Raw genomic sequence first — 114,615 nt, 5'->3', positions numbered from 1 at the left:
CGGCCGAGGGCGCGGAGGCCAAGCCGCGCCGCACCCGCAAGACGGCTGCCACCGCACCGGAGGCCGCCGTCGACACCGCGGAGGCCAAGCCCCGCCGCACGCGCAAGACGGCGGCACCGGCCGCGGAATCCGCGGCCGGCACGGCCGAGGGCGCGGAGCCCAAGCCGCGCCGCACCCGCAAGAGCGCCCAGCCGGAGACGACGGCCACCGTCGCCGACATCCCGGCCCAGGCCGCGCAGGAGCCGGAGCCCAAGCCCCGCCGCACCCGCAAGACCGCCGCCACGGTGGCCGAAGCCGGAGCCGCCGACGAGGCGAAGCCGAAGGCCCGGCGTACGCGCAAGGCGACGGCCGCCGCGGAGTCCGCGGAGAGCTGACCGCCCGCAAGGGCACCGTCCGACGGCCCGGTCTCTCCCTGGTGGAGTGACCGGGCCGTCGGCGTTCCCGGCACCGGGCGTCGTCCGCTGACCGGCCCCCTCCGCAGCGGCCCCGTCGGCGTGGCCCGGTAACCTCGGCGTGTGACCGTCCCGACCGCCTTCACCCCGCCTCCCGGCGCTCACGCGTACCCGCTGCGCACCGCGCGCGGCGAGTTCGCCGTCGTCGACTCGCCCGTTGCCGACGGTGTGGTGCCGCGGGGCGTCGCGCTGCTGCTGCCCGGGTTCACCGGCAGCAAGGAGGACTTCCACCTGCTGCACGAGCCGCTCGCGGCGCGCGGGTACCGCACGGTCGCCGTGGACGGGCGCGGGCAGAACGAGAGCGACGGGCCCGCGTTCGACGAAGCGCCTTACGCGCAGGAGGAGTTGGCACGGGACGTACTCGCGCAGGCGGCCGCGCTCGGCGCCCCCGTGCATCTGGTCGGGCACTCGCTGGGCGGCCAGATCGCCCGGGCGGCCGTGCTGCTCGACCACTCCCCCTTCGTCTCGTTCACGCTGGTCGCGTCGGGCCCGGCACAGATCTCCGATGCGCAGCGGCAGCGTGTGCGGCTGCTGCACGACGCGCTCGCGCTGATGACGATGCCGCAGGTGTGGGAGGCGATCCTGGCGATGGGCCCGCCGGAGGAAGTCGGCGGCCCGGCCCGCGGGTTCGGCGGACTGCCGCTGCTGCGGCAGCGCTGGGTGAACCACAAGCCCGCCCAACTCCTTTCCACCGGAAGACAGTTGCTCATCGAGCCGAACCGCGTCGCGGAACTCGCCGCCGTGCCCCTGCCCTTCCACGTGCTGTCGGGGGCGCGCGACGACACCTGGCCGGTGACCGTCCTGGACGACATGGCGATGGACCTGGGCGCGCACCGGACGGTCGTCACGGGAGCCGAGCACTCCCCCAACCTGGACCAACCCCTGCCGACGGCCCGCGCGCTGGCCGACTTCTGGGACAGGATCCGCCCCGACGGGGACCGGCCGGCCGGGAACGACACGGCTAGTACTGCGTCTGCAGGTGCTCCCAGAACCCGTCCCGCAGCGCCCGCCTGAGGTCCGACTGGCCGCGCAGCGAGTACTGGAGCATGCCCTCCGCCTCCACGAGGAGGTCCTGGTCGACGGAGCCGGGCAGGTAGGGGTGGCCCGGCAGCAGTTCCCCCAGGGACTCCCGGCCTCGCGCCGCCAGCCACTTCGCCGCGATCTGGGCACCCACGAAGCGGACGTCGTCGCGGGTGGGCCGGGCCGCGCCGGCCGGCTCGTAGGTCCGGTCGGCGCGCCGTGAGACGTACGGCTTGAAGAAGTCGAGGTCGAGGGTGCGCTGGCTGTCGACCTCCCACAGCAGGGGTTCCGCCTGGTTGCGGCCCTCGGGGGCCTCGATGCCCCAGAGGTGGACGCGGGCGCCGTACCCCTGCGCGGCCTCCACGGCGGAGACCAGGTCCTCGTCGCCGCCCAGCAGCGCGGCGTCGCTGATGGCGCGGTGCCGGGCGAGGGACTCCAGGTCGCTGCGGATCAGGGAGTCGACGCCCTTCTGCTGGTTGTTGGCGTTGAGGTTGCCCAACCGGACCTTGACGTCGGGGAGTTCGGCGATGGACTGCTGCTCGGCCGTGTGGATGCGGCGGCGGGCGCCGTCGTACCAGTAGACGCGCAGCAGCCGGCTGTCGGCGAAGATCGTGCGGGCGCGGTCGATGAGGGCGTCGATCAGGCCCTCCGCGTCGAGGTCGAAGGCCCGGCGGTCCTCGGTCCCGGCGACCAGCCGGCCCGCCGCCGCGTAGAGGTACCCGGCGTCGACGAAGATCGCATGGGTCGAGGGTGTCTTCGCCACCTCGGCGAGCATGCGGGTCAGCAGCTCGTTCGTGCGGTCGATGCGGGCGGCGAAGGCCGTGAGGTCGTCGTTCATCGCGTCCATTGTCCCGGCGGTCACGCTGCGAACACAACCGGTCCCGTTCGGTCCATACCAGCCCGGTGACCGACCGAGGCGGACCGTCGGGCGGCCGTCGACCGCGACAGCTCCCTTACCGATCAGTAATTAGACGTTCGAAAAATTTCTTTAGCGTAGGGAATGTTCGTAACACACGCCGCGTTGACTCTTCACGTACAGCAATTCTCCTCAGGAGGATGACCAGACGAAGGGAGAAGCCCGTGCGCTTCGAAATCATGCGACTCGACGACGTCGACGGCACGCCCGTGGACAGCACCGTTGTGGACGCCGCCTCCGTCAACCGGATCGTTCAGCAGGCCGCCGCCATAGGGCAGCGGCTGTGGATCCGTCCGGCCGACACCTCGGCCTCGTAATCCCCAGGGTCCTCACCCCAGACTTCAGAGCCCCCCACGGCACGATGCCGTGGGGGGCTCTGCTCGTGACGGAGGGGCCTCCGCGCGCGCCGGAGGGGTTCAGGCCCCCTGGATCACCTGCGTGACGCCGTTGATGATCTGCTGTACGGCGATGGCGGAGAGCATCATGCCCGCGAGGCGCGTCACCAGGACCACGCCGCCGTCCTTGATGACGCGGATGATCAGCAGCGAGTAGCGCATCACCAGCCACAGCACTGCGTGGATGGCGAGGATCGCCGTCCACACCGACACCTGCGCGGCGGCGCTGTCGGCCTTCTGCACAGCCAGGATGACCGAGACGATCGCACCCGGCCCGGCCAGCAGCGGCATGCCGAGCGGGACCAGGGCCACATTGACGTCCTTGGTCTGCTGGGGCTCGTCGGTCTTGCCGGTCAGCAGGTCGAGGGCGATCAGCAGGAGCAGCAGTCCGCCGGCGATCATCAGCGCGGGCACGGACACGTGCAGGTAGTCCAGGATCTGGTGGCCGAGGAGGCCGAAGACGGCGATGACGCCGCCGGCCACGCAGACGGCCTGGAAAGCCATCCGTTTCTGCACCTTGGCGGGGCGCCCGGCGGTCAGCGCGAGGAAGATCGGGGTGATCCCGGGGGGATCCATGATGACGAAAAGGGTGAGGAAGAGAGAGCCGAAGACGGCAACGTCGAACATCAGTGCGGAAGCCTTGCGGAAAGAGGGTGAGGGTGGCGGGTCGGGGGAGCCTCAGGCCCCGCCGGTCCCCGGCACCGGGAACGCGCCGGTCGCGCGCCGGGTGATCTCCCCGTAGACCTCGGGGTCCGTGGTGTACTCGCCGAGCACGCAGGTCTTGCGGCTGCCGTGGTAGTCGCTCGACCCGGTCACGAGGAGCCCCAGGTCGGCGGCGAGCCCGCGCAGTCGTACGCGGGTGTCGTCACCGTGGTCCATGTGGTCGACCTCGATGCCGTCGAGGCCGGCGGCGGCCAGCTCCGCGATCACGGACTCGGGCACCGTACGGCCCCGCTTGCTCGCGCCCGGGTGGGCGAAGACCGTGACCCCGCCCGCCGCCTTGACCAGCCGGATCGCCTCGAAGGGGTCGGTCTCGTGCTTCTCGACGTAGGCCCGGCCGCCGTCGGCCAGCCATTCCCGGGTGAACGCGTCGCCCACGGTCGGTACGACGCCGAGTTCGACGAGCGCGGTGGCCACGTGCGGGCGCCCGACGGAACCCTCCCCGGCGATCCGCGCGACCTGCTCCCAGGTGACGGGCACGCCCAGCTCGTTGAGCCTGGCGACCATCCCGCGCGCCCGCGGCACCCGGTCGTCGCGCACCAGCTCGCGCTCGGCGAGCAGGGCGGGCTCGTCGGGGTCGAAGAGGTAGGCCAGCATGTGCATGCTGGTGCCGTCGACACGGCAGGACAGCTCGGCCCCGGTGACGAGGGTGAGTCCCGGCGGCAGCGCGGCGATCGCCTCGGCGTGGCCCCGGGTGCTGTCGTGGTCGGTCAGCGCCACGACGTCCAGTCCGGCCGCGGCGGCTTTGCGCACCAGCTCGGCCGGGGTGTCCGTACCGTCGGACGCGGTGGAGTGGCAGTGCAGATCGATGCGCACGACGCGGACTCCAAGCGGTGACGGGCGGACGGGGACGCTCAAGGATAACCGGATTTCCGGACTTCTCCGTCACACCCGAACCAGTCGAGTGCCCCCTACACGCGCGTCCCCCGCGGGCACGCCCGCCACGTCTCCGCGAGCACTCCTCGCCGCACGCCCCCCGCCGGCCCGTCGGTCACGGCTTCAGCAGCCGCGGCGAGAGCGCACCGCACGGCACCAGCTCGACCTCGGCCCCGGCATCGCGCAGATCGGTCAGCACCAGCTCGTCGTACATCAGCAGCCCCGACTGCTCGGGCCAGACGACCGCCCACAGCCACAGCCCCAGCGCCTCGCCCGCGAAGACCGCGCGGTCGCCCGGGGCGCCGTTGACCAGCCAGAGCGGGGTGGGACGGCCGGCGGCCAGGACCTTGGCCTGGGGCGGCTTCTCGACGTCCAGGTACGGGCCGGGGTCGGGGCCCTCCATCCCGGCGTACCGCGCGCCGAGTCCGACGCCCAGCTCCTCCGCGACGAGGATCAGCTCCCCCATGCCGCCGAGCGGGCCGGGGCCCGTGCAGGCGACGGCGCTGGCGCGGCCGCCGCTGCGGTCGTCACCGGCGTAGGTCACGCCCGTGAAGAGCCAGCCGACCGGCAGCGGCCACGGCATCCACACCGGCACCCGGGTCCGGTGCACGACGACGTCGAGGGCCTCGACGCTGGGCGGTATCACGGGTTGGAGCGGGTGCACGGCCCCGTGCACATCGCACTGCCAGGAATCGGCGAAGAGGCCGGGAGCCCTGACCCGGCCACCACACTTCGGGCAACTGGGTTCGCCCCTCATAGAGCCCCACGGTCCTACCCGATCCGGTCCACGTCAAGGACGATCACCCGTCCGGGCGGAAACCGGCCCGTGCGACCCATATAGATGTAACTTGCATTCATTAGCTTCGCTAACTTAGTATGTGCAAAAGCCAACTATCTGCACGGGACGGGAGCAAGCATGGACCCCTTCGAAGCGGGAGCCGGTGGCCTTCTGCGCCAGCCCAAGGCGGTCTGGGCGACCGCCGGCGCGTCCGTCGTCGCCTTCATGGGCATCGGACTCGTCGACCCGATCCTGCCGTCCATCGCCCGGGGGCTGGACGCCACGACCGGCCAGGTCTCCCTCCTCTTCACCTCGTACTTCCTGATCACCGCCTTCGCGATGCTGCTGACCGGCTTCGTCTCCAGCCGGATCGGCGGCCGCAGGACCCTGCTGCTCGGCCTCGCCCTCGTCGTCGTCTTCGCGGGCCTGTCCGGCACCTCCGACACGGTCGGACAGCTCGTCGGATACCGCGCGGGCTGGGGACTGGGCAACGCGCTGTTCGTCTCCACCGCCCTCGCGGTGATCGTCGGCGCGGCGGCGGGAGGCAGCGCCGCAGCGATCCTGCTGTACGAGTCCGCCCTCGGCCTCGGCATGGCGTGCGGGCCCCTGCTGGGCGCGCTGCTCGGGGACGCCAGCTGGCGCTACCCCTTCTTCGGCACCGCGCTGCTGATGGCGATCGGCTTCCTGTGCATCACGGCGTTCCTGGGAGAGCAGCCGAAGCCGGCCCGCAGGACCTCGCTGCTGGACCCGCTCAAGGCGCTCGGCCACGGCGGTCTGGCATCGGCGGCGGCCTCGGCGTTCTTCTACAACTACACGTTCTTCACCGTGCTGGCCTTCACGCCGTTCGTGCTCGACATGACGCCCTACGGGTCGGGCGCGGTGTTCTTCGCCTGGGGCGTGCTGCTCGCCGTCTTCTCGGTCCTGGTGGCCCCGCGACTGCAGAAGCGGTTCGGCTCGCTGAAGGTGCTCGGCGGCTCCCTGGTGCTGCTCGCCGCCGACGTCCTGGTGCTCGGCTACGGCGACCACACCACCGCCGTGGTGTGCACGGTGCTGTCCGGCGCCTTCATCGGCGTGAACAACACCGTCTACACCGAGCTGGCGCTGGGCGTGTCGGACGCGCCGCGCCCGGTCGCGAGCGCCGGCTACAACTTCGTGCGCTGGTTCGCCGCGGCCGCCGCGCCGTTCTTCGCGCCGAGGATCGAGGAGTGGACGGACATCCACGTCCCGTTCGTCGTCGCCGCGGCCACCGCGGTCCTCGGCGCGGCCGTGGTCCTCCTACGGCGCGAGGCGCTCACCGCGGAGGCGGAGGAACTGGAGCCGGGGCACGCGACGCAGGACGGGGTCGCCGTGTTCGCCGGCCGACGCGCCCTTCCGGCCGATCGGTGAGTTGGGTCACTCCAGCGGGACGGACCCGCGGGACGGGTCCCGCAGGTCCGTCCCGTGCGTCAGCCACCGCTCCTGGAGTGCCTGCGCGCCGTGCACGCGCTTCCAGGCGGCCTCGTTCGGGGTCATCGGCAGCAGCGGCAGGAAGCGGACCGGGTCCAGGGGCTCGTCGAACTCCAGGTCCTCGACCAGGCCGCCGGGCTCGGCCACCAGCACGGAGGTGAACGGGGCGCCCGGCCACAGGGGTTCACCGACGTCGAGGGAGGCGCCGGGTGCCACGATCACGCCCTCGACCTGCGGGGAGGCGGCGAGCACGGCGAGCGGGCGGAGCACCTTGTCGGTGTCGGCGAGGCCCGCCCGCACGGACAGGACCAGCTCGGCACGCGGCCCCTCGACCGGATCGGCGAGCACCGCGGTGGGGTCGCTCATCGGCTGCGCGGACATGCCGAGCGTGGCGTAGCGGACGATGTCGCCCTCCTGGAAGCGCAGGACCTCGATGCGGTCCGTACCCAGGAAGGTGACCGCGGCGCGGGCGTCCGGCTCGCCCAGCGCGCTGCGCAACCGGGCTTCGACCAGAGGAAGAACATCAGCCATGCCGCGAGCATAGAACTCGCCAGTACTGGGCAAAGCAGCGCCTTGACACTTCGGTCGGCTGATACTCTTGCCCGGTGGTTCGGGGCAGCACGCAGAAGCGTCGCGATCAAGCCCCGACGCCGAGGTAGTCCCTCACGGGGGACCGGCTGGAGGAGGTGGGGCTGTCATGGATCGAAGTCGACCGTGCAGTACCACTCGCTCTTCCCGCCGCTGATGTAGCTCTGGCTCCGGCCGACCGCCGCCTCTCGCGTTCTCGTCCTCACTCGGAAGAGCACTTCGTTTCGTTGTACCGGATCTGCCCGATCCCCTCGGTCCGCGCGATCCGTCTGATCTGAAGCAGTACCTGAATCAGTAGCGAAACCCGCCACCGCGACGGAGCGGTGCTCCCCGCTTTGTGGACGTGCCAAACATCCTTCCCCGCCTCGAAGGGCGGAGACTCCTTGTCAGGACGTCCCCATTCCGGGTAGTTCCATCCGTCGTCGGCGCCTTTCGCTGCCTGCCGCGAAGGAGCCTGCCATGTCGATGATCCGTGACCTGCGTGCCGTGGTCCGCCCGTCCCGCCCCAGCCTGCGCAAGGACAGCGGCGCGTACGACACCACTCGCGACCCCGCCACGCCCTCGGCCGTCGTCGACTGCGCCGTCTACCGTGACGGCGCCCGCGTCGAGACGGCGACGCCGCTGGCCCCGCACGAGGCGATGCGTCAGGTGCGCCGCGACGGCGGCTTCGTGTGGATCGGCCTGCACGAGCCGACGGAGAGTGAGTTCGCCGGGATCGCCGGGGAGTTCGGACTGCACCCGCTGGCCGTGGAGGACGCGGTCCAGGCCCACCAGCGCCCCAAGCTGGAGCGCTACGACGACTCGCTGTTCACCGTCTTCAAGACCATCCACTACGTCGAGCACGACCAACTCGACGCCAACAGCCAGGTGGTGGAGACCGGCGAGGTCATGTGCTTCACCGGCAAGGACTTCTTCATCACCGTCCGGCACGGCGGCCAGGGCTCGTTGCGCGCGCTGCGCCACCGCCTCCAGGACGACCCGGAGCTGCTCGCCAGGGGCCCCTCGGCGGTGCTGCACGCGATCGCCGACCACGTCGTCGACGGGTACATCGCGGTCGCCGACGCCGTGCAGGACGACATCGACGAGGTCGAGACGGAGGTGTTCTCGCCGGGCCGCAAGGGCAGCCCGCGCGGCACCGACGCCGGCCGGATCTACCAGCTCAAGCGTGAAGTGCTGGAGTTCAAGCGGGCGGTGTCGCCGCTGCTGCGGCCGATGCAACTGCTGAGCGAGCGGCCGATGCGGCTGGTCGACCCCGACATCCAGAAGTACTTCCGGGACGTCGCCGACCACCTCGCCCGCGTCCAGGAACAGGTCATCGGCTTCGACGAACTGCTCAACTCGATCCTCCAGGCCAACCTCGCGCAGGCGTCCGTCGCGCAGAACGAGGACATGCGCAAGATCACGTCCTGGGCGGCCATCATCGCCGTACCGACGATGGTCTGCGGGGTCTACGGCATGAACTTCGACCACATGCCGGAGCTGCACTGGCGTTACGGCTACCCCGTCATCATGTCGGTGACGGTGATGCTCTGTGTGGGCATCCACCGCACGCTGAAGCGCAACGGCTGGCTGTGACGACCGCCTGGATAGGGTGGGCGCCATGACACGCGAGCTGCTCGAACCGGCCCTCGTCGAGGAGGCCACCAAGAAGTCCGGCCTCATCTGGGTCGAGGCGGCCGGTGAACGGAGCGCACGGCCGCTGTGGCACGTGTGGCACGAGGGCGCCGCCTGTCTGGTCGGTGACGGGCCCGGCGAGCAGCCGCTGCCGGGACTGGCGGACGGCGCGACGGCCGAGGTGACCGTCCGCAGCAAGGACAAGGGCGGCCGGCTGGTCACCTGGACGGCGCGGGTCGCCCAGCTCGCACCCGGCACCGAGGCGTGGGAGGCGGCCGTCGCCGACCTCAAGGGCAAGCGGCTGAACGCGCCCGACGGCGAGGCGATGACGGCGCGCTGGGCGCGGGAGTGCCGGGTGATCCGGCTGGAGCCCACCGGGGTCACGTCCCCGCTGCCCGACGGGGATCTGGCGGCGCCGCCGGTGCCGTCCCCGGCGACGACCCGTCAGCCGGTCCCGGCGGGCCTTCCGCGGCTGCTGCTGAAGAAGCGCGGGAAGGGCACGCGCGCGTAGCCGGTCACGACGTCGGCAGTTCCTTGCCGTAGTCCACGGTCTCGCTCTCCGCGGGCTCCTTCAGGACGAAGTCCCTGCCCCAGGCGGAGAAGGTCAGGGTGCCCGCCCCGCCCGCGCGCACCAGACGCAACGGGTACGGCTTGCCCTCCAGGGACACGTCCAGCGTGCCGCCGGAGCCCCCGTCGCCCGTGATGCGGATGCTGCGCACCCCGGCCTGCTCGTGGTGCCCGTCCTTGTCCAGCGAACCGTGCAGTGTCAGCACACTGTCGAGAAGGAGGTCCTTGTCCGTGAACCCGCTGAACTTCTTGTACGAGGGGTCACCGGTCGGCACCTTCACGTACTTGTCGTCGAGTTTGCCCGCCGCCGCGTCGTCGGAGCCGGTGTCGTCGGACGTGCCGTCCTCGTGCTTCCAGAACGCGGCGTCCGCCTTGAGGTACAGCTCCTCGTCGACCCGCAGCAGGTGGAAGGTGGCGCCCTCGGCGGTGACCGACCCGGTCGCGCCGTCCGACTTCAGGCTCATGTCGAGCCGGTACGACTTCCCGCCGGCGACCACGGTCCCGGACAGCCGCACCGCGTCCACCGCCGCGGCGGCCGCCCGTGTCTTCGCCTGGATCTTGTCGGCGGCCAGCTTGCCGACCCCGTTCGTCCCCGCGTCCGGATCCTCGCTGCACCCGGTGAGCCCCAGGCCCGTCACGGCCAGCGCGCACATCGCGCTCACCAGCACGGCCCGGCGATGGGTACGGCCCTGGGCGATCGCAGTCACAGAGGGAGCTGCCTTTCTGCGGGGGACTCCTGAGCGGCGTACCGCAGCGTACCGGGGTCCCGGCGGGGGATCGGAGCCAGTCCGTCCGGACCGCTCACCAGGGCGTACCCGATCGGGACGGGCTAGCCTGAAGCCCGCACGAGCGGGCAATTGGGAAAAGAACCTCACCCGCAACAGCGCGGGGAGCACGGGAAGCACGGCAGCGAACACCCCGTACCGGCGCGTACGAGAAGGAGGCCCGGACATGGCAGCGGGCGCCCCCCGGATCTTCGTCTCCCACCTCGCCGGAGTCGCCGTCTTCGACCCCAACGGCGACACCGTGGGCCGGGTGCGCGACATGGTCGTCATGCTGCGGGTCGGCCGCAGGCCGCCCCGGCTGCTCGGGCTGGTCGTCGAACTCACCACCCGGCGCCGGATCTTCCTGCCCATGACCCGGGTGACCAGCATCGAGTCCGGCGAGGTCCTCAGCACCGGCGTGCTGAACGTCCGCCGCTTCGAACAGCGGCCCACCGAACGGCTCGTCTTCGGCGAGCTGCTCGACCGGCGCGTCACGCTCACCGAGACCGGCGAGGAGGTCACCGTCCTCGACCTGTCCGTGCGGCAGCTGCCGGCCCGCCGGGACTGGGAGATCGACCGGATCTTCGTGCAGAAGGGCAGGAAGTCGGGCGCCTTCCGGCGCGGCAAGGGCGAGAAGCTGACCGTGGAGTGGTCGGCGGTCACCGGCTTCTCCCTGGAGGAGCACGGGCAGGGCGCCGAGAGCCTCCTCGCCACCTTCGAGCAGCTGCGCCCGGCGGACCTGGCGAACGTCCTGCACCACCTGTCCGCGAAGCGCCGCGCGGAGGTCGCCGCCGCCCTCGACGACGACCGGCTCGCCGACGTCCTGGAGGAGCTGCCGGAGGACGACCAGATCGAGATCCTCGGCAAGCTGAAGGAGGAGCGCGCCGCGGACGTCCTGGAGGCCATGGACCCCGACGACGCGGCCGACCTGCTCTCCGAACTGCCGGAGGAGGACAAGGAGCGGCTGCTCAGCCTGATGGAACCCGACGACGCCGCCGACATGCGCCGGCTGATGGCGTACGAGGAGCACACGGCGGGCGGGCTGATGACGACCGAGCCGATCGTGCTGCGGCCCGACGCGACCGTCGCCGACGCCCTCGCCCGGGTCCGCAACCGCGACCTCTCCCCCGCCCTCGCCGCCCAGGTCTACGTGTGCCGCCCGCCCGACGAGACGCCGACCGGCAAGTACCTGGGCACGGTCCACTTCCAGCGGCTGCTGCGCGACCCCCCGTACACGCTGGTCAGCTCGCTCCTCGACGAGGACCTGCAGACCCTCGCCCCGGGCGCGACGCTGCCCGTGATCGCCGGGTTCTTCGCGACGTACGACATGGTCGCGGCGCCCGTCGTCGACGAGGCCGGCTCGCTGCTCGGCGCGGTGACGGTGGACGACGTGCTGGACCACATGCTGCCCGAGGACTGGCGGGAGACCGAGTTCCACCTGGCCGAGGGGGAGGTGGCCGATGACTCCCGAGCGTGACCCCGCCCGCGCCGAGCGCGGCCCGGCCGGCGCCACGGCGACGACCCGCCCCCGGTTCCGGCTGGACCAGCCGCGCCCGCCCAGGCGCCGGTTCCTGCCCGAGTGGGACCCGGAGGCCTTCGGACGGCTCTCGGAGCGCATCGCACGGTTCCTGGGCACCGGACGGTTCATCGTCTGGATGACGATCGTCATCATCGTGTGGGTGCTGTGGAACATCTTCGCCCCGCGTGACCTGCGCTTCGACAACTATCCCTTCATCTTCCTGACGCTGATGCTGTCGCTCCAGGCCTCCTACGCGGCCCCGCTGATCCTGCTCGCGCAGAACCGCCAGGACGACCGCGACCGGGTCAACCTGGAGCAGGACCGCAAGCAGAACGAGCGGTCCATCGCGGACACCGAGTACCTCACCCGGGAGATCGCCGCTTTGCGGATCGGGCTCGGCGAGGTCGCCACCCGCGACTGGATCCGCTCCGAACTCCAGGACATGGTGAAGGAACTGGAGGCGGTGCGGGACGGCCATGTCGTATTCCCGGCGGAACGGTCGCGCGGACGTGACGTAGACGACCGCTGACGGCCATGCCAAGGCTCTAGCGGGGCGCCGTACCATCGTCCCTATGGCTACGGAAGACGCGGTGCGCGAGGCACTGGCGACGGTGAACGACCCCGAGATCAACCGCCCCATCACCGAACTCGGGATGGTCAAGTCGGTGGACATCGGGGCGGACGGGGCGGTCGCGGTCACCGTGTACCTGACGGTCTCCGGCTGCCCGATGCGCGAGACGATCACGCAACGCGTCACCGAGGCGGTCGCCGGCGTCGACGGCGTCACGCGGGTCGACGTGACGCTGGACGTGATGAGCGACGAACAGCGCAAGGAGCTGGCCGCCGCACTGCGCGGCGGCCAGACCGAGCGCGAGGTGCCCTTCGCCAAGCCGGGCTCGCTCACCCGCGTGTACGCGGTCGCGTCCGGCAAGGGCGGCGTCGGCAAGTCCTCGGTGACGGTGAACCTGGCGGCGGCGATGGCGGCCGACGGCCTGAAGGTGGGCGTCGTCGACGCCGACATCTACGGCCACAGCGTGCCGCGCATGCTGGGCGCGGACGGCCGTCCCACCCAGGTCGAGAACATGATCATGCCGCCGTCGGCGAACGGCGTGAAGGTCATCTCGATCGGCATGTTCACCCCCGGCAACACCCCGGTCGTCTGGCGCGGCCCGATGCTCCACCGCGCGCTCCAGCAGTTCCTGGCCGACGTGTACTGGGGCGACCTGGACGTCCTGCTGCTGGACCTCCCGCCGGGTACCGGCGACATCGCCATCTCGGTGGCCCAGCTGGTGCCGAACGCGGAGATCCTGGTCGTCACCACGCCCCAGCAGGCCGCCGCCGAGGTGGCCGAGCGCGCGGGCTCGATCGCCGTCCAGACCCACCAGAAGATCGTCGGCGTCGTCGAGAACATGTCCGGGCTGCCCTGCCCGCACTGCGGCGAGATGGTCGACGTCTTCGGCACCGGCGGCGGCCAGAGCGTCGCGGACGGTCTGACCCGCACGACGGGCGCCTCGGTGCCGGTTCTCGGCTCCATCCCCATCGACGTCCGCCTGCGCGAAGGCGGCGACGAGGGCAAGCCGGTCGTCCTCACCGACCCCGACTCCCCGGCGGGCTCCGCCCTGCGGGCCATCGCGGGCAAGCTGGGCGGCCGTCAGCGCGGTCTGTCGGGCCTGTCCCTCGGCATCACCCCGAAGAACAAGTTCTGACCCGTCGTCCGAACACGTTCCTTGACCCTTCGTACGACTGCGGGGGCGCCGTCCGTCAGGACCGCGCCCCCGTCGTCGTCACCGCGGCTACGCGTACTCCGCGATGTCCTTGATCACGGCGAAGCCGAGCCCGTACGCGCTCATGCCCCTCCCGTACGCCCCCACGTGCACCCCTTCCCGAGTCGAACCGGCCAGCACCCAGCCGAACTCGGACTCGCGGTAGTGGAAGGGGGTCGGCACGCCGTCGACCGGCAGGGACAGCGTGGACCAGTCCGGACCGGACAGGTCGTCGGCCAGCACCCACGCCGTCTCGGTCTGCTGTTCCAGCCAGTCGTCGCGCAGGCTGTGATCCATCTGGCCCGGCCAGGTGAAGGACAGCAGCCCCACTCCCGCCAGCCAGGCCGCCGAGGACACCGAGGTGGCCTCCAGCAGCCCCGTGCCGTCCGCGCTGCGCCGGTCCGGGTTCGCGGCGACGGTCACGACGACCGCGAACTTCCCGCGGTCCTCCCCCGCCGTCTCGTGCCGCACGGAGGGCTCGTCACCGTGCCCGATCGAACCGTGCTCGACGGCACCGTCGGCCGCCGTACCGACCTGCATCAGCCAGCGCGCTCCCGTGAAGGCCTCGTCGAGGCCGTACCAGGGGAACGGCGCCTCCAGGTACCCGTCGACCGTACGCCGGGCGGAGGGGGTCTGTTGTCCGCCCTCCGCGGCCGGCGCCTGCACGACTGCCCGACTCGTCGTCTCCATGTGCCCGGACGCCTCCTCGCTCTCGCCGGACCGTACGGCCCGCCCCCCTTCGGGCGGCGTTGCCCGTTTGGGTACGGCCCGCACAACAACCAGGCAGCATAGCCACCCCGCCCGCGGCTGCGGGGAAGCCGCCCGGCGCGGGGAGCGTGCGCCCCCTCACATCCGGGGGACGCGGGAGGCTCAGGTGGCGTCCGCGTCGAAGGGCGGGCGGTCGTCCTTGCCCGGCTCCTCCGGCTTCTTCGTCATGTCGATCCGGCCGCCGGACGAGCCGGACGGGCCGGACGAGGAGGAGGACTCGTGGTCGCGGCTGTGGACGGCGTCCGTGACCTCGGCCATCTCCTTCTTCAGGTCGAAGCCGTTGCGGATCTCCTTCAGCCCCAGGTCCTCGTTGTCCAGCTGCTTGCGGATGAAGGTCTTGGGGTTGAGGTCCTCGAACTCGAAGTCCTTGAACTCCGGGCCGAGTTCCTGCCGGATGTCCTGCTTGGCGCTCTCGGAGAACTCACGGATCTTCCGGATCGTGCGCATCACGTCCTGGATGACCTTCGGGAGCTTGTCCGGACCGAAGACGAGCACGGCCAGGACGATGATCGTCACCAGCTCGAGCGGTCCTATGTCATTGAACACCTGAAGCTCCTTGCGATGTCCGCGGTCCGCGGTCCTCGGTGGCCCTGGTGGCCCTCGGTGTGGGTGCGGGTCTTCCGTGGTCCGGGCCGGGTCCACGGTACCTGTCGCACCTGTCGGATCGGTACCGTCCCGAGGTGTCCGGCTGGTTGCGGGCGGCCTGTTTTCCGCGTGGTCCGCCCGGTGGGGCGGCAGACGGACGGCCGGACTGTGGGGTTTCTGTGAATCGGGCGGGGTACCGGCCGGCTCAGCCGCTGTCGGAGGAACCGAGCACGAGGGAGAGGGTGCGTTCCTCTCCGTCGCGTTCGACGGTCAGCTCCAGGCGGTCGCCGGGGCGGTGCGCACGGGTCTTCACGATCAGTTCCTCGCCGGAGTGGACGCGCAGGCCGTCGACCGCGGTGATGACGTCCCCGGGCCGGATGCCGGCCCGGTCGCCGGGGCCGCCGACGGTCACCGGACCGCTCCCGTCGGCGCCCTCGGTGCCGACGCGGGCGCCGTCGCCCGAGTAGTCCATGTCGAGGGTCACGCCGATGACCGGATGGGTCGCCCTGCCCGTGTTGATCAGTTCCTCGGCGACGCGCTTGCCCTGATTGGCCGGGATGGCGAAGCCCAGGCCGATCGAACCGGCCTGGCCGCCGTCGGGGCCGGTGCCGTCGGCGGCGGAGCGGATGGCCGAGTTGATGCCGACGACCTGGCCGCGGGCGTCGAGGAGGGGGCCACCGGAGTTGCCCGGGTTGATGGGCGCGTCGGTCTGCAGGGCGTCCACGTAGGACACGTCGCTCGCGTCGCCGCTCTCGCCGCCGGCGGTGATGGGCCGTTCCGTGGCGCTGATGATGCCCGAGGTGACGGTGCCCTCCAGGTCGAAGGGTGCTCCGATGGCGACGACCGGGTCGCCGACCCGGACGTTGTCGGAGTTGCCGAGGGGCAGGGGTTTCAGTCCCCGCACGCCGGTCACCTTCACCACGGCGAGGTCGTACCCGCTGTCCTTGCCGACGACCTCGGCCTCGGCGGTCTGGCCGCCGTCGAAGACGACGGATATCCCGCCGCCGGACCCGGCGGGCTCGACGACATGGCTGTTGGTGAGGATGTGCCCCTGCGTGTCGAGCACGAAGCCGGTGCCGGTGCCGCCCGCCTCGCTGCCGTTCACGTGCAGGGTGACGACGCTGGGCAGGGCACGGGCGGCGATCCCGGCGACACTGTCCGGGTCCCGGTCGCCGGCTTCGACGGGGGCCTGTGGCAGCTCCACCGCCCCCATGCCGCCGTTCCGCTCCAGGTACACCCCGACGCCTCCGCCGATCCCGCCGGAGACCAGAGCGAGCAGCAGGGCCCCGCCGGCCAGGCTCCGCCGCCGACGCCGACGCACCTGCTCCGGGCCGGCGACCGCGGCCCCGGTCTGCTGAAGCGGCCCGGCGGCCACGGGAGCGCCGGCCCAGGGGTCGTAGCGGCGCCACGGGTCGACGGGAGCCGTGGCGGGCGGGGCGGGGCTGGGGTGCGTCTCGGGGGCCGTAGCGAGGATGCCGGGGGCGTCCTCCGGCACGGGCTGAGGTGCGTCGGGGACGGGCACCGGGGTGTGCGGCGCCGTGTCCGGGACCGGCGCGCCCGGCGCACCGGGGACGGCGGGGGGCGACGGGGCGTGGGGGACGCCCGCACCGGGGATGCCAGGGGCTGACGGGCCGGGAGCGGGCATGCCGGGGACGGGCATGCCGGGGGCTGGCGGACTTGAGGCGAAAGCGGGCGCGTCGGGCGGGGCCGGGGTCGGCACGGTCGCGTCCGCGGCGGTCGTGCCGGGGGCCGATGCCGCCGCGGGGTGCTGGACGGGCGGTGCGGGCGCCCAGGGGCCGGGTTCACCGTACGGCGGGGTGCCGTAGGGGTCGGGATCGTGCAGGGGCCTGGGGCGGTCGGTGACGGCCGGGGGCTGGGGTGGCGGCTCTGCCGACTCCGACTCCGTCGGCGACGGCGGCGATGGCGACGGCGACGGCGACACAGCCTGGTCCCCTGCGGGAGGGCGAGGCGCCTCGCTCGTCGCCTCCCCCGGCTGTGCGGGACCGGCCGCAGGGGTGACTGTCCCGGTGGCCCCGCCCTCAGCGGTCGAAGCCGTGTCCGCACCGGAGGCGGCGCGCTCCGCCGCCTCGGCGGCAACAAGGTGTGCCGGAGGGCGGTGGCCGGGCGTGACGTCGCCGCCGGGAAACGGACGGTGCCGATCCGCCACGGCCTTCTCGGCGCCCCCCGCGGGACGGGCCAGCTGGTAATCGCCCTCGGGGATCACGCCCCGCGCGGGCCCGCTCGGCGGGTCCCCGCCGGTCCGCCCGGCAGGGCTCCCCCCGACCGGGCTGCCCTCGGCCGGGCGCTCCGCCGTCGCGCTCGGGTCGTTCCCGTTCGCTCGCCCGGCAGGGCTTTCTGTGGGCTTGCCCTCGTTCATGCTCTCCCCGCGGTCAGGCTCGCGATCCGCACCGCGCCGCGTGGGCGCGGTTCACCCTGGATTCAACCAGGTTCGCGGATCAGCGGGCCTGGCGCGGCGACGGGGTGGGGGCGGAGGTGGCGTCGGGGACGGGTGCGGCGAGCAGGCCGGGGGAGGCGATCTCCGAGGTGGTGGTCCAGGAGGTCAGCGAGACCGGCGGGGTGGTGCCGAGCGGGCGTATCAGGGGGGACATGGCGGCGGCGCCGGCCATCACGGGCGTGGTCAGCCGGTGCAGCGACTGCTCGGGGTGGACCGCCGGGGACGGCACTCCGGGCAGCAGCGGGGCGGAGACCTGGGTCGGGGCGACCGGGGTCCCGCCGAACAGCTGCCCGCCCTGCGCGAGGAGGGGGCCGACGCCGCGGCGGCGCTGGCTCTCGGAGGTCGTGGCGGAGCCGCCGCCCGGCGTGCGGGCCGGTGTCACGTTGCTGCCCGCGCCCGCGCCGCCACGGGCGTCCGTGTCGGTCGGGACGCCGGTGTTCATGCCGCCGAGGGCGATCGCGGCCAGCGACACCGCGCCGGCGGCGACGAAGGCGAACCGCAGCCCACGAGAACGCTCGGCGTCGGACCGGCCGGCCAGGTGGACACCGAAGCCGCGCCCGGTGGTGGGGGTGAGCACGGAGCCGTGGTCGCGTGCGGGCACGTAGCCGAACTCGAAGGGCTCGTCCCGTCTCGCTCCGAAGACTCCGGGCGCGCCGGGGCGGGCCCCGAACCTGTCGCCGAAGCCTCCTCCGAGCGGCGGCAGGCCACCGTCGCCCGGGTCGCCTCCTGCGGGCAGCCCCTGAAGGCGCGCCAGGAAGCTCTCCGAGGGTGCGGGCGGCGCCACTTCTGCGAAGACGTTCTTCAGCCGGCGCTGCGCGTCGACCTCCGCCTTGCATTTGGGGCAGGTCGCCACGTGCGCCAGCACGCGCTCGCGGGTGTCATGGCTCAGCTCGCCGTCCACGAGGGCGGAGAGCCGGTCACCGAGGTGCTGCTCGGCCGGGGTAGGACGAGTTCCACTCACGCGGTCGCGCCCCCTCCTCCCAGAACGGGGACACGGGCCACGAACGAGCGACGCCCGGAGCGCGCCTCGGGCGAGCGGTGGGCCAGTGCCTTGCGCAGCTGCGAGCGGCCGCGGTGGATCCGCGAGCGGACCGTGCCGAGCTTGACGCCGAGGGTCGCGGCGATCTCCTCGTAGGACAGTCCCTCGATGTCGCACAGGACGACCGCGGCGCGGAACTCGGGCGCGAGGGTGTCGAGGGCCTGCTGGACGTCCGCGTCGAAATGGGCGTCGTTGAAGATCTGCTGCGGCGTGGGCTCCTTGCTGGCCAGCCGCTCGGCCGCGTCGTCGCCGAGCGAGTCGAAGCGGATGCGCTGCTTGCGGCGGACCATGTCCAGGAAGAGGTTGGTGGTGATGCGGTGCAGCCAGCCCTCGAAGGTGCCCGGTGTGTACGTCGACAGCGAGCGGAAGACGCGGACGAAGACCTCCTGGGTGAGGTCCTCGGCGTCGTGCTGGTTGCCGGTGAGGCGGTAGGCGAGGCGGTAGACCCGGCCGCTGTGCATGCTGACGATCTCCTCCCACGTGGGCGGAGTCCACGCCTGCCCGTCCGCGTCGGTGGAGAAGGTCGCGGTCTGGGCGGGACCGGCACCAGGGCCGGCGGCGTGACTGTGGTCAGCGGTGTCGTTCACGGATTTCGGCTTGCCTGCCGAACCGAGAAAGCGCCGCAGCGCTCCTCCCCGATCCACAGGCGCAGCCGCACCTCCCCTGTCGGCTCTGGTGGTGTCCAGCGGAGCCCCTACCATAGCCACCTCGCCCGTTAGCTCCGGATAAGCGGTTTTACGAGAATTTGATCTGGGCTGATACGGCTCATACGACTGCGTCAGCACTTGCTCGGCATCCCGTCGGTCGTCGTGATCCAACCGTGTCCCCCCTCGGTCCGTCCCACCTCTTCAAACGCGCGGTCCCATCTGCGGGTTCCCGGCGCCAACGGATACAGTCACGCCCAGGCAACCACGGGGACAGGAGAGGGTCATTACCGGCAACCGGCAGACGAGCTGGGCGTTCGCCGACGCCTATGTCGCCGAGGACGAAGCACTGCTGTGGGCGCGTGACCGGGCCCGCGAGGCGGGGCTGCGCTCGGTGTCGCCCAGCACGGGCGCCGCGCTGCGGTTGCTCGCCGCCACCGTGGACGCCAAGGCGGTCGCGGAGATCGGTACCGGTACCGGCGTCTCGGGGATCCACCTGCTGCACGGCATGCGTCCGGACGGCGTCCTGACGACCGTCGACCTCGAACCGGAGCACCAGCAGTTCGCCCGGCAGGCCTTCCGGGCCTGCGGGTTCGCCAGCAACCGGGCCCGCTTCATCCCCGGCGGCGCGCTGGACGTCCTGCCGCGGCTCGCGGACGCCGGCTACGACCTCGTCTTCTGTGACGGCGACCGGCTCGAGGTCATGGACTACCTCGCCGAATCGTTGCGTCTGCTGCGGCAGGGGGGGCTGGTGGTGTTCGAGGGCGTGTTCGCGAACGGCCGGACGGTCGACTCGGGCCCGCAGCCCACCGAGGTCATAAGGGTGCGCGAGCTGCTGCGCGCGGTGCACGAGAGCCAGGAGCTGGTGCCGTCGCTGCTGCCGGTGGGCGACGGCCTGCTCTGCGCGGTCAAGCGATAGCCGCGCCGGCCGAAGCCCCGCGCGTCACGACCGCCCGCCCGTACGAGGCCGTGCGACCGCCCGCGCCCCTGCCCGTGAGGCGGCCGGCCCGCGTGCCGGCCCGCTCGTATACCTGCCCGACCGGTACGCCGTTCGGGTCACTGACCCCCGGACACCCCTTGCGGAAACAGGTCTCCCCGGCACCCTTGGAGATGCCGGGGAGACCTGTTTCCGCAAGGGGTGTGGTCGCTTGCGCGTCAGCCGACGACCTTCTTGAGGGCGTCGCCGAGCGCGTCGGCCTCGTCAGGGGTCAGCTCGACGACGAGCCGACCGCCGCCTTCGAGCGGAACGCGCATGACGATGCCCCGCCCCTCCTTGGTCACCTCGAGCGGGCCATCGCCCGTCCGCGGCTTCATGGCCGCCATGCTCGTTCCCCTTCCTGAAACCAGCTCATCGTCAAAGCCGACGGCCCCTGAAGGGCAAGGCGCGGCCCAGCATGGGACCCACGACACCGGCATCGAACACATTGCTTCCCAGCCATTATCCCGCATCGAAGGACCCGATGACCAACATCGGTAGGCATCGCTTGGGCAACGCGCGCGAGCAAAACCACTCAATTCGGCGATGTGACTGCGATACTGCGCGCCCGCACGGACTTCCGCCCACCGGAAACCGTCCGGATTTCTTTGACGCAGGTCACACGTCCCGCGCGCTCGGCGTCCTTCATGCTGTCCTTCGGACACTGCGTACTGGTCAGTACGTCAGCCGCGACACCGGAGGGGACATTCCATGGCCGACACCGTGCTCTACGAGGTGAGCGACGGGCTCGCGACGATCACCCTGAACCGCCCGGAGGCGATGAACGCGCTGAACATCGCGACCAAGGTCGCCCTGCGGGAGGCGGTGGAGTCCGCGGCGGCCGACGACGCCGTACGGGCGGTGCTGCTGACCGCAGCGGGTGAGCGGGCCTTCTGCGTGGGCCAGGACCTCAAGGAGCACATCGGGCTGCTGATGGAGGGCTCGGGTGAGGTCATGAGCACGGTCAAGGAGCACTACAACCCGGTCGTGCGGGCGCTGACCGAGGCGCCGAAGCCGGTGGTCGCCGCCGTGAACGGGGTCGCCGCCGGGGCCGGTTTCGGTTTCGCGCTGGCCGCCGACTACCGGATCGTGGCGGACACCGCGTCCTTCAACACCTCCTTCGCGGGGGTCGCGCTCACCGCCGACTCGGGCGTCTCCTGGACCCTGCCGCGCGTGGTGGGTCCCGGCCGGGCCACCGACCTGCTGCTGTTCCCCCGCAGCGTCAAGGCGCAGGAGGCGTACGAGCTGGGCATCGCCAACCGGGTCGTAGCGGCGGACGCGCTGCGCGCCGAGGCCGAGAAGGTCGCGCGGGCGCTGGCCGAGGGGCCGACGGTCGCCTACTCGGCGCTGAAGGAGGCCGTGGCGTACGGGCTCTCCCACTCGCTGGCCCAGACGCTGGAGAAGGAGGACGAGCTGCAGACCCGGGCGGGGGCCTCGGAGGACCACACGATCGCGGTGCGGGCGTTCGTGAACAAGGAGCGGCCGAAGTACCTGGGCCGCTGAGGTCCGGCGGCCGGCTGCCGCCGGGGGCCGCGGGTTCGTCACGCGGCCCTCCGCGTCCCTCACGGGGCGCTTCTCGACACGCAGCCCGCGAGGTGGTCGTCCACCAGCCCGCAGGCCTGCATCAGCGCGTACGCCGTCGTCGGGCCCACGAAGCGCAGGCCCCGTTTCTTGAGCGCCTTCGACAGGGCGGTCGACTCCGGGGTGACCGCCGGGACGTCCGCGAGGGTCCCCGGGACCGGGCGGGTCGCGGCGTCCGGGGCGTGGGACCAGATCAGTTCGTCGAGGTCGCCCGGGGACCAGCCGGCCAGCACGCGCGCGTTGGCGAGCGTGGCGTCGATCTTGGCGCGGTTGCGGATGATGCCGGCGTCGGCGAGCAGGCGGGCGCGGTCCTCGTCGGTGAAGGCGGCGACCGCGTCGATCCGGAAGTCGGCGAAAGCGGTGCGGAAGCCGGGGCGGCGGCGCAGGATGGTGATCCAGGACAGGCCGGACTGGAAGGCCTCCAGGCTGAGGCGTTCGAAGAGGGCCTGGTCGCCGTGGACCGGGCGGCCCCACTCCTCGTCGTGGTACGTCACGTAGTCCGCCGCGGACAGGGCCCAGGGGCAGCGCGGCGCGCCGTCGGGGCCGGCGAGGGCGGCGCCGTCGCTCACTGCTGCTCCTCCCGCGCGGGCTTGTCCATGGAGACGTGCGGCTCGGGCGCCCGGGCGGCCGAGAGCGCGGACTCCAGTTCGCCGATGCGGGCGTCGCGCTCGGCGAGTTCGGCGCCGAGGCGGTTGAGGGCGTCGTCGACGTCGGCCATGCGGTAGCCGCGGGCGACGAGCGGGAAGCGGAGCCGGTCGACGTCGGACCGGCCGACGGGGCGGTCGGGGGGCAGCGGGTCGTGCAGCCGCTCGGGTGCGGCCTCCGGCAGCGGACCGGTGCCCTCGCCGCCGCCCACCACGGCGAGTGTCACCGCGGCCACCACGACGGCGAGGGCGATGACCAGGAAGAAGAACATAACCATCGGTGGGTCCCCACGCTCGCTGTGCTCGTTGTCGGATGTGTCAGGCTCCGATCGTGCCATGCGGGTGCGACCGTTAGGGTCGCAGGCGGCGGATGTCAGGGACGTACGAGGAGAGGTCACAGGGGATGCTCAGGCTGGGCGGGCGGGAATTCGGCACCCACGAGCCGTTGGTCATGGCGATCGTGAACCGGACCCCCGACTCCTTCTACGACCGGGGCGCGACCTTCCGTGACGAGCCGGCCCTCGCGCGCGTGGAGCAGGCGGTGGCCGAGGGCGCCGCGATCATCGACATCGGCGGTGTCAAGGCCGGGCCCGGCGAGGAGGTCACGGCCGAGGAGGAGGCGCGGCGCACGGTCGGTTTCGTGGCCGAGGTGCGGCGGCGTTTCCCGGAGGTCGTGATCAGCGTGGACACCTGGCGGGCCGAGGTCGGCGAGGCGGTCTGCGAGGCGGGCGCGGATCTGCTCAACGACGCCTGGGGCGGGGTCGATCCGCGGCTGGCCGAGGTCGCGGCGCGGTACGGGGCCGGGCTGGTCTGCACGCACGCGGGCGGCGCGGAGCCCCGGACGCGGCCGCACCGGGTGGCGTACGACGACGTCATGGCCGACATCCTGGGGGTGACCGTGGGGCTGGCGGAGCGGGCGGCCGGGCTGGGGGTGCCGCGGGAGTCGATCCTGATCGATCCGGGGCACGACTTCGGCAAGAACACGCGGCACAGTCTGGAGGCCACACGGCGGCTCGGGGAGATGGTGGGGACGGGGTGGCCGGTGCTGGTGTCGCTGTCCAACAAGGACTTCGTCGGGGAGACGTTGGACCGGCCCGTCAAGGAGCGGTTGGTGGGGACGCTGGCCACCACCGCGGTGTCCGCCTGGCTGGGGGCGCAGGTGTACCGGGTGCACGAGGTCGCCGAGACGCGGCAGGTGCTGGACATGGTGGCGTCCATCGCGGGGCACCGGGAGCCGGCGGTGGCTCGGCGAGGGCTGGCGTAGTTCTCGCCCCGCCCCCGCCGCCGGCCGGAAGGCCGGGCCGACCGCCTCCGGGGTCCTTCGTCCGGACCGGCCCGCGGGCCCGGCCTGATCCGGACGAGAGGCCTTAGCGGCTCGTCTCCTTCGAGACCAGGGCCACCGCTTCCGCCACGTCGTCCGTGACGTGGAAGAGGAGGAGGTCCTTCTCCGAGGCCTTGCCCTGGGCGATCAGGGTGTTCTCCAGCCAGTCGACCAGTCCGCCCCAGTACTCCGTGCCGAAGAGGACGATCGGGAAGCGCGTGACCTTCTGGGTCTGGACGAGGGTGAGGGCCTCGAAGAGTTCGTCCAGGGTGCCGAGGCCGCCGGGCAGGACGACGAAGCCCTGCGCGTACTTCACGAACATCATCTTGCGGACGAAGAAGTACCGGAAGTTCAGGCCGATGTCGACGTAGGGGTTCAGCCCCTGCTCGAAGGGCAGTTCGATGCCGAGGCCCACCGAGACTCCGCCCGCCTCGCTGGCACCCCTGTTGGCCGCTTCCATGGCGCCGGGGCCGCCGCCGGTGATGACCGCCCAGCCGGCCTCGACCAGCGCGCGTCCGAGCTGCACGCCCGCCTCGTACTCGGGGGAGTCCACCGCCGTCCGGGCGGAGCCGAACACGCTGATGGCGGAGGGGAGTTCGGCGAGGGTGCCGAAGCCCTCGATGAACTCGGACTGGATGCGCAGGACCCGCCAGGGGTCGGTGTGGACCCAGTCGGAGGGGGCGCGCTCGTCCAGCAGCCGCTGGTCGGTGGTGCTCGTCTGCACCTGGTCCCGTCGCCGGAGGACCGGTCCCAGGCGCTGTTCCTCCGGTGGCCGCCGCTTGCCCTCCGGGTTGCCTGTAGCCATGTGAACTCCCTCCGCTTGCAGTCGTTCCACCTCAGCGTAGATCTACGCGGGTTACGGGCGGGGGACGTCGGCGTGTCCGCCGCGAAGCGTCCCCGGGCACGGATGCCCCGTGATCACGCGGTCAGCCAGGCCCGCAGCCGCTCCTCCCCCGCCAGGATCTTCGCGGTCTCCACGCGCTCGTCCCGCTTGTGCGCCAAGTGCGGGTCGCCCGGGCCGTAGTTGACGGCGGGGACGCCGAGCGCCGAAAAGCGGGAGACGTCCGTCCAGCCGTACTTGGGCTGCGGGGTGCCGCCCACCGCCTCGATGAAGGCCGCCGCGGCGGGGTGCGAGAGACCGGGCAGGGCCGCCCCGCTGTGGTCGTCGACGACGAACTCCGCCACCCCGCAGCCGGCGAACACCTCGCGGACGTGGGCGACGGCCTCCTCGGGCGTACGGTCGGGCGCGTAGCGGAAGTTGACGGTCACGACGCACTCGTCGGGGATGACGTTGCCGGCCACCCCGCCGGTGATGCCGACCGCGTTGAGGCCCTCGCGGTACTCCAGGCCGTCGATCACCGGGTGGCGCGGCTCGTACGAGGCGAGGCGGGCCAGGATCGGGGCGGCGGCGTGGATCGCGTTGGAGCCCATCCAGCCGCGCGCGGAGTGCGCCCGCTCGCCGGCGGTCTTCAGCAGGACCCGCAGGGTGCCCTGGCAGCCGCCCTCGACCTGGCCGTCGGACGGCTCCAGGAGCACCGCGAAGTCGCCCTCCAGCCAGTCCGGGTGCGCCTCGGCGACGTGCCCCAGCCCGTTGAGGTCGGCGGCGACCTCCTCGTTGTCGTAGAAGACGAAGGTCAGGTCGCGGTTGGGCGCGGGGACCGTCGCGGCGATGCGGAGCTGGACGGCGACGCCGGCCTTCATGTCGCAGGTGCCGCAGCCCCACAGGACGCCGTCCGCGTCCAGCCGGGACGGGAGGTTGCCGGCCACGGGGACGGTGTCGAGGTGCCCGGCGAGGATCACCCGCTCCGGGCGGCCGAGGCGGGTGCGGGCGATCACGTTGTTGCCGTGCCGGTCGACGGTGAGGTGCGGCAGCGTGCGCAGAGCCGCCTCGACGGCGTCCGCGAGCGGCTTCTCCGTGCCGCTCTCGGAGGGGAGGTCGACGAGCTGCGCGGTGAGCAGGGCGGCGTCCAGCGTGAGGTCAAGCGGGGTCTCGGCCATGCCGTCGACCCTAACGCGCCGACCGCTCCGTCCGCCCGGACCCGGCTTTCCCGGTGGCCTCCCCGGTTTCCGTACTCTCCAGTACCTTGTACGCGTGCCAGAGCCGTCAGCCTCCCCCAAGCGCCGCGGCCGCCTCCTGCGATGCGGGGCGGCCTGCGCGGTCCTGTCCGCCGTCGCGGGCTACGTCGTGGTCCAGTACGTCACCGGTGGCGCCGGAGACCCAGGGTGCAGAGTCGTTTCCGAGGACGCCGCGGAGGCGTACGAGTTCACGCCGGAGCAGGCGGTGAACGCGGCCACCGTCGCCGCCGTCGGCACCAACCGGAACATGCCCCAGCGGGCCGTGACCATCGCGCTGGCGACCGCGCTCCAGGAGTCGGCGCTGCGCAACCTCGACCACGGCGACCGGGATTCGCTCGGCCTCTTCCAGCAGCGGCCCTCGCAGGGCTGGGGCAGTGCCCAGGAGGTGACGGACCCGGCCTACGCGGCGAACATCTTCTACGAGCACCTCGCCAAGGTCCCCGGCTACACCGAACTGCCGCTCACCGTCGCCGCGCAGCGCGTGCAGCGCAGCGGCTACCCCGAGGCGTACGCCAAGCACGAGCCGGACGCGGCCCTGCTGGCCGCCGCGCTCACCGGGACCTCCGCGGCCTCGCTGACCTGCGACGGCCGCCCGGCCGCCACGACGGCGGCCGCGACGGCCACCGGTCCGGACGCGGTCCGCGCCGCCCTCGTGCGGGACTTCGGGCGTGACGCGCTGCAGCAGGCGGGCGCCGAGGTGGGCGGCGCGCAGACCTCCGCCGCGGACGGGGGCCCGCCGGTCGCCGAGACCGACGGGCGGACCGTGACGCTGCCCGTGGCCGGGCGGACCGCCGCGGACGGGCGCGAGGCCGCCGCGCGCGGCTGGCAGCTCGCGCACTGGGCGGTCGCCAACGCCTCCGCGCTGCGCATCGAGCGTGTCACCTATGCCGGCCGGGAATGGGTCGCCGGGCACACCGGCAGCACCTGGCGGGCCACCGGCTCGACCGAGGCCGCCGGCGCCACGGGCACGGGCGGCGGCACCGGGAGCGTACGGATCGTCACCGCGCAGTAGTGCGGGCCTTCCTTCCGGCGGGTGACACGCAGGGCACCGGACGGCGGGGCGCTCAGGTTTTCGCTCCGTCGCCGTCGAGGCGGCCGAACGCCTTGGCGCCACTGGGCTCGACGGGTTGTGCGGACTTTCGCGTCGGGCGGCTTTCGCCCGCTTTTATCCAGAGCTGATTATGCGACGCATTACCAACTCTTTACGTCGGCCGTCCGCAACCTTCGCGGGGTTCGAGCGGTAGTCACTGCGTCCGGGCCCGGACAGATGTCACAGACCGTTCTTGTTCTCTCCCGTCGAAGGAGCATCATGTCCCTCCCCCTGACCCGCAGGATCGCCCGTGCCGCACTGCTCGTCGCCGCGGGAGCTGCTGCCGGTGTCGGTGCGGCCGGCTCCGCCGGCGCTGCCCCCGGCCTGCCCGCCACCCCGAACCTCGGCGGCCTGACCGCCCTGGACGGGGCGAGCGTCGGCCACACGGTCGACAGCGCGGCTCAGAACGTCACCGGGACCGCGGGCGAGACCGGTGGCAAGGCGGTCGAGCAGGCGGTGCCGGGCGCGGGCAAGACCGGCGGCAAGGCCGTGAAGAAGGTGACTCCGGTGGCGCAGAAGGCCGCCGGTGAGGCGGCCGGCTCCGCGGCGGGCTCCGCCGGGGACCTCCTCGGGGACACCGCGTCCACGGCCACCAAGGGTGGGCTGCCGACGGACTCGCTGACGCACGGCGGGCTGCCGGGGGCGGGCAAGCTGCCGGCCAAGGGCCTGCCGCTCGGCTGAGCACCGGCTTCCGCGGCGACGGGGTCCGGGGGTCTCCCCGGACCCCGTCGCCCGTGTGTGCGGGTGCCGCCCGGCAGCGGTCCGTTCCGCGGGGCTCGCCGCCCCCGGCGGAACGACCGCCCGCGGCGGGGACCGCGTCAGGCCAGCCGTTCCACCGCCGCCCGCACCCGCTCGTCCGTCGCCGTCAGGGCCACGCGTACGTGCCGGGCGCCCGCCGGGCCGTAGAAGTCGCCGGGGGCCACCAGGACGCCCCGCTCGGCCAGGTGGGACACCGTCTCCCAGCAGAACTCGTCCCTCGTGGCCCAGAGGTAGAGGCTGGCCTCGCTGTGGTCGATGCGGAAGCCGTGGGCGAGGAGGGCCTCGCGCAGGAGGGTGCGGCGGGCGGCGTAGCGTTCGCGCTGCTCGCGGACGTGGGCGTCGTCGGAGAGGGCCGCCACGACCGCCGCCTGGGTGGGCGCCGACGTCATCATGCCGCCGTGCTTGCGGATCTCCAGGAGCGGGGCGAGCACCGCCGGGTCACCGGCCAGGAAGGCGGCGCGGTAGCCGGCCAGGTTGGAGCGCTTCGACAGGGAGTGGACGGAGACGATCCCGTCGTAGGAGCCGCCGTTGACGTCCGGGTGGAGGACGGAGACGGGGTCGGCCTCCCAGCCCAGTTCGAGGTAGCACTCGTCGGAGAAGAGCAGGATGCCGTGCTCGCGGGCCCAGGCCACGGTCCGGGTCAGCTCGGCCTGGGACAGGACCCTGCCGGTCGGGTTGGACGGGGAGTTCAGCCAGAGGAGCTTGAGCCCCGCCGGGTCCAGTGCGGTCGGGTCGTCGTAGGCCTCGTACGCGGCGCGGGCCAGGCGCGCGCCGACCTCGTACGTCGGGTAGGCCAGACGGGGGAAGGCGACCCTGTCGCCGGGGCCGAGGCCCAGCTGGGTGGGGAGCCAGGCGACCAGTTCCTTGGAGCCGACGATCGGCAGGACGTGCCGGTGGGTGACCCCGCGGGCGCCCAGACGCCGCTCCAGCCAGCCGGTGATCGCGTCCCGCAGCGCCGGGGTGCCCCAGACCGTCGGGTAGCCCGGGGAGTCCGCCGCGTCGATCAGCGCCTTCTGGATCAGCTCGGGGACCGGGTCGACCGGGGTGCCGACGGAGAGGTCGACGATCCCGCCGGGGTGCGCCGCGGCCGTCTTCTTGTACGGCTCCAGCTTGTCCCAGGGAAAGGTGGGAAGACGGTCGGAAACTGCGGACACGGTTCTCAGCTCGCTCTCTGACGGATACGGCCCATGACGGTTGCGGCCTGCGGCCGCGGCCCGCGACGGACACGGCAAACGCCTCGGTCCCGTACGGCGATCCGGGCGATCGGACCGTACGGGACCGAGGCGGCGCGATGAAGCGGGCCGCTTGCCGGTTATCCGGCCTGCGGCGGCAGCGCGGCGATGAAGGGGTGGTCGCGCTCGATCAGGCCCAGCTTGCTGGCGCCGCCGGGCGAACCCAGCTCGTCGAAGAACTCGACGTTCGCCTTGTAGTAGTCCTTCCACTCCTCCGGAGTGTCGTCCTCGTAGAAGATCGCCTCGACCGGGCAGACCGGCTCACAGGCACCGCAGTCGACGCATTCGTCCGGGTGGATGTACAAGGACCGCTGGCCCTCGTAGATGCAGTCGACCGGGCACTCCTCGATGCACGCCTTGTCCTTCACGTCGACACAAGGCTGCGCGATGACGTAGGTCACGCTGTCGTTCCTCCTCGATAGGGCGCTGGCGGGCCTCCTCAGGCTCCGCCGCCTGGCGCGCGGGAGCGCGGCGTCGTCGATGCCCGCCCCTAGTATCTCCGTTCTTGGCACTGATCCGAACAGGAGGGGTGGACCGACCTGTGGAAATCTCGGCCGCCGGACGTCTCGAGGTTCGCATCACCGCTGCTGACGTGGGCAAACGCGTCTCCGTGCGGCGCTTGAGCGAGGCTGGAGCCACCGAGGGGAAATTCACCGACACGGTGGGTGTTCTCACATCATGGGACAGCGGTGTGCTGGTGATCACACGGAAGAGTGGTGAGAGCGTCCGCATCGCGGAGTCATCCCTGGTCGCCGGGAAGGTCGTCCCGGCCGCTCCGGCCCGCCGCCGGGGACCGGCCGCCTCCTACGGGGAACTCGCCCGGGTCTCCGCGCGGGCCTGGCCGCCCGTGGAGAGCGAGCGGCTGGGCGAGTGGGAGCTGCGCGCCGCCTCCGGCTTCACCCGCCGCGCCAACTCCGTGCTGCCGCTGGGCGACCCGGGCCTGCCCCTCGACGAGGCCCTGGACGCCGTACGGCGCTGGTACGGCGACCGGGGCCTGCCCGCTTACGTGCAGACCGCGACGGGGGCGGAGGGCACCCAGGAGCTGCTGTGCGCCGAGCTGGAGCGGCGCGGGTGGGTGCGTGAGGTGACCGCCGAGCTGTGGACCGGGGCACTGGCGCCGGTCGCCGACCGGGCGGCGGAGGCCGGCCGGGTGGTGCTGGCGCGGGAGGCCGACGAGGCCTGGCTGGGCCGGTACCGGCGCAAGGGGGTCGGCGAGACGGCGCTGAAGGTGCTGGGGTCGGGGCCGTCGGTGTGGTTCGCGTCCGTATCCGGCGAGGGGGCGGCTCCCGCGGCCGTGGGACGGTGTGTCGTGGACGGGCGGTGGGCCGGGTTCGCGGCGGTCGAGGTCGATCCGGCGCAGCGGCGGCGGGGGCTGGCGACGGTCGTGATGACCGCGCTGGCGCGCCGGGCGCTGGAGGAGGGCGCGTCGGCGGCCTGGCTCCAGGTCGAGGAGGACAACGTGGGAGCGCGGGCGCTGTACGCCGGGATGGGGTTCGGGGCGCATCACGCCTACCACCACTACCGGGAGCCGGAGGCGACCGCGCCGTGACGGGACTCGAGCGCGCGGAGCTGCGGCGCCGGTTCGCCGAGGAGGCGCGGTCCGAGCGGCCCGACCTGTCGCTGCTGTGCCTGCTGGTGGGGGCGGCGGCGGACCGGACGCTGGACGAGGCCGGACTGGACGGCGCGCAGGTCGACCTGGACTCGCTGGCGGGTCAGCTGCCGTTCCGGCCGGGCGGGCCGCTCGCGTGGGCGGTCGCGCTGCGCGAACTGCTCGGTGAACGGCTCGGTTTCGGCGGCTCCGCGGCGGACTACGAGCGGCTGGAGTCGTCCCTGCTGCATCGGGTGCTGGAGCGGCGGCGGGGGCTGCCCATCCTGCTGTCCGTGGTGTGGATCGAGGTGGCGCGGCGGGCCGGGGCGCCGGTGTACGGCGTCGCCCTGCCGGGGCACTTCGTGGTCGGCTTCGGTCCTGTGCAGGAACAGGTGCTCGTCGATCCGTTCGACGGGGGCCGGGTGCTGACGGGGCGCGACGCCGAACTGCTGGTGACGGGGGCGACGGGGGCCCCGCTGGAGCCCTCGATGCTGGAACCGGCCGAGACGCTGGACGTCGTACGGCGGATCCTCCGCAACATCCGGGCGTGGGCCGCGGTCCGGCCGGAGCGGTCGGACGTCGCGCTGTGGGCGGTGGAGCTGGCGCTGCTGCTGCCGTCCCATCCGGCCCGGCTGCGGTACGAGCGGGGGCAACTGCTCGTGCGGCGCGGGGAGTTCGTACGGGGGGCGGAGGAGATGGAGGAGTACGCGGCGCTGGTGGAGGTGGTGGACGAGGAACTGGCGGAGCGGATCCGCCAGGAGGCCCGGGGGGCACGGGCACTGCTGAACTGAGGCCCCGGCCGGCCCTGTCCGGCCCCGTCCGGAGCCGGCCCTTCTCCCCCGCCGCGCGCACCTCCGCCCGGAGCACCTCCGCCCGGGGCACCTCCCGCTCGCGGTCCGTCAGGGGCTGGTGCCGAAGACGCGGACCGTGCCGCTGCCGGCCTGCCCGAGGCCGAGGCCGAGGAGGAGGCCCGGGGAGGAGGCCCGGGGAGGAGGCCCGGGGTGGTGGGCTTGCCGGCTCCGTCGGGCGCCGGCCGGTGAACGCCCGAGGGCACCCGGCGCGGATGCTGCCGGGTGCCCTCGGGCGGAAGTGCCCGCCTCGCGTCAGCTCGGGTCGGTGTCGATGACCGCGATCCGGTCCGTCGTGCTCGTCAGGGCCGGGCGCAGGGCGCTGATGACGTCCTGGACCGTGACGGGCGTCTTCTGGCCGGTACCGCGGGTGATGAGGACACCGTCGAAGGCGCCGCCGTACAGCTCCTTCAGCGCGGCCTCGTCGTAGCTCTCGACGAGCTTGCCGTCGACGGCCTTGACGCCCAGGAACTTCCAGAGGGAGTTCTTCGGGCTCATCAGGACCGAGTGGACGGCGTCGGTCTGGACGGTGACCTTGTCGGACATCGCCGGTTCGGCGAACTCCTTCATCATCCGGTCGACCTCGGCGTCGGACACCGTCGGCTGCTTCAGCGTGGTCGGGACCTTCACCGCGGTGGGGGTGCCGGTCTCGACCTGGCCGCGGTAGGCCTCCACGACGGCCGTCTGCGCCTTGGCCGCGTCGATGCCCTTGCCCGCCTTGCCGTAGACGGCGACGGCCTTGCCGGACTCGAACTTGATCGTGCCGTCGGTGGCCGAGCCGGAGCCGCCCGCGGCGTTCTTCAGGGCCGCCTGGAGCTTCTCCTCGTCGACCGGCATCACGGGCTCGATCTCGCGGTGCTCGCCGAACAGCGAACCGATCACCGAGACGGGGTTGTAGTCGCTCTTGGCGGCCGCGTCGACGGTGGCCTGCATGTCGAACTGGAGGCCCGCCTGGTCCGGCTTGAGGGTGACCGTGCCGCCGTCCACGGACAGTTTCAGCGTCTGGTTCACCCGGCCCTCGAAGGCGTCGTCGAGCTTCTTGACGGCTTCGTCGCGGGTGCCGCCGCCGATGTCCACGCCGAGCACGGTGGTGCCCTTGGGCACGTCGGAGTGGTTCATCAGCAGTCCGGCTCCGTAGGCGCCGGCCGCGGCGACCACCACCAGGCTGCCGAGCAGGACCAGCTTGCTGCGGCCCTTCTTCTTTTTCTGCTTCGAGCCGGCCGCGGGCGCGTTCTGCGCGACGGGCTCGGGCGCCTGCGGCGGGGTGTGCGGCAGCGGCCCCTCGGGGTGGCCGCCGGGGGCGAACGGTCCGCCCTGACCGGTCGGGGGGACGACCGGGATGCCGCTGGTGACGGTCTGTCCGGAGACGTTGTCGTGCCGGCCGTAGCCGCCGGCGCCGGGCTCGGAGGCCGGCTGCTGCGGGGTGAGGATCGCGGTGTCGTCGCTGAGGCCGCCGCCGGGGTGGCGGACGGCGCCCGCGGCGGCGCCCGGAGCCGCGCCGGCGGCTCCGCCGTTCATCGGCGGCACCATCGGGCCGTCACCGGTCACCGGGCCGCCGGTGGGCCCGGCGGGGCCCTGCGGGCCGCCCCGGCCACCACGGCCGACGGGGCCTTCGGGTCCGTTGAAGTCGTAGGCGGCACCGGGGCCGCCGGGGCCGCCGGCCGGGCCGCTCGGTCCGGGACGGCCGGCCTGGCCGGTCCCGTTCCCGTTGCCGCTTCCACTCCCGTTTCCGTTCCCGTTCCCGGCGAAGTACGGCAGGTCGTCGCGGCGCGGCTCGGGACCGCCGCCCTGCGTCGGACCGCCCGTCGGACCACCCTGCGTCGGACCGCCCTGTATCGGACCGCCGCCCTGCACCGGACCGCCGCCCTGTATCGGACGGGCGCCGTTGCCGAGGGGACCCGCGGCGAGCGCCTCGGTCACGTCGAAGGAGCCGGTGCCGCCGCCGTGCCCGGGGGCCACCGGACCGCCGGTGGCGCCGGACATGCCGGCGCCGTTGGTGCCGCCGGAGCGGGCGGCGCCCGGTGCGCTCGGGGAGCCGGGCGCACCGCCGGGCCGCCCGGCCCCCGGACGCGCGCCGCCGGGCGCACCGGCGCCCGCGCCGGGCGCGGACGGGGCGGAGGGGAGGCCGGAGGGCGCGCCGGGGCCCGAAGCGGGCGCCGGGTCACCGCCGTTGGCGGGGCCGCTGCCCTGACCGGCCCTGGCGGGACCGGACTTGCGCGGTGCGAACCAGTCGCTGGGCGTCTTCCCCTCGGCCGTCGGCGCGTGGTCGCCTGGCGCCTCGGCGGTGCCGGTGGCTCCCGGGCGTCCGGCGGCTCCCGTCGTGGGAGCGCCGCCCGCGGCGCCGGAAGGGGCCGCGCCCCGCGCGTCGGCGCCGCCGTCGTCGCCCGCGCCGTCCGCGTCGTTGACGGGCTTGCGGACGACGACCGGCGGGATGGGCCGCGACCCGGGGATGTTGATCCGGATCCGGGTCGTCAGCGTGGTCTCGGTCTTGCGTTCCTCCGGCCGTGCGGCCGAACGGCCCGTGTCCGGGCCGCCGTCGGACACCATCGGGGTGCCGTAGGGCGGCGTGCCCGAGGGGTATGCGGCTCCGCCGCGCCCGTTGGACCCGTTGGGCCCGGAGGACGGACTGTCAGTTTCACGACTCAAGGCAGGTTCTCCAGGTTGGCTCCGCCGCCCGCCACGACCTCACGGGCAGCTCGGCGGCGCGCACCACCATACTGGCCACTTATGGCCGGTATCCCATGACCGCCGTCGAAACCGTCACGGGACTCGCACGCCCGTGCCGCGGCGAAGTGGTACGTCACTTCCCAAGTCGGACGCCGTCGCCGACCGGTTGCCGCCCCCAGCCGATGGTGGCACAGATCACAGCGAGCGCCATGCCGCCGAGCAGGAAGAGGTAGGAGCCGCCTCCCGCGCCGAACAGGAAGTCGCCCTCGGGGCGGCCGGCGGTGAGCAGGACGACGGCGATCATCCAGCCGGCGGCGGGCGCGACGGCCCCGGCCCGGCGGCCGACGGCCCGCGCACCGCCGAGGAACAGCCCGGCGGCGCCCGCGAGCGCGAGCAGCAGACCGCCGGGGAACCAGCCGGCCTGGACGAGCGCCCCGGCCAGCGCGGTGAGCGCGCCGAGCAGCAGGAGCCCGAGGTAGGCGGCGATCCGCGCGGCGGGGGGCCGTTGGAGGGGCTGGGCGAGCAGGGAGCCGTGGTCGGGCATCAGAGGGCCTCCTCGGCACCGGCGCGTTCGAGACCCGCGAACAGGTCGGTCTCCCGCCCCCGGGGCCGCTGTCCGCGGACGAGTTCGTAGTACTCGGTGGTGAAGAGGGGCTGGGCCAGCTCGTTGGAGAGCGCGAAGTGCCTGCCGTCGGGGGCGACCTCGATCTGGGTGGCGTGCGCGCGCATCGCGGCGGCCTTGGCGGCGGCGTGGGCGCCGCCGTCGATCTCGGTGGTGATCCGCTCGTCGTCGACGACGCCGGGTACGTCCGCCACGGCGGCGCTCCTGGCGAAGGGCAGGCCGGGCAGCTCCTGGGCGAGCCGGGCGAAGGCGGCCTCGGCGACGGAGCGCGGGACGCGGTTCCAGTAGACCTTGGGGATGCTCCAGCCGGCCCGGTCGGCCAGCTCGACGGCCCGCATGGCGACGCGGTGGGCCTGGATGTGGTCGGGGTGGCCGTAGCCGCCGTGGTCGTCGTAGGTGACGAGGACCTGGGGGCGCAGGGCGAGGATCACTTCGGCGAGCGATCCGGCGGCGGCGTCGACGTCGGCCTGCCAGAAGGCGGCGGGGTCGTCGTTGTCGGGCAGGCCCATCATCCCGGAGTCGGCGTACCGCCCGGCGCCGCCGAGCAGCCGGAAGTCACCGACGCCCAGTTCGCCCATGGCGGCGGTGAGTTCGCGCAGGCGCCACTCCCCCAGGGCGGCACCGGTGAGGTGCCGCAGCTGCGGCGGGACGACCTCGCCACGCTCACCGAGGGTGCAGGTGACCAGAGCCACCTGGGCACCCTCGGCCGCGTACCGGGCCATGGTCGCGCCGTTGTTGATCGACTCGTCGTCCGGGTGCGCGTGCACCAGCAGCAGACGCCGGGCTGGCAGTTCCGTCATGGGGCAACCCTACGAGGCGGGCATGCATGCGTGCCGCGGGGGCAGACGCACACACGGAGGCAGGGTCGCACCGGTCAGAACTTGATGCTGCCGATCATGCTCGCGACGCTCGTCGTCAGGTCGTTGATCGTCCCCGCCATCGTGGAGGAGGCGAGGTAGAAGCCGAGCAGGATGCAGACAACCGCGTGACCGCCCTTCAGTCCCGACTTCTTGATCAACAAGAAGACGATGATCGCCAGCAGCACCACCGCCGAAATCGAGAGTGCCACGGCGGCTCACCTCCAAGAACCCGGTTACGTGGGGGAAGACTGAACTAGGGAACCCGTAAATCCGTACAACAGCCAGCAGGTTCATACCCACACAGCGCTAGTGATCATAACTGTGGGTGCGTGCGCATCTCTCGGCGCACAGCCGCACAAGGGGGCGCATGGCCAATATGGTCGGGGCATGACGACCGAGTCCGACTCCTTCCCCCGCCGGCATGCCCGGACCCAGCGGTTCACGCTCGGCGCGCCGCGTTCGTTCACGGTGGCGCCCGACGGCTCCCGTGTCGCGTTCCTGCGCTCCTTCGCCGGTGACGACCGCAGCAACGCGCTGTGGGTCCTCGACCCGGCGGACGGCCGAGAACGCGTGGCCGCGGACCCGCGCGCCCTCCTCGGCGGCGCCCCGGAGGCCCTCTCGCCCGAGGAGCGGGCGCGCCGCGAGCGCAGCCGCGAAGGAGGCGCCGGGATCGTCGGGTACGCCACCGACGCGGCCGTCGAGCTGGCTTCTTTCACCTTGTCGGGGCGGCTTTTCACGGCGGAGCTGCGGGCCGGCACGGCGCGTGGGATCCGCACTCCGGGGCCGGTGATCGACCCTCGCCCCTCCCCCGACGGACGGCTCGTCGCGTACGTGGCGCAGGGCGCGCTGCGGGTCGTGGGCGCCGAGGGCGAGGGCGACGCGGCGCTCGCCGAGCCGGAGTCGGAGGGTGTTTCGTACGGATTGGCCGAGTTCATCGCGGCGGAGGAAATGGGCCGTTCGCGGGGGTTCTGGTGGGCCCCGGAGTCCGACCGGCTGCTGGTCGCGCGGGTGGACGACACGCCGGTGGAGCGGTGGTGGATCTCCGATCCGTCCCAGCCGAAACGTGACCCACAACACGTCCGCTATCCGGCTGCCGGGACGGCCAACGCCGACGTGCGGCTGTTCGTGTTCGGTCTCGACGGGGTGCGCACGGAGGTCGTCTGGGACCGGGCGCGCTACCCGTATCTGGCGCGAGTGCACTGGTCAGCGGCGGGTGCCCCACTGCTGCTCGTACAGGCGCGCGACCAGCGCAGTCAGCTGTACCTGGCGGTCGACACCGCCTCCGGGGCGACCCGGATGGTGCACGCCGACGAAGATCCGATTTGGCTTGATCTTTTCCCCGGGGTGCCCTGCTGGAGCCCTGCCGGGCAGCTGGTGCGCATCGCCGACGAGGGCGGCGCCCGGGTCCTCGCGGTCGGCGAACGTCCGCTGACCAACGGCCAGTTGCAGGTCCGCGCCGTGCTGGACGTGACGGCCGACGACGTGCTGGTCTCGGCCTCGGCCGGGGAGTCGGCGGAGCGCCCCGAGATCGGCGAGGTGCACGTCTACCGCGTCAACGAACTCGGCGTGGAGCGCGTGTCCGACGAGCCCGGCGTGCACTCGGCGGTGCGGGCCGGGGGCGTGACCGTCCTGGTCTCGGCGGCCCTGGACCGGCCCGGGAGCCGGGTGCGGGTGCTGCAAAACGGCGACCGGAGGGAGCCGGGGGCCTCCGCGGCCGGGGGCCGGCAGACGGCGGTCACCGTCCGGTCGTACGCGGAGGATCCCGGCCTCTCTCCCCGCGTGACCCTCACCCAGGGGGGCGCACGGCGGATCCCGTGCGCCGTGCTTATGCCTACGGACTACCCCGGTGACACCTCGCTCCCGGTCCTGCTGGACCCCTACGGCGGCCCGCACGGGGCCCGGGTGCTCGCCGCGCACAACGCCCACCTCACCTCGCAGTGGTTCGCCGACCAGGGGTTCGCGGTGGTCGTCGCCGACGGGCGGGGCACTCCGGGGCGCTCACCGGCCTGGGAGAAGGCGATCCGGGACGATCTGGCGGCCGTCGTGCTCCAGGACCAGGTCGACGCGCTCCAGGCGCTCGCCGCCGACTTCCCGCTCGATCTGAGCCGGGTCGCCGTCCGAGGCTGGTCCTTCGGCGGTTACCTGGCGGCCCTCGCGGTGCTGCGCCGCCCGGACGTGTTCCACGCGGCGGTGGTCGGCGCCCCGGTCACCGACCTGCGCCTGTACGACACGCACTACCAGGAGCGCTACCTCGGACACCCCGGGCAGCAGCCGGAGGTCTACCGGCGGAACTCACTGGTGGACGACGCGGGACTGGTCGACCCGGCCGAACCGGCCCGCCCGATGATGATCATCCACGGCCTCGCCGACGACAACGTGGTGGTCGCCCACTCCCTGCGGCTCTCCTCGGCCCTGCTCGCCGCCGGCCGCCCGCACGAGGTCCTGCCGCTGGCCGGCGTGACGCACATGACCCCCCAGGAGACGGTCGCCGAGAACCTGCTCCGCCTCCAACTGGACTTCCTGCGCCGCTCCCTCGAACTCACGTGAGCGGCAGCCCTCCGGAGAGCACCGCAACCGACAATTGAGGAACCACGACGAGGCACCAGCCAGGTCCGCGAGAGCGGCGCCGGTTCAGGCGCAAAAAAGGGGCAACGGGCCGGGGCGACATGGCGCGCCCCGGCCCGTTCACGGCACCCGCACGGCCGTACGCTGTTCAGCCTGACGCGTCCGTATATCGGAATCGCGTCGGCCGAGTTGCCTGCGTGTTAACGCGATTGCGGCGCAAATGTACTCCTATGCCCGCTCGTTTCCATGATCTTCCCGGGGCTCCTCGGACGGCACCACCTGCTTCTCCTCCGCGAAGTGGCAGGCGGAGTCGTGGGCCGCGGGGCCGCCCGTGCGGCGGAAATCCGCCGGGACGGCGAGGGCCGGCACCTCCACGGCGCAGCGCTCCCGCGCCTTCCAGCAGCGGGTGCGGAAGCGGCAGCCGGAGGGGACGTTCGTCGGCGAGGGCACGTCCCCGGAGAGGATGATCCGTTCCCGGTGCTCGCGCGCCTCCGGGTCAGGCACGGGCACCGCGGAGAGCAGCGCCTGGGTGTACGGGTGGGTGGGGTGGTCGTAGATCTCGGCGTCCCGGCCGGTCTCCACGATCCGTCCGAGGTACATCACCCCGACCCGGTCGGAGATGTGCCGGACGATCGACAGGTCGTGCGCGATGAAGACGTACGAGAGGTCGAACTCGTTCTGGAGGCTCGCCAGCAGGTTGATGACCTGCGCCTGCACGGACACGTCGAGCGCGGACACCGGCTCGTCGGCGACGATCACCTCGGGGCGCAGGGCGAGCCCCCGCGCGATGCCGATGCGCTGGCGCTGGCCGCCGGAGAACTGGTGCGGGTAGCGGTTGATGTACTCGGGGTTGAGGCCGACCACGTCCAGCAGGTCCTGGACCTTCCTGCGCCGGTCGCCCTTGGGCGCCACCTCGGGATGGATCTCGTACGGCTCCCCGATGATGTCGCCCACCGTCATGCGGGGGTTGAGGGAGGTGTAGGGGTCCTGGAAGACCATCTGGATGTTGCGGCGGACCGCCCGCAGGGCCTTCCCCGACAGCTTGGTGATGTCCTCGCCCTTGTAGCGGATCGTCCCGCCCGTCGGCCTCTCCAGGTTGACCAGCATCTTGGCGACCGTGGACTTGCCGCAGCCGGACTCCCCCACGATGCCGAGGGTCTCGCCGCGGCGGAGGACGAAGTCGACGCCGTCGACGGCCTTGACCGCGCCGACCTGCTTCTTGAAGAGAATGCCCCGGGTGAGCGGGTAGTGCTTGACGAGCCCGGTCACCTCGAGGATCGGCTCGGCCGGCGCGGGGACCGGGGCGGCCGTGTCAGCCGGGGTACTGGCCATGCAGGCACTCCCTCCAGAAGTGGCAGGCGCTGCCCCGCTCCTCGTCCACCTCGTACAGCGGCGGCTCGTCGGTGCGGCACACGTCCCGGGCCATCGGGCAGCGCGGGTGGAAGGCGCAGCCCTGCGGGATGTGCATGAGGTTGGGCGGCAGGCCCTTGATGGCGTACAGCTCCCGGCCCTTGTGGTCCAGGCGCGGGATGGAGTCGAGCAGGCCGCGGGTGTAGGGGTGGGCGGGCGCCTTGTAGATGTCGTGGACGGGCGCCGACTCCACGATCCGGCCCGCGTACATCACGGCGATGCGGTCGGCGACGTCGGCGACCACGCCGAGGTCGTGGGTGATCAGGATGAGCCCCATGCGCAGCTCGCGCTGCAGTTCCGCGAGCAGGTCCATGACCTGGGCCTGGACGGTGACGTCGAGGGCGGTGGTCGGCTCGTCCGCGATGATCAGCGCGGGTTCCAGGGCCATCGCCATCGCGATCATGATGCGCTGGCGCATGCCGCCGGAGAACTGGTGCGGGTACTGCCGGACCCGTTCCTTCGCCGCCGGGATGCGGACCCGGTCCATCAGCTCGACGGCCTTGGCGCGGGCGTCCTTCCTCGACATGCCGCGGTGCACGACGAACATCTCGCCGAGCTGGTCGCCCACGGAGAGCACGGGGTTGAGCGAGGACAGCGCGTCCTGGAAGATCATCGCCATCTCCGCGCCCCGGACCTTGCGGCGCTCCTCCTCCTTGAGGGTCAGCAGGTCCCGGCCCTGGAAGAGGATCCGACCGCCGGTGATCCGGCCGGGCGGGACGTCCAGGATGCCCATGACGGCCTGGGCGGTGACGGACTTGCCGGAGCCGGACTCCCCCAGCACGGCGAGGGTCTCGCCCGCGTCGACGCCGTAGGTGACGCCGTTGACGGCCTTGGCGATCCCGTCGCGGGTGCGGAACTCCACGTGCAGGTCGCGCACTTCGAGCAGCATCGGGACGTCACCTCAGCTTCGGGTCGAGGGCGTCGCGCACCGCGTCGCCGAGCATGATGAACGCCAGCACGGTGAGCGCCAGGGCACCGGAGGGCCACAGCAGCGCGTGCGGCGCGTTGCGGATGTACGGCGAGGCGGCGGAGATGTCGATGCCCCAGGAGACGGTCGGCGGTTTCAGGCCGACGCCGAGGTAGGACAGGGTCGCCTCCAGGGCGATGTACGTGCCGAGCGCGATGGTGGCCACGACGATCACGGGGGCGACGGCGTTGGGCGTGATGTGCCGCAGCAGCATGCGCGAGTTGGAGGCGCCGAGCGCCCGCGCGGCCTGGACGTAGTCGTTCTGCTTGGCGGTGATGACCGAGCCGCGGGCGATGCGGGAGATCTGCGGCCAGCCGAGCAGCACCATGAACCCGATGACGGGCCACACGGTGTTGCTGGTCACCACGGAGAGCAGGACCAGGCCGCCGAGGACGACCGGGATCGCGAAGAAGATGTCGGTGATCCGGGACAGGAACGAGTCCCACGTACCGCCGAAGAAGCCGGCGAGCCCGCCGAGGACGCTGCCGAACAGGGCGACGCCGAGCGTGGCCAGGACGCCGACCGTGACGGACGTACGGGCGCCGTAGACGGTGCGGGTGTACACGTTGCAGCCCTGACCGTCGTAGCCGAACGGGGCACCCTGCTGGGAGCCTTCCTGGGCCTTGGCGAGGTCGCACGTGAGGGGGGAGCCGGAGGCGATCGCCGAGGGCCACAGGGAGATGAACACCAGGAAGAGGATGACCAGGCCGGCGATGATGAAGACCGGGTTGCGGCGCAGGTCGCGCCAGGCGTCGGACCACAGGGAGCGGGCCCGCTCGCCGGAGGCGGCCGATGTGCCCGGCTCCGTGGGGCCGGTGCCCTCCGGGCCGGCCGGGGTCCCCTCCAGGGTCTCGCCCTCGGAGGCGGCGAGGTCCATCGCGCCGCCCATGCCCGTCGCGGCGACGGCGCCGTCCTCCTGTGGGGTGTGGCCCCCGCCGGAGGGAGGGCGGGGCTCCGGCGGCATCGGTTCAGGCATAGCGGATCCTCGGGTCGAGTACGGCGTACAGGAGGTCGACGAGCAGGTTGGCCACCAGGAAGACCAGGACGAGGACGGTCACGAAGCCGACGACGGTCTGGGTGTTCTGGCGGAGGATGCCCTGGTAGAGCTGGAAGCCGACGCCGTGGATGTTGAAGATGCGCTCGGTGACGATCGCGCCGCCCATCAGGGCGCCGATGTCGGTGCCGATGAAGGTGACGACCGGGATGAGCGAGTTGCGCAGCAGGTGGCGGGTGACGACGCGGCGCCCCGGCAGGCCCTTGGCGACGGCCGTACGGACGTAGTCGGACCGCTTGTTCTCCGCGATGGAGGTGCGGGTCAGGCGGGTGACGTAGGCCAGTGAGACGCTCGCCAGCACCAGGCCCGGCACGATCAGCTCGCCGAACGCGGCGTCCGGCGACACCGACGGTTTGATCCAGCCCCACTGGACGCCGAGCAGCAGCTGGAGCAGCAGGCCGGTGACGAAGGTGGGGACGGAGATCACGACGAGGGTGCCGAGCAGGACGCCGGTGTCGACGGGGCGGCCGCGGCGCAGGCCGGTGACGACTCCGAGGGTGATGCCGATGACGATCTCGAAGAGGATCGCGACGATCGTCAGCCGGATGGTGACGGGGAACGCCGAGGCCATCAGCTCGGTGACCGGCTGGCCGTTGAACGCCGTCCCGAAGTCACCGGTGAAGATGTTGCCCAAGTAGGTCAGGTACTGCTGCCAGACCGGCTTGTCGAGGCCGAACTCCTTCTTCAGCTGGGCGGCGGTGGCGGGGTCGCACTGCCGGTCGCCGCAGAGGCCCGCGATGGGGTCGCCCATCACGTTGACCATCAGGAAGATCAGCAGCGTGGCCCCGATGAACACCGGGATCATCTGGAGGAGGCGCCGGATCACGTACCGCCCCATGGCGGGTCAGCTGACCTTGATCTCGTTGTAGACCGGCACGGAGAACGGGTTGAGTTTGACGCCCGAGAGGCGCTCCGAGTAGCCGGCGCTGCCGTTCTGGTACCAGAGCGGGATGGCGGCCATGTTGTCCCGGACGACCTCCTCGGCCTGCTGGAACGTTTCGACGGCCTTGGCGGTGTCGGTCTCGGCGTTGGCCTTGTCGACGAGGTCGTCGAACTCCTTGTTCGACCACTTGCCGTCGTTGGAGGAGGCGTTGGTGTAGTAGAGCGGCTGGAGGAAGTTCTGGATGAGGGGGTAGTCCATCTGCCATCCCGCGCGGAACGGGCCGGACATCTTCTGGTCGCCGATCTGGCCGCGGAAGTCGGCGAAGGTGCCGACGGGGTTGCCGACGCAGGCCTTGTCGTTGCCGAGGGCGTTGTTGATGGAGTTGCAGACGGCGTCGACCCACTGCTTGTGGGAGCCGGTGTCCGCGTTGTAGGTGATCTTGACCTGGCCGCCGGGGAGGCCGCCGCCCTCCTCGATGAGCTTCTTGGCCGCGGCCGGGTCGTAGTCGCAGGCGTCCCCGCACAGGCCTTTCTTGAAGCCGCCGTCCTCGCCGAGCACCGGGGAGGTCCAGTCGGTGGCGGGGGTGCGGGTCTTCTGGAAGATCGTCTCGGTGATCTGCTCGCGGTCGATGGCCCGGGACAGGCCGGTGCGGACCTTGTCCGAGCCGCTCTTGTTCCACTTCGGGTCGTAGAACGGGAAGGCGAGGGTCTGGATGATGCCGGCCGGGGTGTTGAGGTAGCGGTCGCCCAGATCGTTCTTGACGTTCTTGAGCTGGGCCGCCGGCACGTCGTCGACCAGGTCGAGGTTGCCGGCCAGCAGGTCGGTGTAGGCGGTGTTGTTGTCGGTGTAGACCTTCAGGTCCACGCCGCCGTTCTGCGCCGCGTCGTCGCCGGGGTAGTCCGCCCACTTGCGCAGGCTCATCTGGGAGCCCTTGGTGTAGGAGTCGATGGCGTAGGGCCCGTTGCCGACCGGCTTGGCCAGCCAGCCGGCGTGGTCGGTGAAGAAGGCCTGGGGCAGCGGGGCGTAGGCGGGGTAGCCGAGGGTGTCGGGGAAGGTCGAGAACTTCTGGTTGAGCTTGACGGTGAAGGTCTTGTCGTCGACGACCTTCAGCCCCGAGAGGGTGTCGGCACTCTGCTTGCTCCCGTCCTCGGGGTGCGTCTTGTCGTAGCCCTCGATGTAGCCGAAGAAGTAGGCGTTCTTCTGGTTGTTCTTCAGGCTGGCGCCGTAGTTCCAGGCGTCGACGAAGGACTTGGCGGTGACCTTCTCGCCGTTGCTGAAGGTCCAGCCGTCCTTGATCGTGACGGTGAAGTTCTGCGAGTCCGAGGTCTCGATCTTCTCGGCGAGCATGTCCTCGGCCTTGCCGGTCTCCGGGTTGTACTTCTTCAGGCTCCGGAAGATCATGTCGAGGACCTTGCCGCCCTGCACCTCGTTGGTGTTGGCCGGCTCCAGCGGGTTCTGCGGGTCACCCCACGAGGAACTGAGCACCGCGCCGCTGTCGCCCCCGCTGTCGCCCCCGCCCCCGCAGGCCGTCGCCGTGAGGGCTGCGGCCGCCGCGCATGCGGCCCACCTGGCGTGCGTGGCTCCACGCATGGATGCCTCCTCTTGACCGCGCCTCACCTGAGCGCTGTGCCGTAGGTGTCGACGCCCGTATCGACGTACTGATTCCTTATCAGTAAATATCAACGCAAAAGGTGTACGACGCATACGCGCGCCACCCGTCCGGGTGCCGGACCTCCGGGAACCGCGGGCGGCGGACGGCCGCCGTGAGGGCGCCGGTGAAGCGGTGGGCGCACGAAGGCGCCCCCGGCGAGGTGCCCGTCGCGTCACCGCACGACGCGCGCCGCGGACACCCCGGCCCGCGGAGCGTGCCCGAGCCCTGGCCGGCGCCTCCCGTGCCGCGGTCCTGCCGTCGGCGGCTCCCGCGGACCGGCACCCGCGGGCCCCGTCACCGCCCTCACGCAGAAGGCCCTCGGCGTTCGAACCGGCCGGTGGGACCCGCCTCGTCAAGCGGTACGAGCGCCGCTTCCCGCGACCGCCCGGCGGCGCGTCCCGGGCAGGCGGAAGGCGCGGGGTGTGGTTCTGCCGCGCGGCTGTGCGCAGCGCCGCGACGACGGCCGTGGTCGCCGGGGGCGCGGTCTCGGTGTGGCGCGTCGCGGCGAACGGCAGGCGCGGGACCGGGCGGTCCTCGACGGGCCCTCGACGGGCGCCGCGCGGATTGCGGGTGTGCCCGGGTCGACGGCGGTCCGGGGGACGAGCGCGGTGACGGGTGCGGCCCGTGTGCGAGCGGGTGCGGCCCGTGTGCGAGCGGGCTGAGCGGCGATGTCGGCGGTGACGTGGCGCGTCACGGGTGTGAGGTCGGCCTGGTGGCGGGCATGCGGGACGGCCTCTGTCCGCAGTCCGTGGTCGGCGGCGGCACGGCAAGGCTGTGCGGCGCCGGTTCCGGCAGCGCGACAGGCCGCCCGCCGGTACGGGCGTGCGGCGGATCCACGTACTGCGGGAACACCGTGGCGCCTGCCACCTGGCGGCGGAGCACCCGAGCGGGCCGAGCGTCCGGGCGGCCATGGTCATCGGCCTCGGCGTCGAGCAGGCGACCCGCTCTCGAACGGTTGCGGACCCTGCCGAGTCCCTGCCGGGCAGCGACGGCCACCCGTCTCGCCCGGCACCGCCTGCCGTACCCCCCGCCGCGTGTCACCCGGGACGGCAGATGCCGCACTCCGCGGCTTCCCAGGAGTTCCGGCACGGCAGGCCCGGCACCGGCCTGTGCGGACGGCACACCCAGCGGCGCACCCGCGTGGCACCGCGCGAGACGGGCCGGGTACGCGTCGGGGGCGGGAGCACGGGCTCCCACCCCCTGTCCACGTCTCGATGCGCGTGGCGGAGCTACTCCTTGGTGGCCGATTCCTCCAGCGCCCTGAGCGCCGGGTCGAGGACGACGTCCTCGTCACGGGCCTCGGTGGTCGGGTCCTCCGGGAAGTGGCAGGCCGTCAGGTGGCCGGCCCGGTTGCCGGAGAGCTGGACCAGCGGCGGCTCCTCCGTCGCGCACTTGTCCTGCGCCTTCCAGCAACGGGTGCGGAAGCGGCAGCCGGACGGCGGGTGGATCGGCGAGGGCACGTCACCGGAGAGCCGGATCCGCTCCCGGGCGGGACCCTCGTCCTCGATCTCGACCTCGGGGACCGCGGAGAGGAGGGCGTGGGTGTACGGGTGCCGGGGCCGGTTGTAGAGGGAGTCGCGGTCGCCGACCTCGACGATCTTGCCGAGGTACATCACGGCCAGGCGCTGCGAGAAGTGGCGCACGACCGCCAGGTCGTGGGCGATGAAGAGGAAGGCGATGCCCATCTCTTCCTGGACCTTCTGCAGCAGGTTGACCACCTGTGCCTGGATCGACACGTCCAGCGCCGAGACCGGCTCGTCGGCGACGATCAGCTTCGGGTTCAGGGAGAGCGCGCGGGCCACGCCGATGCGCTGGCGCTGGCCGCCGGAGAACTCGTGCGGGAAGCGGTTGTAGTGCTCGGGGTTGAGGCCGACCAGCTCCAGCAGCTCCCGGACCTTCTTCTCCCGGCCTCCCGGCGGGTTGATCCCGTTGACCTCCATCGGCGACTTGATGATCGTGCCGACCGTCTGGCGCGGGTTCAGCGAGGAGTACGGGTCCTGGAAGATCATCTGGATCTCGGACCGCACGGGCGCGATCTGCCGCCGCGAGGCGTGCGTGATGTCCTGCCCGGCGTACGTGATCTTCCCACCGGTCGGTTCCAGCAGCCGGGTGATGAGCCGGCCCGTGGTCGACTTGCCACAGCCCGACTCGCCGACCAGGCCGACGCTCTCGCCGACGCCGACGGTCAGGTCGACGCCGTCGACGGCCTGGACCGCACCGACCTTCCGCTTGATCGGGAAGCCGCCGTAGATCGGGAAGTGCTTGGTCAGACCCTCGACCGACAGCAGCGTCTCGGCGGACGGTGCGTCGGTCGGTCCCTGCTGTGTGGGGAGGGTGAGGTTGTCGCTCATGTCTCGGTTCTCCCTAGCGCAGCCGGGGCTGGATCTTGTCGATGAAGATGGACTGCTTCTGCTCGGCCGTCAGGTGGCAGGCGGCCGCGCGTCCTTCGCCCAGCAGCGGACGCTCGTCCGAGCACGCGGTGCCTGGCACCTCGGACCGGAAGGCGCAGCGCGGGTGGAAGGGGCAGCCCGAGGGCGGGTTGAGCAGGCTGGGCGGGTTGCCGGGGATCGGCGTGAGCGCCTCCGACGTGTTGCCGCCCAGGCGCGGCATCGAGCTCAGCAGCCCCCAGGTGTACGGGTGCTGCGGGTTGCGCAGCACCTCGCGGACGCTGCCGCGCTCGACCGCGCGGCCCGAGTACATCACCAGCAGGTCGTCGGCCATGTGCGAGATGACGCCGAGGTCGTGGGTGATGAAGATGATCGCCGAACCGAACTCCTGCTGGAGGTCCTTGAGCAGGTCGAGGATCTGGGCCTGCACGGTGACGTCCAGGGCGGTGGTCGGCTCGTCGGCGATCAGCAGGTCGGGGTTGCAGACCAGCGCCATGGCGATCATCGCGCGCTGGCGCATACCGCCGGAGAACTGGTGCGGATAGTCGTCGACGCGCGTCTTGGGCTGCGGGATGCCGACCTTGGTCAGCATCTCCACGGCCCGGTCCTTCGCCTCCTTCTTGGAGGCCCCCGTGTGCTTCATGAACGGCTCGGCGATCTGCCGGCCCACCGTGTAGTACGGCGAGAGCGCGGTGAGCGGGTCCTGGAAGATCATCGCGACCTTGTTACCGCGCAGCTTCTCCATTTCCCGCTCGGTCGCCGTCACCAGCTCCTTGCCGTCCAGGACGATCTCACCCTCGACGGTGGAGCTCATGGGGTTGTGCAGACCGAGGACGGTCAGGTTGGTCACGGACTTGCCCGAGCCGGACTCGCCCACGATGCCGAGGGTCTTTCCCCGCTCGACGTCGAAGGAGAGCCCGTCGACCGCCTTGACGATGCCGTCCTCGGTGGAGAACCGCACCCGCAGATCACGGACCGACAGGAAGGCCTCGGACCCGGTCGGAGCCTGGGCGCCTTCGGACTTGGTCAGTGTGGTCACGGTATTTCTCCTAGGCGAGGCGCACGCGCGGGTCGATGTAGGCGTAGGCGAGGTCCACGATGATGTTCAGGACGAGGATGAAGAACGCCCCGAACAGCATGACGCCCATCGTGAGGGGCAGGTCCTTGGTCAGCGAGGACTCGACCGCGAGGCGGCCGATGCCGGCCAGGTCGAAGGTGAACTCGGTGACCACCGCGCCCGCGAGGAGCGCGCTGAGGTCCATGCCGATGATGGTGACGATCGGGATCAGCGACCCGCGCCAGGCGTAGCGGAAGAAGACGTATCCGCGCTTCATGCCCTTCGCCCGTGCGGTGCGGACGTGCTCCTCCTGGAGCTGCTCGATCATCGTCGAGCGCGCCATACGCGTGTACTGCGCGGTGAAGATGGTGGACATCACGAGCCAGGGGATCAGCATGCCCAGGAACCAGCTGGCCGGGTTGTCCGTGAACGGCACGTACTTGGGGTTGTCCATCCAGCCCGTGCTGTAGACGAGGAAGCCGAGGACGATCGGGCCGAGGAAGTAGATCTGGAACGAGCTGAGGACCATGGACACGCCGCTGACGGCCTTGTCGACGACCGTGCCGCGCTTCCAGGCGGCGAGGAGGCCCGTGCCGAGACCGAACAGCAGGAAGATCACCAGGCCGCCGACGGTCAGCGACAGCGTCAGCGGGAAGCGGTCCATGATGGAGTCCCAGACGAAGTCACCGCTGCTGAAGGAGACGCCCAGGCACGGCGCGGGGCAGTGCCCCTGCGGGAAGTCCCGGCCGGTCACGATGCCCACCATGAAGTCCCAGAACTGCGCGGTGATGGGCTTGTCGAGACCGAGGTTCTCGCGGATCACGGCGATGTTCTCGGGGGTGCAGTTCTTGCCGCAGGACAGTTCGGCGAAGTCCTGGGGGATTGTGTAGAACAGGAAGAAGGTGAAGGCGCCGATCAGGAACAGGATCACGACGGCGCCGGTCAGCCTGCGGAGAAGGAACTGAAGCATGGCGGATAGATGCTCTCTTCGAAAAGCGGCGGTGTGAGGGGTACCGACCGCGGGGGTGCGCTCCGCCTGGCGCGCACCCCCGCGGGTCAGCCGAGCTGACCGGTTACGGCTGCTTCAGGAACAGGTCGTTGATGTCGATGTAGCTCGACTCGGTGCTGTAGCGGGCACCGCCGATGTTCGAACCGAAGAGCTGGATCTGCTTGGAGTAGTACACCGGGGCGGCCGGGTTGACCTTCTCCACGATGAGGTGGTGCGCCTTCTCCCAGGTCTTGGCGGCCTCGGTCGGCTGCTCGGTCAGCGCCTTCTGGATGAGGGCGTCGACCTCGGGGTCCTTGATGTGCGAGTAGTTCGAGGCGCCGTCGGCGACCTGGGTGCCGTCGTAGACCGGGGTGATGACGGTGGACGGGGAGGACCAGTCCTGGCCCCAGCCGGTCATGTACAGGTCGTACGGGTTGGCCAGCTTGCCGATCTGCTCGTAGAACGAGGCGCGGTCGATCTCCTTGGCCTGGACGTCGAAGCCGATCTTGTTCAGGGCGTCCTTGATGATGACCATCTGGGCCTGGCCGCGGGGGCTGTTGGAGTAGGCGTAGGTGAGCTTCGTGCCCTCCTTGACACCCGCCTCCTTCAGCAGCTCCTTCGCCTTCGCCGGGTCACCGTTCGGCTTCTTCAGCTTGCCGAACGGGTCGTAGCTCGGGTCGAAGCCGGGCAGGGTCGGGGCCATCAGACCGCCGGCGACCTCGCCGCCGTAGCGGCCGCCGTCCGCCTGGACCATGGCCTGGCTCGGGAGAGCGTAGGCGATCGCGTCGCGGACCTTCTTGTCCTTCATCCGGTCCAGGTTGAAGGACATCTGCCACACGTAGGGCTGGTAGCCCTGGATCGTGCGCTTCTTGGCGGCGGCGTCACCGATGACCGTGGAGAGCTGGGCCGGGTCCACCGAGTCCGTGAACTGGATGGCGTTCTTGGCGTCGCCCTGGTCGGCGATCAGACGCTTGGTCTGGCTGGCCTGGTCGATCGTGGTGGTGAAGTTGTAGCCGTTGACGTACTGGTGGCGCACCGAGTCCGTCTTCGGGTCCCACTGGTCGTTCTTGACCAGGGTCAGCGACTTGCCGGACTTGTAGTCGGAGATCTTGTACGGGCCGAGCGAGGCGGGGGCCTTGTCGTAGCCCTCCTTCGTGTCCCGCTTCGCCGGCACGATGCCGTAACCGGCCATGGCCAGGGCCTGCGGGAGGTCCGGGCGCGGCTTGTCGAAGTGGAAGACGACCGTCTTCGCGTCCGGGGTCTCCAGGACGGTGTCCGGGAGGTGCTTGCCCTTGTACGGGCCGTCCGGCAGCGCCTTGCGGTAGTCCGAGCCCGACAGCCAGTTCTGCAGGTAGGTCGGGCCGTCGAAGATGACCTTCGAGTACAGCCGCTCGACGGTGTGGCGGACGTCGGCGGACGTGATCACGTTGCCCTGGTCGTCCTTGACGCCGTCCTTGAGGGTGTACGTCCAGGTCTTGCCGCCGTCGGTGGACTTGCCGGAGTCGGTGGCGATGTCACCGACGACCGTCAGGTTGCCCTTGTCGTCCTCCTGGTAGTTCGTCAGACCGCGGTGGATCAGGTTGGCGAACTGGCCGGCGTCGCTGACGTAGATCTGCCCCGGGTCCATGTGGCTCAGGTCCGACTGCATGTACACGTTGATCGTGCCGCCGGGCTTCGCACCGGTCACTTCCTCGGCCGGGCCCGTGGAGGCCTTCACGTCACCGTAGGCGACAGGCTTCGACTGCGCGGCGGCGTCGTCCTTGGACTTGGACGTGTCCTTGGCGTTGTTCTTTCCGTTGTCGGAGCAGCCGGTCAGTGCCAGCGATCCGGCCACGAGGGCCACGGCTATGGCGCGCGCCTGGCGCGTTCTGATGGGCGTCATCATCCCGATGCACCTGCCTGTCGATAGTTGTCCACGAGTACTGCCTGACGGTCCGGGAGGCCCGGATCGGGGGTGGCAGTCCCCCCACCACCAACGGACGGATCAGCGTCCGGTCTTGGGGTCGAATGCGTCCCGGACGGAGTCTCCGAGAAGGTTGAACGCCAGCACGAAGACCACCATCGCCACGCCCGGGAAGACCATGAACATGGGGTCCTGCTCGTAGATCTCGGAACCGATGGCGAACATGCGGCCCCAGTCCGGCGTCGGCTCGACGAAGCCGACACCGACGTACGAGAGGAAGGCGATGGAGAGGATCGTGCTCGGCAGGAGGTAGGTGCCCTGCACCAGGATCGGCGTGACGATGTTGGGCAGGATCTCCTTGCGCACGATGCGCCAGGGAGAGGCACCCGACACCTTGGCGGCCTCGACGAACTCGCGCTCCCGCAGGGAGAGCACGGAGCTGCGCACCAGACGGGCGATGCCCATCCAGCCGAGGAACCACATCACGAGGATGATGGCGACGGCCCGCAGGTAGGTGGGGGTCTCGTCCCGCGGGGAAACGAACATCGCCGTGACGACGGGCATGAAGGCGATGAAGAACAGCTGGCTCGGGAACGCGAGGAAGAAGTCGGTGACCCGGCCCGTCCAGTAGTCGACCCTGCCGCCGAAGTAGCCGCCCACCATGCCGATGAGCACGCCGGTGACGACGCTGGCCACCGTCACGATCACCGCCATGTACAGCGAGGTGCGCATGCCGTACAGCAGCATGGTCATCACGTCACGGCCGAGCCGGGGTTCGACACCGAACCAGAAGTCGCCCGACATGCCGCCGAAGGAACCGGTAGGCATGGCGAAGTCGTCCAGCAGGAAGGGGTAGTCCGGCTCCTGCGCGTACAGCGTGTACGGGTCCTTGCCGTACAGCTTGGAGATGACCGGCGCGAGCGCGGACACGGCGAAGAAGAAAATCACTACGCACGCGGAGACGACACCGGTACGGTCACGCTTGAAGCGCTGCCACATCAACTGGCCGGGAGAACGACCCTCCAGCTTCGCCTCACCCTTGACGGGCTCAGGTGTCGACTCGAGCTGGGGGTCCAAGGCGATCGCGGGCCCGGAGCCTTCAGCCTTGGCTGGACTGGTCATGTGTGTACTTCCCCCGGGGGGTTGGAGAGTTGAGCGCAGCACAGATACCGGCAGGTTCTGTGGTTTGGGGGAACTTTCGCCAAAGTGTTCAACGCGCGTCAAGGGCGAATGACATAGGGATCTCCCTACCGCCCATATTTTGAGGAAAAATTGCAAAGATCGACACCTGCGCGCGCTTGACAGGTGGGACAATGAACGGTCATTTCGGACATACATTGACTAATTTTTGTTTACATGTCCGAAACGCGTTGGCTGGTTAACCGATAAACGGACGGCCACTCCTGTGACGCGGACAGCGGGCTCACAGGCTTCCCGCCGCGCTTCCCGGCACACCCCCGCGGACACCCGGCGACCTGCGGGAGCCGGCACCGCACCGGCGCCGGAGCATCCCCGTGCGGGCAGGCCGAAGTCCCGGCCCTCCGCCGAGGAGAGCCGGGACTTCGGCCTGCGGAGCGTCAGCCGTGCTTGGCGCGGCTCGCGGTGCGGGCGCGGTCGCGCTGGTCGAGCACGACCTTGCGGATGCGAACCGCCTCCGGGGTCACCTCGACGCACTCGTCGTCGCGGCAGAACTCCAGCGACTGCTCGAGCGACAGCTTGCGCGGCGGCACGATCGCCTCGAAGGAGTCGGCCGAGGAGGACCGCATGTTCGTGAGCTTCTTCTCCTTCGTGATGTTCACGTCCATGTCGTCGGCGCGCGAGTTCTCGCCGACGATCATGCCCTCGTACACCTCGGTGCCGGGCTCGGTGAACAGCACGCCGCGCTCCTGGAGGTTCGTCATCGCGAACGCGGTGACGGCACCGGCACGGTCGGCGACCAGCGAGCCGTTGTTACGGGTCGTCAGCGTGCCGAACCACGGCTCGTGGCCCTCGTGGATGGAGTGGGCGATACCCGTGCCGCGCGTGCCCGTCAGGAACTCGGTGCGGAAGCCGATGAGGCCGCGGGAGGGGACCACGAACTCCATGCGGACCCAGCCGGAGCCGTGGTTGGACATGTTGTCCATCCGGCCCTTGCGGACGCCCATGAGCTGCGTGACGGCGCCCATGTGCTCCTCGGGCACGTCGATCGTCATGCGCTCGACCGGCTCGTAGACCTTGCCGTCGACGAGCTTGGTGACGACCTGCGGCTTGCCGATGGTCAGCTCGAAGCCCTCGCGGCGCATCTGCTCGACCAGGATGGCCAGCGCCAGCTCGCCGCGGCCCTGCACCTCCCAGGCGTCCGGACGCTCGGTGTCCAGGACACGGAGGCTGACGTTACCGATCAGCTCGCGGTCGAGGCGGTCCTTGACCTGACGGGCGGTCACCTTGCGGTCCTTGACCGCGGCCTTGTTGTCGGCGCCCTTGCCGGTGCCGCCACGGCCGACCAGCGGCGAGGTGTTGGTGCCGATGGTCATCGAGATGGCCGGCTCGTCGACCGTGATGAGCGGCAGCGCGACCGGGTTCTCGGGGTCGGCGAGGGTCTCGCCGATCATGATGTCCGCGATGCCGGCCACGGCGCAGATGTCACCCGGGCCGGCCTTCTCGGCGGGCTTGCGGGTGAGCGCCTCGGTCATCAGCAGCTCGGTGATGCGCACGTTGGACATCGTGCCGTCGCGCTTGATCCAGGTGACGGTCTGGCCCTTGCGCAGCTCGCCCTGCTCGACGCGCAGCAGCGCGATACGGCCGAGGAAGTTGTCGGCGTCCAGGTTGGTGACGTGCGCCTGGAGCGGAGCCTCCTCGTCGTACTCGGGAGCCGGGACGTGCGACAGGATCGTGGTGAAGAACGGCTCCAGGCTGTCGCTGTCCTTCGGGACCGTGCCGTCCTCCGGCTTGGTCAGCGAGGCGACGCCGTCGCGCGCGCAGGCGTAGACGATCGGGAACTCGATCTGGTCCTCGTCGGCGTCGAGGTCGAGGAAGAGGTCGTAGGCCTCGTTGACGACCTCGTCGATGCGCGAGTCCGGGCGGTCCGTCTTGTTGATGCACAGGATGACGGGCAGGCGGGCCTGGAGCGCCTTGCGGAGCACGAAGCGGGTCTGCGGCAGCGGACCCTCGGAGGCGTCCACCAGCAGGACGACGGCGTCGACCATCGACAGACCACGCTCGACCTCACCGCCGAAGTCGGCGTGACCGGGGGTGTCGATGATGTTGATGGTCACGACGTCCCCCCCGTCCTTGGGGTGGTACTTCACCGCCGTGTTCTTGGCGAGGATCGTGATGCCCTTCTCACGCTCCAGGTCGTTCGAGTCCATCATGCGGTCGTCGAGCGACTCTGCGGCGTGCGCGGCGAAGGCGCCGGCCTGCTTGAGCATGGCATCGACCAGAGTCGTCTTGCCGTGGTCGACGTGGGCGACGATGGCTACGTTGCGAATGTCGTGGCGCGTGGCCATAAAGCGGCGATCTCCCGGAGTGTGAGGGCGGCCCTGCTGCGTACGTCTGTGTTACGCGGGCCCTGCCGGGCTTGACACGCCACGGCCTCACCCCATCGTACGTGGCCCGGCGGGGGACGGCCTCCGCAGGGCCGAACGGTTCATCCGGCGATCACCGCGCGCTCACTTTTCCAAGGGGCTCGCGGAGGCCCTCACGGGGACCTTCGCGCCCTTCCTCAGGAAGCCCATGTCCTCGTAGACGGGGGTCTGGAAGCCGAAGGCACCGGCGTTGACCACGGTCTTCCGTGCGGCCGTGAGCTGGGGGCGCTGGTAGAGCGGAATCGATCCGGCAGCGGCCCAGATGCGGGCGTCGGCCTTGCGGATCAGGGACCGGCCCTCCTTCTCGTCCAGGGTCGAGACCGCCCGGTCGAACAACTGATCGATCTGGTCGGTGCCGATCCTCGTGTAGTTCTGCTCGACGCTCAGCGACCCGTCGGCGCCCGGCACCGGCTTGGCGTAGATCGGGCGGGCGTCGGTGGCCGGGAAGACGGGGGCGGGCCAGGAGTACAGGGCCAGGTCGTACTCGCCGGAGGCGATGTGGTCCTTGAAGTAGCTCTCGTCGGAGACCTTGGTGGTCTCGGTGCGGATGCCCACCTTCTCCAGCATCCGCGTGATCCGCCCGGCCACCAGGTGCAGGGACTCCGAGCCGGGGCCGGTCGGCAGCACGAACCGCAGGGTGAGCGCCTTGCCGTCCTTGGCCAGCGTCTCGCGCGCGGCACCGGCCGGGGCGGCGGTGCCCCTGGGGGCGTAGGCGCCGGGCGCGCCGGGCCGGTTGAGGTACTGCTTGCCCTCCTGGGCGAGCTGCCTGCCGCGGTCCTCGTGGTCGCCGCCGTGGTCCGCGGGTGCCTTGCCGTCCTGACCGACGATGTAGGTCCCGTCGTCGCCGCCCTCGGACCTGTCGCCGCCCTCGGACTTGTCGTCGCGGTCGGACTTCTTCTCGCCCTCCGGCTTCTTCTCGCCCTCGGCCCCGGCGGCCTTCTCGCCCTTCTCGCCCTTGTCCACCGGGCCGCCGGCCACCCAGCCGGCGTCCGCGAGCAGCGCCTGCGCCTCCTCGGTGTCCTGGCTGCCGAGTGCGCCGCTGTTGTCGGCGTACGCGGCCTGCCCGGCGAGCGCCAGGTGGCTGCCGACCGGTTCGGCGGGCAGGCCGAGCGGCTTCAGCACCACCTGCGCCAGCTCCTTGCGGTCGAGCGCCCTGGCCACCGCCCGGCGCACCCGCTCGTCGGCGAGGGGCCCGTCGGCGCCGTTGAGGGCCAACTGTGTGTAGGCGGGCTCCAGCGACCTGCGCACCTCGTAGCCGCGCAGCTCCTTCTGCTGCGGTTTCCTGGCGGCGACGGACCCGCGGGGCTTCTCGCGGTCGCCGGTCTCCTCCCCGGTCTCCTCCCCGGTCTCCTCCCCGGTCTCCTCGTCGGTCTTCTCGTCGGTCTTCTCGTCGGCCGCGTCCTCGTCGCCGCCGGGCCCCGAGAGCGGTCCGGCGGCGCCCGCCGCGCCGTCGATGGCGCGGGCGGCGGCCGGGTCGATCTCCGCCAGGTCGAGATCGCCGTCGGCCAGCCGGGCGGCCCGCTCGTCGCGCGGTACGGCGGTCAGCTCGATCTCGGCGAGCTTGGCGGGCCGGCCCCACCAGCGCGGGTTGCGGGTGAGCCGGATCCGGTCGTTCTCGCGGTCGACCTCCTTCACGGCGAACGGCCCGGCGGTGACCTTCAGCTTGCGCCGTGCCCCGTCGTTGAAGGCGTCGGGGGTGCCCATGACGTCCTTCGGGTACAGCGGGGAGAACAGCGACCGCCAGTCGGCGTAGGGGCGGGCGAAGGTGACCCGGACCTCCAGGTCGTTGGCGCCCCGCTCGATCTTCTCGATGCGGTCGTAGCCGGCGTTGCGGGCGGTCCAGTAGGCGCTGTCCTTGCCGGACAGGGCGCGCCACTGGGCGGCGAAGTCGGCGGCGCCGATCTCGCGGCCGTCGCTCCACACGGCCTGCTGGTCGAGCCGGTACAGGACGACCTGCTTGGGCTCGGTGTCGACGACCTCGGCGGACTCCAGGAAGTCCGGGTTCGGCCGGGGCCGCCCGGTCGCGTCGAGCCGGTACATCGACGGCAGGACAGCCTGGGCGACCCGGGTGGTGGTGGCGTCGGCGTCCGACTGGAAGGTGTTGAAGGTCTCGGGTACGGCGTCCACGGCCCAGCGCAGGGTGCCGCCGTCGGTGATCTGGGCGCGGGCGGCGGGGGCGATGTCCTGGGGGGCCGACGGTTTGCCGGCCTCGTCCTCGGAGGAACAGGCGGACAGCAGGGGCACCGCGAGCGCACCCGCGGTGAGGAAGGCGACCGAGCGCATGACCGCGCGGGGTCCGAGGCCGTCGTGGGACATCTCTGCTTACCTCCGGGAGCCGCGGGCGCAATGATCACTTTTGGTGGTATATGGAGCTGATCACATCTATTCGGCCACTGAAGAGGAAAGGATTCGGCAGCGGTCGACGACACGGCGACGACGGCCGGGAAGCCCACCCGTGCGGCGCAACGAGCGCCAGGGCGCACCCGTGCGTCCCGGACGCTCGGTGCGTGTTCCTTCGGCTCGGCCGGCGTGACGCGCGGCACTCGCCGGCGCATGACCGTTGCCCCCGACCGCGCCCGGTCGCGCCCAGGGCCCTCGGCCGACGGAAGCGAGGTACGTCCTGTCCGTGCACGACGGACCGAGGCCGGTGCAGCGCTGTCCCGACGACCTGTCCCGGTCGGTCGGGCGCCCGGAGCGGCAGACGGCCGGCGGCGGGCTCGACGTGCGCCGCGCGTACGCCCCGCGGGTACACCCCCGCTCGCAAGACCCGCGGGTACGACCCGCTCGTGCGGCCCACCGGCACGATCAGGCGGCGGAGCTCCCCGGAGTGAGGGCCGCCGGATTCAGGCGGAGGCCCGCAGGTACCCCGAGTGCGCCACGCGCCCGAGGAACGTGAACCGGGTGTCGCCGGCCATGTGCTTGTCGAACGCCTCCTCGATGCCGGGCCACTTGGGGTGTCCGAAGTCGTCCAGCACGACGATGCCGCCCGGCGCGACGATCCGCTCGGCCCACTCCAGGTCCGCCGCGACACCGGCGGCGGAGTGGTCGCCGTCGACGACGATCACGCCGTAGGAGCGGTCGGAGACCAGGGCGCGCACCTCGGGGTCCTCGGAGAAGCCCTGCTGGATCCGGGTCGCGGCGCCGGCCGCGCCCGCCAGGGAGAGGTTGGTGCGCACGGCGGCCTCCCGCACCGGGGTCCCCGAGGCGTCGTCCGACATGGTGGTGCCGGGCTGCAGCTGCGTGCCGGCGAGCGGGTCGACGATCGTCAGGCGGGGGTCGCGGCCGGCGCGCTCCATCATGCGGACCAGGGCCGCGCCGAACATCCCGTACAGGGTGCCGATCTCCAGCATGTCGTCGTTCGGCGGGTCGAGCAGCGGTACCGCGGACAGCTTGCCGACGATGTTCATCGTGCCGCCGGCGATCCGGCCCACGCCGAGCGCCTCCAGGGCGAGGAGCAGCCGGAACGCCTGGGCGGCGCTGCGCTCGGCCTCGTCCCGGTTCCCGGTCACCGCGGCCAGCTCGTCGACCAGCTGGTCCAGGTGGGTCGCGGACGGCATGCGCGCCATGCCGCGTCCGGTGCCGTCGAAGAAGAGTTCCAGGGGGCGCTGCCGGTTGCGGAGCGCCTGGAGTTCCTGCCGCATCGCGTCGAGGGAGGCGTCGGCGGTGGCGCGCCCGTCGTCGCGGACGGCGCGGCGCACCTGACGCTCGATGCGCTGGTCGATGAGTTCGGCCACCGGGCGCAGGGCTCGGCGGACGGCCTTACGGGTGAGGAGCGATCGCATCAGAGTGTGACCCTTACAGGGATGGGAGATGTGGACGCTAGGGCGCTCACAGCCCCCGCACAACCAACACAGGTGGCCCCGGAGACGAAGGCCGCATGACGTCCGGGCGACGCTCCGATGGCGTCGCAGGTGGTGCGGCGACGGCCGCTTCCCACGGCCCGACGGCCCGGTCGCCGGCGCCGGGTGTCAGCGCACCCAGCCGTCGCGGTACGCCGTCCAGTCCGCCTCCTCGGCCGCGAAGTCCACGTACAGCGCGACCCCGAAGTTCGCGCGGTCGGCGTCCGTGCGGGACAGGCCGAGGCGGACGCCCCGGACTCCGGCGGGGACGGTCTCGGCGTGGTTCCAGTGGCCGAACCGGTTCTCGTGGTAGAAGGGCAGGCCCATCAGCAGGTCGGTGGTGGGCGGGGTGACCTCCAGGGCGAGGGAGGTCTGCTGGGCGACGTAGCCGCCGTAGGTGCTCTCCAGCGGCTGGATGGTGTCGTACGACATGACGGCGATCTGGTCGACGCGGCGGGCCACCTCGCCGAAGAACTTCTGCGACCACCACTTCGGGTGGCCGGTGGTCGTGCCCCAGAAGGAGTGGAAGCCGGGCACCGGGTCGATCTGGTGGGCGGCGACGGACAGGGGCACGTCCCGGTCGGCGGTGACGCGGTGCAGGGCGTCGAGGAGGGTCAGGTAGTTCCGGTCGCCGGAGTGCAGGGGCTCCAGGTCGAAGTGGACCCCGTCGAATCCGGTGGCGAGGATCTCGCGCGTGGACCGTACGACGGCCGCACGCGTCGCCGCGCGCTCCAGCCGCATGCCGTGCGGGCTCTCGCTGGCGAGCACGTCACCGAGCCAGGCCTGGACCCGGACCTGCGGCATCTCCCGGTGGACGGCGGAGATGAACCAACGGGCGTTCGGGTACGACGACCCGGGAAGCGTGCCGTCGTGCTCCAGGGGCCCGGAGTGGACGTACAGGTCGCGGATGCCGGTGTCCTTCAGACGGTCGGCCAGGGCCGTGACGTCGGCGTCCTTCTTGCGGCCGTCCACCCAGGCGTGGCCGAGCCAGAGGGCGTCCTTGCCGCGGGTGCAGGTGCCGTCGGCCGGGTCGCCCGTGTAGTTGACGCGCAGGGCGGTGAGGGCGACGAGGACCGGGAGCACGAGGAGGAGCGGGACGGCCAGGGCGACGCGCACCGCCCTCCGGCGGCGCCGGCGCCTCCGGAGGGCCGCCGCCTCGGTGGTCGCGTCGGCCTCGGTGACCTCGTCCGCCTCGCTGGTCGCGTCCGCCTCGGTGGTCGCAGTGGTCGCGTCGGCCTCGGTGACCTCGTCCGCCTCGCTGGTCGTGTCGGTCGCGGTGGTCGGCGCGTCCGTGTCGGGCCTGTCCTCCGCGTCCGTACCGGTCGAGTGATCCGTCACCTGTTCCCCCTCCGTGTCGCCCGCCCCACGTGCCCCGTCCCGGGTGCATACCGGTCGCGTGGCCGCATGGGCGGCCATACGCTCCCGAATGTGACGTCGTCCAAGCTCCGGAGCCGGCCGCGGCGGGCCGGTGCACAGGTGTCCGTGCGGGTGCTGCACGCCGTGCTGGGCGGAGCGACGGGCATCGTGTGGCTGGTGTTGCCAGGGATGACGACGCGAACGGACGTTCCGGTTGCGATCACCCGGCCCACCGCGCCCGCCGCGTCCGCCGTCTCCGCCCCGGCCGCCGCGCCCGCGGAGGACGGGACGTCCACCACCGACCTGGTCCTGCCGCTCGTCGTGGTCGGCGCGGCCGGGGCCCTCGCGGGGTACGGCTACCTGCGCCGCGTCCGCCGCGCCCGCACCCGGACGACACCGGGCGGCGTCGCCCCCTCCCCGCACGCGGAGACCGGCGTGCCCGACGAGCAGGTCCGCGCGGCACTCGTCGCGGCCGACGACCGGGTCCGCGCCGCCCGCGACGAACTCGGCTTCGTGCGCGAGCTGTTCGGCCCGGAGGCGGTGGCGCCCTTCACCGACGCCCTGCGGGAGGCCGAGACGGAACTGGCGGCGGCCTTCCGGATGCGGCAGCGCCACGACGACGGCGTACCGCGGGACGCGGCGGCCCGGCGGCAGGCGCAGGCCGGGATCGTCGGGCGGGGCGCCGAGGCGGTGCGGCGGCTGGACGCGGCGGCCGACGGCTTCCGGCGGCTGCGGGGACTGGAGCGGGGAGTGGGCGGGGCGCTGGGAGTCGCGGAGGCACGGTTCCGGGAGCTGACCGGTCGGACGGCCGCGGCGGAGACGGTCCTCGACGACATGCGGGCGGCGTACGCGGCCACGGCGAGCGCGTCCGTCGTCGGGTACGTCGAACAGGCCAAGGACCGGCTGGTGTTCGCCACCGTCCGGCTCAACCAGGCCCGTCAGGCGGACGACTCGGGCCGTCCCGGGGAGGCGGCCCGGCACCTGCGCGCCGCCGAGGGCGCCATCGCCCAGGCCGCCGTCCTCGTCGAGGCGGTGGAGCGGACGGCCGCCGAACTGCGGGAGGCCGCCGGCCTGGTCCCGGCCGCACTGACGGACGCGGAGGCGCGACTGGCCCCGCTGCGGGACACGGCCGGCCCCGGCGACGAGGCCCTCACCCACCTGCTGCACGCCGACACGGTCCTGTCCTCCGTGCGCCGGGAACTGACCTCGGGCCGTCCGCACGACCCCCTCGGCATGCTCCGCCGCATCACGACCGCCACCTGGCGAGCGACCTCGGGCCGGGCCGACGCCCCCACGAGCCCGGTGCGGGCCCCGGGCCCGGCCGGCGCCCCTGCGAACCGGGCGTCGGCCTCGGGCGCGGCCCACGCCCCCACGAACCCCAAGCCCGCCTCGGACCCGACCGTCACCCGCGCGACCCCGCCGACCGCCCCGGGCGGGACCGGTGCGCCCCCGAACCCGCAGCCGGCCCGGGAGCAGGCCGGCGTGGCCGGGGCCGCCGCTCGGCTCACCGCGCGCAGTGCCACCGCCGCGGCGGACGGCTTCGTCGCGACGCACCGGGGCGCGGTCGGTGCCGCCCCTCGCACCCGCCTGGCGGAGGCCCGTCGCCTGCTGGCCGCGGGTGACGACCCGGGGGCCGACGCCCTGGCCCTGGAGGCCCGCGCCCTGGCCGAACAGGACGTGCGGGTCCGGGGCAACCCGTACACCGCGCCGCCGTCCGCCCCCGACGCGGCCCGGCCGGCGCACACGGCCGGCACGGCCGGTGCCGTCCTGGGCGGCATCCTGCCCGCAGACGACCCGGAGAACGCCGATCCGGCGGGCTTCGCGGGACGACCGCACCGGACACCGCCCGGGTAGGGGCGACCCGCCGGGACGGTCCGGCGGGACCGCCCGTCAGAACAGGCTCAGCAGCGCCTCCGCCGGGTCCGCGAGGCCCGTCTCACCACCGGGGAGCGGGAGTTCGAACCAGACCGTCTTGCCACGGGGGGTACGGCGGGAGCCCCAGGCCGCGGAGAGCAGGCCGACGAGCTGGAGGCCCCGGCCGCCCTCGTCGGTGTCGCGGGCGCGGCGGCGGCGCGGCTGGACGAGGCCCGCGTCCCACACCTCGCAGACCAGCGTGCGGTCCAGCAGCAGCCGCAGTCTGATCTCGCCCTCGCCGTAACGGAGCGCGTTCGTCACGAGTTCGCTGACGAGGAGTTCCGCGGTGTCGACCAGCGGTTCCATGTCCCAGTCGATCAGCTGTCCGCGGGCGTACTCGCGGGCGCGGCCCACGCTGCGCGGCTCGCGCGGCAGGGTCCAGTCGCCGACGGACTCGGCGGGCAGGCCCTGCACGCGGGCCATCAGCAGCGCGATGTCGTCCTCGCCGTGGTGGGTGTCGAGGGTGTTGAGGACGTGGTCGCAGACGTCCTCCAGAGGGCTCGCGGGGTCCGTCAGGGCGCCCACGAAGGCCTGGAGGCCCTCGTCGAGGGGGTGGTCGCGGGATTCGACGAGTCCGTCCGTGTAGAGGGCGAGCAGCGCGCCCTCGGGGAGTTCGACCTCGACCTCCTCGAAGGGCTCCCCGCCGACGCCGAGCGGCATGCCGGGCGGCACGTCGAGCATCAGCGCGGCCTCGCCGGGTTCGACCAGCACGGGCGGCAGATGGCCCGCGTTGGCGAAGGTGCACCTGCGGGTCACCGAGTCGTACACGGCGTACACGCAGGTCGCCAGGTACACCTCGGACAGGTCGGCCTCGCGGGGCCGGCGGGCGGCGCGGGTGGCCTGCTGGACACCGCCGGGGGCGCCGAGGCCGCGCGCGATCTCGTCCAACGCGGAGAGCACCTCGGCCGGTTCCAGGTCGAGGAGGGCGAGAGTCCTCACGGCGGTGCGGAGTTCGCCCATCGCGACCGCCGCCCGCAGTCCGCGCCCCATCACGTCCCCGACGACCAACGCCGTACGGTGGCCTGGGAGTTCGATGACGTCGAACCAGTCGCCGCCGACCTCGCTGGGGCGGCCCGAGGCGACGCTGCCGGGCAGGTAGCGGCAGGCGATGTCCAGGCCGGAGGCGACCGGGTCGCCCGGCGGCAGCAGCGACCGCTGGAGCATCAGTGCCCGCTCGTGCTCACGCCGGTACAGCCGCGCGTTGTCGATGCAGACCGCCGCCCGCGCCGCCAGCTCCACCGCGAGATCCCGGTCCCGGTCCCCGAAGGGCTCGCTGCCCTTCGTCCGCGAGAACTGCGCGAGGCCCACGACCGTGTCGTGCGCGACCATCGGAACGGCGAGGGTGGACTGCACGAGGCCGCCCTCCTCGCCGGGGATGGTCCCCGGACGGGCGGTGCGCAGAGCGTCCGCGCAGGGCGAGTTGAACGGGAAGTGGTGGACCGCGCCGACCGTGACGTCCGAACCGCTGCCGGGGAACGGCGCGTCGGACACGGCGGACGAGAAGGCGACGCGGCGCAGTTCGGCGCTGCCGTCGGCGAGGCCGGGCGGCGTCTCGTCGCCGGCGAGGAGCCCTTGGTAGAGGTCGACGGTGGCCAGGTCGCAGAACCCGGGCACGACGACGTCGAGGAGTTCGCGCGCGGTGGTCTCGAGGTCGAGGGAGTTCCCTATGCGGGCCCCCGCCTCGTTCAGCAGGGCGAGGTTGCGCCGTGCTGCGGCGGCCTCGCGGGCGGCGGCGCGGCGGGCGGTGATGTCGACGCCGAGCCAGGCGATGCCGATCGGCCGGCCGGAACCGCTGTGCACGCGGTACAGGTTGATGGACCAGTGCCGGCGTTCCTCGGAGCCCGGCACGAAGCCCGTGACGTGCATGTCCGTGATGGAGTCGCCGGTCTCCAGCACCCGGCGCAGCACCGCGCTGACCCGCTCGGCCTCGGGCCTCGGCAGATAGTCCTGAACGCCCTTGCCGCGGTGGTCGTCGGGGGTGCCGCCGAAGATGGACGCGAACCGCTCGTTGGCCCGGCGGACCCGCAGTTCGGGGTCGATCAGCAGGAAGCCGAACGGGGATTGACCGAATATGGCCTGCGAGGCGGCCAGGTCGGTCTCGATGCTGCGCAGGGTGCGGACGTCGACGACGATGCAGACGGCGGCCTTCTCGCCCTCCTGGGTGCGCGTCGGCATGACGTACACCTCGGCCAGGCCCTGTTCACGGCGCGCGCCGTCCCCGGTGGCGGGCAGCCGGAAGGGAACGACGCCGGTCCACTCGCGGCCGTCGAGGATCTCGGCCATCTTCCGCTGGCCGCGCTCGCGCTGACCGGCGTCGACGAACGCGTCGATCGGGTCCATGCCGACGGCCCGGTCGGCGGGGATGCCGAAGATCTGCTCGGCGCGCAGACTCCACTGGTCGACGAGTCCGTCGGGGCCGATCGAGAAGGAGGCGACCTTGATGTAGTCGTAGATGGAGCCGGGCGGACTGCTCTGCCACAGCGCGTCACCGGCGGGCACTTCGCCCTCGCCGTCGGCAGGGGTGCGCCCGGGGCCGCCCGCGAGCGCACCCGCGGCCTTCGCCCTCGCGCCGTCCGACGGGTCCTCGGACTCCGTGGCCTTCGCTGGTATCTCGCTCACGCGAACCGTCCCCTCCAGCTCACCGCGCCCGGCACCGGTCACCGGTTGCGGCTGCCCGCAGTATCCAGCACTACGGCGCCGCACGACACGGTGTTCACGATCACAGCACGGTCCAGGCTTTTTTCGGACCGTCCCGCGACAACACTTCCAGTCTTCTAACCAGCGGACACGTCGTCGAACCACCCCGGACGGCACGGTTCGCCGGACTGGTGTCCGGGCGGCCGCCGGCGGGGCCGCGAAAGCCCGGATTCCCGGCCCGCGTCCGGCCTCGATCCGGGCCTCGACTCCGGGCCTCGGCTCCGGGCCTCGATCCCGGCCTCCGGATCCGGCCCCGGGATCCGTGCGGACGCGTACGTCAGCCGGGGACCGCCAGTTCGAACCACACCGTCTTGCCCGTGCTGCCGGGCCTGCTCCCCCAGCGGCGCGAGGAGGAGGCGACCAACTGCAGTCCGCGGCCGCTCTCGTCCTCGGGCCGGGCGGCGCGCTCGCGGGGCGGGTCCGGCACCGGGTCGGAGACCTCCACGAGCAGCACCTCGGGGAGACCGGCGGGCCGCACCAGGCGGACTCCGATGGGACCGGTGGCGTGCCGCAGGGCGTTCGTCACGAGTTCGCTGACCAGCAGGGCGGCGACGTCACCGAGGCTGTCGAGGCCCCAGCGGCACAACTGCCCCCGTACCGCGGCCCGGGCGGCGCGCACCGCGCCGGCTTCCGCGGGGAACGTCCACCCGGCGCAGCCGCCTTCGGTGTCTGTCACGCCGATCACTTCCCGGGCCGGCGAAGCATTCCCACGTCCGTTCAAGTGGTGTTGATGGCGATATACCCGGTATGCGGCATGAAGTACCGCGCGGGACGGCGCATGCCGGCGACGAGGGGGCGCGGGGATCGCGGGAAGGAGTGAGAGCGAGAGGGTGGCGGCGGTCAGCGCGGGCCGGCCGCCGCCGGGGGCTCCCCGGATCCGTCGCCCAGCCGCGCGGCCACCTCCCGTACCGCCGGGACGTCCTGGTCGAGCCAGTCGACGTCCCAGATCTCCCGCGGCGCGAGCCAGCGCAGGCCGTCGTGGTCCTGGAGGGGGGCGGGGGTGGCGGAAGCGGGCTCCAGGCGGGCGGTCCACACCTGCAGGGTGTAGGGCGGCCTCAGCGGCCACTCCCCCGGGACACGCTCCAGGGCCCTTGCGTCGACGCCGAGTTCCTCGCGCAGTTCGCGGACGAGGGCCTCCTCGGGCCGCTCACCCGGCTCCACCTTGCCGCCGGGCAGTTCCCAGCGCCCGGCGAGTTCGGGGGGTGCGCTGCGGCGTGCGGCGAGCAGGCGGCCGCCGTCGAGGAGGGCGGCTCCGACCACCACGATCCGTTCCGTCATGCGCGGGAGCCTACGGGAGCGGTCGGGGCGTCAGTTCCGTGCGCCGTCGCCGTGCTAGGCGATGTGTTCGACCCAGTAGAGCTGCTTGTGGCCGCGGCTGTCGAGGCTGTCCGCGATCTTCTGGGCCTCGGCGCGGGTCGCGTACCGGCCGACGCGGTAGCGATTGCCGTTGTCGTCCTGGCGTATGACGAGCCAGGGCAGAGAGACCGTGCTGTCGTTCATTGCGCCCCACGCCCCCTTCTCGCCCCGGCCGGGCCGGATCCCGTCCGTGACGCGACCCGCGTCCCGCCCTGTGAGGAAACCGCAATCCGCATATGCCCGAGCGTACGCCCAACCTTTACGGAGCGAATACGGCTTTTCACAAACAGGTACGCAACCAGCCAACGTACAGGGGGCGCACGGCACCGAACGCGCCGCCCCCGCACCGCGATGTCTCCGGTCGGCGCGCTGCCGGACACCCGGCGGACGACCTGCGGGAACGCGCGAGAACGACCGGATTACGACGGCCTGCGGACGGCCGCGCGGCGGGCCGCTTCCGGGGGCAACTGCCAGGGGGGTGTGCGCTGTCACCGCAAAGGTGTGCGCCACTTCACCCCGCGCCCGGGGCGGCACCCGCCCGCACACCGGGACGGGGCGGCTATCTCACCGGCAGGTGGTAGGAGACCCGGTAGCGGTCGGCGGGGATGACCACGTCCGCCGTCTCGACCGCGCGGCCGGAGGCGTAGTAGGTGCGCTGGACGACCAGGACGACGTGGCCCGGTACGCCGCCCAGGGTGAGGAGTTCCTCCGCGAGGCCGGGACGGGCTCCGACGTCCTCGGTGACGTTGTCCACGACGATGTCGATGGCGCGCATGCGCTCGACCACGCCCATGCCGCCGAGCGGCCCCTCCTCGGGCAGCATGACGGGCGTGCGGCCGGTGACCGCGAGGGGCTCCCAGGAGGTGGAGAGCATCATCGCCTCGCCTGCCTCCCGGAACACGTACCTGGTGCACATCACGCGGTCGCCGGGCTTGATGCCGAGCCGCTCCGCCACGGTTCGGCCGGCCTCCACCTGCTCGCTGCCGGACTCCCAGCTGCCGCGCGTCCGGGCGTCCGCCTGCTCCTGCCGGAACGGCGTCGCGCCGGACTCCGGGCGGTAGCCGGAGCGGGCGATCCGGCGCGGCACCGGACGCTCGCGCACGTACGTCCCCGAACCGGAGCGGCCCTCGACCAGGCCCTCCGCCATCAGCACCTTGCGCGCCTCCAGCGCGACGGTGTCGGAGACGCCGTACTCCTCGCGGATGCGGGCCTGGGACGGGAGGCGGGTGTGCGGTGGCAGCGAGCCGTCGACGATCTGCTTGCGGAGATCGCCCGCGACCCGCAGGTACGCAGGCTGCTCACCGAATGTCACTGGCCGCTCCCATCAGGTTGTACAGACAGCAACAGCCTGACAACCATCAGTTGTCCCGTGCAAGCAAAGGCCAGGGAATCACTCGAAGTGATGACTTATCCCGGGGAAGGGCTTTACGCAGGCGGTTTCTCCCCGCTATGGACGCGATCACACGTCCAGGCCGCCGTCGCTTCCCCCGGTGCTCCCGCCCTCGCCGTCCTCCTCGTACGTGGGCGGGCTGGTGGCCAGCCCCAGAGCCTTGCGGGCGGTGACGGTCGCGGCGCCGTCGACGTACGAGTAGGCGGTGTCGTAGTGCTCGTAGAAGGTGTCCACGTCGGCTGCGGTCGATGCCGCCGTCCACTCCTTGCCCGCCTTGCCCATGTCCTTGACCAGGGCGGCGACGGGCTCGCGGGCGCCGGTCCGCCAGGTGTGCCGGTCCAGCGCCCCGGCCTGCTCGGCGGTCGCGCCGGCGACGTCGCCGGCCCAGGCCCTGTTGGCGTCCAGGTCCTCCTCGGCGTAGTCCTCGGGCTCCTCGTAGAGCGCGTCGTCGAGGGCGTTCATCGCCTCGAGGAAGGCCAGTTGGTCGGCGGTCAGGGTCGTGGCGTCGGAGCGCAGCGAGCCGGTCAGCGGGGACCGCTCGTCGGCGTGGGCGAAGACGCAGACGATCTGGCGGTCGCCCCACTCCCAGCTCTCACGGGTGGGCGTGAGGTGGTAGACGTCGATCTCCTCGGTCAGCGCCCAGGTGTCCATCGCGTACTCGGCCTCGAGGGTGTAGCACCGGTCCTCGGCCTCGTCCGCCACGCGGTCGTCGCCCGGGTAACTCCCGCCGCTCAGCGGGACGGTGCCGAACACCTCGCCCTCGTGCTCGCCGGCGCAGTCCACCGTGTCGACGTCGTAGACGTCCCCGCCGACGGAGTCGCCCGGCACGTCGAAGCAGTCGCCCTTGACCAGGGAGAGGCTGGAGTTGCCCCGCGCGCCCTCCTTGAAGCCCTCCCAGAACGAGGAGGCGCCCCCCGTGGCGAGCGCCAGCACCCACAGCGCGAGCCCGAGCGAGGACAGCACGGCCCCGCCGATCGCCATGCCCGAGCCGCGCTCCCCGCGCCTCCTGATCTGCACCAGCGCGATGATCCCGAGCACCAGGCCGACGGCCGGCAGGAAGCACAGCACGCCGAGGACGAGCGCGGCGATCGCGACCCCGTTGACCGGCGCGGGCCGGTTGAGGGGCAGGTAGCCCTGCCCCCAGACCGCGTACGGCGCCCCCGCGTACGGCCCCTGGGGCGCCTGCGGGCCGTACGGCTGCTGCGGGTACGGGCCCGGCCCCTGCGGCTGCGGAGGCCCGTACGGGTCCTGTGGCTGCTGGGGCCCGGAGGGCGGGGGTATGGACACGAGTGGCGTGCTCCTGGATCGGACGGGGCGGGCGGGCGGGTCGGGCAGGGCGGGCCGCACGGGCTGCACGCCGTGATGCAGAACTGACGTACGACTGCGCGCATGGTAAGCGCGGTGCGGGCGGGGGTGGTATGCGGGTCACGAATACGACGATCCGGGCGGTGGACGGGCTCACCGACCGGTGAACGGGGCGGCCCGGGACCGGCTGCGGCTGCGGCTGCGGCTGCGGCTGCGGCTGCGGCTGCGGCGGACGGTCCTCGCCTCGGGCGGAACCCCGCAGCCGGACCCGAACGGCCCTTGTCGGAGCGGGCGTCGGCCTCCGGCGGGCACTCACGGCTGTCCGGCGGGCAGGCCGCGGACCGCTCCCGGCCGCGCCTGCTCCTCCCCGGCGGTCCGGCGGTCCGGCAGGCCGGCGGGGCATCGCCGTGTCCGAGACGTCGACGGCGTCCGGCCCGGCCGACCTCGCGGGGCGCGCGCACGCCGCTCTGCGCATCGCCATGACGTCTTTGGCCCGCACGGCCTCTCGGTGGGCGTCCTCGCCGGACGCGCTCATCTCCTCCCACCCGTCCGTGTGCCCGACCACGTGGCTCACCCCGGCGCGGGCACTCTCATGTCAGACCCGGTGCGCGCAGAGGCAAGGAGCCGCGGAGCGAATTCGTATCGTCGGAAATGACGGAAGGGCTCACCGCCCGTCTCTCCCACCAGGACCCGCCATGACCGAACCCACCATCGTTGTCGTCCGCACGGCGTCACCGCCGGCGGACCACGACGAGAAGAACCCCGACGTCACCGTCGACGCCGAGAAGTTCCCCGAGGTCGTGGCCGCCGATGCCGATCCGGATCTCGCCGCCGTGCCGGAATCGGCTTCGTGGAGATCGGCTCCTCGCACCTGGTCGTGCTCTCCCACCCCGACGAGGTGGTGGACATCGTCCCGCAGGCGGTCGAAGCGGCCAAGAGGCGACGCGGTACGCGGCCCTGACGGCGGGTCGGCCCCCGTCCGTCCGACGGCGAGAACTCCTCCGCACGGGTGCGGCGGCCGCGGTCGGCGCACCCCGGTCGTCGACGCGCGGCCCGCCGCGCGCGACGCATCCCCGAAACACCCCGTTCAGCAAAGGAAACAGCAATGAGCACAGTGACCACGCCCGACGGCACCGTCATCTTCTACAAGGACTGGGGCCCCCGGGACGCCCGGCCGATCGTCTTCCACCACGGCTGGCCGCTCAGCTCGGACGACTGGGACGCCCAGTTGCTGTTCTTCCTCGGCAAGGGGTACCGCGTCATCGCCCACGACCGCCGGGGACACGGGCGCTCCGGCCAGCCCGCGACCGGCCACGACATGGACACCTACGTCGCCGACGTCAACGTGCTGACCGACGCCCTGGATCTCCGGGAAGCGGTGCACGTCGGGCACTCCACCGGCGGCGGCGAGGTCGCGCGCTACGTGGCACAGGCCAAGCCCGGCCGTGTCTCCAAGGCGGTCCTCGTGGCGGCCGTGACCCCGGTGATGGTGCAGAAGGACACCAACCCCGAAGGCACCCCGATCGAGGTCTTCGACGGGTTCCGCGCCGCCGTGGCCGCCAACCGCGCCCAGTTCTTCATCGACGTCCCCACGGGGCCGTTCTACGGCTTCAACCGGCCCGGCGCCGAGGTGTCCCAGGGGCTGATCGACCGGTGGTGGTGGCAGGGCATGATGGGCGCGACCAACGCCCACTACGAGTGCATCAAGGCGTTCTCGGAGACCGACTTCACCGAGGACCTGCAGAAGATCGACGTCCCCGTCCTCGTGATGCACGGGACGGACGACCAGGTCGTGCCGTACGCGGACTCGGCTCTGAAGGCCGTCGAGCTGCTGAAGGACGGCACGCTCAAGAGCTACGAGGGTTACTCCCACGGAATGCTGTCGACGCACCCCGAGGTCCTCAACGCCGACATCCTCGCCTTCGTGGAGGCGTGAGGCCGAACCGGCCCGCGGAGAAGGCGGACGCCGGATCCGCGGAACCCGCCGGAGCGACAGGCGCCGGGTGCCCGCGCAGTGCGGGCACCCGGCCGCGCCCGGCGGGCGGGCACCGCGGCCGCAGTGCGCCGGGACGGACGTGACCGCCGTCGCCCTGCGGTGGCCGGTGTCGTCCCACGTCGCCTTCGCCCTCGTCCCACGACCGCTCCCGCGCACGCTGCCGTCCGGCCCGGCCGTCGCCGGTGACGGCGGACGCTCCCCGCCCCGCGTGCGGGCACCCCGGCGACATGGACGCCCTGCCACCGTCGTGCGAGGGCGGGCGGGGCCGGCCGGGAACCGGTTCGCCGCCCACCGGGGGTACTTGCTGCGGGCGTCGACCGCCGGCGCCGCCCGACCCCGCCGGCACAGGGGCGAGGAGGAGAGGCCCGCCCGGGCGCGACGCGCGGACGCACTCCCGCCGGCGGCGTCCGCCGGGTTCCCGGCGGACGCCGCCGGCCCTCACTGCACGGCGCCGCCGGTGGTCCCGGCGGCGATGTGGCGCTGGGCGACGACGAGCAGCACGGCTGCCGGGACGGACGCCAGGACCGCGGTGGCCATGACGGCGTTCCACCGGTCGGTGTGGGCGCCCAGGTAGTCGTAGATGCCGAGGGTGACCGGCCGGACGGTGTCCGTGGTGGTGAGTGTGAGGGCGAAGAGGAAGTCGCTCCAGGTGAGGAGGAAGGTGAAGAGCGCGGCGGTGACCAGGGCGTTCCTGCTCACCGGGAGCACCACGGAGCGGAAGGTGCGCAGCCGCCCGGCGCCGTCCACGCGCGCGGCCTCGATGATCTCCCGGGGAATGCCCCGCATGAACGCGCGCAGGACGATGACGGCGAAGGGGACCCCGGCGGTGGAGTCGGCGAGAACCAGTCCGAGGACGGAGTTCAGCAGCCCCAGGTCGGCGTAGGCGCCGTAGATCGCGTTGGCCACGACGATGCCCGGCACCATCTGCGTGATCAGGACACCGAAGAGCACGAGGTCGACTCCCCGGAGGGGGAGGTGGGCCAGCGCGTAGGCCGCCGGCGCGGCGAGCGCGAGGCTGAGCGCGACGCTGCCGAGGGACACGACGAGGCTGGTGACGAGGTTGCCTCCCTGGTCGCGCAGTGCCCTGGTGTAACCGCTGAAGTCCGGGTGGAGGGGGAACCAGCCGCCCTGGAGTGTGTTGCCCGCCTGCTGCAGGGAGGCGTTCACCATCCAGTACACGGGGAAGAGCATGACCGCGAGCAGGACGATCGCGACGACGGTGGACAGCAGGCCGCGCCTCGGTGCGCGCTTCACCGGTTCCCTCCCCGGATGCGCCGGGCACGCAGATGGACGAGGGCGAAGACGAGCGAGACGACGACGAGTACGTTGCTCGTCGCGGCGCCGCGCCCGAACTCGAGTTGCTGGAAGGAGAGCTGGTAGGAGCGGGTGGCGAGGGTCTGGGTGGCGTCGGCCGGTCCTCCGCCCGTCACGACGAGGATGATGTCCAGCGTCTTCACCGTGTAGATCGCCCCCAGCACCAGGACGACGTTCACCACTGGCCGCAGCAGGGGCCAGGTGACATGGCGGAACACGGCGACCGGACCGGCGCCGTCCAGCATCGCCGCCTCGTGCAGATGCGTGGGGATGTCCTGCAGCCCGGCGTACAGGATGCTGGTGTTGAAGGGGATGCCCACCCAGATGTTGACGAGGATCACCGACACGAGCGCCTCCGAGGTGCCGGTGAGCCAGGGGATGCCGGAGGACACGAGGTGGAGGCCGCGCAACGCTTCGTTGACGACTCCGGAGTCCGTGTCCAGCATCCACTTCCACGTCGTTGCCGAGACGACCAGGGGAAGCAGCCACGGCAGCAGCAGGAGCGACCGCAGCAGGCCGCCGAGCGGGAACCGGCGGTGGAAGAACAGGGCGAGGGCCAGGCCGATCACGAACTGGCCGACGAGCGAACCGGCGGTGAACAGGACGGTGGTCAGCAAGGCCTCGGAGAACAGGTCCGACGACAGGATGTCCGCGTAGTTCCGCAGTCCCACGAACGGCGCGTCACCGGTGGAGAAGGTCGTCGCCGTGTACTCCTGGAAGCCCGTCACGACGTTCTTGACGATCGGGTAGCCGAAGAACAGCAGCAGATACGCGGCGGCGGGCGCGAGGAACATCCACTGGGAGACCGACTCCCGGCGGCGGGCCCGGGGGGTGCTCATCCGCGGGGCGCGGGGCCGGTCAGGAACCGGTCGCGATCTGCTGCGCACGCTCGAGTGCTTCCTGCGGTGTCCGCTCGCCCGTCAGCGCGTCCTGGACGGCGGTGTATATCCCGGTCGCCGCTTCGGGCCACCTGACGCCGAGTTCGCGGGTCCGGGCCCGCGCGCCTGCCACGCCGCTGACGAACGCGGCCATCGCCGGGGTCTGCTCGGCGTAGCGGGACGCCACGGCGGTGCGGGAGGGCACCGTGTGGTACTGCTTCGCCACGGCGAGGGTGTGGGTGGAGTCGGTCAGGCAGGCGAGTACCCGGGCGGCCTTCTCCTGCCGGTCCTCGGAAGCGGTCCGCGGCACCGTCCACACCTCACCGCCGAGCGGGGTGACGAGGGTCTGCCCCGTCTGCCGGACGGGGACGGGGGCCGCGCCCCAGTGCAGGTTCCCGTCCTTGTCCAGGTCGGAGATCCGCCAGGGACCGTTGATCATCATGGCCGTCCTGCGGGCGACGAACTGGTCGTGGACGTCGGCCTGGGTCCAGTTCAGTACCGACTTCGACATGGAGCCGCTCTTGACCAGGTCGACCCACAGCTGGAGCGCCTGCGCGGCCTGCGGGGTGTCGAGTCGCCTCTCGTCACCGCCGTTGGACCACAGGAAGGGCAGGAACTGCCAGGTGCCCTCGAAGGTGGCGTTGGCGTCGACCGCCATGCCGTACCGCCCGGGCCGTGTCAGCTTTTTCGCCGCCGCCTTCAGCTCGTCCCAGGTCTTCGGCACGGAGACGCCGGCCTCGGCGAGCATGTCCTTGTTGTAGACGAGGGCGACCGTGCTGACGGCGGGGGCCAGTCCGTAGACCTTCCCCTCGTAGGTGCCGGCCGACAGGATGCCCTCGGCGAAGCCGCCGGAGTCGACGCCGTACCGGTCCAGCGGGGTCAGCGCGCCGGCCTCGGCTATCTGCTGCATGTCGGGGTTGTCCAGCATCAGCAGGTCGGGAAGGGTTCGCGAGGACGCCTGCCGCAGGACCTGAGGGACGAGCGAGGCCCCGGGGACGCTTCGGTGCTCGACCTTCACGCCGGCGGCCTTGCCGCAGGCCGTGAGCCACTTGCCCCACTGGGCGTGTTCGGAGGCGTCGGTGTAGTAGTCGAGCGCGGTGACGGTGGTCGCCTCGCCGCCGGCGGATCCGGTTCCGCCGCCGCACCCGGTGGCGGCCACGGTCAGAACGACGGTGCCGAGCAGGGCGGTGATCCGCCGTGCCGACGATCCGGCCGGTACGTTCACGATGGTGCCTTCCCGCGGCGAAGATGAGGCGTCCGGGTCGCTGGCGCGACGGTTCGTACCGGAAACGCCGATAGCGCGGGGATATTACCTCACTTGTCCGCCGGGGAGACGAGCCGCATTCGTCCGCTCAGGAGAGCAGCCGACGATGCGTGCCGTCGCCGCGGCTGCGGCCGCGGCCGGCGGCTGCCCGGATCATCGCCGCCACGGCCGCGGGCTGCGAGAGGACCGCGGCGTGCGAAGCGGCGTCCAATACGCGTTCGGTGGCCGCCATGCGCTGTGCCATGAAGCGCTGGGCGGCGGGGTTGAGCATCCGGTCGGCCGCCGCGATGGCGTACCAGGACGGTGTGGAGGCCCAGGCCGGCGGGCCCGATCTGTCGGTCAGCGCACCCTGGGCGATCGGGCGCTGCCGCACGGCCAGGACCTGGTTGTCCTGCGGCGGCAGGTCCGCCGCGAACACCTGGGGGAACCGCTCCGCGCGGATGTACAGCTCCCTTCCCGGACCGTCCGGGGACCCGGTGGGGAAAACGGCGGTCACGGTCGCGTCGGCCGACGGCATCGGGGCGAAGCGGCTCGTGATGTCCAGGACGCACTCGCCCTCGTCCAGACCGAACGCCGCCACGTAGCACAACGCGACGACGTTGTCGGCGCCGGAAGCGGCATGGGTGATGACCGCGCCACCATAGCCGTGGCCGACCAGGACGACCGGTACACCGCTCTGCCGCACCACGCTCCTGACGTAGGCGGCGTCCTGTTCCAGGCCGCGCAACGGGTTCGCAGGGGCGTGCACCGTCAGGCCCGCGCCGTGCAGGAGGCCGATGACCCGTGTCCAGGACGAGGCGTCGGTGAACGCCCCGTGGACGAGCACGATCAAGGGCGGTGTGTGGGCGGGTTCGCGCATGCCGGCTGCCTCCGGGTGGGCTTCGCCCCCAGTCAAGCCCACTCCCCCACGCCCGACATCGCGTGAACGTACCAGCGTGCCCGCTCAGTCCTCGCGCAGGGTCGTCACCAGGTTGGCGAGCTGGACCCGGGAACTGACCGACAGCTTCCGGAAGACCGACGTCAGGTGCGTGTTGACGGTGTGCGGGGAGACCACGAGCGCGTCCGCGGCCGACCGGTTGGTGTGGCCTTCGGCGATGAGGCGCGCGACCCGCCTCTCCGAGGCCGTCAGCGCCCCCCACCCCTGGACGGGGCGTCGCCTGCTCGCCCCGTCGCCGCGGCCGCCGGCCCCGGCCCCCCGCAGCTCGCGCTGTGCGCGTGCCGCCGCGGCGTGCGCGCCCGACGCGGCGAACGCGGCACGGGCCCGGGTCAGGGCGGCGGCCGCCTGGGGTCCGCGGCCCGCCGCCAGGAGTGCCCGGCCGAGATCGGCGGTGGCGGCGGCCCGGACCAGCGGGCGCGGACCGGACTCGAGCAGGGCCACGGAACGTTCGAGGAGGCCGAGGTCGTTCCTCACCAGTCCGAGGCACTGGGCCGCGACTCCCGTGGCGGTGGGCACGGCCGGATTGCGCGCCGCGTGAGCCTGCGCCTGGGCGGCCAGGTCCTCGGCGAGCCCGTGATCGCCGCCCCGCAGGGCCATACGTACGGCGGAGTCGACCCAGGTGCGCAGCAGCCGCCACCGCATGAAGGGATTTTCCCGCTGCACCTGCCGGAGCTTGTCGAGGGCGAGCCCGACGTCCCCGTCGTCCTCGGCGAGGACCGCTTCCAGGAAGCGGACCGCGGCCGTGTTGCCCGGATTCGGTCTGCCCGCCCACCGTTCCAGGGCCGCGGCCAGATGCTGCCGCGCAGCGTCCCGCTCACCTCGCAGGAGGGCGATCCACGAGCGGATCACGCGGGCGTTCACCTGCTGGACGGGGATCTGCACGTCGTCCTCCAGGCGCTCCATCGTGACGAAATCGGCCTCGGCGTCGTCGAGCCTGCCCAGCCCCAGGTGCTGTTGCCCCTGCGCCCACAGCAGCATCGCCTGCCGGGGCGCCTCCGCGTGGTCCGCCGCCCGCAGGAGCAGCCGTTCGCCGGACTCGAAGTCGTCCATGTGCTGGTACGCGACGATCTCCTCGGGAAGGAAGGCGGGGTCGACCGCGCTGAGCGCGGTGAAGCGCTCCAGCGAGGCGGCGTTCTCACCCGCGTTGAGCGCGATCTCGCCGAGCCCGACCAGGGACAGGACGTGCGCCTCCCGGTCACCGATCGCGAGGGCGGCACGCAGCGCGGTCTCGCCGGCCTGCCGCGCCGCGACCAGATCGCGGCTCCGGGACAGGGCCAGTGCGCGCAGGGCGGCCAGCCGCGCCCCGACCTGCGGGCCGGCGCCCCCGAGCGCCAGCGCCGCTTCCGTCCGGCGGCGCAACTCGTCGGCGAGGTCCAGGTTCCACAACGTCCCGCCGAGGGCCGCCTGCAGCCGGCCGACCGCCTCCATGGGAGGCCGGCCGGCCAGCAGCCGGTCACCGGTCGCCAGCGCCTCCCGGTCACGGCCGGCCCGCGTCAGACAGACGATGGCCTGCTCCGCCACGTCGAACCTCGACGGCCGCGTGGCCGGAACCCATTCCAGGGCGCGCGTCATGAGGTCGGCCGCGAGGCCCGGCGTGACCGGCAGCACGTCGTCGGCGGCTCGCCGCAACAGTGCCACCGCCTCCTCGTCCCCGGGCCGGCCGCCCCTGAGGATGTGCGGAACCGCGTCGACCGGCTGGTGCCCCGCGGCCACCAGGAGGCCGGCGGCCTCCCGGTGCAGGGCCCTGCGGGCCGACGGCGGGATGTCCACGTAGACCGCCTGGCGCAGCAGGTCGTGCCGGAAGACCAGCCGGTCGCCCTCGTCGTCCAGCAGTCCGGCGCGCACCGCCTCCTCCAGTGCGCCGACCAGGTCGGCCGGAGGCCGGCCGCAGAGCGCGGCGGCGTCGTGGAAGCCGAACCCGCGTCCCAGCACCGCCCCCATCTGGAGGAAGCGCAGGGTGTCGGGGTGCAGGGACGCGAGCCTGCCGCGCACACCGACCACCAGTCCCGCGGGCACGGACTCGCCCGAAGTCTCCGCGGTCCGCAGTCCGGCGAGCATCTCGACGGCGAGGAACGGGTTCCCGCCGGCTCCGTCGAGCAGTTCCCGTACCCGCTCGTCGGCGGCCGTCCCGAGGGCGTCGCCGGCCACCTGGTCGATGGCCGGGCCGGACAGGGGGCCCAGGGGCACGGTGACGGTGGGGAGTCCGCCGTCCCGCGCGGCCTCGACCGTCTCCTCCGCCGGTCCGGGGGGACCCTGCCGGCCGGTCAGCATCCACAGCACCGGCGAGGCCCGCAGGCGGGTCGGCAGCTGCTTCAGCGCGAACAGGCTCAGCGAGTCGGCCCACTGCACGTCGTCCAGGGCGATCAGCACCGGCCCGCCGCCCGCTCGGGCCTCGATCCCCTCCGCGAGGCGCTCCACCAGCCAGATCCGCTGATCGTGGCGGTGCGCGAGATCGGCGAAGGCGGCGCCGGACAGCAGCGCGTCGTCGCCTTGCAGGACGCAGGCCGCCAACGACGACAGCGGCACGATGTGATGGAGCTCGTCGGCCCTGCCGAGGCCGACCGAGAATCCCGCCGCACGGGCCCTGGCGACGGCCTCGGCGAGCAGCGTGGTCTTGCCGATGCCCGGTTCGCCCCGGATCAGGGCCAGCGCGCCGCCGCCGGCGCGGGCCACCGAGACGATCAGCGTCTGCACTTCCTCGAGCTCGGCCTCCCGGCCGCGCAGACCGCTGCGGGACAGCGATCCGCCTGACCTCGCCACTCGTGTTCCCTCCCGTCCGCACCCTCCGGCCGGAGCCCCACTATGGCAAGGGCGGCGGCCGGGCGCACAACGCGGTACGCAGAGCCCACGGTGCGGCACGCAGAGTGATGCGACCGGTACTCGGGGAGGGACACGGCCGGTGCGGTCCGGGACGACGGGCAGGGAGCTCCTCAGGCCATTGCGGCCTCCACGCCCCTCGGCGCGTCACCCACGGCACCCACGGCGTCTACGGCACTCAGGCCACCCACGGCACCCATGTCACCGGCCGCGCTCACGGCACCCGGCGACGCGGGCACTCGACGCGCTCGCGCCGCGAAGTCCCGCCATTCGGCGGGAGACAGTCCGTAGGCGTCCCGGAACACCCGGCTGAAGTGGGCCGCGCTCGTGAACCCCCACTGGCGGGCCGTCGCGGCGATGGTCCGGGCCGCCGCCTCCCGTCGGGCAAGCTCACGCCGGCACTCCTGCAGCCGGCGGCGCTGGATCCACCGGCCGACCGTGACGCCCTCGGCCTGGAAGAGCTTGTGCAGGTAGCGCACGGAGATCCGGTGGGCGCGGGCGATGGCGTCCGGCGTCAGGTCCGGGTCGGCGAGGTGCAGGTCGATGAACGTCTGGATCCGCGGCAGCAGCGTCCGGGACTCGCCCGACGCATCGGCCCTCTCCTGGTGGAGTCGCTCTCCGACCAGGACGGTGAGGAGATCGACGACGTGGCGGGCCAGTGCCTCCCCGGTGGACGGCGGGTACGTCGCCGCCGTGTCCACGAGCCGGCCGAGGAAGGGCGCCAGCAGTGAGCCCACCGTCGTGTCCGGGCGCAGCGGTGCCGCGGTGAGCCGTCGCAGGTCGGACTCGTCCAGGCCCAGGAGCCGACGGGGCAGGAGGAGGGATTTCGTCCGGAACGGCTGGGGGAACGTCATCCGCAGCGGGCGGGCCGTGTCGCAGAAGACGATCTCCCCGGGAGACAGGTCGGCCTCCCGGCCGTCCTGCTCGAACCCGGCGACGCCTGCGACCAGGAGCGTGACGACCAGCAGCTGGTCGTCGTCCGGGCCGATCAGCCGCGGGCTCCGCCGCACCGACAAAGGGCCGCCGTCCACCGTGGCGACCCGCAGACGCCCCAGCCGGGAGGTGCGGACGGACCCCCGGCAGACCTCGTCGGGGAAGGTGACGTCGACGGGGGCGAACGTCCGGGACAGGGCTGCGCGCCAGTACGCCGGTCTTTGGCGGATGGGCACCGACTCGGTGGTGCAGAAGGTGTCCGAGAGCTGCCCCGCCGTCGGTACCGATGAGTCCAGCGACATGGTTCCCGCCTTTCAGCCGGTACGTTTCCGGACACCCTCCCAACGGGCGCGCGGCGGCACATCGCGTGAATCCGCTAGATCCGGGGACCGCCGTGGGGGTCACGGCCGCCGGGCCGGTCCGTCACCCGCTTCCCGCCACGAGTTCGGCCACGAGGCGGTCCAGGTCGATGTGGAGGCCCTCCGCTCCCGCCGGTACGACCCGGCCGGTCTCCGCCAGGAACGTGGCGACCGCCGATGCCGCGATGCTCACCACGGCGGTTCCCGCGGCGGACCTGAGGACCACGCGCACCGAGTGGCGGTGGCAGCGGTGCGGGGGCACCACCAGGACGTCTCCCCTGCCCGCCGGGCGGACCAGTCCCTCCGTCAGCAGACTTCGGGCGAACACCCAGTCGACCGTGCCGGTCGACGCCCCTCCGAGGGACAGGCACACGGCGTACGGGTCCGCCCTGTCGTAGCGGAGCCGGGCGGGCAGGGGTACCGGCGGTTCGTCCGCGACGACGACGAGCACCACGACCTCGTGGGCGACGAAGGTGTCACCGGCGGCGCCGGAGAACGGCTGGGTCATTTCTCACCCCGATCAGCGAGGGAATCCCGGAGGGCGGCACGTACGCGAACAACCCTGGAGTCGCCGTTGGAGGCAGCTTGCCGTGGAGCGTACGAAAAGTTGCCCGTGAGAGCCCGGAGCACGGACTTCCACGATCCGCGCCCACCGTGGGCCCGGCTATGCGCGGTGCGTGGCGCGCCACTCGCTGGGGGACATCCCGTAGGCGGTCCGGAACACCCGGCTGAAGTGGGCGGCGCTGGTGAAGCCCCACCGTTGGGCCACCGCGACGATGGTGCGGTTCGCCGCCTCCCGGTGCGCCAGTTCCCGTCGGCACGCCTCCAGGCGGCGGCTCTGGATCCAGCGGCTGACCGTGGTGTCCTCGCCCTGGAAGATCTTGTGCAGGTAGCGCACGGAGATGTGGTGGGCCCGGGCGACGGCCTCCGGGGTCAGGTCGGGATCGGCCAGGTGCCGGCCGATGAAGGCCCGGATCTGCTGCAGCATCGCCGCGTCACCGCCCGGTGTGCCGGCGGAGCCCCTGCCGAGTCGTTCGTCGGCGAGGACGGTCAGCAGATCCACGACATTGCGGGCGAGCATCTCGCGCGTGTGCGGTCGATACGCCCCTGCGGTGTCCGCCAGCCGGGAGAGAAGGACGGACAGCAGGCCGCCGAGCGGCGTGTCGGAGCGGAACGGGGATGCCGTGATCTGCCGCAGGTCCGCCTCGCGCAGGCCCAGGACCTGGCGTGGCACGACGAGGGAGGTGGTCCGGAAGCACTTGGCCAGGGACAGCCGAACCGGCCGTGACATGTCGTAGATGAAGACTTCGCCCGGCCCCACGCTCACGTCGCGGGCGTCCTGCTCGAGCCTGGCGCCCCCTCTGGTCAGAAGCTTGACGATCACGTACGCCTCGTCGTCGCCCTGCGCGATGAGCCGCCGCGTCCGCCGGGCGTCGAGTGCGTCGCCGTCCACGGTGGTGACCTGGAGCCTGCCGAGCGGCGCCGTGCGGATCGTTCCGGTGTCGATCTCCTCGGGAACCGACATGTCCACCGCGCCGAAGGTCCGGGACAGGGCCTCACGCCAGTACTCCCGTCGCCGGTGGGCCGGCACCGTGTCCGTGCTCAGGAGGCTGCCGGTGAGGCGGTCTTCATCAGGGAGAGGTACGACCTGCGTCATGACTTCGGCCCCGCCTTTCACGGTTCGAGCATTCATCACCACTGTGGCGGTCCGCCCGCGTCCGCGCATCGCACGGTCCGTCGCAGGCGGGCGGACCGCCGTGTGATGCGAAGCGGTCACGCTCCGCTGTCGCGGTCGGCCGTCAACCGGACCAGCTCCACGCGCGAGGTGATGTCGAGCTTGACGAAGGCGTGCCGCAGGTGGGAACTCACCGTGTGCGGAGACAGGGAGAGACGCTCCGCCACCTGCCGGTTCGTCAGGCCCTGCGCGACGAGCCGCACCACACGCGCTTCCGAGGCGGTCAGCTCCGGCCAGTCCTGCCCCGCTCCCGGGGACGTGGCGGGCCGCCGGACCCCTGCCGCCCGCAGGCGGCTGCGGACGCGCGCGGCGTCCCGCTCCGCGCCCGCCTCGGTGTAGAGGGCGAGAGCCGCGTCGAGGTGGGGCACGGCTTGGGACGCACGGGTGGCGGCGAGCTTGCGGCCGGCGTCCTCCAGCGCCGAGGCGCGGGCCAGCAGCCGGGGGCAGTCCTCGTACAGGCGGACCGCCCGCAGGAGGTGGGTGAGGTCGTTGTCGAGCAGCCCCCGGGCGTGTGCGGCCGAGGCCGCCAGGATCGGGAAGTCCGGGTTGAGCTCGGCACGTCGCTCCGCCACGGAGACGGCGAGCTCGGCGCGCTCCCGCGCTCCGGCGCGCAACGCCATGCGGACGAAGACGGGCGCGTCGGCGGGGTCGTCGGGGCTGGCGAGGGAGGGCCTCTGCCCGGCGAGCGCCTCCGCCGCCTCGTCGAGCAGCGCCATGGCCCGGTCGGGGCGGCCCTCGACGTCCGCCAGCAGTGCGGCCATCCACGAGCCCACGTTGCGGACGAGCGGCGCCTCGTCGCGCAGCATCCGCTCGCCCTGCTCGACGTAGGACCGGGCGGCCTCCAGGTCGTTCGTGTGGAGGGCGACGCGCACCAACGTGTACAGCAGGGTGGCGTCGGCGAAGTTGCCCATGCCGAGCTCGTCGACCATGGCCGAGGCGCCTTCGGCCTCGGCTCGGGCGTCGGCCAGCTGCCCCGCGTCCAGGAGTGCCCGCGAGCGGTTCATGAGCCACAGGAGCATGGCGGCGGCCTGGCCCTGCTGCCGGGTCTCGCGGACGCCGGCCGCGGACGCCGCGAGCGCTTCGTCGGACCGCCCCGCCGCGCTGAGGAGGAACGTCGTCCAGAGTGCCTCCGGCACCCACAGCGAGTGCGCTATTCCGAGGTCGGCCGCCAGGCCCGCGGCCCGGTCCGCCAGCCGGAACGACTCGTTCCAGTCCATCCGGTAGAAGAGCACCACCGAGTCGACGGCCATCGCGGTGGCCTCGGCCACCTGGTCCCCCGCCTGCGCGGCGGCCTCCAGCGCCTCGGTCACGGCCCGGGCGGTCGCCTCCATGTCGCCCACCATGGAGAGGTTGAGGCACAGCAGTGCCAGCAGCTGGGCCCGCAGCGCCGCCGGGACGCCGGGCAGCGCGGCGCCGGTACCGGCCTGCCGGACGGCCTCCGTGAAGTCGTACTGGCTGGACATGCGCGCCAGATTGAGCCGCACCCGTGCTTCGTCCGCCGGCCGCAGGCTGCCGGGCAGTGTCGCGTCCCCCAGCGCGCGGGCCCGCGCGGCCTGCCCGGTCTGCCACAGGAGGAGGATGGTCTCGGCGACGACCGCCGACCGTTCCGGGGCCCCGTCGGCCATGAGTTCCAGAGCTCGGCCACTGAGTTCCGCCGCCGAAGCGGGCGCGGTGGCCGCGAGTTCCGACGCGGCGCCCCGGAGCAGTTCCACTGCCGAGCGGTCGCCGACGTCCGAGCTGTCCGCCAGCATGGTGGCCGTCTCGACCACCGGGGCACCGCGTGCCAGCAGCACGTCGGCCGCATGGCGCCGCAGCGCCCGGCGCACGGAGACGGGGAGGCTGTCGTCGACGGCCTCGCGGATCAGGTCGTGACGGAACCGCAGATGGCTGTCCTGCTCGACGAGCAGGTCGGAGTCGAGGCACTCCCGCACGGGCGTGATCAGGGCCGCCGCCGGTCTGCCCGTCAGCTCGGACAGCAGGTCGATGGGGACGGTGCGGCCCACCGCCGAGGCGGCCTGCACGACCTCGCGGGCCGGTTCGGAGAGCTGGTGGAGACGCCGTCGCACAAAGAAGCGCAGGCGCTCGGGGATCGAGCCGCGCGACAGCCGCGCCACGCGGTTCTCGATGATCACCGAGCCCTCGTCGCGGAGTCCGCCGAGCAGCTCCACCAGCAGCAACGGCACGCCTTCCGCGCGCCGGGCGGCATGCAGGAGCCCGGGGTCGGGAGCGGCGCCCAGCACGTCCTCGGCGATCTGGGCGACCGCCTCGTCCGAGAGCGGGCCGAGGCGCAGCTCGTACGCACCCGCCTGCCGCAGCCGGTCCAGCGTCAGGCGTACCGACGGGGACCCGGTTCCGCCGCGAACGGCCATCACCCACAGGATCGCGTGCGACGAAAGCCTGGCCGAGAGGCTCCGCAGGGCGAGGAGCGTCAGGTCGTCGCACCACTGCACGTCGTCGAGGACGATCAGCAGCGGCGTCTCGAGGGCCGTCTGCTCCAGCCGGTCCTGCAGCTCCTGGAGCAGCCAGAACCGCTGGTCGGGCGAGGCGGAGAGCTCGCGCACCCTCGCCGGGTCGAGCAGGGGTTCGGCGCCGGACAGCAGACCGTCCAGGAGCGGACCGAGCGGCACGTAGTGTTCGTCGGGATCCGCACCTGCCCGGAACGCCCTGATGTCCCGCCGTATCGCCGCGGCGTACGTCTCCGCCAGCAGCCGGCTCTTGCCGCCGCCCGGCGCACCCTCGACGCACACGATCCCCCCGCGGCCCTGGGAGAGGGCGTCGAGCCGGGCGTCGAGGAATGCCAGTTCGTCGTCCCGGCCGCGCACCGGTGCCTGCACCGCACCCGTTCTGCGGACGGCCGGCTGCTTCGTTGTCCGGTCCATGTGCCATCTCCCAAGCCCGGTCGCACGGAATGCGGCTGTCACGGCCCGGCGGCGCGGCGAATCCGCACATGAAGGATGCCATGGTCCAGCCGGACGGCCCCCGCCCCGCCCCAGGCAGCCCCGCGCCCGCCCGGCCCGCGCCCTGACCGAGCGGGCGGGTCCCCTCACGGGCGCGGCGGCGATGTACGGCGAGCGCGGCCGTCCCGCCCTGCTCCGCCGTGCCCTGCCCCGCGGCTTCGGCCGTACCGGGCGCAGACTGCTTCGGCCACCCGATGCCGTTCCGGCACGGGAGCGGCAACCCGGCACGGGCAGCCCTGCGGATGCTCGACGGACACCCGGCCCGCGTGCCCGCTGCGGCATCGGGGCCGTGGACCTCCGCATCGTCCGGCTGCGCGTTCCGACCGGCCACGACCGCGCTCCCCGGCCAGGTCCGCACCCTCCGGACCGTTGCCCGGACGCCCTGCCGTCGAGCCGGCCGTCACGTCCGTCACCACCCGACCGAGCGTGACGTGTCGTGAACTGGTGAAGAATTGACGGGTGTTGTGAAAGGTGGCAAGAATGCGCCTCACTTGCGGCGCCCGTGAGGCGAGTGGAGCACCTCATGTCCGACGAGGTCCTCTGCCGTCCTGCACAAAGCTGTCATGCGCCTGCTCACCCCCCACTCACCTGAGTACCCGAGGTCAATGTGTCGCGCTCACAACGATTCAGGACGCCGGCCGCGCTCGGCGCCGCCACGTTCACCGCTGCCGCCCTGCCCCTGTTCGGAGCAACCGCGGCGAACGCCACGGACAACGGCTGCCAGTCCGCCACCGTCCAGTACCGCGTCGTCGACGGCGGGGGAAGACCCGTGGAGGCCGACTGGACCTCGCAGGGTGGTTTCCGCGTCTGGGACACCCCTCCCGGTGCCGTCGAAGTGCGCCTCGCACCCGGCCAGAAGATCGGCGACGGCTGCCGGTACCCGGTCTCGCTCGCCGAGTACACCACCGAGGGCCCCAAGTGGGAGACCTCCGGCCGTCAGACGTACGTCGACAAGGCCACGGTCTACCTCACCGCAGCCGACGTCGCCGACGACGACGACGCCGAGCGGACCTACCAGAAGCTGACCGTCGAGACGCCCGACTGCTACGGGCAGATAGACCTCTACGGCGACGACGTCGTCTACGACGGCAAGCCGGGGGACGGACACGGTCCCCTTCCCTACCAGCCCGACGGCGTGATCACGCCGTACCACCTCATCGCCGCGTGGAACGGCGGTGACAAGGAGTGCGCCCCCGCAGAGCCGGACACGCCGAGCCCGACTCCTTCCGAGTCCGCACCGGACGAACCCGGCACGCCGACCAGCCCGGCCGACAGCACTCCTCCCGCCCAGGACACGGCTCCGCCCACCACCCCCGAGCCGGCCACCAGCACCCCCTCCACGACGTCGGACGTGCCTCCGCTGGAGAGCACGCCGCCGGCCGCCCCGGAGCCCTCGCCCCAGGGCAGCACACAGCCGCTGGCGGAGACCGGGTCGAGTGCCCCGGTCGGCCTGATCGCCGGTGGTGCCGCCCTGGCCGTCGCGATCGGCGCCGGCACGATCTACGCAACGACCCGCACCCGCCGTTCCTGACGGAACGGGGGGCCGGACTGCCGCACCGCGGGGTGCGCCTGACTGCCGGACAGTCGGGCGCACCCGGGCCTTCGCAACTGTCACGGCCGGCGGACGACCCCTGGCCGACGGGCGGGACGTCGCCTGTCCCACCGTGGAGTCGGCGCTGGCGGTACCAGTCGGTCCACCAGGAATTCCTCCGTCGGCGTGCGCTGGGTCCCGACGGTCGCTCACGGGTGTCCTGCGGACTGGTTGCGGACAGGAGGACTTCATCGATCGGACGCCGTGGGCCACCCGTTCGTCATGCCCAGACGCGCCTGCTCCTCCTCGACGATCCGGCGGGCCAGCTCGGTGTCCGACACATCGACCGCGTCCGGGGTGGCTTCGGCCACGGCGCTGCGGCGGGCGTAGGCATCGAACAGGCGGGTCTTCTCCTCCAGCATCCTCACCATGCGTTCGTCCACTCCCCCGGTGGCGAGAAGGCGGTGCACGTGAACCGGCCTGACCTGGCCCATGCGGTGGGCCCGGGCCACCGCCTGGTGTTCGATGGTCGGCTTGATCTGCGGTTCGCAGATGACGACGACGGAGGCAGCCTGCATATTGAGGCCGACGCCGGCCGCCTGGATCTGTGCCAGGAGCACCGCTGGTCCCGAGATCCCGGCGAAGTCGTCGACGATCTGCTGCCGTCGCCCGGCCGGGACGCTGCCGGTGAGCGGACCGAGCATCGGGGCGCCGGCGGTGGGCCCCGCGGCGAGCGCCGCCTTCACCACGCCCAGCACGTCCTTGAAATTGGAGAAGACCACCGTCTTCTGCCCGTTCTCGCCAGCCTCCTGAACGATCTCGCGGAGCCGGTCCAGCTTGGCCGACTTCTCGGGGCGCATGTACGCGGCCCTGCGCATCGCCATGAAGTTGCCCGCGCGCACGGCTTCGCGGTACGCCTCCTCGTCCGACACGCTCAGCTCCTCCCACTCGTCGGTCTGCTGGAGACTCGGGAGTTCCGTCAGCACGTCTTCCTGGTTGCGCCTCAGGTAGACCGGGGCGACGGCCTTGCGGAAGGCGACCGATCCTGCCAGGGCGTCCCGCTCGCCGAGGGAGTCCGCCACCCCTGCGTCGAGCATCCGGACCAGGTTGCGGAACTCCACGACCCGGTTCTCCATCGGGGTTCCGGTCATGAAGAGGCTGCGCTCACACCGCTCCGTCCACAAAGCGACCGTCTGGGACCGCTTGGTCCTCGGGTTCTTCACGGAGTGCGCCTCGTCGACGACGAGCAGTCCGACCTCCCCGCCGCCCGGCGCGGGAAATCCGCGCAGTGCGTCGAACGTGGTCACCCCCACCCCGCCCCGCCCCTTCCAGTCGGCGAACGCGTGGTGCCGGTCGGGGCCGTGGAGCAGCGTGACACGAAGGGCGCTGCGGGTCTCGATCTCCCGGGTCCAGTTCACGAGAACGCTCGCCGGGCAGACGACCATGAAGTGACTCTGCCCCTCGGCGGCCAGGTGTGCCAGTACGGCGATCGCCTGGATGGTCTTCCCGAGACCCATCTCGTCGCCGAGTATCATCTTGCGCTGCGCGAGGACGAATCGCGCACCGAACGCCTGGTAACCGCGCAGGGACACCCGTCGGTGCGAGTCGTCGAGCTGTTGCGTCCGTACCCGCTCGGCGATCTCCTCCGGCAGGAACCCCTCGGCGGCCGCCGCGTCCGGCGACCGCCCGGAAATCTCGGCGAGCAGGCTGTAGTACTCCGCGGAGCGGAGTTCGAAGTCCACCCATGCCGCGATGTCGGACGAGGATCCGCGCAGCAGGTCCACCGAGGCCTGTGCGAACAGTTCGGGCAGGCCTGCCTGCTCCGCTTCGTCCACCAGTGAGCGGATCTCGACGACCGCCGCCAGGGCACGTGCCCTCTTCTCCTGGCCGGCCAGCAGCATCCTGACGCGCCCGGCGGCGGGCCTCGCGTCGGCCAGCAACGGGCCGAGCCGTTTTGACAGGGCTGCGGCTCGGTCCACCGCGCGGCGGGCGTCCGGGCCGGCTTCCACCAGTACGTGCAGGGCCATGACGAGCGCGGTGGTGCTCGGCTCCGGCCGGTCCACGTCGATGTGGACGGCCACCGTCTCGTGCACCGCTTCGGAAAGCCGGCGAGCAGCGGCAAGGATCTGATCGACAGTGCGCTGCCCGACACCGGGGATCTGCCGCAACCGATAGGGGCCCGCTTCGAGAACGCGGCCCACCGTGCCGAGGCCGTTCTTCTCGACGTTCCCCAGCCGCAGGCGCCCTTCGGTGACGTCCTGCAGCCGGGCGACGGGTATGGCGTCGAGCTCCCGCGTGACCGCCGCGTCGTGAATCGGCTTCAGCGCCAGCCGCACCGCCTCGACCGCCCTGCCGTGGTCACCGGCCACTGCCTGCGCTGCCTCGTACAGTCGCGCTCCCCTCGCGACCGCGTCCCGCTCACCACGCCCCACGCTTCCCGCCCCTCTCCCCGACCCTTCCTGCATCTTCCCACCGCCCCACACGGGCCTCGACGGACCTTCGCAGCCTTCTTCGGATCGAACGAACCTCGGGGCAGTCATTGACACCCCCAGATCTACGACCACAGGTAGGATCGGCACCATGAGCGGTAGCAGGAAGTACTCGATCAGCCTGCCCGAGGATCTCGCCGAGGCCGTACGGGCCCATGTCGGGCCCGGCGGTTTCTCCGCCTACGTCGCCGAGGCTCTGGAACAGAGGGTCGCCATGGACAAGCTGCGGGAGATCGTCGCCGACTTCGAGACCGACAACGAAGCTCTCACCCGCGAGGAGGTCGAGGCCGCCCGGGCGCTACTGCGCCACGACCACCGGCAGGCCGGCGGTGCCGCCGCCTGATGCCCGGCACCCTCCTGCTCGACAGCGAAGGACTCTCGAAGCTCTACCGCAAGGACCGCACCGTCGTGGCTCTGGTCCAGGCGGCGTCGGAGGAGGGCGTCCGCGTCGCCACCAGCGCCATGACCACGCTCGAGGCCGACTACGAGCGCATCCACCCGGCCCGCATCAAGTGGGTCCTCTCCCGCGTCGACGTTCACGACGTCACCAAGGAGATCACCGACCAGGCCGCCGTACTCCTTCGCACCCATCACCTTCACGGCCACAAGTACGCCATCGATGCCGCTCTCGCCGCCATCGCGCGCAACGCGCCCCAGCCGGTCACCGTCCTCACCTCCGACCCCGAGGACCTGACACTCCTGTGCGGCCTTTCTGTGGAGGTCGTCAAGGTCTGAGACCGTGACGCCGCCGCGCCGCCCGACAAGCGCTGTCACCGCATCGCCGGATCGAGGACTCACTGCGGCCAGACGTCTGTGCCCGACCCGCCAACAGGCAGGTCGGGCACAGACGTTGACATAACGTCAGACGTTGAAGCGGAACTCCACCACGTCGCCGTCCTGCATCACGTAGTCCTTGCCCTCCATGCGGGCCTTGCCCTTGGCTCGGGCCTCGGCGACCGAGCCGGTCTCCACCAGGTCGGCGAAGGAGATGACCTCCGCCTTGATGAAGCCCTTCTGGAAGTCGGTGTGGATGACGCCGGCGGCCTCGGGGGCGGTGGCGCCCTTCTTGATCGTCCAGGCGCGCGATTCCTTGGGGCCGGCCGTGAGGTAGGTCTGGAGGCCGAGGGTGTCGAAGCCGACGCGGGCGAGGGTGGTCAGGCCCGGCTCCTCGGCGCCGACCGACTCCAGCAGCTCCATGGCGTCCGCCTCGTCGAGTTCGGCGAGGTCCGCCTCCAGCTTGGCGTTGAGGAAGATCGCCTCGGCCGGGGCGACCAGGGCGCGCTGCTCGTCCTTGAAGTCCTCGTCCATCAGCTCGTCCTCGTCGACGTTGAAGACGTAGAGGAAGGGCTTGCTGGTGAGCAGGTGCAGGTCGTGCAGCGGTTCGTTGCGCTCGGTGCCCTGGACGATGCCGTGCGAGAAGAGCGTGTCGCCCCTCTCCAGGATCTCCTTGGCCTCCTCGACGGCCTTCACCTTCGGGCCGATGTCCTTCTTGATGCGCGACTCCTTCTGGAGCCGGGGAAGGACCTTCTCGACGGTCTGGAGGTCGGCGAGGATCAGCTCGGTGTTGATCGTCTCGATGTCGTCCTTCGGCGAGACCTTGCCGTCTACGTGCACGACGTTCTCGTCCTTGAAGGCGCGGATGACCTGGCAGATCGCGTCGGACTCGCGGATGTTCGCCAGGAACTTGTTGCCCAGGCCCTCGCCCTCGGACGCACCGCGCACGATGCCCGCGATGTCGACGAAGTCGACCGTCGCCGGGAGGATCCGCTGCGAACCGAAGATCTCCGCGAGCTTGGTGAGCCGGGCGTCGGGGACGCCCACGACACCCACGTTCGGCTCGATCGTGGCGAACGGGTAGTTGGCCGCCAGCACGTCGTTCTTGGTCAGGGCGTTGAACAGGGTCGACTTGCCGACATTCGGCAGACCGACGATTCCGATCGTGAGCGACACGTTGCGACTTCCCGTAGTGAGAGGGCCAGGGGGCCAGGGGGCTGGCCGATCCACCAGTTTACGGCGTGCCCGCGCCCGCCCCGGCGGACCTGTCGAACGCTTGGCCAAGGTCGCCTCTCCGGCGTGTCCCGCGCCCGATTCGGCACATAAACCGACCTAGGTTGGACCGGTGGAGCAACACAGGACGCGACCCCCGCAGAACGGAACGCGACGCGGCGGCCCGCCCCTGCCGCCACAGACCGGCCGCGGCGGGGCCGGCGACGCCCGCCGCGGGAGGGGGCAGGTGGGCGCCGGCCGGGGGGACGCGCCGCGCGGCTCAGGTTCCGGTGCACCGCGCGGCCCGGGTTCCGGTGCGCCGCGCGGCCCGGGTTCCGGTGCGCCGCGCGGCCAGGGTTCCGGTGCGCCGCGCGGCCCGGGTTCCGGTGCGCCGCGCGGCCCGGGTTCCGGTGCGCCGCGCCGGTCCGGCGGTGCGCCGCGGCTCCCGAAGCCGGCCCGCGCGCCCGCTCCGCTCCCGTCCCCGGCAGCGGTCCGGCGGCTGCCGAACCTGCGGCTCACCGGCCTCGGCACCGGCCTGTTCAGCGCGCTGCTGATGCTGGCGCTCGGCTGGCTCGACCGGCTGCTGGGCGCCTCGCAGACGGCGTACGGCGTGCTGTTCCTGCCGGTGTGCGTGGTGTGCGGGCTGTGGGTACGGCGGGCCGAGCTGCTCGCCGCGCCCGTCGTGGTGCCGATCGCCTTCGCCGTGGGCATCCTGCCGCTGGCGAAGGACGGCGACGGTCCCGGCGCCCGGCTGATGGCGCTGGCCACCGCCCTGGCCACCCAGGTGGGCTGGCTGTACGGCGGCACGCTCCTGGCCGCGCTGACCGTGCTGGTGCGCCGGGTGGTCCTGGTGGCCCGGCGCCGGGCCGCCGCCCGCCGCTAGACCCTGTCGTCACCTTCCCGCCGTCCGCCCGGGGGCGGGCCTCGCGGCGTCAGGTGCGTGCTCCGGGGTCCCCCGGCCCAGGGCCGGGGGAGTCTGCCCGGGCCCTGGTTCTCGTACCGGACGTACTCGGGTCAGGGCCCGGTGCGGCGCATGGGGGCCTCCCTCTGGGGGAGGCGCGTGCACGGCGTCGCGGGGCAGGCGGGAAGGTGACGGCAGAGCCCGGGCCCCGCCGGCAGGCGGCTCCGGCCCCGCACGCCGGTGGCTCCGGCCCCCGGTGTGCGGGGGGCCGGGAGGGACCGCTAGCGGCTCTCCTTCGCCGCCCGCATCGCCGCGCCGACGATCCCCGCGTTGTTCTGGAGCTGCGCCGGGACGATCTCGGCCTTGATGCCGTCGATGTGGTGCAGGAACTTCTCGGACTTGCGGCTGACGCCGCCGCCGATGATGAACAGCTCGGGCGAGAAGAGCATCTCGACGTGCGCGAGGTACTTCTGCACGCGTCGCGCCCAGTGCTCCCAGGTCAGCTCCTCGTCCTCCCGGGCCTTGCTGGAGGCGCGCTTCTCCGCGTCGTGGCCGTGCAGTTCGAGGTGGCCCAGCTCGGTGTTGGGGACGAGGACCCCGTCCACGAAGACGGCGCTGCCGATGCCGGTGCCGAAGGTGAGGAGGATGACCGTGCCCCGGCGGTCGCGACCGGCGCCGAAGGCTATTTCGGCGACACCGGCCGCGTCGGCGTCGTTGACCACCGTCACCGGCAGTCCGCCCAGCCGCTCGCCGAACAGGGCGCGCGCGTCCGTGTCGATCCAGCTCTTGTCGACGTTGGCCGCCGTGCGGATCGTGGAGCCGCCGGTGACCACGCCCGGGAAGGTCAGGCCGACCGGGCCCGTCCAGCCGAAGTTCTCGATCACCTGCCGCACGCCGTCGGCGACGCCGTCGGGCGTCGCCGGTTGCGGGGTGAGCACCTTGAAGCGCTCCTGGGCGAGGTCGCCCCTGTCCAGGTCCACAGGGGCGCCCTTGATCCCGGATCCACCGATGTCCACGCCGAAGATCTGCATGGCCCCACGTTACGACGGCGGACGGACCGTCACTCGCCCGAGGTGGCCGCCGGGCCGCTCCCGCCCCGCCCGGCCACCAGCGCGGCGGCCTCCTCGCGCAGGTCGCGGCGGAGTTCCTTGGGCAGGGAGAAGGTGATGTGCTCGTCGGCGGCCTTCACCAGCTCCACGTCGCCGTAGCCGCGCTCGCCGAGCCAGCCGAGGACCTCCTCGACGAGGACCTCGGGGACGGAGGCGCCGGAGGTGACGCCGACCGTCGTCACCCCTTCCAGCCAGGCCTCGTCGATCTCGCTCGCGAAGTCCACCAGGTAGGCCTCGCGGGCACCGGCGAGCTTGGCGACCTCGACGAGCCGCTTGGAGTTCGAGGAGTTGCGCGAGCCGACGACGATCACCAGCTCCGCCTCGGCGCCCATCTGCTTGACCGCGAGCTGACGGTTCTGCGTGGCGTAGCAGATGTCGTCGCTGGGCGGGGAGATGAGCTGCGGGAACTTGTCCTTGAGGGCGTCGACGGTCTCCATCGTCTCGTCGACGGAGAGGGTGGTCTGCGACAGCCAGACGACCCTGGAGGGGTCGCGGACCTCGACCTTGGCGACGTCCGCGGGCCCGTCGACGAGCTGGATGTGGTCGGGGGCCTCGCCGGAGGTGCCGATGACCTCCTCGTGGCCCTCGTGGCCGATCAGCAGGATGTCGTAGTCCTCGGCGGCGAACCGGACGGCTTCCTTGTGGACCTTCGTGACGAGCGGGCAGGTCGCGTCGATGGTGGCCAGCCGGCCGCGCTCGGCCTCCTGGTGGACGACCGGAGCGACGCCGTGCGCCGAGAACATGACGATGTTGCCCGGCGGGACCTCCTCCGTCCGTTCGACGAAGACGGCGCCCTTCTTCTCCAGGGTCTGCACGACGTACTTGTTGTGGACGATCTCGTGGCGGACGTAGACGGGAGCGCCGTACTGCTCCAGGGCTTTCTCGACGGCGATCACGGCGCGGTCCACTCCCGCGCAGTAGCCCCGGGGGGCGGCGAGCAGGACACGGCGGCCAGACGAAGCGGTCATGGGTCCCATCGTAAGGCCGGGTCGGCGGCGCGGAGATCGCGCACGGGTCCCGGGCCGACGGGGCCGCCGGGTGCGGGGTGTTGTCGGCGCCGGCCACTACCCTCGCGGCATGGCTGTCAATACGTCCGCCGAGGCCCCGCTGCCCGTCGGCGAGGTCTCGCGGCTCATCGGCGGGTGGATCGAGCGGCTCGGCGCGGTGTGGGTCGAGGGGCAGATCACCCAGTTGTCGCGACGCCCCGGCGCGGGTGTCGTGTTCCTGACGCTGCGCGACCCCTCGCGCGACGTCTCCGTGAGCGTGACCTGCTTCCGGCAGGTCTTCGACGCGGTCGCGGACGTCGTCGGCGAGGGCGCCCGCGTCGTGGTGCACGCCAAGCCGGAGTGGTACGCCCCGCGCGGGCAGCTGTCGCTGCGGGCCGTCGAGATACGGCCCGTGGGTGTCGGGGAGCTGCTGGCCCGGCTGGAGCAGCTGAAGAGGTCGCTGGCGGCCGAGGGACTGTTCGCCGCCGAGCGGAAGAAGCCGCTGCCCTTCCTGCCGCAGCTCATCGGGCTGGTGTGCGGGCGGGCCTCGGCCGCGGAGCGGGACGTGCTGGAGAACGCCCGGCGCCGCTGGCCCGCCGTCCGCTTCGAGGTGCGCAATGTCGCGGTGCAGGGCGTGCACGCCGTGGCACAGGTCGTCCGGGCCGTGCAGGAGCTGGACGCCCAGGAGGGCGTGGACGTGATCGTCGTCGCGCGCGGGGGCGGCAGCGTGGAGGATCTGCTGCCGTTCTCCGACGAGCAGCTGGTGCGGGCGGTGGCGGCCTGCCGTACGCCGGTCGTGTCGGCGATCGGGCACGAGCCCGACAGTCCGCTGCTGGACCACGTGGCCGACCTGCGGGCCTCCACGCCGACCGACGCGGCGAAGAAGGTGGTGCCGGACGTCGGCGAGGAGCTGGAGCGGGTGCGGGTGCTGCGCGGCCGGGCGAGGAGGTGCGTGGAGGCGTTCGTGGAGCGTGAGGAACGCGGGCTGGGCCACGCGCTCGGCCGGCCGGTGGTACAGGATCCGCACCGGATGATCGACGAGCGCGCGGACCATGTCTCCTCGCTGGTCGACCGCTCGCGGCGGACGCTCGGGCACCTCCTCGACCGCGCCGACTCCGAGCTGACGCACACGCACGCGCGTGTGGTGGGGCTCTCCCCCGCGGCGACGCTGAAGCGGGGGTACGCGGTGCTGCAGAGGGCCGGCGGTCATGTGGTCCGGGATCCGGGCGAGGTGGCGGCGGACGAGGTGCTCCGGGCGCGGGTCGCCGCAGGTGAGTTCACGGTTCGAGTCGACGATCAGGGGATGGGTGCATGACGGGCAGGACGGACGAGGCGCTGGGGTACGAGCAGGCGCGGGACGAGCTGATCGAGGTGGTGCGCCGCCTGGAGGCCGGGGGGACGACGCTGGAGGAGTCCCTCGCCCTGTGGGAGCGCGGGGAGGAGCTGGCCAAGGTGTGCCGGCGCCGGCTGGAGGGCGCGCGGGCCCGGCTGGACGCGGCGCTCGCCGATGAGGAGGGGGAAGAGGGGGCCGCGGAGGAGGAATAGGCCGGGGCGGACGGATCCGGCCGGTGACGGTGGGTGTGAAGCGGGTCACTCACGGCCGGGTTTTTGTTGAAAGTTTAATTTCCTTGGCGTACCGTCGAGCACGTCAACCGGCCCGGCACCCGGGCCACCGACGCCCACCCCGAGGAAGATCCCCCATGTCTCTCGTTCTTGACCCCGCCGCCCAGGACCTGCTGTTCCGCGAGGCCCACACCGCCAACACCTTCACCGACGAGCCGGTGACGGAGGAGCAGGTCCAGGCGATCTACGACCTGGTCAAGTTCGGCCCCACCGCCTTCAACCAGACCCCGCTGCGCGTCACCCTGGTCCGCTCCGCCGAGGCCCGCGAGCGCCTCGTGCAGCACATGGCCGAGGGCAACCGGGCCAAGACGGCCACCGCGCCGCTGGTCGCGATCCTCTCCGCGGACAACGAGTTCCACGAGGAGCTGCCGACCCTGTTCCCGGCGTTCCCGCAGGCCAAGGACGCCTTCTTCGCCGAGCGCCCGGTCCGCGAGGGCTCCGCCAAGCTGAACGCCGCCCTCCAGGCCGCCTACTTCATCGTCGGCATCCGCGCCGCCGGTCTCGCCGCCGGCCCGATGACCGGCTTCGACGCCGAGGGCATCCGCAAGGAGTTCCTGGACGACGACCACACCCCGCTGATCGTCGTCAACATCGGCAAGCCGGGCGAGGGCGCCTCCTACCCGCGCTCCCCGCGCCTGCCGTACGAGCAGGTCTTCACCACCGTCTGAGACGCGAGACTCCCCGTCCCGGAGGCGACGCCCCGGGCACGACGAAGGCACCCGGCCGATCGGCCGGGTGCCTTCGTCGTGCCCGGGGTGCGGCCGGGGACTCACGCCGGCTTCAGCGCGCCCGCCATCTCGGCCAGCCGGTCGAACGACGCCGTACCCGCGACGACCGTGGTGGCGCCGTCGGTGCCCTCCAGCACCAGGGCGTCGTAGCGGCCGCCGGTGTAGCGGGTCCAGGTGCGGCCGCCGATCTCCTCGGTCACCTTCGTCTCGCGGGCACCTTGGCTCGCGTCCTCGATGAACGGCACGCGCTCCTGAGTCGACTGCTCCACCGCCACGTACTCCCCGTCGGGAGAGTGGAAGCCGAGGTGCCAGGAGTCGAACTCGGCGCCGTCGAAGCGCACCGAGGTCGGCTTCCAGTCCGAGGAGAGCCCCTCGGGCGCGGCCACCGGGTACGAGGCCGCGCGGCGCGCCGTCAGCAGCTCCACGCGGTAGTCGACCCGCTTCACGTCGGGAGCGGCACTGTCGTCGTGCGGGATGAAGAAGTACATCACCAGACCGGCGACCATGATCAGGCCCAGCGAGAGCACCATGTCCCGGACCGTCTGCGTCTTGCCTTTCGAACCTGCCACGCCCCCTATCGTCGCAGGTACCGAGTGCGCTCATCCGTGGGGTCCCCTGCTCATTTTGTCGTACTGGCGATAGAGTCGAGTGGAACCCTCATCCGGCCGTCGTCGTATCAGAAAGGTGCGCTCCGATGACCGAGCATCATCATCTGCCGTCCGAACTCGATGTCCCCTCCGAGGCCCCGGACCGCAACCTCGCCCTGGAACTGGTCCGGGTGACCGAAGCCGCCGCCATGGCCGCGGGCCGCTGGGTGGGACGCGGCGACAAGAACGGCGCCGACGGCGCCGCGGTGCGCGCGATGCGGACCCTCGTCTCCACCGTCTCGATGAACGGCGTCGTCGTCATCGGCGAGGGCGAGAAGGACGAAGCCCCGATGCTCTTCAACGGCGAGCGCGTCGGTGACGGCACCGGGCCCGAGGTCGACATCGCCGTCGACCCCATCGACGGCACCACGCTGACGGCCAAGGGCATGCCGAACGCGATCGCCGTCCTCGCGGCCACCGAGCGCGGCGCCATGTTCGACCCGTCCGCCGTGTTCTACATGGACAAGCTGGTCACCGGCCCCGAAGCCGCCGACTTCGTCGACATCGACGCCCCCGTGTCGGTGAACATCCGCCGGGTCGCCAAGGCCAAGCGGGCCACCCCGGAGGACGTCACCGTCGTCATCCTGGACCGGCCGCGGCACGCGGGGATCATCGACGAGATCCGCCGGACCGGCGCCCGCATCAAGCTCATCTCCGACGGTGACGTCGCCGGTTCCATCCTCGCGCTGCGCGAGGGCACCGGCGTCGACCTGCTCCTCGGCGTCGGCGGCACCCCGGAGGGCATCATCTCGGCCTGCGCCGTGAAGTGCCTGGGCGGCACCATCCAGGGCAAGCTGTGGCCGAAGGACCAGGAGGAGCGGCAGCGGGCGGTCGACGCCGGACACGACCTCGACCGCGTGCTGACCACCGAGGACCTGGTGACCGGGGAGAACGTGTTCTTCGTCGCCACCGGCATCACGGACGGCGAGCTGCTGCGCGGCGTGCGGTACCGGTCCGAGACGGCGGTCACCGATTCGATCGTGATGCGGTCGAAGTCGGGGACGGTGCGCAGGATCGACTCCGAGCACCGGCTGAGCAAGCTGCGGGCCTACAGCGCGATCGACTTCGACCGGGCGAAGTAGCTCCGCCTGCCGGACGGGGCCGCGGGCAGTGGGCGCGTGCGAGCCCGCTGCGGCCGGTCGCGCCCATGCGGCGGAGCCGCGCGCAGATCCGGCCCCGCGCCCCTCGGGGCGCGGCGGCCACCCCGTCGAAAAGGGCGCCCCCGGTGCGGTGGGGGCGCCCTTTCCCATGCATGTCGTTCTAGTCGTTCTAGCCGGCTGCCGCTATGCGGTCCGCCGGTCTGGCCGCCTTCTTCAGTTCCACGTCCCGGCGACGGCGGCGGGCCAGGACCACCCGGCGTTCCGCCGCGGTCAGGCCGCCCCAGACGCCGTAGGGCTCCGGTTGCAGCAGGGCGTGCTCCCGGCACTCCACCATGACCGGACAGCGTGCGCAGACCCGCTTGGCCGCCTCCTCGCGGGACAGGCGGGCCGCGGTGGGCTCCTTGGAAGGGGCGAAGAACAGGCCTGCCTCGTCGCGCCGGCACACCGCTTCGGTGTGCCATGGCGCGTCCTGGTCCCTGTCTCGCGCCGGCAGCAGCTGGGCCGGCACGGCAGCGACCTGGGACGAATGCGGCGATTGCAGCACGGTCTACTCCTGACGACGGCTTCGCGAGCGAGAGACGATGCAGCAAGGCCTACCCGCTGTGCGTGCGCCTATGCACTGAGTTGACGGCCGCCGCCGTCACGACCGTCAACGGTCCAGGTGCTTGCGCACACCCTTGTCGACCCTGCGGTGGACCCGACCGAGGATGTCCGCGACGACCTTGCCGCGCCTGGGCCGGGCCTCGATGCTGCCGAGGACGGACCAGCCGTCGACGTAGACGACGGGGGCGCCGGGGTCGGACGAGTCGAGGGTGTGCACCTCGAAGGCGCCCAGGACGCCGCCGCCGGTGCCGCGCAGCGACACGTTCTCCGGGACGCGGATGTCGACGCTGCCGAAGACCGAGAACGCCTTGACGACGACCTGCTGGTACTCGAAGACCGCCTCGCTCAGGTCGATCTCGACGCTGCCGAAGACCGCGTACGCGTGGATACGGCGGCCCGCGCGCCAGCGGCCCCTGCGGACGGCGGCACTGAAGATCGCGACCAGGCTGTCGTCCGGGTCGGCCGGGACGGCTCCGGCCGTCGGGCGGTCGGGAGCCGGGACGGGGGACGAGGCGGGCGGCCGGTGCGCGGCGGGCAGGTCCCGGACGAACGCGTCCAGTTCGCCGACCGTCTTCGCGGCCAGCACGCCCTCGACCCGCTCGGCGTGCTCGTCGGCGGTGAGACGCCCCTCGGCGAGAGCCTCGCGCAGGATGTCGGCGATGCGGTCGCGGTCGGCGTCCGAGGCGCGCAACTCGCTCACCGCGGCACGCGGTCGGTTCTGCTTCTCAAGGTCCACGACAGCAGCGTACCGAAACACGATAGATCGCGATAGCCCTCCTCGGCGGCCGGCCGCCGCCGAACTGAGCCTTACCTCACAGGCCCGCCGCGATCGGCAGGTCCTACGCTGGTGGGCGCCGCCAACGGAGGCCGGCCGCGCTGTCTGTCGAGTGAGGAATGGGCGACATGCCTGAGTTCGCGTACACCGATCTGCTCCCCATGGGAGAGGACACCACCCCCTACCGGCTGGTGACCTCCGAGGGTGTCTCCACCTTCGAGGCCGACGGGCGGACGTTCCTCAAGGTGGAGCCGGAGGCGCTGCGCAAGCTCGCCGAGGAGGCCGTCCACGACATCCAGCACTACCTGCGCCCGGCCCACCTCGCGCAGCTCCGCCGCATCATCGACGACCCGGAGGCCTCGGCGAACGACAAGTTCGTCGCCCTGGACCTGCTGAAGAACGCGAACATCGCGGCCGCCGGCGTGCTCCCCATGTGCCAGGACACCGGCACCGCCATCGTCATGGGCAAGCGCGGACAGAACGTGCTCACCGAGGGCGGCGACGAGGAGGCCCTCAGCCGCGGCATCTACGACGCCTACCTCAACCTCAACCTGCGCTACTCGCAGATGGCTCCCCTCACCATGTGGGAGGAGAAGAACACCGGCTCCAACCTGCCGGCCCAGATCGAGCTGTACGCCACCGACGGCGGCGCCTACAAGTTCCTCTTCATGGCGAAGGGCGGCGGCAGCGCCAACAAGTCCTTCCTCTACCAGGAGACGAAGGCCGTCCTGAACGAGGCCTCCATGATGAAGTTCCTGGAGGAGAAGATCCGCTCCCTCGGTACGGCCGCCTGCCCGCCGTACCACCTGGCCATCGTGGTCGGCGGCACCTCCGCCGAGTACGCGCTCAAGACCGCCAAGTACGCCTCCGCGCACTACCTGGACGAGATCCCCGCCGAGGGCTCGCCGCTCGGGCACGGCTTCCGGGACAAGGAGCTGGAGGAGAAGGTCTTCGAGCTGACGCAGAAGATCGGGATCGGCGCGCAGTTCGGGGGCAAGTACTTCTGCCACGATGTGCGGGTCGTGCGGCTTCCGCGGCACGGGGCCTCGTGCCCCGTCGCGATCGCCGTGTCGTGCTCCGCCGACCGGCAGGCCGTCGCGAAGATCACCGCCGAGGGCGTCTTCCTGGAGCAGCTCGAGACGGACCCGGCGCGGTTCCTGCCGGACACGACGGACGAACACCTCGAGTCCGACGGCGACGTCGTGCGCATCGACCTCAACCAGCCGATGGACGACATCCTCGCCGAGCTGACGAAGTACCCCGTGAAGACCCGGCTGTCCCTGTCCGGGCCGCTCGTCGTGGCCCGCGACATCGCGCACGCCAAGATCAAGGAACGCCTCGACGCCGGCGAGGAGATGCCGCAGTACCTGAAGGACCACCCGGTGTACTACGCCGGTCCGGCCAAGACGCCCGAGGGCTACGCGTCCGGCTCCTTCGGCCCGACGACGGCCGGCCGCATGGACTCCTACGTCGAGCAGTTCCAGGCCGCCGGCGGCTCCAGGGTCATGCTCGCCAAGGGCAACCGCAGCAAGCAGGTCACCGACGCGTGCGGCACCCACGGCGGCTTCTACCTCGGCTCCATCGGCGGCCCGGCCGCCCGGCTCGCCCAGGACTGCATCAAGAAGGTCGAGGTCGTCGAGTACGAGGAACTCGGCATGGAGGCGGTCTGGAAGATCGAGGTCGAGGACTTCCCGGCGTTCATCGTGGTGGACGACAAGGGCAACGACTTCTTCCAGGATCCGGCTCCGGCGCCGACGTTCACGAGCATTCCGGTGCGGGGGCCGGGGCTGGCGTAGGGCCACAGGGGGTGGTGGGGGTGTTTTCGCCCCCGCCGCCCCTTCCCGGCCCGTCCCCCGGGGCTGCCGCCCCCGGACCCCCGCTGCCGGCCCCGGACGGACCTCGTCCTCGGACGCCGGACGGGCCGGCGTGTCCCGCCGCCCGGAACAACCGGGGCCGGCCCCACGCTGTACCCCGTATGACCGAATACCGCATCGAGCACGACTCCATGGGCGAAGTCCGCGTCCCGGCGGACGCCAAGTGGCGGGCCCAGACCCAGCGGGCCGTCGAGAACTTCCCCGTCTCGGGGCAGCGCATCGAGCGCGCCCACATCGAGGCGCTGGCCCGGATCAAGGGTGCCGCCGCGAAGGTGAACGCCGAGTTGGGCGTGCTCGACGAGGAGATCGCCCGGGCGATCCAGGAGGCGGCCGCCGAGGTGGCCGAGGGGCGGTGGGACGCGCACTTCCCGGTGGACGTGTTCCAGACGGGTTCCGGGACGTCGTCGAACATGAACACCAACGAGGTCGTCGCCACCCTGGCGACCGAGCGGCTCGGCCGGGACGTCCACCCGAACGACCACGTGAACGCCTCTCAGTCGTCCAACGACGTCTTCCCGTCGTCGATCCACATCGCCGCCACCGCCGCCGTCACCCACGACCTCATCCCCGCCCTGGAGCAACTGGCCGGCTCCCTGGAGCGCAAGGCGGAGGAGTTCTCCGACGTGGTGAAGTCGGGGCGCACCCACCTCATGGACGCCACGCCCGTGACCCTGGGGCAGGAGTTCGGCGGGTACGCCGCGCAGGTGCGGTACGGCGTCGAGCGGCTGACGGCCTCCCTCCCCCGGCTCGCCGAACTGCCGCTGGGCGGCACGGCGGTGGGGACGGGCATCAACACGCCGCCCGGTTTCTCCGCGGCCGTCATCGAGGAGGTCGCCCGGGTCACCGGGCTGCCGCTGACGGAGGCGCGCGACCACTTCGAGGCGCAGGGCGCGCGCGACGGCATCGTGGAGACCAGCGGGCAGCTCCGGACGATCGCCGTGGGACTGACGAAGATCGCCAACGATCTGCGGTGGATGGCTTCGGGGCCGCGGACCGGGCTGGCGGAGATCTCGCTGCCCGATCTTCAGCCGGGGTCCTCGATCATGCCGGGCAAGGTCAACCCGGTGATCCCGGAGGCGGTGCTGATGGTCGCCGCGCAGGTCGTCGGGAACGACGCCACCGTGGCGACGGCGGGCGCGGCCGGCAACTTCGAGCTGAACGTGATGCTGCCGGTCATCGCCAAGAACGTGCTGGAGTCGGTCCGGCTGCTCGCCAACGTGTCGCGGCTGCTCGCCGACCGGACCGTGGACGGGATCGTCGCCCACCGTGAACGCGCCCGCGAGTACGCCGAGTCGTCGCCGTCCGTCGTCACCCCGCTGAACAAGTACATCGGGTACGAGGAGGCCGCGAAGGTCGCCAAGAAGGCGCTGGCGGAGCGTCGGACGATCCGCGAGACGGTGCTGGAGGGCGGGTACGTGGAGCGCGGCGACCTCACGCTCCAGCAGCTCGACGAGGCGCTCGATGTCCTGCGGATGACACGGCCGTAACCTTTGGCGGCCCGCGCGAGAACCGTGACGCGTACCGCAGCGTCGTATGCCCATGGCACCTAATATCTGTGCATGGCAGACGGCGGAGCGGTGAGGCGCGTGGGAACGGGTGGGGCGGCGGGCTTCTGGCGGCCCGGGGACCAGATCCTGTGGCGGTACCGGGAGAACGGCGGTGCGGGGGTCCACATCGCCCGCCCCGTCACCGTGGTCCGGGACGACGAGGAGCTGCTCGCCGTGTGGCTGGCCCCCGGCACCCAGTGCGTCAGACCCGTGCTCGCCGACGGCACTCCTCCGCACCAGGAGCCGCTGCGCACGCGCTACACCAAGCCGCGGACGGTGGTGCCGGGCCGCTGGTTCGGCACCGGTGTGCTGAAGCTGGCCCGGCCCGGTGAGCCCTGGTCGGTGTGGCTGTTCTGGGAGCCGGGCTGGCGGTTCAAGAACTGGTACGTCAACTTCGAGGAGCCGCTGGTGCGTTGGGGCGGCGGGGTGGACTCCGAGGACCATTTCCTGGACCTGTGCGTGTATCCCGACCGCTCCTGGGACTGGCGCGACGAGGACGAGTTCGCGCAGGCTCAGCAGGACGGGCTGATGGACGTGTCGGTGGCCGAGCGGGTCCGGGAGGCCGGCCGGTCGGCGGTGGAGGTGATCCGTGCCTGGGGCGCACCGTTCGCCGACGGCTGGGAGGACTGGCGCCCGGATCCGTCCTGGGGCGTGCCGTCGCTGCCGCAGGACTGGCACCGAACACCTGCGCGCCTGTCCACGTGAGACCCTTGATGTGCCCCCGGGCGGCAAACGTAGGATCGTCCTCCGCAAGGGCGCTCCCACCGTAACTCCCGGAGCGGGTGCCAGGTCTGACCGAACGTCACCGAGGGGCGGCAGGACGTGAGCGAGGGGTACGAGGGCAGTACCGGCAGGGGCCGCGGTGGGCCCACCGGTGGCACAGGAACAGCCTCTGACCACGCGGGAAATCCGTTCCGGGGACACGTATTCCGGGTATCGGATTCTCTGCGGGACCGACTGCACGCGCGGCGCGCAGCCCCGGACGGACGGATTCGACACGCGTGACGGAGCAGCCCACCTCCTACGAACGCCCTCAGGGCGTGGACCCCACGGACGACCGCGGGGCGCTTCTGCGTGCCCAGGAGCCCGCGCCCGGCGCCGCCGCCTTACCGGCCGCCGCCCAGGGCCGTACCGACGGCGTGCCGGGCGCCACCGCGCCGGGCGGCCCGGCGCTCTGCCCCCAGGGGAAGGAGCAGGCCGTTTCCGACGCCGAGCACTCACAGCCTGCGGCCGCCGAGCCGGACGCGCACCGGCCGCGCCCCGCGCCCGAGGCCGTACCGCTCCAGCCGGGCGCCGAGACGCGCCCGGACGGCCGGGAGCGTCGTACCGGGCAGGCGCCCACGGCCGGCCGGCAGCCCACGCCGATGCGGCGGGACGGCGACCGGCTGCGCTTCGTGGGTGCGGCGACCCGGCGGATCGCCCGCGGTCTGGACCTGGACGAGATCGTGATGGGGCTGTGCCGGGCCACCGTGCCGACCTTCTCCGACGCGATCCTGGTCTATCTGCGCGATCCGCTGCCGGTCGGCGACGAGCGGCCGGTCGCGGACCGGGTCGTGCTGCGGCTGCGGCGCACCGACCGGATCCCCGAGGAGCGCGAGCCCGAGCCCGGGTTCGCGCAGCTCGGTCTGCCGCCTCCCGAGGCGCCGGAGCTGTCCGAGCTGTCGGCGGCGATCGCGGAACTGTGCGAGGTGCGTCCGGGCGGGGCCCTCGCGGAGGTGCTGCGGGGGGTGCGTCCGGTGTTCGCGGACACCCCGGCGGCCACCGCCGCGTTGCCCGAACTCCTGGGTCCGGAGAGCAGGTTGGACATTCCGGGCGACCGGCGGGCGATCCTCGCGCCGCTGCGGGGACGGCGCCGGGTGATCGGCGCCGCGGTCTTCATCCGCCGTCCCGAACGCATCCCGTTCGACACGGACGACCTGCTGGTGGCGGCGCAGCTCGCCACGCACAGCGCCCTGGGCATCGACAAGGCGGTGCTGTACGACCGGGAGGCGTACATCGCCGACGAGCTCCAGCGCACGATGCTGCCGGAGACCCTGCCGCGGCCCACGGGCGTGCGGCTGGCCTCCCGCTATCTGCCGGCGGCGGAGACCGCGCGGGTGGGCGGCGACTGGTACGACGCGATCCCGCTGCCGGGCAGCCGGGTCGCGCTGGTGGTCGGTGACGTCATGGGGCACTCCATGACCAGCGCCGCCATCATGGGCCAGCTCCGCACGACGGCCCAGACGCTGGCCGGGCTGGACCTGCCCCCGCAGGAGGTCCTGCACCACCTGGACGAGCAGGCCCAGCGCCTGGGCACCGACCGCATGGCGACCTGCCTCTACGCCGTCTACGACCCGGTGGCGCACCGCATCACCATCGCCAACGCCGGCCATCCCCCGCCCATCCTGCTGCACCTGGGCGGCCGGGCCGAGGTGCTGCGGGTGCCGCCGGGCGCCCCGATCGGGGTGGGCGGCGTCGACTTCGAGGCCGTCGAGCTGGACGCGCCCGCCGGTGCCACCCTGCTGCTGTACACGGACGGTCTGGTGGAGTCCCGGCTGCGGGACGTGGCGACCGGCATAGAGCAGTTGCGCGAGAAGCTCGCCGCGACCGCGCAGCTGACCGGTCCCGACCATCCGCCGCCGCTGGAGGCCCTGTGCGACGAGGTCCTCGACATGCTCGGTCCGGGCGACCGGGACGACGACATCGCGCTGCTCGCCGCCCGCTTCGACGGGATCGCGCCCAGTGATGTCGCGTACTGGTTCCTGGAGCCGGAGGACGCGGCTCCGGGGCGGGCCCGGCGCCTCGCCCGGGGGGCGCTGTCGCGCTGGGGCATGGAGGAGATGACGGACTCCGTCGAGCTGCTGGTGAGCGAGGTGGTCACCAACGCGGTGCGGTACGCCACCCGGCCGGTGTCGCTGCGGCTGCTGCGCACCGACGTGCTGCGCTGCGAGGTCGGCGACGACGTGCCGCAGCTGCCGCGGCTGCGGCAGGCCCGTGCCACCGACGAGGGCGGCCGCGGGCTGTACCTGGTGAACCGGCTGGCCCGGCGGTGGGGGGCGACCCGGCTGAGCACCGGGAAGGTGGTCTGGTTCGAGTTGAACCAGGGCTCGTAGGCCGCGCCGTCCCGGTGGCAGGACGGCGGGCAGCGGTAGGACGCGGAGGGGCGCCCGGCATGATGCCGGGCGCCCCTGCCTCGTGCTGTCGTCCTCCGCTGCCGACTGCTACTGACTGCCGAACTGGGGATCCAGCGGGTTCTGGGGTTCGCCGGTCGTCGGCGCCCCCGTGGTCGGTGTCTGCGACGGTTCCTGCGTGGTCGGTGTCTGCGACGGTTCCTGCGTGGTGGGCGTCTGCGACGGCTCCTGCGTCTTCGACGGCTCGCTCGACGAGGGCGCCGTGCTCGGCGTCTTTGACGGCTCCTGCGACGGCGACTGCGAGGGGCTCGTCGTGACGGTCGGCTGGACCGCCGCGCCCTGGTCGGTCTCCAGGTCGAACCGGCTGACCTTGCTCGAGACGCCGAAGGTGTACGCCGCCCAGATCTGCGCCGGGTAGCCGCCGCCGTTGACGCGGCCCTTGCCGGGGAGCAGGCCGGTCGCCCCGGTCATGGTGACCTGGGGGTGCGGCGGCTTGGCGGACTCGCCGAACAGGCCGACCGAGGTGACCAGGTCGGGCGTGTAGCCGGTGAACCAGGCCGACTTGTTGTCGTCGGAGGTGCCCGTCTTGCCCGCGACCTTCTGGCCGTTGCGCAGGGGGTTGTCCCGCACGGACTTCTGGGCCGTGCCGTCGTCGACCACGCCGGTGAGCACCGAGGTGACCGTGTCGGCGGCCTCGCGGCTGACGACTTGGTCGCCGATCGGGTCGGCCGGCTCCACCGCGTGGGCGCTGCTCTCCGCCGACTTGATGAGCGTCGGGGTGACCTTCTTGCCGTGGTTGTCGAGGGTCGCGTAGACGCCGGCCATCTGCAGCGGGCTCGCGCCCATGGTGCCGAGGGTCTGCGCGGGCACGGCCTTCAGGTCCGCGGTGTCCATGCCGAGGTCGGAGGCGGTCCTGAGGACCTTGTCCATGCCGACGTCGACGCCCATCTGGGCGAAGACGGAGTTGACGGACTTGTTCATCGCCGTCTGGACGGTGACGTCCCCGTAGTCGACGTCGTCCTCGTTCTCCGGGGCGAAGCCGATGTCGCTGCCGACGACGGGGCGCTTGCTGGTGCCGTCGTAGACCGTGTTCACGCTGATCTTCTGGTCGTCCTGGGTCACCGCGCCCTGGTCCAGGGCGGCGGCCAGGATCACCGGTTTGAAGGTGGAGGCGGGCTGGTAGTCGGTGCGGGTGGCGTTGTTCGTGTAGTGCTTGACGTAGTCCACACCGCCGTACATCGCCACGACCGCGCCCGTCTTCGGGTTCACCGAGACGGCGCCGGCCTGGATGTCGCCGTCGACCGGGCGCTTCTTCGCGTCCAGTTTGCCGGTCAGCTGTTCCTTGACGGACTTCTCCAGCGCCTTCTGCTTCTTCTTCTCGATGTTGAGGGTGATGTTCCAGCCGCCGGCGCCGACCATCGCCTCGGCCTCCTGGCTGCTGTCGGCGACGCCCTGGGCGACGAGCTGCTTCTCCAGCTCGCTGTTGGCCGCCTTCACCAGGTAGCCGACCTGGCCCTCCTGGCCGGGGACGGCCTTGGGCTCCTCGGGGACCGGGAACTCCATGGCGTCGCGCTCGGCCTTGTCGAGCCAGTCCTCCTCGACCATGTTGTCCAGGACGTAGTTCCAGCGCTGTTTGACCAGCTTCTTGCCGGTGTCGCTCGCGGAGGACCAGTCGTACTGGCTGGGGGCCTGGAGCAGGGCTGCGAGGTAGGCGCCCTGGGGGACGGTGAGCTTGTCGGCGTCGACGCGGTAGTAGGCCTGGGCGGCGGCCTGGATGCCGTAGGCGCCGCGGCCGTAGTAGCTGGTGTTGATGTAGCCGGCCAGGATGTAGTCCTTGGACTCCTCCCGGTCCAGCTTGAGGGAGATGACCAGTTCCTTCAGCTTGCGGGTGACCGTCTGTTCCTGGGTCAGGTAGTAGTTCTTGACGTACTGCTGCGTGATCGTCGAACCGCCCTGGGCGCCCTTGCCCATGACCGTGTTGAGGACGCCGCGCGCGGTGCCCTTCAGGTCGACGCCGGCGTCGTCGTAGAAGCTCTTGTTCTCGGCGGCGACGAAGGCGTGCTGGACCTCCTTGGGGACCTCCGCGAGGTCGACGTTCTCCCGGTTGACGTCGCCGTCGCGGGTGAGCAGGGTGCCGTCGCTGTACTTGTAGATGTTGCTCTGGAGCTTGGCGGCGGCGTTGCCGGCCGGAATCGGCGTCGTCATGTACAGGACGATGAAGGCTCCGACGACGAGCACGCAGAAGCCCAGGAAGCCGCCGAGCATCTTCTTCCAGGTGAACAGGCGGCGTATGCGGCCCTTGCCGCCCTCGGCCCCCTTGCCGCCCTTCCCCGCGCCGCGGCGGGCCGCCGCGCGCCCGCCGGCCGCGGTGCGCGTCGCGCCCTGCGCCGACGACGCCGACTCGGTGCGCGCCTCGGGGGCCGCCGTCTGCGACGAGCGGTTCCTGGGCGCCGCGCGACGACCACCACGCTGTCGCGCTCGTCTCTCTTCCGCTCGTCCCATGAGTCCGCTCGCTCCGCTTCCTACTCGGTAGTCGCACCAGTGCCCGGAGGCAGGTCAGCTCAGAAAGCTAACACCGCTCTCTGTGACGAACGGGTCTCGATCCGGTCCCGCGGGGGCGTGAGAATCAGCACCCCCCACGGGGGGAACCGGCGCACCGTTCCACCCGAATCGACGTCCGGGAGCGGTCGAGGGTTGCCAACGCCCGTTAAAGTGATATCACTTAGATAGACCGCAGCTCATCCGCGGGCGTCCCCCGGACCACCGGCCCGGCCGCCCGCGAGAAACGGGGGAACCATGCCCACGAACGAGTCCACGCACGAGCCCTCGGCCACCGCCGACGTGCCCGAGATGCCCGCCCCGCGGGTGCGCGAGTTCCCGGCCCGCAGCGTGGGCGGCGGCCTCGCGCTGCTGTCGGGCCTGGTCGGACTGCTGGCCGGCGCCGCCCTGCTCGCCGCCGCCACCACCGTGACCGCGACCGGCGGCAAGGCCGCGCTCATCACCGGCGGCGTCCTCGTCGCACTCGCCGCGTTCCTCGCGATGTGCGGGCTGAACACGGTGGCGCCGGGCGAGGCCCGCGTGGTGCAGCTGTTCGGGCGCTACCGGGGGACCATCCGCGAGGACGGACTGCGCTGGGTGAACCCCTTCACCTCCCGCGAGAAGATCTCGACCCGCGTCCGCAACCACGAGACCGCCGTCCTCAAGGTCAACGACGCCTACGGCAACCCCATCGAGCTGGCCGCGGTCGTCGTGTGGAAGGTGCAGGACACCGCGCAGGCCTCCTTCGAGGTGGACGACTTCGTGGAGTTCGTCTCCACCCAGACCGAGGCCGCGGTCCGGCACATAGCCATCGAGTACCCCTACGACGCCCACGACGAGGACGGGCTCTCACTGCGCGGCAACGCCGAGGAGATCACCGAGAAGCTCGCCGTCGAGCTGCACGCGCGCGTGGCGGCCGCCGGTGTGCGGATCATCGAGTCCCGCTTCACGCACCTCGCCTACGCTCCGGAGATCGCCTCCGCGATGCTGCAGCGGCAGCAGGCCGGCGCGGTGGTCGCGGCGCGGCGCGAGATCGTGGACGGCGCGGTCGGCATGGTGGAGGCGGCGCTGGGCCGGATCGCCGAGCAGGGCATCGTGGAACTGGACGAGGAACGGAAGGCGGCGATGGTGTCCAACCTGATGGTGGTGCTGTGCGGGGACCGGGCACCGCAGCCGGTACTGAACGCGGGGACGCTCTACCAGTGACCCCGCCCGAAGAGGGGGCCGCCCCTCGGCGTCGGCCGCAGCAGCGCAAGCAGGTGCTGCTGCGGCTCGATCCGCTGGTGTACGACGCGCTGGCCCGGTGGGCCTCCGACGAACTGCGGTCGGCGAACGCGCAGATCGAGTTCCTGTTGCGGAGGGCGCTGAAGGAGGCGGGCAGGCTGCCCGGGGAGGCCGGCCCCCTGCCCCGCCGGGGGCGGCCTCCCGGCCCTCCCGGCGGCTCCGCACCGGGGCCCCCGCCGACCTGACCGCCCGGCCCCCCGCGGCGTCCGGCCGCCACGTCCGGCTGCCACGTCCGGCCGCCGCGCACCGGACGGCCGTTGTGGCGAACCTGTGACAATCAGCCCCCACCTGCGCCGCCGTACAGCCAGCCGCCCTCTCCGCACTCCGCGTATACACACCGCGTATACACCGTGTGTACAGTCCTCCTCATGTCCATCGGTCACACACTCCTGGGACTCCTGGAGTCCGGGCCCCGCCACGGTTACGACCTCAAGCGGGCCTTCGACGAGAAGTTCGGTCACGACCGGCCGCTGCACTACGGCCAGGTCTATTCGACGATGTCCCGGCTGTTGAAGAACGGCCTGGTCGAGGTAGACGGCATCGAGGCCGGCGGCGGCCCGGAGCGCAAGCGGTACGCCATCACCGACGCCGGGATCACCGACGTCGCCCGCTGGCTCGCCACGCCCGAGAAGCCGGAGCCGTACCTCCAGTCGACGCTCTACACCAAGGTCGTCCTCGCGCTGCTCACGCACCGCGACGCGGCCGACATCCTGGACACGCAGCGCTCCGAGCACCTGCGCAGCATGCGCATCCTCACCGACCGCAAGCGCCGGGGCGACCTCGCCGACCAGCTGATCTGCGACCACGCCCTGTTCCACCTGGAGGCCGACCTGCGCTGGCTCGAGCTGACCGCCGCCCGTCTGGACCGGCTGCGAGAGGCGGTGACCGCGTGAGCGCCCCCGCCGGTTCGCTGCTCGCCGCGGAGAACCTCCGCAAGGCCTACGGTCCGACGCTCGCGCTGGACGGCGCCGAGTTCTCCATCCACCCCGGCGAGGTCGTCGCCGTCATGGGCCCCTCCGGGTCCGGCAAGTCCACGCTGCTGCACTGCCTCGCCGGGATCGTGACGCCCGACTCCGGCTCGATCACCTACGACGGGCAGGAGCTGGCGACGATGAGCGACGCCCGGCGCAGTGCGCTGCGCCGCTCGGAGTTCGGGTTCGTGTTCCAGTTCGGGCAGCTCGTGCCGGAGCTGACCTGCGTGGAGAACGTGGCGCTGCCGCTCAGGCTGAACGGCGCCCCGCGCAAGCAGGCCGAGCGGGCCGCCCTGGCGTGGATGGAGCGGCTGGAGGTCGACGACCTGAAGGGCAAGCGGCCCGGCGAGGTGTCCGGCGGGCAGGGGCAGCGGGTGGCCGTGGCGCGCTCGCTCGTCACCGACCCCCGGGTGCTGTTCGCCGACGAGCCGACCGGCGCGCTGGACTCCCTCAACGGCGAACGCGTGATGGAGCTGCTGACCGAGGCCGCCCGGTCGGCCAACGCGGCCGTCGTCCTCGTCACGCACGAGGCCCGGGTGGCCGCCTACTCCGACCGCGAGATCGTCGTACGGGACGGGAAGTCGCGGGACATGGAGCGCGTCGTATGAACCTGCGCCAGTGGGGCCGTGATCTGGCCCTGGGGGTCCGGTTCGCCTTCGCCGGCGGCCGGGAGGGCTGGATCCGGGCCGTGCTGACGGCCGTGGGCGTCGGGCTCGGCGTCGCCGTCCTGCTGCTGACGACGGCGGTGCCGAACGCCCTCGCGGCGCGCCACGCGCGTGAGGACGCCCGGCTCGACTGGCCGTTCGGGGCGAGCCAGCCGGCCAGGGCCGACGACACCCTGCTGATCGCCGACTCCGACACGACGTTCCGCGACAAGGACGTACGCGGCCGGCTGGTGGAACCGGAAGGGGCGCGGGCTCCCCTGCCGCCCGGTGTGAGCCGGTTCCCGGCGAGGGGCGACATGGTGGTCTCGCCCGCGCTGAGGAAGCTGCTCGCCTCCGACGGTTCGGCGTTGCTGCGGGAGCGGCTGCCGTACCGGATCGTCGGGACGATCGGGGAGGCCGGGCTGATCGGCTCCCGGGAACTCGCTTACTACGCGGGCGCCTCCGGGCTCGCCGCGCACCTCGACGACGGGGTGGGGGCGATCAGGCTGAAGGGGTTCGGGAACCCGCAGCCGACGAAGGAGGAGACCGACCCGGTGCTGCTCCTGCTCGTCCTCGTCGTCATCGTGGTGCTGCTCATGCCGGTGGCCGTGTTCATCGCCGCGGCCGTGCGGTTCGGCGGCGAGCGGCGCGACCGCAGGCTCGCGGCCCTCAGGCTGATCGGCAGCGACGGGCGGATGACGCGGCGCATCGCGGCGGGCGAGGCGATGGCCGGCTCGCTGCTGGGCCTGGTCCTCGGCACGGTCTTCTTCCTGATCGGCCGCCAGGTGGCCGGTTCGGTCGAGGTGATGGGCATCAGCGTGTGGCCCAGCTACCTCGACCCCTCCCCCGCGCTGGCCGCCCTGATCGTGCTGGCGGTGCCGACGGCCGCGGTCCTGGTCACCCTCTTCGCGCTGCGGGGCGTGGTGATCGAACCCCTCGGCGTGGTGCGCACGGCCAGGCCGGCACGGCGACGGCTGTGGTGGCGGCTGCTGATGCCGGTGGCCGGCCTCGCGATGCTCTACCCGATGATCGGACAGGGCCGCGAGAACGGGGACTTCAACCAGTACCTGGTGACCGGCGGTGTCCTGCTCGTCCTCGTCGGGATCACCGCCCTGCTGCCCTGGCTCGTGGAGACGGTCGTGGCCAGGCTCGGCTCGGGCGGCGTCGCCTGGCAACTGGCGGTACGAAGACTGCAGTTGAGCAGCGGTACGGCGGCCCGGATGGTCAACGGCATCGCGGTGGCGGTCGCCGGGGCGATCGCGTTGCAGATGCTGTTCGCGGGCGTGGACGGCGACTACACCGAGGCCACCGGCCAGGACGTCACCCGGGCGCAGATGCAGGTCGCGGTGCCGGACGGCGTCCCGATGGCCGAGACCGCCCGGAAGTTCACCGACACCAAGGGCGTCCGCAAGGTCACGGCCCTGTGGGAGGGCTACCTGGGCGACTCCTCCTGGAACAGCGAGAACGGCCCGAGCCTGAGCGCGGCGCTGACCGTGGGCGACTGCCCGGCCCTGCGCGAGCTGGCGAAGCTTCCTTCGTGCCGGGAGGGGGACGTCTTCGTGGTCGACGGCGTCGAGTACGCCACGGAGGGCCCGCAGCTGAACAGGCCCGGCAAGAAGCTGTACCTCGAGCAGTCCACGTCGGAAGGCAGCCGGGAGACCGTCTGGACCGTCCCCGCGGGCGTCACCACGGCCCGGTCGGTCGAGGGCCTCACCGAGTGGGAGCGGGGAGGCTTCCTGCTGACGCCGAGCGCGCTGCCCGAGGCGGCCCAGGAGCTGGTCAGCGGTCAGCTGTACCTCTCGTTCGACGAGTCCGTGCCCGACGCGTACGACCACGCCCGCAACACGGCGTTCCGGGTGGATCCGATGACCCGCCCGATGAACTGGTACTCCACGAAGCAGGACGAGAAGTTCGCCTCCATCCGCACCGGTCTGCTCGTCGGCTCCGTCTGTGTGCTGGTGCTGATCGGCGCGAGCCTGCTGGTGTCGCAGCTGGAGCAGTTGCGCGAACGCCGCAAGCTGCTGTCCGCGCTGGTCGCCTTCGGCACCCGCCGCCGCACGCTGAGCATGTCGGTGCTGTGGCAGACGGCGCTCCCGGTCGGGCTCGGCCTGCTGCTGGCCTCGGTGGTGGGCATCACGCTGGGCGGGGTGCTGCTGCGGATGACGGGCACGCCGGTGGGCGTCGACTGGTCGAGCGTGCTGGCGATGACCGCCACCGGTGCCGCGGTCGTCCTCGGGGTGACGCTGCTGAGCCTGCCGCCGCTGCTGCGGCTGATGCGGCCGGACGGCCTGCGCACGGAGTGACGCGCGCGGCGTCGAACGGGCCGGGAGCCCTGCCGGAACGGCGGGGCTCCCGGCCCGTTCGGCGCTGGCGCGCTCTGCCCGTCGGTGCTCCTCCCCCGCCCGCGGACGGGGCGTCAGGCATCCGCCCCGAGAACGCGCACCGGCAGCGGCACCAGCGCCTCCCGCAGGGAGTCCGCCAGTTCGGCGTACTCGGCGCCGCGGGCCGCGCCGGAGCGCATGGCGAGGGCGATCCGGCGGGTGGGGGCGGGGTCGGCGAAGCGGCCGGTGAGGAGCTGCGTGCTGCGACTGGTCTCGACGGTGACGGCGGTGCGCGGCAGCAGGGTGCAGCCCAGGCCGCCGGCGACGAGCTGGACGAGGGTGGAGAGCCCGGCGGCCGTGGTGGTCACCGGGGCGTCCTCGCGGCCGGCCTCCCGGCAGATGTCCAGGGCCTGGTCGCGCAGGCAGTGCCCCTCGTCGAGGAGCAGCAGGTTCAGCTCCCTGAGGGCCTCGCGCGCGATGCCCTCGCGTCCGCCCAGCCGGTGGCCGAGCGGGGTGACGAGCACGAAGTCCTCGTCGAAGAGGGGGAGTTCGGTGACGCCGGGCATGCCGAGGGGGACGGCGAGCAGCAGCAGGTCGAGGCGGCCGGTGTGCAGTCCGTCGACCAGGCTGGCGGTCTGCTCCTCGTGGACCTGCAGGTCGAGCGCCGGGTAGCGGTCGTGGACCAGGCGCAGGACGGTGGGCAGGAGGTAGGGCGCGACGGTGGGGATGACCCCGAGCCGCAGCACCCCGGTGAACGGCGCCCGCACCGCGTCCGCCTCCTCCATCAGCGCCCCGACCTCGGCCAGCACCGCCCTGGCCCGTACGGCGAGACGCTCACCGGCCGGGGAGAGCAGCACCTTGCGCGTCGTACGCTCCAGGAGGGTCACGCCCAGGGTCTCCTCCAGCGCGGAGACGGCGCCGGACAGGGCGGGCTGGCTCATGCCGATGGCGGCGGCCGCGTCCCGGAAGTGCAGGTGCTCGGCGACGGCCGCGAAGGCCCGCAGTTGCGCCAGACTGGGCAGTCGCCTCTTGGCCCCGCCATTACCCGTGGTCACTGATAACCGCCTCCGATCAACCGGACCGAGTGTAGCGATTTCTGCAATCAATGCACCCTGTGCCAGCATCGGGTTCGTCCAACCCATGGGGAGCGTCCGCGATCCGGACGCTTCTTCGCTGCAAGGAGAGCGTGTGCTCACTGTCGGTGACAAGTTCCCCGAGTTCGAACTGACCGCCTGCGTCTCGCTGGAGAAGGGTGCGGAGTTCGAGCAGATCCACCACAAGTCCTACGAGGGCAAGTGGCTGGTCGTGTTCGCGTGGCCCAAGGACTTCACCTTCGTGTGCCCCACCGAGATCGCCGCGTTCGGCAAGCTGAACGACGAGTTCGCCGACCGCGACGCGCAGATCCTGGGCTTCTCCGGCGACTCCGAGTTCGTGCACCACGCCTGGCGCAAGGACCACCCGGACCTGACCGACCTGCCGTTCCCGATGCTGGCGGACTCCAAGCACGAGCTGATGCGGGACCTCGGCATCGAGGGCGAGGACGGCTTCGCCCAGCGCGCCGTCTTCATCGTCGACCCGAACCGCGAGATCCAGTTCACGATGGTCACCGCGGGCTCCGTGGGCCGGAACCCCAAGGAGGTCCTGCGGGTCCTGGACGCCCTCCAGACCGACGAGCTGTGCCCGTGCAACTGGACCAAGGGCGAGGACACCCTCGACCCGGTCAAGCTGCTGGCCGGGGAGTGACCTGAGATGTCCCTCGACACCCTGAAGTCCGCCGTACCGGACTACGCCAAGGACCTGAAGCTCAACCTCGGCTCGGTCATCGGCAACTCCGACCTGCCCGCCCAGCAGTTGTGGGGCACCGTGCTGGCGACCGCGATCGCCTCGCGCTCCCCGATCGTGCTGCGCGAGCTGGCGCCGGAGGCGAAGGCGAACCTCTCGCCCGAGGCGTACGCGGCGGCGAAGTCGGCCGCCGCGATCATGGCGATGAACAACGTCTTCTACCGCACCCGCCACCTGCTGTCGGACCACGAGTACGGCAACCTGCGGGCCGGGCTGCGGATGAACGTGATCGGCAATCCCGGGGTCGACAAGGTCGACTTCGAGCTGTGGTCGTTCGCGGTCTCCGCGATCAACGGCTGCGGGATGTGCCTGGACTCGCACGAGCAGGTGCTGCGCAAGGCGGGCCTCGAGCGTGAGGTGATCCAGGAGGCGTTCAAGATCGCCTCGGTGATCCAGGCGGTCGGCGTCACCCTCGACACGGAGGCCGTCCTCGCCGAGTGACGGCGGGCCGGCCTCGGGCCCCGTTCACCCCTCGGGGTGGGCGGGGCCCTGTCGTTCCCCGCCCGCGGCGCCCTGCCGGGTCCCGTCGCCGGAGGCTGCCGCCGCCGGACCCCCGTCGTCGGGCCGGACGGACCCGTCCACGAGGGCCGGAGGGGCGGCCGGCCGGACCGGTGCCACGTCGACCGCGGTGGCGCCCCTGGGCTGCGGGGCCGTCCGCGGGGCCGGTTCGCGCGAGTAGGCGTGCAGGTAGCCCACCACCGTGTTCGTCACCGCCACCAGCGGTACGGCGACGACCGCGCCGCCGATGCCGGCGACCATGCCGCCGGAGGCGACCGCGAGGACCACCGCGAGCGGGTGGACGCGCACGGCGCGGCCCAGGATGAACGGCTGGAGGATGTGGCCCTCGATCTGCTGCACGGCCAGCACGACCGCCAGCGTCATCACCGCGGTGAACACGCCCTGGGTGACCAGGGCGACGACGACGGCGAGCGCCCCGGAGGCGACCGCGCCGACCAGCGGGATGAAGGAGAACAGGAAGATGAAGACGGCCAGCGGCACGGCCATGGGCACGTCGAGGAAGTAGATGCCGAGGCCGATGAAGACGGCGTCGATCAACGCCACCACGACCGTGCCGCGCACGTACGCCGTGAGGGTCGCCCAGGCCCGCGGGCCGGCGCCCGCCACACCCGGCCGGGCGGCGGCGGGGACCAGCTTGAGGGTCCACTGCCAGATGCGCTTGCCGTCGTAGAGCAGGAACAGCGTCGAGAAGAACGACAGCAGGATGCCGGTGAGGGCCTCCACGACGACGGTGACGCCCTCCAGGCCGGCGGAGGTGATCTCGTCGGTGTTGGCGCCGACCGCCTCGCGCAGGTTCTTGGCGATCCCGTTGATCTGCTTGTCGGTGACGTGGAAGGGGC

Annotated in this window: 99 protein-coding genes (2 of these 99 only partly in view); 38 read left to right on the top strand and 61 right to left on the bottom strand. The window is 72.2% G+C overall.

Annotated features, from left to right (window positions below; translation table 11 throughout):
* Both ACIP5W_RS02285 and ACIP5W_RS02280 read left to right on the top strand, forming a co-directional pair.
* Positions 1–374: the 3' end of a DEAD/DEAH box helicase gene (locus tag ACIP5W_RS02285; RefSeq protein ID WP_401465390.1), read on the top strand. Its footprint begins 2,236 nt before the window's first position; 374 of the gene's 2,610 nt are visible here — the last part of the coding sequence; its start codon lies beyond the left edge, outside the window; its stop codon occupies positions 372–374.
* Positions 375–515: 141 nt separating this feature from the next.
* Positions 516–1,466 carry an alpha/beta fold hydrolase gene (locus ACIP5W_RS02280; protein ID WP_401465387.1) on the top strand — a complete coding sequence of 317 codons (951 nt, stop codon included), beginning with the start codon at positions 516–518 and terminating at the stop codon, positions 1,464–1,466.
* Here the strand turns inward: ACIP5W_RS02280 and ACIP5W_RS02275 are convergent.
* Positions 1,414–2,319: an NYN domain-containing protein gene (locus ACIP5W_RS02275; RefSeq protein WP_401465670.1), complete on the bottom strand. Its 906-nt coding sequence runs from the start codon at positions 2,317–2,319 to the stop codon at positions 1,414–1,416. The two genes, ACIP5W_RS02280 and ACIP5W_RS02275, sit on opposite strands and share 53 nt — an antisense overlap.
* Before the next feature lie 233 nt (positions 2,320–2,552).
* On the opposite strand from ACIP5W_RS02275, the gene ACIP5W_RS02270 reads away from it, so the two are divergent.
* Positions 2,553–2,705, top strand: coding sequence for a hypothetical protein (locus ACIP5W_RS02270; protein WP_007384531.1), 153 nt, complete (start codon positions 2,553–2,555; stop codon positions 2,703–2,705).
* Positions 2,706–2,804: 99 nt separating this feature from the next.
* Here ACIP5W_RS02270 and ACIP5W_RS02265 read toward each other — a convergent pair whose 3' ends face one another.
* From ACIP5W_RS02265 to ACIP5W_RS02255, 3 genes are all read right to left on the bottom strand, one after another.
* On the bottom strand, positions 2,805–3,410 hold the full coding sequence (locus tag ACIP5W_RS02265) for a MarC family protein (RefSeq protein WP_401465383.1): 606 nt from the start codon (positions 3,408–3,410) through the stop codon (positions 2,805–2,807).
* A 51-nt stretch (positions 3,411–3,461) separates the two neighbouring features.
* The gene (locus ACIP5W_RS02260) at positions 3,462–4,319 is read right to left on the bottom strand and encodes a PHP domain-containing protein (RefSeq protein ID WP_401465380.1); all 858 of its coding nucleotides are present in this window, start codon (positions 4,317–4,319) and stop codon (positions 3,462–3,464) included.
* A 175-nt stretch (positions 4,320–4,494) separates the two neighbouring features.
* Entirely contained in the window at positions 4,495–5,136 is a 642-nt protein-coding gene (locus ACIP5W_RS02255; RefSeq protein WP_401465377.1) for a DUF6758 family protein, read from the bottom strand.
* 159 nt (positions 5,137–5,295) lie between these two features.
* Here ACIP5W_RS02255 and ACIP5W_RS02250 point away from each other — a divergent pair, with 159 nt between their 5' ends.
* Positions 5,296–6,543 (top strand): MFS transporter, encoded by a 1,248-nt coding sequence (locus ACIP5W_RS02250; protein ID WP_401465374.1) that lies wholly within the window; start codon positions 5,296–5,298, stop codon positions 6,541–6,543.
* Between the two features lie 6 nt (positions 6,544–6,549).
* Here the strand turns inward: ACIP5W_RS02250 and ACIP5W_RS02245 are convergent, their stop codons facing one another.
* Positions 6,550–7,134, bottom strand: a complete 585-nt coding sequence (locus tag ACIP5W_RS02245; protein ID WP_401465371.1) for a suppressor of fused domain protein — start codon at positions 7,132–7,134, stop codon at positions 6,550–6,552.
* A 516-nt stretch (positions 7,135–7,650) separates the two neighbouring features.
* Between ACIP5W_RS02245 and ACIP5W_RS02240 the strand changes: the two genes are divergently transcribed.
* Positions 7,651–8,766: a magnesium and cobalt transport protein CorA gene (locus ACIP5W_RS02240; protein WP_401465368.1), complete on the top strand. Its 1,116-nt coding sequence runs from the start codon at positions 7,651–7,653 to the stop codon at positions 8,764–8,766.
* Positions 8,767–8,791: 25 nt separating this feature from the next.
* Positions 8,792–9,316, top strand: coding sequence for a hypothetical protein (locus ACIP5W_RS02235; RefSeq protein WP_401465365.1), 525 nt, complete (start codon positions 8,792–8,794; stop codon positions 9,314–9,316).
* A 4-nt stretch (positions 9,317–9,320) separates the two neighbouring features.
* On the opposite strand, the gene ACIP5W_RS02230 is transcribed toward ACIP5W_RS02235, so the two are convergent.
* Entirely contained in the window at positions 9,321–10,079 is a 759-nt protein-coding gene (locus ACIP5W_RS02230; RefSeq protein WP_401465362.1) for a hypothetical protein, read from the bottom strand.
* Positions 10,080–10,323: 244 nt separating this feature from the next.
* On the opposite strand from ACIP5W_RS02230, the gene ACIP5W_RS02225 reads away from it, so the two are divergent.
* Genes ACIP5W_RS02225 through ACIP5W_RS02215 form a run of 3 tightly spaced genes read left to right on the top strand, consistent with a single transcriptional unit; the run spans position 10,324 to position 13,361 of the window.
* Complete coding sequence (locus ACIP5W_RS02225; protein WP_401465359.1) at positions 10,324–11,613, top strand: magnesium transporter MgtE N-terminal domain-containing protein; 1,290 nt, start codon at positions 10,324–10,326, stop codon at positions 11,611–11,613.
* On the top strand, positions 11,597–12,184 hold the full coding sequence (locus ACIP5W_RS02220; protein ID WP_401465356.1) for a DUF1003 domain-containing protein: 588 nt from the start codon (positions 11,597–11,599) through the stop codon (positions 12,182–12,184). Before ACIP5W_RS02225 ends, ACIP5W_RS02220 begins: the two co-directional genes overlap by 17 nt.
* Positions 12,185–12,227: 43 nt before the next feature.
* Complete coding sequence (locus tag ACIP5W_RS02215) at positions 12,228–13,361, top strand: Mrp/NBP35 family ATP-binding protein (protein WP_401465353.1); 1,134 nt, start codon at positions 12,228–12,230, stop codon at positions 13,359–13,361.
* An 87-nt stretch (positions 13,362–13,448) separates the two neighbouring features.
* Here the strand turns inward: ACIP5W_RS02215 and ACIP5W_RS02210 are convergent, their stop codons facing one another.
* From ACIP5W_RS02210 to sigE, 5 genes are all read right to left on the bottom strand, one after another.
* Positions 13,449–14,108 carry a hypothetical protein gene (locus ACIP5W_RS02210; RefSeq protein WP_401465350.1) on the bottom strand — a complete coding sequence of 220 codons (660 nt, stop codon included), beginning with the start codon at positions 14,106–14,108 and terminating at the stop codon, positions 13,449–13,451.
* A 180-nt stretch (positions 14,109–14,288) separates the two neighbouring features.
* Positions 14,289–14,732, bottom strand: coding sequence for a sec-independent translocase (locus tag ACIP5W_RS02205; protein ID WP_401465347.1), 444 nt, complete (start codon positions 14,730–14,732; stop codon positions 14,289–14,291).
* A 244-nt stretch (positions 14,733–14,976) separates the two neighbouring features.
* Positions 14,977–16,614 carry a trypsin-like peptidase domain-containing protein gene (locus ACIP5W_RS02200; protein ID WP_401465667.1) on the bottom strand — a complete coding sequence of 546 codons (1,638 nt, stop codon included), beginning with the start codon at positions 16,612–16,614 and terminating at the stop codon, positions 14,977–14,979.
* A 613-nt stretch (positions 16,615–17,227) separates the two neighbouring features.
* Positions 17,228–18,187 (bottom strand): zf-HC2 domain-containing protein, encoded by a 960-nt coding sequence (locus tag ACIP5W_RS02195; RefSeq protein WP_401465344.1) that lies wholly within the window; start codon positions 18,185–18,187, stop codon positions 17,228–17,230.
* Positions 18,184–18,966 (bottom strand): RNA polymerase sigma factor SigE, encoded by a 783-nt coding sequence (sigE, locus tag ACIP5W_RS02190; RefSeq protein WP_401465341.1) that lies wholly within the window; start codon positions 18,964–18,966, stop codon positions 18,184–18,186. Before sigE ends, ACIP5W_RS02195 begins: the two co-directional genes overlap by 4 nt.
* A 163-nt stretch (positions 18,967–19,129) precedes the next feature.
* Here sigE and ACIP5W_RS02185 point away from each other — a divergent pair, with 163 nt between their 5' ends.
* Positions 19,130–19,828: an O-methyltransferase gene (locus ACIP5W_RS02185; RefSeq protein WP_401465664.1), complete on the top strand. Its 699-nt coding sequence runs from the start codon at positions 19,130–19,132 to the stop codon at positions 19,826–19,828.
* A gap of 236 nt (positions 19,829–20,064) precedes the next feature.
* Here the strand turns inward: ACIP5W_RS02185 and ACIP5W_RS02180 are convergent, their stop codons facing one another.
* Positions 20,065–20,232 carry a DUF3117 domain-containing protein gene (locus tag ACIP5W_RS02180; protein WP_003966491.1) on the bottom strand — a complete coding sequence of 56 codons (168 nt, stop codon included), beginning with the start codon at positions 20,230–20,232 and terminating at the stop codon, positions 20,065–20,067.
* A gap of 364 nt (positions 20,233–20,596) precedes the next feature.
* Here ACIP5W_RS02180 and ACIP5W_RS02175 point away from each other — a divergent pair, with 364 nt between their 5' ends.
* A complete protein-coding gene (locus ACIP5W_RS02175; RefSeq protein ID WP_401465338.1) occupies positions 20,597–21,388 on the top strand; it encodes an enoyl-CoA hydratase/isomerase family protein in 792 nt (263 codons plus the stop codon).
* A gap of 59 nt (positions 21,389–21,447) precedes the next feature.
* Here the strand turns inward: ACIP5W_RS02175 and ACIP5W_RS02170 are convergent, their stop codons facing one another.
* Both ACIP5W_RS02170 and ACIP5W_RS02165 read right to left on the bottom strand, forming a co-directional pair.
* Positions 21,448–22,035 (bottom strand): DNA-3-methyladenine glycosylase I, encoded by a 588-nt coding sequence (locus ACIP5W_RS02170; protein WP_401465335.1) that lies wholly within the window; start codon positions 22,033–22,035, stop codon positions 21,448–21,450.
* Entirely contained in the window at positions 22,032–22,388 is a 357-nt protein-coding gene (locus ACIP5W_RS02165; protein ID WP_401465332.1) for a DivIVA domain-containing protein, read from the bottom strand. The genes ACIP5W_RS02170 and ACIP5W_RS02165 overlap by 4 nt, the downstream gene beginning before the upstream one ends.
* Before the next feature lie 125 nt (positions 22,389–22,513).
* Here ACIP5W_RS02165 and folP point away from each other — a divergent pair, with 125 nt between their 5' ends.
* Positions 22,514–23,374 carry a dihydropteroate synthase gene (gene folP / locus ACIP5W_RS02160; RefSeq protein ID WP_401465329.1) on the top strand — a complete coding sequence of 287 codons (861 nt, stop codon included), beginning with the start codon at positions 22,514–22,516 and terminating at the stop codon, positions 23,372–23,374.
* 103 nt (positions 23,375–23,477) lie between these two features.
* Here the strand turns inward: folP and ACIP5W_RS02155 are convergent, their stop codons facing one another.
* Together ACIP5W_RS02155 and dapE are read right to left on the bottom strand one after the other, a co-directional pair.
* Complete coding sequence (locus ACIP5W_RS02155; protein ID WP_401465326.1) at positions 23,478–24,236, bottom strand: TIGR00730 family Rossman fold protein; 759 nt, start codon at positions 24,234–24,236, stop codon at positions 23,478–23,480.
* Between the two features lie 113 nt (positions 24,237–24,349).
* Positions 24,350–25,429 (bottom strand): succinyl-diaminopimelate desuccinylase, encoded by a 1,080-nt coding sequence (dapE, locus tag ACIP5W_RS02150; protein ID WP_401465323.1) that lies wholly within the window; start codon positions 25,427–25,429, stop codon positions 24,350–24,352.
* A gap of 94 nt (positions 25,430–25,523) precedes the next feature.
* On the opposite strand from dapE, the gene ACIP5W_RS02145 reads away from it, so the two are divergent.
* Both ACIP5W_RS02145 and ACIP5W_RS02140 read left to right on the top strand, forming a co-directional pair.
* On the top strand, positions 25,524–26,519 hold the full coding sequence (locus tag ACIP5W_RS02145) for a heavy metal transporter (protein WP_401465320.1): 996 nt from the start codon (positions 25,524–25,526) through the stop codon (positions 26,517–26,519).
* A 297-nt stretch (positions 26,520–26,816) separates the two neighbouring features.
* Entirely contained in the window at positions 26,817–27,278 is a 462-nt protein-coding gene (locus tag ACIP5W_RS02140; protein ID WP_401465317.1) for an ATP-binding protein, read from the top strand.
* A gap of 137 nt (positions 27,279–27,415) precedes the next feature.
* On the opposite strand, the gene ACIP5W_RS02135 is transcribed toward ACIP5W_RS02140, so the two are convergent.
* Entirely contained in the window at positions 27,416–28,510 is a 1,095-nt protein-coding gene (locus tag ACIP5W_RS02135; RefSeq protein WP_401465314.1) for a bifunctional succinyldiaminopimelate transaminase/glutamate-prephenate aminotransferase, read from the bottom strand.
* 158 nt (positions 28,511–28,668) lie between these two features.
* Positions 28,669–28,989: a ferredoxin gene (gene fdxA, locus ACIP5W_RS02130; RefSeq protein WP_130443832.1), complete on the bottom strand. Its 321-nt coding sequence runs from the start codon at positions 28,987–28,989 to the stop codon at positions 28,669–28,671.
* Between the two features lie 140 nt (positions 28,990–29,129).
* Here fdxA and ACIP5W_RS02125 point away from each other — a divergent pair, with 140 nt between their 5' ends.
* On the top strand, positions 29,130–30,137 hold the full coding sequence (locus ACIP5W_RS02125) for a GNAT family N-acetyltransferase (protein ID WP_401465311.1): 1,008 nt from the start codon (positions 29,130–29,132) through the stop codon (positions 30,135–30,137).
* On the top strand, positions 30,134–30,967 hold the full coding sequence (locus tag ACIP5W_RS02120) for a tetratricopeptide repeat protein (RefSeq protein WP_401465308.1): 834 nt from the start codon (positions 30,134–30,136) through the stop codon (positions 30,965–30,967). The genes ACIP5W_RS02125 and ACIP5W_RS02120 overlap by 4 nt, the downstream gene beginning before the upstream one ends.
* Positions 30,968–31,279: 312 nt before the next feature.
* Here ACIP5W_RS02120 and ACIP5W_RS02115 read toward each other — a convergent pair whose 3' ends face one another.
* The 4 genes from ACIP5W_RS02115 to ACIP5W_RS02100 all read right to left on the bottom strand — a co-directional run bounded on the left by ACIP5W_RS02115 (position 31,280) and on the right by ACIP5W_RS02100 (position 35,382).
* Positions 31,280–33,670, bottom strand: a complete 2,391-nt coding sequence (locus ACIP5W_RS02115) for a hypothetical protein (protein WP_401465305.1) — start codon at positions 33,668–33,670, stop codon at positions 31,280–31,282.
* 154 nt (positions 33,671–33,824) lie between these two features.
* Positions 33,825–34,235 carry a DUF6113 family protein gene (locus ACIP5W_RS02110; RefSeq protein ID WP_401465302.1) on the bottom strand — a complete coding sequence of 137 codons (411 nt, stop codon included), beginning with the start codon at positions 34,233–34,235 and terminating at the stop codon, positions 33,825–33,827.
* Positions 34,235–35,113, bottom strand: coding sequence for an N-acetyl-1-D-myo-inositol-2-amino-2-deoxy-alpha-D-glucopyranoside deacetylase (gene mshB, locus ACIP5W_RS02105; RefSeq protein ID WP_401465299.1), 879 nt, complete (start codon positions 35,111–35,113; stop codon positions 34,235–34,237). Before mshB ends, ACIP5W_RS02110 begins: the two co-directional genes overlap by 1 nt.
* 74 nt (positions 35,114–35,187) lie before the next feature.
* Entirely contained in the window at positions 35,188–35,382 is a 195-nt protein-coding gene (locus tag ACIP5W_RS02100) for a hypothetical protein (RefSeq protein ID WP_030783885.1), read from the bottom strand.
* Between the two features lie 178 nt (positions 35,383–35,560).
* Between ACIP5W_RS02100 and ACIP5W_RS02095 the strand changes: the two genes are divergently transcribed.
* A complete protein-coding gene (locus ACIP5W_RS02095) occupies positions 35,561–37,720 on the top strand; it encodes a prolyl oligopeptidase family serine peptidase (protein WP_401465295.1) in 2,160 nt (719 codons plus the stop codon).
* A gap of 246 nt (positions 37,721–37,966) precedes the next feature.
* Here the strand turns inward: ACIP5W_RS02095 and ACIP5W_RS02090 are convergent, their stop codons facing one another.
* From ACIP5W_RS02090 to ACIP5W_RS02025, 14 genes are all read right to left on the bottom strand, one after another.
* Positions 37,967–39,070 (bottom strand): ABC transporter ATP-binding protein, encoded by a 1,104-nt coding sequence (locus ACIP5W_RS02090; protein WP_401465292.1) that lies wholly within the window; start codon positions 39,068–39,070, stop codon positions 37,967–37,969.
* Positions 39,051–40,037, bottom strand: a complete 987-nt coding sequence (locus tag ACIP5W_RS02085; protein WP_401465289.1) for an ABC transporter ATP-binding protein — start codon at positions 40,035–40,037, stop codon at positions 39,051–39,053. Before ACIP5W_RS02085 ends, ACIP5W_RS02090 begins: the two co-directional genes overlap by 20 nt.
* Before the next feature lie 7 nt (positions 40,038–40,044).
* Positions 40,045–41,091 carry an ABC transporter permease gene (locus ACIP5W_RS02080; protein ID WP_401465286.1) on the bottom strand — a complete coding sequence of 349 codons (1,047 nt, stop codon included), beginning with the start codon at positions 41,089–41,091 and terminating at the stop codon, positions 40,045–40,047.
* Positions 41,084–42,007, bottom strand: a complete 924-nt coding sequence (locus tag ACIP5W_RS02075; protein WP_401465283.1) for an ABC transporter permease — start codon at positions 42,005–42,007, stop codon at positions 41,084–41,086. Before ACIP5W_RS02075 ends, ACIP5W_RS02080 begins: the two co-directional genes overlap by 8 nt.
* 6 nt (positions 42,008–42,013) lie before the next feature.
* Entirely contained in the window at positions 42,014–43,642 is a 1,629-nt protein-coding gene (locus ACIP5W_RS02070) for an ABC transporter substrate-binding protein (protein ID WP_401465281.1), read from the bottom strand.
* Positions 43,643–44,932: 1,290 nt separating this feature from the next.
* Complete coding sequence (locus ACIP5W_RS02065; protein ID WP_401465278.1) at positions 44,933–46,054, bottom strand: ABC transporter ATP-binding protein; 1,122 nt, start codon at positions 46,052–46,054, stop codon at positions 44,933–44,935.
* Between the two features lie 13 nt (positions 46,055–46,067).
* The gene (locus ACIP5W_RS02060; RefSeq protein ID WP_401465275.1) at positions 46,068–47,129 is read right to left on the bottom strand and encodes an ABC transporter ATP-binding protein; all 1,062 of its coding nucleotides are present in this window, start codon (positions 47,127–47,129) and stop codon (positions 46,068–46,070) included.
* Positions 47,130–47,139: 10 nt separating this feature from the next.
* Positions 47,140–48,117 (bottom strand): ABC transporter permease, encoded by a 978-nt coding sequence (locus tag ACIP5W_RS02055; protein WP_401465272.1) that lies wholly within the window; start codon positions 48,115–48,117, stop codon positions 47,140–47,142.
* 103 nt (positions 48,118–48,220) lie between these two features.
* Positions 48,221–50,017 carry an ABC transporter substrate-binding protein gene (locus tag ACIP5W_RS02050; protein WP_401465661.1) on the bottom strand — a complete coding sequence of 599 codons (1,797 nt, stop codon included), beginning with the start codon at positions 50,015–50,017 and terminating at the stop codon, positions 48,221–48,223.
* Positions 50,018–50,119: 102 nt separating this feature from the next.
* Positions 50,120–51,160 carry an ABC transporter permease gene (locus ACIP5W_RS02045; protein WP_401465269.1) on the bottom strand — a complete coding sequence of 347 codons (1,041 nt, stop codon included), beginning with the start codon at positions 51,158–51,160 and terminating at the stop codon, positions 50,120–50,122.
* Positions 51,161–51,615: 455 nt separating this feature from the next.
* The gene (typA, locus tag ACIP5W_RS02040; RefSeq protein WP_401465266.1) at positions 51,616–53,523 is read right to left on the bottom strand and encodes a translational GTPase TypA; all 1,908 of its coding nucleotides are present in this window, start codon (positions 53,521–53,523) and stop codon (positions 51,616–51,618) included.
* 162 nt (positions 53,524–53,685) lie between these two features.
* A complete protein-coding gene (locus tag ACIP5W_RS02035; protein WP_401465263.1) occupies positions 53,686–55,917 on the bottom strand; it encodes an ABC transporter substrate-binding protein in 2,232 nt (743 codons plus the stop codon).
* A gap of 527 nt (positions 55,918–56,444) precedes the next feature.
* On the bottom strand, positions 56,445–57,383 hold the full coding sequence (locus tag ACIP5W_RS02030) for a class I SAM-dependent methyltransferase (protein WP_401465260.1): 939 nt from the start codon (positions 57,381–57,383) through the stop codon (positions 56,445–56,447).
* 186 nt (positions 57,384–57,569) lie between these two features.
* Positions 57,570–58,778 (bottom strand): hypothetical protein, encoded by a 1,209-nt coding sequence (locus tag ACIP5W_RS02025; protein ID WP_401465257.1) that lies wholly within the window; start codon positions 58,776–58,778, stop codon positions 57,570–57,572.
* A gap of 90 nt (positions 58,779–58,868) precedes the next feature.
* On the opposite strand from ACIP5W_RS02025, the gene ACIP5W_RS02020 reads away from it, so the two are divergent.
* Positions 58,869–60,650, top strand: a complete 1,782-nt coding sequence (locus ACIP5W_RS02020; protein ID WP_401465254.1) for a hypothetical protein — start codon at positions 58,869–58,871, stop codon at positions 60,648–60,650.
* Between the two features lie 36 nt (positions 60,651–60,686).
* Here ACIP5W_RS02020 and ACIP5W_RS02015 read toward each other — a convergent pair whose 3' ends face one another.
* The 6 genes from ACIP5W_RS02015 to ACIP5W_RS01990 all read right to left on the bottom strand — a co-directional run bounded on the left by ACIP5W_RS02015 (position 60,687) and on the right by ACIP5W_RS01990 (position 67,440).
* Positions 60,687–63,329, bottom strand: coding sequence for a SpoIIE family protein phosphatase (locus tag ACIP5W_RS02015; RefSeq protein WP_401465251.1), 2,643 nt, complete (start codon positions 63,327–63,329; stop codon positions 60,687–60,689).
* A 355-nt stretch (positions 63,330–63,684) separates the two neighbouring features.
* Positions 63,685–64,092 carry an ATP-binding protein gene (locus ACIP5W_RS02010; RefSeq protein ID WP_401465248.1) on the bottom strand — a complete coding sequence of 136 codons (408 nt, stop codon included), beginning with the start codon at positions 64,090–64,092 and terminating at the stop codon, positions 63,685–63,687.
* Between the two features lie 155 nt (positions 64,093–64,247).
* Positions 64,248–64,685 carry a (deoxy)nucleoside triphosphate pyrophosphohydrolase gene (locus ACIP5W_RS02005; RefSeq protein WP_401465245.1) on the bottom strand — a complete coding sequence of 146 codons (438 nt, stop codon included), beginning with the start codon at positions 64,683–64,685 and terminating at the stop codon, positions 64,248–64,250.
* A 54-nt stretch (positions 64,686–64,739) separates the two neighbouring features.
* The gene (locus ACIP5W_RS02000; protein WP_382784767.1) at positions 64,740–64,907 is read right to left on the bottom strand and encodes an SPOR domain-containing protein; all 168 of its coding nucleotides are present in this window, start codon (positions 64,905–64,907) and stop codon (positions 64,740–64,742) included.
* 415 nt (positions 64,908–65,322) lie between these two features.
* Positions 65,323–66,075: a GntR family transcriptional regulator gene (locus ACIP5W_RS01995; RefSeq protein WP_401465241.1), complete on the bottom strand. Its 753-nt coding sequence runs from the start codon at positions 66,073–66,075 to the stop codon at positions 65,323–65,325.
* A 147-nt stretch (positions 66,076–66,222) separates the two neighbouring features.
* Entirely contained in the window at positions 66,223–67,440 is a 1,218-nt protein-coding gene (locus ACIP5W_RS01990; RefSeq protein WP_401465238.1) for a DUF4190 domain-containing protein, read from the bottom strand.
* Between the two features lie 1,123 nt (positions 67,441–68,563).
* On the opposite strand from ACIP5W_RS01990, the gene ACIP5W_RS01985 reads away from it, so the two are divergent.
* On the top strand, positions 68,564–69,394 hold the full coding sequence (locus ACIP5W_RS01985; protein ID WP_401465235.1) for an alpha/beta fold hydrolase: 831 nt from the start codon (positions 68,564–68,566) through the stop codon (positions 69,392–69,394).
* Between the two features lie 498 nt (positions 69,395–69,892).
* Here the strand turns inward: ACIP5W_RS01985 and ACIP5W_RS01980 are convergent, their stop codons facing one another.
* The 9 genes from ACIP5W_RS01980 to ACIP5W_RS01940 all read right to left on the bottom strand — a co-directional run bounded on the left by ACIP5W_RS01980 (position 69,893) and on the right by ACIP5W_RS01940 (position 82,570).
* The gene (locus tag ACIP5W_RS01980) at positions 69,893–70,708 is read right to left on the bottom strand and encodes a carbohydrate ABC transporter permease (RefSeq protein WP_401465232.1); all 816 of its coding nucleotides are present in this window, start codon (positions 70,706–70,708) and stop codon (positions 69,893–69,895) included.
* A complete protein-coding gene (locus ACIP5W_RS01975; RefSeq protein WP_401465229.1) occupies positions 70,705–71,607 on the bottom strand; it encodes a carbohydrate ABC transporter permease in 903 nt (300 codons plus the stop codon). Before ACIP5W_RS01975 ends, ACIP5W_RS01980 begins: the two co-directional genes overlap by 4 nt.
* A 19-nt stretch (positions 71,608–71,626) precedes the next feature.
* A complete protein-coding gene (locus tag ACIP5W_RS01970) occupies positions 71,627–72,871 on the bottom strand; it encodes an extracellular solute-binding protein (RefSeq protein WP_401465226.1) in 1,245 nt (414 codons plus the stop codon).
* 127 nt (positions 72,872–72,998) lie between these two features.
* Positions 72,999–73,805 (bottom strand): alpha/beta hydrolase, encoded by an 807-nt coding sequence (locus ACIP5W_RS01965; protein ID WP_401465223.1) that lies wholly within the window; start codon positions 73,803–73,805, stop codon positions 72,999–73,001.
* A gap of 48 nt (positions 73,806–73,853) precedes the next feature.
* On the bottom strand, positions 73,854–76,607 hold the full coding sequence (locus ACIP5W_RS01960) for an AAA family ATPase (protein WP_401465220.1): 2,754 nt from the start codon (positions 76,605–76,607) through the stop codon (positions 73,854–73,856).
* Positions 76,608–76,777: 170 nt separating this feature from the next.
* A complete protein-coding gene (locus ACIP5W_RS01955) occupies positions 76,778–77,899 on the bottom strand; it encodes a helix-turn-helix domain-containing protein (protein WP_401465217.1) in 1,122 nt (373 codons plus the stop codon).
* A 121-nt stretch (positions 77,900–78,020) separates the two neighbouring features.
* Entirely contained in the window at positions 78,021–78,464 is a 444-nt protein-coding gene (locus ACIP5W_RS01950) for an SsgA family sporulation/cell division regulator (protein WP_401465214.1), read from the bottom strand.
* A gap of 156 nt (positions 78,465–78,620) precedes the next feature.
* A complete protein-coding gene (locus ACIP5W_RS01945; protein WP_401465211.1) occupies positions 78,621–79,613 on the bottom strand; it encodes a helix-turn-helix domain-containing protein in 993 nt (330 codons plus the stop codon).
* A 116-nt stretch (positions 79,614–79,729) separates the two neighbouring features.
* The gene (locus ACIP5W_RS01940; RefSeq protein WP_401465209.1) at positions 79,730–82,570 is read right to left on the bottom strand and encodes an ATP-binding protein; all 2,841 of its coding nucleotides are present in this window, start codon (positions 82,568–82,570) and stop codon (positions 79,730–79,732) included.
* A gap of 685 nt (positions 82,571–83,255) precedes the next feature.
* Between ACIP5W_RS01940 and ACIP5W_RS01935 the strand changes: the two genes are divergently transcribed.
* Positions 83,256–84,179 carry a hypothetical protein gene (locus ACIP5W_RS01935; RefSeq protein ID WP_401465206.1) on the top strand — a complete coding sequence of 308 codons (924 nt, stop codon included), beginning with the start codon at positions 83,256–83,258 and terminating at the stop codon, positions 84,177–84,179.
* Between the two features lie 248 nt (positions 84,180–84,427).
* Here ACIP5W_RS01935 and ACIP5W_RS01930 read toward each other — a convergent pair whose 3' ends face one another.
* Entirely contained in the window at positions 84,428–86,644 is a 2,217-nt protein-coding gene (locus ACIP5W_RS01930; protein ID WP_401465203.1) for a DEAD/DEAH box helicase, read from the bottom strand.
* 115 nt (positions 86,645–86,759) lie between these two features.
* On the opposite strand from ACIP5W_RS01930, the gene ACIP5W_RS01925 reads away from it, so the two are divergent.
* On the top strand, positions 86,760–87,011 hold the full coding sequence (locus tag ACIP5W_RS01925; protein WP_018845686.1) for a hypothetical protein: 252 nt from the start codon (positions 86,760–86,762) through the stop codon (positions 87,009–87,011).
* A complete protein-coding gene (locus ACIP5W_RS01920) occupies positions 87,011–87,403 on the top strand; it encodes a DNA-binding protein (protein WP_401465200.1) in 393 nt (130 codons plus the stop codon). The genes ACIP5W_RS01925 and ACIP5W_RS01920 overlap by 1 nt, the downstream gene beginning before the upstream one ends.
* A 126-nt stretch (positions 87,404–87,529) precedes the next feature.
* Here the strand turns inward: ACIP5W_RS01920 and ychF are convergent, their stop codons facing one another.
* The gene (ychF, locus tag ACIP5W_RS01915; protein WP_401465197.1) at positions 87,530–88,618 is read right to left on the bottom strand and encodes a redox-regulated ATPase YchF; all 1,089 of its coding nucleotides are present in this window, start codon (positions 88,616–88,618) and stop codon (positions 87,530–87,532) included.
* A 589-nt stretch (positions 88,619–89,207) separates the two neighbouring features.
* Between ychF and ACIP5W_RS01910 the strand changes: the two genes are divergently transcribed.
* Positions 89,208–89,537: a DUF6542 domain-containing protein gene (locus ACIP5W_RS01910; protein WP_401465194.1), complete on the top strand. Its 330-nt coding sequence runs from the start codon at positions 89,208–89,210 to the stop codon at positions 89,535–89,537.
* A 299-nt stretch (positions 89,538–89,836) separates the two neighbouring features.
* On the opposite strand, the gene ppgK is transcribed toward ACIP5W_RS01910, so the two are convergent.
* The gene (ppgK, locus tag ACIP5W_RS01905; RefSeq protein WP_401465191.1) at positions 89,837–90,586 is read right to left on the bottom strand and encodes a polyphosphate--glucose phosphotransferase; all 750 of its coding nucleotides are present in this window, start codon (positions 90,584–90,586) and stop codon (positions 89,837–89,839) included.
* Between the two features lie 29 nt (positions 90,587–90,615).
* Positions 90,616–91,632, bottom strand: coding sequence for a 4-hydroxy-3-methylbut-2-enyl diphosphate reductase (locus tag ACIP5W_RS01900; RefSeq protein WP_401465188.1), 1,017 nt, complete (start codon positions 91,630–91,632; stop codon positions 90,616–90,618).
* A 109-nt stretch (positions 91,633–91,741) separates the two neighbouring features.
* Between ACIP5W_RS01900 and xseA the strand changes: the two genes are divergently transcribed.
* From xseA to ACIP5W_RS01885, 3 genes are all read left to right on the top strand, one after another.
* On the top strand, positions 91,742–92,965 hold the full coding sequence (gene xseA, locus ACIP5W_RS01895; RefSeq protein WP_401465185.1) for an exodeoxyribonuclease VII large subunit: 1,224 nt from the start codon (positions 91,742–91,744) through the stop codon (positions 92,963–92,965).
* The gene (locus ACIP5W_RS01890; RefSeq protein ID WP_401465182.1) at positions 92,962–93,195 is read left to right on the top strand and encodes an exodeoxyribonuclease VII small subunit; all 234 of its coding nucleotides are present in this window, start codon (positions 92,962–92,964) and stop codon (positions 93,193–93,195) included. The genes xseA and ACIP5W_RS01890 overlap by 4 nt, the downstream gene beginning before the upstream one ends.
* Positions 93,196–93,350: 155 nt before the next feature.
* Positions 93,351–93,941 carry a malonic semialdehyde reductase gene (locus ACIP5W_RS01885; protein WP_401465180.1) on the top strand — a complete coding sequence of 197 codons (591 nt, stop codon included), beginning with the start codon at positions 93,351–93,353 and terminating at the stop codon, positions 93,939–93,941.
* Between the two features lie 101 nt (positions 93,942–94,042).
* Here the strand turns inward: ACIP5W_RS01885 and ACIP5W_RS01880 are convergent, their stop codons facing one another.
* Positions 94,043–94,570, bottom strand: a complete 528-nt coding sequence (locus ACIP5W_RS01880; protein WP_401465177.1) for a DUF4245 domain-containing protein — start codon at positions 94,568–94,570, stop codon at positions 94,043–94,045.
* 125 nt (positions 94,571–94,695) lie between these two features.
* Between ACIP5W_RS01880 and glpX the strand changes: the two genes are divergently transcribed.
* The gene (gene glpX, locus ACIP5W_RS01875; RefSeq protein WP_401465174.1) at positions 94,696–95,730 is read left to right on the top strand and encodes a class II fructose-bisphosphatase; all 1,035 of its coding nucleotides are present in this window, start codon (positions 94,696–94,698) and stop codon (positions 95,728–95,730) included.
* 187 nt (positions 95,731–95,917) lie between these two features.
* Here the strand turns inward: glpX and ACIP5W_RS01870 are convergent, their stop codons facing one another.
* Positions 95,918–96,292 carry a WhiB family transcriptional regulator gene (locus tag ACIP5W_RS01870; RefSeq protein ID WP_366060711.1) on the bottom strand — a complete coding sequence of 125 codons (375 nt, stop codon included), beginning with the start codon at positions 96,290–96,292 and terminating at the stop codon, positions 95,918–95,920.
* 105 nt (positions 96,293–96,397) lie between these two features.
* Positions 96,398–97,087 carry a DUF1707 domain-containing protein gene (locus ACIP5W_RS01865; RefSeq protein WP_401465171.1) on the bottom strand — a complete coding sequence of 230 codons (690 nt, stop codon included), beginning with the start codon at positions 97,085–97,087 and terminating at the stop codon, positions 96,398–96,400.
* Positions 97,088–97,254: 167 nt separating this feature from the next.
* Here ACIP5W_RS01865 and ACIP5W_RS01860 point away from each other — a divergent pair, with 167 nt between their 5' ends.
* The 4 genes from ACIP5W_RS01860 (at position 97,255) to ACIP5W_RS01845 (ending at position 103,639) form a co-directional block, all read left to right on the top strand.
* A complete protein-coding gene (locus tag ACIP5W_RS01860) occupies positions 97,255–98,922 on the top strand; it encodes a fumarate hydratase (RefSeq protein ID WP_401465168.1) in 1,668 nt (555 codons plus the stop codon).
* 179 nt (positions 98,923–99,101) lie between these two features.
* Positions 99,102–100,487 (top strand): class II fumarate hydratase, encoded by a 1,386-nt coding sequence (locus tag ACIP5W_RS01855; protein WP_401465165.1) that lies wholly within the window; start codon positions 99,102–99,104, stop codon positions 100,485–100,487.
* Between the two features lie 72 nt (positions 100,488–100,559).
* A complete protein-coding gene (locus ACIP5W_RS01850) occupies positions 100,560–101,252 on the top strand; it encodes a DUF402 domain-containing protein (RefSeq protein WP_401465162.1) in 693 nt (230 codons plus the stop codon).
* Positions 101,253–101,548: 296 nt separating this feature from the next.
* Positions 101,549–103,639 carry a SpoIIE family protein phosphatase gene (locus ACIP5W_RS01845; RefSeq protein WP_401465159.1) on the top strand — a complete coding sequence of 697 codons (2,091 nt, stop codon included), beginning with the start codon at positions 101,549–101,551 and terminating at the stop codon, positions 103,637–103,639.
* A gap of 108 nt (positions 103,640–103,747) precedes the next feature.
* Here ACIP5W_RS01845 and ACIP5W_RS01840 read toward each other — a convergent pair whose 3' ends face one another.
* Positions 103,748–106,159, bottom strand: coding sequence for a transglycosylase domain-containing protein (locus ACIP5W_RS01840; protein WP_401465156.1), 2,412 nt, complete (start codon positions 106,157–106,159; stop codon positions 103,748–103,750).
* Between the two features lie 294 nt (positions 106,160–106,453).
* Here ACIP5W_RS01840 and ACIP5W_RS01835 point away from each other — a divergent pair, with 294 nt between their 5' ends.
* From ACIP5W_RS01835 to ACIP5W_RS01815, 5 genes are all read left to right on the top strand, one after another.
* Positions 106,454–107,401: an SPFH domain-containing protein gene (locus tag ACIP5W_RS01835; protein ID WP_401465153.1), complete on the top strand. Its 948-nt coding sequence runs from the start codon at positions 106,454–106,456 to the stop codon at positions 107,399–107,401.
* The gene (locus ACIP5W_RS01830) at positions 107,398–107,664 is read left to right on the top strand and encodes a hypothetical protein (RefSeq protein ID WP_401465150.1); all 267 of its coding nucleotides are present in this window, start codon (positions 107,398–107,400) and stop codon (positions 107,662–107,664) included. Before ACIP5W_RS01835 ends, ACIP5W_RS01830 begins: the two co-directional genes overlap by 4 nt.
* Before the next feature lie 183 nt (positions 107,665–107,847).
* On the top strand, positions 107,848–108,372 hold the full coding sequence (locus ACIP5W_RS01825) for a PadR family transcriptional regulator (RefSeq protein WP_401465147.1): 525 nt from the start codon (positions 107,848–107,850) through the stop codon (positions 108,370–108,372).
* A complete protein-coding gene (locus tag ACIP5W_RS01820; protein WP_401465144.1) occupies positions 108,369–109,058 on the top strand; it encodes an ABC transporter ATP-binding protein in 690 nt (229 codons plus the stop codon). Before ACIP5W_RS01825 ends, ACIP5W_RS01820 begins: the two co-directional genes overlap by 4 nt.
* Positions 109,055–111,397 carry an FtsX-like permease family protein gene (locus ACIP5W_RS01815; protein ID WP_401465141.1) on the top strand — a complete coding sequence of 781 codons (2,343 nt, stop codon included), beginning with the start codon at positions 109,055–109,057 and terminating at the stop codon, positions 111,395–111,397. Before ACIP5W_RS01820 ends, ACIP5W_RS01815 begins: the two co-directional genes overlap by 4 nt.
* Before the next feature lie 113 nt (positions 111,398–111,510).
* On the opposite strand, the gene ACIP5W_RS01810 is transcribed toward ACIP5W_RS01815, so the two are convergent.
* Positions 111,511–112,470 (bottom strand): hydrogen peroxide-inducible genes activator, encoded by a 960-nt coding sequence (locus ACIP5W_RS01810; protein ID WP_401465138.1) that lies wholly within the window; start codon positions 112,468–112,470, stop codon positions 111,511–111,513.
* Between the two features lie 133 nt (positions 112,471–112,603).
* On the opposite strand from ACIP5W_RS01810, the gene ACIP5W_RS01805 reads away from it, so the two are divergent.
* Complete coding sequence (locus ACIP5W_RS01805) at positions 112,604–113,158, top strand: peroxiredoxin (RefSeq protein WP_363092585.1); 555 nt, start codon at positions 112,604–112,606, stop codon at positions 113,156–113,158.
* Between the two features lie 6 nt (positions 113,159–113,164).
* Positions 113,165–113,698: an alkyl hydroperoxide reductase gene (locus tag ACIP5W_RS01800; protein WP_401465134.1), complete on the top strand. Its 534-nt coding sequence runs from the start codon at positions 113,165–113,167 to the stop codon at positions 113,696–113,698.
* A 24-nt stretch (positions 113,699–113,722) separates the two neighbouring features.
* Here ACIP5W_RS01800 and ACIP5W_RS01795 read toward each other — a convergent pair whose 3' ends face one another.
* Positions 113,723–114,615: the 3' portion of an AI-2E family transporter gene (locus ACIP5W_RS01795; protein ID WP_401465131.1), read on the bottom strand. The gene runs 532 nt beyond the window's last position; the window shows 893 of its 1,425 coding nt (coding positions 533–1,425); the start codon falls outside the window, past its right edge; it ends in the stop codon at positions 113,723–113,725.

It is taken from the genome of Streptomyces sp. NPDC088766, from assembly GCF_044750845.1.
Taxonomy (GTDB): Bacteria; Actinomycetota; Actinomycetes; order Streptomycetales; family Streptomycetaceae; genus Streptomyces.
Note: the sequence above shows the minus strand (reverse complement) of the source record. Positions and strands in the feature narration are given on the sequence as shown.

Bases quoted from the DNA above. Each gene is read 5' to 3' on its own strand.
- ACIP5W_RS02165 (WP_401465332.1), bottom strand. From the start codon at position 22,388: ATGGTTATGTTCTTCTTCCTGGTCATCGCCCTCGCCGTCGTGGTGGCC.
- ACIP5W_RS02175 (WP_401465338.1), top strand. From the start codon at position 20,597: ATGGCCGACACCGTGCTCTACGAGGTGAGCGACGGGCTCGCGACGATC.
- ACIP5W_RS02140 (WP_401465317.1), top strand. From the start codon at position 26,817: ATGTCCCTCCCCCTGACCCGCAGGATCGCCCGTGCCGCACTGCTCGTC.
- ACIP5W_RS01840 (WP_401465156.1), bottom strand. From the start codon at position 106,159: ATGGGACGAGCGGAAGAGAGACGAGCGCGACAGCGTGGTGGTCGTCGC.
- ACIP5W_RS02275 (WP_401465670.1), bottom strand. From the start codon at position 2,319: ATGGACGCGATGAACGACGACCTCACGGCCTTCGCCGCCCGCATCGAC.
- ACIP5W_RS01890 (WP_401465182.1), top strand. From the start codon at position 92,962: ATGACGGGCAGGACGGACGAGGCGCTGGGGTACGAGCAGGCGCGGGAC.
- ACIP5W_RS01835 (WP_401465153.1), top strand. From the start codon at position 106,454: ATGCCCACGAACGAGTCCACGCACGAGCCCTCGGCCACCGCCGACGTG.
- ACIP5W_RS02210 (WP_401465350.1), bottom strand. From the start codon at position 14,108: ATGGAGACGACGAGTCGGGCAGTCGTGCAGGCGCCGGCCGCGGAGGGC.
- ACIP5W_RS02055 (WP_401465272.1), bottom strand. From the start codon at position 48,117: ATGCTTCAGTTCCTTCTCCGCAGGCTGACCGGCGCCGTCGTGATCCTG.
- ACIP5W_RS02065 (WP_401465278.1), bottom strand. From the start codon at position 46,054: ATGAGCGACAACCTCACCCTCCCCACACAGCAGGGACCGACCGACGCA.
- ACIP5W_RS01800 (WP_401465134.1), top strand. From the start codon at position 113,165: ATGTCCCTCGACACCCTGAAGTCCGCCGTACCGGACTACGCCAAGGAC.
- ACIP5W_RS01855 (WP_401465165.1), top strand. From the start codon at position 99,102: ATGACCGAATACCGCATCGAGCACGACTCCATGGGCGAAGTCCGCGTC.
- ACIP5W_RS02235 (WP_401465365.1), top strand. From the start codon at position 8,792: ATGACACGCGAGCTGCTCGAACCGGCCCTCGTCGAGGAGGCCACCAAG.
- ACIP5W_RS02110 (WP_401465302.1), bottom strand. From the start codon at position 34,235: ATGCCCGACCACGGCTCCCTGCTCGCCCAGCCCCTCCAACGGCCCCCC.
- mshB (WP_401465299.1), bottom strand. From the start codon at position 35,113: ATGACGGAACTGCCAGCCCGGCGTCTGCTGCTGGTGCACGCGCACCCG.
- ACIP5W_RS02030 (WP_401465260.1), bottom strand. From the start codon at position 57,383: ATGCGATCGCTCCTCACCCGTAAGGCCGTCCGCCGAGCCCTGCGCCCG.
- ACIP5W_RS02255 (WP_401465377.1), bottom strand. From the start codon at position 5,136: ATGAGGGGCGAACCCAGTTGCCCGAAGTGTGGTGGCCGGGTCAGGGCT.
- ACIP5W_RS02225 (WP_401465359.1), top strand. From the start codon at position 10,324: ATGGCAGCGGGCGCCCCCCGGATCTTCGTCTCCCACCTCGCCGGAGTC.
- ppgK (WP_401465191.1), bottom strand. From the start codon at position 90,586: ATGCAGATCTTCGGCGTGGACATCGGTGGATCCGGGATCAAGGGCGCC.
- ACIP5W_RS01885 (WP_401465180.1), top strand. From the start codon at position 93,351: ATGTCTCTCGTTCTTGACCCCGCCGCCCAGGACCTGCTGTTCCGCGAG.
- ACIP5W_RS01860 (WP_401465168.1), top strand. From the start codon at position 97,255: ATGCCTGAGTTCGCGTACACCGATCTGCTCCCCATGGGAGAGGACACC.
- ACIP5W_RS02215 (WP_401465353.1), top strand. From the start codon at position 12,228: ATGGCTACGGAAGACGCGGTGCGCGAGGCACTGGCGACGGTGAACGAC.
- ACIP5W_RS02070 (WP_401465281.1), bottom strand. From the start codon at position 43,642: ATGCGTGGAGCCACGCACGCCAGGTGGGCCGCATGCGCGGCGGCCGCA.
- ACIP5W_RS02245 (WP_401465371.1), bottom strand. From the start codon at position 7,134: ATGGCTGATGTTCTTCCTCTGGTCGAAGCCCGGTTGCGCAGCGCGCTG.
- ACIP5W_RS02095 (WP_401465295.1), top strand. From the start codon at position 35,561: ATGACGACCGAGTCCGACTCCTTCCCCCGCCGGCATGCCCGGACCCAG.
- ACIP5W_RS01825 (WP_401465147.1), top strand. From the start codon at position 107,848: ATGTCCATCGGTCACACACTCCTGGGACTCCTGGAGTCCGGGCCCCGC.
- ACIP5W_RS02035 (WP_401465263.1), bottom strand. From the start codon at position 55,917: ATGTCCCACGACGGCCTCGGACCCCGCGCGGTCATGCGCTCGGTCGCC.
- ACIP5W_RS02005 (WP_401465245.1), bottom strand. From the start codon at position 64,685: ATGACGGAACGGATCGTGGTGGTCGGAGCCGCCCTCCTCGACGGCGGC.
- ACIP5W_RS01930 (WP_401465203.1), bottom strand. From the start codon at position 86,644: ATGCAGGAAGGGTCGGGGAGAGGGGCGGGAAGCGTGGGGCGTGGTGAG.
- ACIP5W_RS01850 (WP_401465162.1), top strand. From the start codon at position 100,560: ATGGCAGACGGCGGAGCGGTGAGGCGCGTGGGAACGGGTGGGGCGGCG.
- ACIP5W_RS02085 (WP_401465289.1), bottom strand. From the start codon at position 40,037: ATGCTGCTCGAAGTGCGCGACCTGCACGTGGAGTTCCGCACCCGCGAC.
- ACIP5W_RS01955 (WP_401465217.1), bottom strand. From the start codon at position 77,899: ATGTCGCTGGACTCATCGGTACCGACGGCGGGGCAGCTCTCGGACACC.
- xseA (WP_401465185.1), top strand. From the start codon at position 91,742: ATGGCTGTCAATACGTCCGCCGAGGCCCCGCTGCCCGTCGGCGAGGTC.
- ACIP5W_RS01985 (WP_401465235.1), top strand. From the start codon at position 68,564: ATGAGCACAGTGACCACGCCCGACGGCACCGTCATCTTCTACAAGGAC.
- ACIP5W_RS02250 (WP_401465374.1), top strand. From the start codon at position 5,296: ATGGACCCCTTCGAAGCGGGAGCCGGTGGCCTTCTGCGCCAGCCCAAG.
- ACIP5W_RS02090 (WP_401465292.1), bottom strand. From the start codon at position 39,070: ATGGCCAGTACCCCGGCTGACACGGCCGCCCCGGTCCCCGCGCCGGCC.
- glpX (WP_401465174.1), top strand. From the start codon at position 94,696: ATGACCGAGCATCATCATCTGCCGTCCGAACTCGATGTCCCCTCCGAG.
- ACIP5W_RS02155 (WP_401465326.1), bottom strand. From the start codon at position 24,236: ATGGCTACAGGCAACCCGGAGGGCAAGCGGCGGCCACCGGAGGAACAG.
- ACIP5W_RS02180 (WP_003966491.1), bottom strand. From the start codon at position 20,232: ATGGCGGCCATGAAGCCGCGGACGGGCGATGGCCCGCTCGAGGTGACC.
- ACIP5W_RS02220 (WP_401465356.1), top strand. From the start codon at position 11,597: ATGACTCCCGAGCGTGACCCCGCCCGCGCCGAGCGCGGCCCGGCCGGC.
- ACIP5W_RS02050 (WP_401465661.1), bottom strand. From the start codon at position 50,017: ATGACGCCCATCAGAACGCGCCAGGCGCGCGCCATAGCCGTGGCCCTC.
- ACIP5W_RS02075 (WP_401465283.1), bottom strand. From the start codon at position 42,007: ATGGGGCGGTACGTGATCCGGCGCCTCCTCCAGATGATCCCGGTGTTC.
- ACIP5W_RS01950 (WP_401465214.1), bottom strand. From the start codon at position 78,464: ATGACCCAGCCGTTCTCCGGCGCCGCCGGTGACACCTTCGTCGCCCAC.
- typA (WP_401465266.1), bottom strand. From the start codon at position 53,523: ATGGCCACGCGCCACGACATTCGCAACGTAGCCATCGTCGCCCACGTC.
- folP (WP_401465329.1), top strand. From the start codon at position 22,514: ATGCTCAGGCTGGGCGGGCGGGAATTCGGCACCCACGAGCCGTTGGTC.
- ACIP5W_RS01975 (WP_401465229.1), bottom strand. From the start codon at position 71,607: ATGAGCACCCCCCGGGCCCGCCGCCGGGAGTCGGTCTCCCAGTGGATG.
- ACIP5W_RS02000 (WP_382784767.1), bottom strand. From the start codon at position 64,907: ATGAACGACAGCACGGTCTCTCTGCCCTGGCTCGTCATACGCCAGGAC.
- ACIP5W_RS01920 (WP_401465200.1), top strand. From the start codon at position 87,011: ATGCCCGGCACCCTCCTGCTCGACAGCGAAGGACTCTCGAAGCTCTAC.
- ACIP5W_RS02265 (WP_401465383.1), bottom strand. From the start codon at position 3,410: ATGTTCGACGTTGCCGTCTTCGGCTCTCTCTTCCTCACCCTTTTCGTC.
- sigE (WP_401465341.1), bottom strand. From the start codon at position 18,966: ATGGTAGGGGCTCCGCTGGACACCACCAGAGCCGACAGGGGAGGTGCG.
- ACIP5W_RS02240 (WP_401465368.1), top strand. From the start codon at position 7,651: ATGTCGATGATCCGTGACCTGCGTGCCGTGGTCCGCCCGTCCCGCCCC.
- ACIP5W_RS01925 (WP_018845686.1), top strand. From the start codon at position 86,760: ATGAGCGGTAGCAGGAAGTACTCGATCAGCCTGCCCGAGGATCTCGCC.
- ACIP5W_RS01940 (WP_401465209.1), bottom strand. From the start codon at position 82,570: ATGGACCGGACAACGAAGCAGCCGGCCGTCCGCAGAACGGGTGCGGTG.
- dapE (WP_401465323.1), bottom strand. From the start codon at position 25,429: ATGGCCGAGACCCCGCTTGACCTCACGCTGGACGCCGCCCTGCTCACC.
- ACIP5W_RS01900 (WP_401465188.1), bottom strand. From the start codon at position 91,632: ATGACCGCTTCGTCTGGCCGCCGTGTCCTGCTCGCCGCCCCCCGGGGC.
- ACIP5W_RS02080 (WP_401465286.1), bottom strand. From the start codon at position 41,091: ATGCCTGAACCGATGCCGCCGGAGCCCCGCCCTCCCTCCGGCGGGGGC.
- ACIP5W_RS02045 (WP_401465269.1), bottom strand. From the start codon at position 51,160: ATGACCAGTCCAGCCAAGGCTGAAGGCTCCGGGCCCGCGATCGCCTTG.
- ACIP5W_RS01910 (WP_401465194.1), top strand. From the start codon at position 89,208: ATGCTGGCGCTCGGCTGGCTCGACCGGCTGCTGGGCGCCTCGCAGACG.
- ACIP5W_RS01815 (WP_401465141.1), top strand. From the start codon at position 109,055: ATGAACCTGCGCCAGTGGGGCCGTGATCTGGCCCTGGGGGTCCGGTTC.
- ACIP5W_RS01945 (WP_401465211.1), bottom strand. From the start codon at position 79,613: ATGACGCAGGTCGTACCTCTCCCTGATGAAGACCGCCTCACCGGCAGC.